The 111,470-nt window shown below is 62.6% G+C and carries 109 protein-coding genes and 5 pseudogenes (1 of these 114 running past the window's edge); 64 read left to right on the forward strand and 50 right to left on the reverse strand.

What is annotated here, in order from left to right:
- Nucleotides 1–197: pseudogene (locus tag A3CW_RS50990) on the reverse strand (IS5/IS1182 family transposase); the annotation flags it as partial.
- 119 nt (nucleotides 198–316) lie between these two features.
- On the opposite strand from A3CW_RS50990, the pseudogene A3CW_RS50995 reads away from it, so the two are divergent.
- A pseudogene (locus tag A3CW_RS50995) lies at nucleotides 317–451 on the forward strand (ATP-dependent protease); the annotation flags it as partial.
- Nucleotides 452–594: 143 nt separating this feature from the next.
- Here A3CW_RS50995 and A3CW_RS0116330 read toward each other — a convergent pair.
- Nucleotides 595–801 carry a hypothetical protein gene (locus A3CW_RS0116330; protein ID WP_028204535.1) on the reverse strand — a complete coding sequence of 69 codons (207 nt, stop codon included), beginning with the start codon at nucleotides 799–801 and terminating at the stop codon, nucleotides 595–597.
- Between the two features lie 456 nt (nucleotides 802–1,257).
- Here A3CW_RS0116330 and A3CW_RS51000 point away from each other — a divergent pair, with 456 nt between their 5' ends.
- The 4 genes from A3CW_RS51000 to A3CW_RS46480 all read left to right on the forward strand — a co-directional run bounded on the left by A3CW_RS51000 (nucleotide 1,258) and on the right by A3CW_RS46480 (nucleotide 5,457).
- Nucleotides 1,258–2,022, forward strand: coding sequence for a class I SAM-dependent methyltransferase (locus A3CW_RS51000; RefSeq protein WP_081771687.1), 765 nt, complete (start codon nucleotides 1,258–1,260; stop codon nucleotides 2,020–2,022).
- 270 nt (nucleotides 2,023–2,292) lie between these two features.
- Entirely contained in the window at nucleotides 2,293–2,931 is a 639-nt protein-coding gene (locus A3CW_RS0116345; protein WP_035513164.1) for a cysteine hydrolase, read from the forward strand.
- A 264-nt stretch (nucleotides 2,932–3,195) separates the two neighbouring features.
- Complete coding sequence (locus A3CW_RS0116350; protein WP_028204538.1) at nucleotides 3,196–3,816, forward strand: carbonic anhydrase; 621 nt, start codon at nucleotides 3,196–3,198, stop codon at nucleotides 3,814–3,816.
- 111 nt (nucleotides 3,817–3,927) lie between these two features.
- Nucleotides 3,928–5,457: a SulP family inorganic anion transporter gene (locus A3CW_RS46480; protein ID WP_035513165.1), complete on the forward strand. Its 1,530-nt coding sequence runs from the start codon at nucleotides 3,928–3,930 to the stop codon at nucleotides 5,455–5,457.
- A 21-nt stretch (nucleotides 5,458–5,478) separates the two neighbouring features.
- Here the strand turns inward: A3CW_RS46480 and A3CW_RS0116360 are convergent, their stop codons facing one another.
- Complete coding sequence (locus A3CW_RS0116360) at nucleotides 5,479–5,811, reverse strand: carboxymuconolactone decarboxylase family protein (protein ID WP_028204539.1); 333 nt, start codon at nucleotides 5,809–5,811, stop codon at nucleotides 5,479–5,481.
- Between A3CW_RS0116360 and A3CW_RS46485 the strand changes: the two genes are divergently transcribed.
- The 3 genes from A3CW_RS46485 to A3CW_RS0116385 all read left to right on the forward strand — a co-directional run bounded on the left by A3CW_RS46485 (nucleotide 5,810) and on the right by A3CW_RS0116385 (nucleotide 8,614).
- On the forward strand, nucleotides 5,810–6,202 hold the full coding sequence (locus tag A3CW_RS46485) for an Lrp/AsnC family transcriptional regulator (RefSeq protein WP_211254066.1): 393 nt from the start codon (nucleotides 5,810–5,812) through the stop codon (nucleotides 6,200–6,202). The genes A3CW_RS0116360 and A3CW_RS46485 overlap by 2 nt on opposite strands.
- 154 nt (nucleotides 6,203–6,356) lie before the next feature.
- Complete coding sequence (locus A3CW_RS0116380; protein ID WP_028204540.1) at nucleotides 6,357–7,490, forward strand: flavin monoamine oxidase family protein; 1,134 nt, start codon at nucleotides 6,357–6,359, stop codon at nucleotides 7,488–7,490.
- A 101-nt stretch (nucleotides 7,491–7,591) separates the two neighbouring features.
- On the forward strand, nucleotides 7,592–8,614 hold the full coding sequence (locus tag A3CW_RS0116385; RefSeq protein ID WP_028204541.1) for an alcohol dehydrogenase: 1,023 nt from the start codon (nucleotides 7,592–7,594) through the stop codon (nucleotides 8,612–8,614).
- 9 nt (nucleotides 8,615–8,623) lie between these two features.
- On the opposite strand, the gene A3CW_RS0116390 is transcribed toward A3CW_RS0116385, so the two are convergent.
- The 3 genes from A3CW_RS0116390 to A3CW_RS0116400 all read right to left on the reverse strand — a co-directional run bounded on the left by A3CW_RS0116390 (nucleotide 8,624) and on the right by A3CW_RS0116400 (nucleotide 12,257).
- The gene (locus A3CW_RS0116390) at nucleotides 8,624–9,535 is read right to left on the reverse strand and encodes a LysR family transcriptional regulator (protein WP_028204542.1); all 912 of its coding nucleotides are present in this window, start codon (nucleotides 9,533–9,535) and stop codon (nucleotides 8,624–8,626) included.
- Between the two features lie 69 nt (nucleotides 9,536–9,604).
- Entirely contained in the window at nucleotides 9,605–10,858 is a 1,254-nt protein-coding gene (locus A3CW_RS0116395) for an MFS transporter (RefSeq protein ID WP_035513167.1), read from the reverse strand.
- 76 nt (nucleotides 10,859–10,934) lie between these two features.
- Nucleotides 10,935–12,257, reverse strand: a complete 1,323-nt coding sequence (locus A3CW_RS0116400; protein ID WP_028204544.1) for a tetratricopeptide repeat protein — start codon at nucleotides 12,255–12,257, stop codon at nucleotides 10,935–10,937.
- A gap of 169 nt (nucleotides 12,258–12,426) precedes the next feature.
- Here A3CW_RS0116400 and A3CW_RS0116405 point away from each other — a divergent pair, with 169 nt between their 5' ends.
- Nucleotides 12,427–13,236: an AraC family transcriptional regulator gene (locus tag A3CW_RS0116405; protein ID WP_028204545.1), complete on the forward strand. Its 810-nt coding sequence runs from the start codon at nucleotides 12,427–12,429 to the stop codon at nucleotides 13,234–13,236.
- A 71-nt stretch (nucleotides 13,237–13,307) separates the two neighbouring features.
- Here A3CW_RS0116405 and A3CW_RS0116410 read toward each other — a convergent pair whose 3' ends face one another.
- From A3CW_RS0116410 to A3CW_RS0116425, 4 genes are all read right to left on the reverse strand, one after another.
- Nucleotides 13,308–14,741 (reverse strand): amino acid permease, encoded by a 1,434-nt coding sequence (locus A3CW_RS0116410; RefSeq protein ID WP_028204546.1) that lies wholly within the window; start codon nucleotides 14,739–14,741, stop codon nucleotides 13,308–13,310.
- Nucleotides 14,742–14,947: 206 nt separating this feature from the next.
- Complete coding sequence (locus A3CW_RS0116415; RefSeq protein WP_028204547.1) at nucleotides 14,948–16,186, reverse strand: MalY/PatB family protein; 1,239 nt, start codon at nucleotides 16,184–16,186, stop codon at nucleotides 14,948–14,950.
- Between the two features lie 154 nt (nucleotides 16,187–16,340).
- On the reverse strand, nucleotides 16,341–16,865 hold the full coding sequence (locus A3CW_RS0116420) for a carboxymuconolactone decarboxylase family protein (RefSeq protein ID WP_035513168.1): 525 nt from the start codon (nucleotides 16,863–16,865) through the stop codon (nucleotides 16,341–16,343).
- A gap of 470 nt (nucleotides 16,866–17,335) precedes the next feature.
- Nucleotides 17,336–17,755 (reverse strand): winged helix-turn-helix transcriptional regulator, encoded by a 420-nt coding sequence (locus tag A3CW_RS0116425; RefSeq protein WP_028204549.1) that lies wholly within the window; start codon nucleotides 17,753–17,755, stop codon nucleotides 17,336–17,338.
- A 280-nt stretch (nucleotides 17,756–18,035) separates the two neighbouring features.
- Here A3CW_RS0116425 and A3CW_RS0116430 point away from each other — a divergent pair, with 280 nt between their 5' ends.
- Both A3CW_RS0116430 and A3CW_RS0116435 read left to right on the forward strand, forming a co-directional pair.
- Nucleotides 18,036–18,908 carry an NmrA family NAD(P)-binding protein gene (locus A3CW_RS0116430; protein WP_028204550.1) on the forward strand — a complete coding sequence of 291 codons (873 nt, stop codon included), beginning with the start codon at nucleotides 18,036–18,038 and terminating at the stop codon, nucleotides 18,906–18,908.
- A gap of 80 nt (nucleotides 18,909–18,988) precedes the next feature.
- Entirely contained in the window at nucleotides 18,989–19,360 is a 372-nt protein-coding gene (locus tag A3CW_RS0116435; protein ID WP_028204551.1) for a DoxX family protein, read from the forward strand.
- A gap of 144 nt (nucleotides 19,361–19,504) precedes the next feature.
- Here the strand turns inward: A3CW_RS0116435 and A3CW_RS0116440 are convergent, their stop codons facing one another.
- Nucleotides 19,505–20,083 (reverse strand): TetR/AcrR family transcriptional regulator, encoded by a 579-nt coding sequence (locus A3CW_RS0116440; protein ID WP_028204552.1) that lies wholly within the window; start codon nucleotides 20,081–20,083, stop codon nucleotides 19,505–19,507.
- A gap of 129 nt (nucleotides 20,084–20,212) precedes the next feature.
- Between A3CW_RS0116440 and A3CW_RS0116445 the strand changes: the two genes are divergently transcribed.
- The 3 genes from A3CW_RS0116445 (at nucleotide 20,213) to A3CW_RS0116450 (ending at nucleotide 21,859) form a co-directional block, all read left to right on the forward strand.
- The gene (locus A3CW_RS0116445; RefSeq protein WP_028204553.1) at nucleotides 20,213–20,947 is read left to right on the forward strand and encodes an SDR family NAD(P)-dependent oxidoreductase; all 735 of its coding nucleotides are present in this window, start codon (nucleotides 20,213–20,215) and stop codon (nucleotides 20,945–20,947) included.
- A 94-nt stretch (nucleotides 20,948–21,041) separates the two neighbouring features.
- Entirely contained in the window at nucleotides 21,042–21,212 is a 171-nt protein-coding gene (locus A3CW_RS51005) for a hypothetical protein (protein WP_211254067.1), read from the forward strand.
- Nucleotides 21,213–21,259: 47 nt separating this feature from the next.
- Complete coding sequence (locus A3CW_RS0116450; protein WP_028204554.1) at nucleotides 21,260–21,859, forward strand: NADPH-dependent F420 reductase; 600 nt, start codon at nucleotides 21,260–21,262, stop codon at nucleotides 21,857–21,859.
- 186 nt (nucleotides 21,860–22,045) lie between these two features.
- On the opposite strand, the gene A3CW_RS50180 is transcribed toward A3CW_RS0116450, so the two are convergent.
- Nucleotides 22,046–22,513 (reverse strand): nuclear transport factor 2 family protein, encoded by a 468-nt coding sequence (locus tag A3CW_RS50180; protein WP_161782938.1) that lies wholly within the window; start codon nucleotides 22,511–22,513, stop codon nucleotides 22,046–22,048.
- A gap of 304 nt (nucleotides 22,514–22,817) precedes the next feature.
- On the opposite strand from A3CW_RS50180, the gene A3CW_RS0116460 reads away from it, so the two are divergent.
- Entirely contained in the window at nucleotides 22,818–23,639 is an 822-nt protein-coding gene (locus tag A3CW_RS0116460; RefSeq protein WP_028204555.1) for a universal stress protein, read from the forward strand.
- A gap of 81 nt (nucleotides 23,640–23,720) precedes the next feature.
- On the opposite strand, the gene A3CW_RS0116465 is transcribed toward A3CW_RS0116460, so the two are convergent.
- The 7 genes from A3CW_RS0116465 to A3CW_RS46500 all read right to left on the reverse strand — a co-directional run bounded on the left by A3CW_RS0116465 (nucleotide 23,721) and on the right by A3CW_RS46500 (nucleotide 33,442).
- Complete coding sequence (locus A3CW_RS0116465) at nucleotides 23,721–24,410, reverse strand: CBS domain-containing protein (protein ID WP_028204556.1); 690 nt, start codon at nucleotides 24,408–24,410, stop codon at nucleotides 23,721–23,723.
- Nucleotides 24,411–24,659: 249 nt separating this feature from the next.
- A complete protein-coding gene (locus A3CW_RS46495) occupies nucleotides 24,660–25,769 on the reverse strand; it encodes an enoyl-CoA hydratase-related protein (protein ID WP_081771689.1) in 1,110 nt (369 codons plus the stop codon).
- Nucleotides 25,770–25,860: 91 nt separating this feature from the next.
- Complete coding sequence (locus tag A3CW_RS0116475; protein ID WP_028204557.1) at nucleotides 25,861–26,301, reverse strand: nuclear transport factor 2 family protein; 441 nt, start codon at nucleotides 26,299–26,301, stop codon at nucleotides 25,861–25,863.
- Between the two features lie 39 nt (nucleotides 26,302–26,340).
- Nucleotides 26,341–28,365: an NADPH-dependent 2,4-dienoyl-CoA reductase gene (locus A3CW_RS0116480; protein WP_028204558.1), complete on the reverse strand. Its 2,025-nt coding sequence runs from the start codon at nucleotides 28,363–28,365 to the stop codon at nucleotides 26,341–26,343.
- 128 nt (nucleotides 28,366–28,493) lie between these two features.
- On the reverse strand, nucleotides 28,494–29,606 hold the full coding sequence (locus tag A3CW_RS0116485; protein WP_051481510.1) for a lactonase family protein: 1,113 nt from the start codon (nucleotides 29,604–29,606) through the stop codon (nucleotides 28,494–28,496).
- Between the two features lie 148 nt (nucleotides 29,607–29,754).
- Nucleotides 29,755–30,447: a DUF1223 domain-containing protein gene (locus A3CW_RS0116490; protein ID WP_028204560.1), complete on the reverse strand. Its 693-nt coding sequence runs from the start codon at nucleotides 30,445–30,447 to the stop codon at nucleotides 29,755–29,757.
- Nucleotides 30,448–30,544: 97 nt separating this feature from the next.
- A complete protein-coding gene (locus A3CW_RS46500) occupies nucleotides 30,545–33,442 on the reverse strand; it encodes a sensor domain-containing protein (protein WP_051481511.1) in 2,898 nt (965 codons plus the stop codon).
- Between the two features lie 305 nt (nucleotides 33,443–33,747).
- On the opposite strand from A3CW_RS46500, the gene A3CW_RS0116500 reads away from it, so the two are divergent.
- Nucleotides 33,748–34,914 (forward strand): GGDEF domain-containing protein, encoded by a 1,167-nt coding sequence (locus A3CW_RS0116500; protein ID WP_028204561.1) that lies wholly within the window; start codon nucleotides 33,748–33,750, stop codon nucleotides 34,912–34,914.
- Between the two features lie 30 nt (nucleotides 34,915–34,944).
- On the opposite strand, the gene A3CW_RS0116505 is transcribed toward A3CW_RS0116500, so the two are convergent.
- From A3CW_RS0116505 to A3CW_RS0116525, 4 genes are all read right to left on the reverse strand, one after another.
- Nucleotides 34,945–35,751, reverse strand: a complete 807-nt coding sequence (locus A3CW_RS0116505; RefSeq protein WP_028204562.1) for a substrate-binding periplasmic protein — start codon at nucleotides 35,749–35,751, stop codon at nucleotides 34,945–34,947.
- Nucleotides 35,752–35,889: 138 nt separating this feature from the next.
- Nucleotides 35,890–36,591: an ectoine/hydroxyectoine ABC transporter permease subunit EhuD gene (ehuD, locus tag A3CW_RS0116510; protein ID WP_063750835.1), complete on the reverse strand. Its 702-nt coding sequence runs from the start codon at nucleotides 36,589–36,591 to the stop codon at nucleotides 35,890–35,892.
- A 65-nt stretch (nucleotides 36,592–36,656) separates the two neighbouring features.
- Nucleotides 36,657–37,463 carry an IclR family transcriptional regulator gene (locus tag A3CW_RS0116515; protein ID WP_051481512.1) on the reverse strand — a complete coding sequence of 269 codons (807 nt, stop codon included), beginning with the start codon at nucleotides 37,461–37,463 and terminating at the stop codon, nucleotides 36,657–36,659.
- Between the two features lie 568 nt (nucleotides 37,464–38,031).
- Nucleotides 38,032–38,391 carry a DUF3564 family protein gene (locus A3CW_RS0116525; protein WP_028204566.1) on the reverse strand — a complete coding sequence of 120 codons (360 nt, stop codon included), beginning with the start codon at nucleotides 38,389–38,391 and terminating at the stop codon, nucleotides 38,032–38,034.
- Nucleotides 38,392–38,661: 270 nt separating this feature from the next.
- Between A3CW_RS0116525 and A3CW_RS46505 the strand changes: the two genes are divergently transcribed.
- Together A3CW_RS46505 and A3CW_RS46510 are read left to right on the forward strand one after the other, a co-directional pair.
- Entirely contained in the window at nucleotides 38,662–40,548 is a 1,887-nt protein-coding gene (locus A3CW_RS46505) for a putative bifunctional diguanylate cyclase/phosphodiesterase (protein WP_161782939.1), read from the forward strand.
- 193 nt (nucleotides 40,549–40,741) lie between these two features.
- The gene (locus A3CW_RS46510; protein WP_051481514.1) at nucleotides 40,742–41,914 is read left to right on the forward strand and encodes a hybrid sensor histidine kinase/response regulator; all 1,173 of its coding nucleotides are present in this window, start codon (nucleotides 40,742–40,744) and stop codon (nucleotides 41,912–41,914) included.
- Here A3CW_RS46510 and A3CW_RS0116540 read toward each other — a convergent pair.
- Nucleotides 41,887–44,475 (reverse strand): ATP-binding response regulator, encoded by a 2,589-nt coding sequence (locus A3CW_RS0116540; protein WP_028204567.1) that lies wholly within the window; start codon nucleotides 44,473–44,475, stop codon nucleotides 41,887–41,889. The two genes, A3CW_RS46510 and A3CW_RS0116540, sit on opposite strands and share 28 nt — an antisense overlap.
- A gap of 28 nt (nucleotides 44,476–44,503) precedes the next feature.
- The gene (locus A3CW_RS0116545; protein ID WP_028204568.1) at nucleotides 44,504–45,541 is read right to left on the reverse strand and encodes a 3-oxoacyl-[acyl-carrier-protein] synthase III C-terminal domain-containing protein; all 1,038 of its coding nucleotides are present in this window, start codon (nucleotides 45,539–45,541) and stop codon (nucleotides 44,504–44,506) included.
- A 508-nt stretch (nucleotides 45,542–46,049) separates the two neighbouring features.
- Here A3CW_RS0116545 and A3CW_RS0116550 point away from each other — a divergent pair.
- Entirely contained in the window at nucleotides 46,050–46,922 is an 873-nt protein-coding gene (locus tag A3CW_RS0116550; protein ID WP_028204569.1) for an AraC family transcriptional regulator, read from the forward strand.
- A 206-nt stretch (nucleotides 46,923–47,128) separates the two neighbouring features.
- Here A3CW_RS0116550 and A3CW_RS52355 read toward each other — a convergent pair.
- From A3CW_RS52355 to A3CW_RS54310, 3 genes and pseudogenes are all read right to left on the reverse strand, one after another.
- Nucleotides 47,129–47,248 (reverse strand): annotated as a pseudogene (locus A3CW_RS52355) (IS5/IS1182 family transposase); the annotation flags it as partial.
- Nucleotides 47,239–47,871, reverse strand: coding sequence for a TetR/AcrR family transcriptional regulator (locus A3CW_RS0116555; RefSeq protein WP_028204570.1), 633 nt, complete (start codon nucleotides 47,869–47,871; stop codon nucleotides 47,239–47,241). The gene A3CW_RS0116555 and the pseudogene A3CW_RS52355, both read right to left, overlap by 10 nt.
- Before the next feature lie 96 nt (nucleotides 47,872–47,967).
- The gene (locus A3CW_RS54310; RefSeq protein ID WP_281175120.1) at nucleotides 47,968–48,093 is read right to left on the reverse strand and encodes a hypothetical protein; all 126 of its coding nucleotides are present in this window, start codon (nucleotides 48,091–48,093) and stop codon (nucleotides 47,968–47,970) included.
- 150 nt (nucleotides 48,094–48,243) lie between these two features.
- On the opposite strand from A3CW_RS54310, the gene A3CW_RS0116565 reads away from it, so the two are divergent.
- The 4 genes and pseudogenes from A3CW_RS0116565 to A3CW_RS46520 form a co-directional block, all read left to right on the forward strand.
- On the forward strand, nucleotides 48,244–49,137 hold the full coding sequence (locus A3CW_RS0116565) for an NAD(P)/FAD-dependent oxidoreductase (protein ID WP_028204571.1): 894 nt from the start codon (nucleotides 48,244–48,246) through the stop codon (nucleotides 49,135–49,137).
- A gap of 10 nt (nucleotides 49,138–49,147) precedes the next feature.
- Nucleotides 49,148–50,026 carry an alpha/beta fold hydrolase gene (locus tag A3CW_RS46515; RefSeq protein ID WP_035513171.1) on the forward strand — a complete coding sequence of 293 codons (879 nt, stop codon included), beginning with the start codon at nucleotides 49,148–49,150 and terminating at the stop codon, nucleotides 50,024–50,026.
- Between the two features lie 33 nt (nucleotides 50,027–50,059).
- The gene (locus tag A3CW_RS0116575) at nucleotides 50,060–50,923 is read left to right on the forward strand and encodes a class I SAM-dependent methyltransferase (protein WP_028204572.1); all 864 of its coding nucleotides are present in this window, start codon (nucleotides 50,060–50,062) and stop codon (nucleotides 50,921–50,923) included.
- A gap of 232 nt (nucleotides 50,924–51,155) precedes the next feature.
- Nucleotides 51,156–51,872 (forward strand): annotated as a pseudogene (locus A3CW_RS46520) (IS5 family transposase); the annotation flags it as partial.
- A 146-nt stretch (nucleotides 51,873–52,018) separates the two neighbouring features.
- Here the strand turns inward: A3CW_RS46520 and A3CW_RS0116585 are convergent.
- Both A3CW_RS0116585 and A3CW_RS0116590 read right to left on the reverse strand, forming a co-directional pair.
- Nucleotides 52,019–53,263, reverse strand: coding sequence for an NAD(P)/FAD-dependent oxidoreductase (locus A3CW_RS0116585; protein ID WP_028204573.1), 1,245 nt, complete (start codon nucleotides 53,261–53,263; stop codon nucleotides 52,019–52,021).
- A 31-nt stretch (nucleotides 53,264–53,294) separates the two neighbouring features.
- A complete protein-coding gene (locus A3CW_RS0116590) occupies nucleotides 53,295–54,092 on the reverse strand; it encodes an ABC transporter substrate-binding protein (RefSeq protein ID WP_028204574.1) in 798 nt (265 codons plus the stop codon).
- Between the two features lie 168 nt (nucleotides 54,093–54,260).
- On the opposite strand from A3CW_RS0116590, the gene A3CW_RS0116595 reads away from it, so the two are divergent.
- On the forward strand, nucleotides 54,261–55,229 hold the full coding sequence (locus tag A3CW_RS0116595) for an ornithine cyclodeaminase family protein (RefSeq protein ID WP_028204575.1): 969 nt from the start codon (nucleotides 54,261–54,263) through the stop codon (nucleotides 55,227–55,229).
- A gap of 104 nt (nucleotides 55,230–55,333) precedes the next feature.
- A complete protein-coding gene (locus tag A3CW_RS0116600; protein WP_028204576.1) occupies nucleotides 55,334–55,981 on the forward strand; it encodes a helix-turn-helix transcriptional regulator in 648 nt (215 codons plus the stop codon).
- Here the strand turns inward: A3CW_RS0116600 and A3CW_RS0116605 are convergent.
- Nucleotides 55,942–56,340, reverse strand: a complete 399-nt coding sequence (locus A3CW_RS0116605; RefSeq protein WP_154677961.1) for a hypothetical protein — start codon at nucleotides 56,338–56,340, stop codon at nucleotides 55,942–55,944. The genes A3CW_RS0116600 and A3CW_RS0116605 overlap by 40 nt on opposite strands.
- Before the next feature lie 178 nt (nucleotides 56,341–56,518).
- Between A3CW_RS0116605 and A3CW_RS46525 the strand changes: the two genes are divergently transcribed.
- Nucleotides 56,519–57,619: a GGDEF domain-containing protein gene (locus A3CW_RS46525; protein WP_081771693.1), complete on the forward strand. Its 1,101-nt coding sequence runs from the start codon at nucleotides 56,519–56,521 to the stop codon at nucleotides 57,617–57,619.
- Nucleotides 57,620–57,660: 41 nt separating this feature from the next.
- On the opposite strand, the gene A3CW_RS0116615 is transcribed toward A3CW_RS46525, so the two are convergent.
- The gene (locus tag A3CW_RS0116615; protein WP_028204578.1) at nucleotides 57,661–58,563 is read right to left on the reverse strand and encodes a LysR family transcriptional regulator; all 903 of its coding nucleotides are present in this window, start codon (nucleotides 58,561–58,563) and stop codon (nucleotides 57,661–57,663) included.
- Between the two features lie 134 nt (nucleotides 58,564–58,697).
- Between A3CW_RS0116615 and A3CW_RS0116620 the strand changes: the two genes are divergently transcribed.
- Complete coding sequence (locus tag A3CW_RS0116620) at nucleotides 58,698–60,014, forward strand: serine hydroxymethyltransferase (RefSeq protein ID WP_035513173.1); 1,317 nt, start codon at nucleotides 58,698–58,700, stop codon at nucleotides 60,012–60,014.
- 142 nt (nucleotides 60,015–60,156) lie between these two features.
- The gene (locus A3CW_RS0116625) at nucleotides 60,157–61,302 is read left to right on the forward strand and encodes a branched-chain amino acid ABC transporter substrate-binding protein (RefSeq protein ID WP_028204580.1); all 1,146 of its coding nucleotides are present in this window, start codon (nucleotides 60,157–60,159) and stop codon (nucleotides 61,300–61,302) included.
- 38 nt (nucleotides 61,303–61,340) lie between these two features.
- Here A3CW_RS0116625 and A3CW_RS0116630 read toward each other — a convergent pair whose 3' ends face one another.
- Nucleotides 61,341–62,330, reverse strand: coding sequence for a GlxA family transcriptional regulator (locus A3CW_RS0116630; RefSeq protein ID WP_028204581.1), 990 nt, complete (start codon nucleotides 62,328–62,330; stop codon nucleotides 61,341–61,343).
- A 107-nt stretch (nucleotides 62,331–62,437) separates the two neighbouring features.
- Here A3CW_RS0116630 and A3CW_RS0116635 point away from each other — a divergent pair, with 107 nt between their 5' ends.
- A complete protein-coding gene (locus tag A3CW_RS0116635; protein ID WP_028204582.1) occupies nucleotides 62,438–62,971 on the forward strand; it encodes a tautomerase family protein in 534 nt (177 codons plus the stop codon).
- A 73-nt stretch (nucleotides 62,972–63,044) separates the two neighbouring features.
- Here A3CW_RS0116635 and A3CW_RS0116640 read toward each other — a convergent pair whose 3' ends face one another.
- Together A3CW_RS0116640 and A3CW_RS46530 are read right to left on the reverse strand one after the other, a co-directional pair.
- A complete protein-coding gene (locus A3CW_RS0116640) occupies nucleotides 63,045–63,368 on the reverse strand; it encodes a DUF4148 domain-containing protein (protein WP_028204583.1) in 324 nt (107 codons plus the stop codon).
- Nucleotides 63,369–63,640: 272 nt separating this feature from the next.
- Nucleotides 63,641–64,198, reverse strand: a pseudogene (locus A3CW_RS46530) (alpha/beta hydrolase); the annotation flags it as partial.
- 232 nt (nucleotides 64,199–64,430) lie between these two features.
- On the opposite strand from A3CW_RS46530, the gene A3CW_RS0116650 reads away from it, so the two are divergent.
- The 5 genes from A3CW_RS0116650 to A3CW_RS46540 all read left to right on the forward strand — a co-directional run bounded on the left by A3CW_RS0116650 (nucleotide 64,431) and on the right by A3CW_RS46540 (nucleotide 68,972).
- On the forward strand, nucleotides 64,431–64,907 hold the full coding sequence (locus A3CW_RS0116650) for a MarR family winged helix-turn-helix transcriptional regulator (protein WP_028204584.1): 477 nt from the start codon (nucleotides 64,431–64,433) through the stop codon (nucleotides 64,905–64,907).
- Between the two features lie 49 nt (nucleotides 64,908–64,956).
- Complete coding sequence (locus A3CW_RS46535) at nucleotides 64,957–65,949, forward strand: carbon-nitrogen hydrolase family protein (protein ID WP_035513175.1); 993 nt, start codon at nucleotides 64,957–64,959, stop codon at nucleotides 65,947–65,949.
- A 79-nt stretch (nucleotides 65,950–66,028) separates the two neighbouring features.
- Nucleotides 66,029–66,964 carry an NAD(P)H-binding protein gene (locus A3CW_RS0116660; protein WP_028204585.1) on the forward strand — a complete coding sequence of 312 codons (936 nt, stop codon included), beginning with the start codon at nucleotides 66,029–66,031 and terminating at the stop codon, nucleotides 66,962–66,964.
- A gap of 153 nt (nucleotides 66,965–67,117) precedes the next feature.
- Nucleotides 67,118–68,476 carry an epoxide hydrolase family protein gene (locus tag A3CW_RS0116665; protein WP_028204586.1) on the forward strand — a complete coding sequence of 453 codons (1,359 nt, stop codon included), beginning with the start codon at nucleotides 67,118–67,120 and terminating at the stop codon, nucleotides 68,474–68,476.
- A gap of 67 nt (nucleotides 68,477–68,543) precedes the next feature.
- The gene (locus A3CW_RS46540; RefSeq protein ID WP_035513176.1) at nucleotides 68,544–68,972 is read left to right on the forward strand and encodes a hypothetical protein; all 429 of its coding nucleotides are present in this window, start codon (nucleotides 68,544–68,546) and stop codon (nucleotides 68,970–68,972) included.
- A gap of 112 nt (nucleotides 68,973–69,084) precedes the next feature.
- On the opposite strand, the gene A3CW_RS0116675 is transcribed toward A3CW_RS46540, so the two are convergent.
- The gene (locus A3CW_RS0116675) at nucleotides 69,085–69,699 is read right to left on the reverse strand and encodes a LysE family translocator (RefSeq protein WP_245623670.1); all 615 of its coding nucleotides are present in this window, start codon (nucleotides 69,697–69,699) and stop codon (nucleotides 69,085–69,087) included.
- A 135-nt stretch (nucleotides 69,700–69,834) separates the two neighbouring features.
- Between A3CW_RS0116675 and A3CW_RS0116680 the strand changes: the two genes are divergently transcribed.
- A complete protein-coding gene (locus tag A3CW_RS0116680; RefSeq protein ID WP_028204588.1) occupies nucleotides 69,835–70,287 on the forward strand; it encodes an Lrp/AsnC family transcriptional regulator in 453 nt (150 codons plus the stop codon).
- Nucleotides 70,288–70,328: 41 nt separating this feature from the next.
- Here A3CW_RS0116680 and A3CW_RS0116685 read toward each other — a convergent pair whose 3' ends face one another.
- Complete coding sequence (locus A3CW_RS0116685) at nucleotides 70,329–70,772, reverse strand: PaaI family thioesterase (RefSeq protein WP_028204589.1); 444 nt, start codon at nucleotides 70,770–70,772, stop codon at nucleotides 70,329–70,331.
- A 272-nt stretch (nucleotides 70,773–71,044) separates the two neighbouring features.
- Between A3CW_RS0116685 and A3CW_RS0116690 the strand changes: the two genes are divergently transcribed.
- The 12 genes from A3CW_RS0116690 (at nucleotide 71,045) to A3CW_RS0116745 (ending at nucleotide 81,985) form a co-directional block, all read left to right on the forward strand.
- Nucleotides 71,045–71,812, forward strand: coding sequence for a bestrophin-like domain (locus A3CW_RS0116690; protein WP_028204590.1), 768 nt, complete (start codon nucleotides 71,045–71,047; stop codon nucleotides 71,810–71,812).
- A gap of 140 nt (nucleotides 71,813–71,952) precedes the next feature.
- Nucleotides 71,953–72,372, forward strand: a complete 420-nt coding sequence (locus tag A3CW_RS0116695) for a MarR family winged helix-turn-helix transcriptional regulator (protein ID WP_028204591.1) — start codon at nucleotides 71,953–71,955, stop codon at nucleotides 72,370–72,372.
- Nucleotides 72,373–72,462: 90 nt separating this feature from the next.
- Entirely contained in the window at nucleotides 72,463–73,485 is a 1,023-nt protein-coding gene (locus A3CW_RS46545; RefSeq protein ID WP_081771694.1) for a chloride channel protein, read from the forward strand.
- 261 nt (nucleotides 73,486–73,746) lie between these two features.
- A complete protein-coding gene (locus A3CW_RS0116705) occupies nucleotides 73,747–74,517 on the forward strand; it encodes a GntR family transcriptional regulator (RefSeq protein WP_028204592.1) in 771 nt (256 codons plus the stop codon).
- Complete coding sequence (locus A3CW_RS0116710; protein WP_028204593.1) at nucleotides 74,514–76,253, forward strand: fumarate reductase/succinate dehydrogenase flavoprotein subunit; 1,740 nt, start codon at nucleotides 74,514–74,516, stop codon at nucleotides 76,251–76,253. Before A3CW_RS0116705 ends, A3CW_RS0116710 begins: the two co-directional genes overlap by 4 nt.
- 11 nt (nucleotides 76,254–76,264) lie before the next feature.
- Nucleotides 76,265–76,510, forward strand: a complete 246-nt coding sequence (locus A3CW_RS0116715; protein WP_028204594.1) for a 4Fe-4S dicluster domain-containing protein — start codon at nucleotides 76,265–76,267, stop codon at nucleotides 76,508–76,510.
- Between the two features lie 46 nt (nucleotides 76,511–76,556).
- Nucleotides 76,557–77,984, forward strand: coding sequence for an ABC transporter substrate-binding protein (locus A3CW_RS0116720; protein WP_028204595.1), 1,428 nt, complete (start codon nucleotides 76,557–76,559; stop codon nucleotides 77,982–77,984).
- 34 nt (nucleotides 77,985–78,018) lie between these two features.
- Nucleotides 78,019–78,879, forward strand: coding sequence for an ABC transporter permease (locus A3CW_RS0116725; RefSeq protein WP_028204596.1), 861 nt, complete (start codon nucleotides 78,019–78,021; stop codon nucleotides 78,877–78,879).
- A gap of 14 nt (nucleotides 78,880–78,893) precedes the next feature.
- Nucleotides 78,894–79,694 (forward strand): ABC transporter ATP-binding protein, encoded by an 801-nt coding sequence (locus A3CW_RS0116730; protein WP_028204597.1) that lies wholly within the window; start codon nucleotides 78,894–78,896, stop codon nucleotides 79,692–79,694.
- A gap of 35 nt (nucleotides 79,695–79,729) precedes the next feature.
- Nucleotides 79,730–80,725, forward strand: coding sequence for a HEAT repeat domain-containing protein (locus tag A3CW_RS0116735; protein ID WP_028204598.1), 996 nt, complete (start codon nucleotides 79,730–79,732; stop codon nucleotides 80,723–80,725).
- A complete protein-coding gene (locus A3CW_RS0116740) occupies nucleotides 80,722–81,015 on the forward strand; it encodes a gamma-butyrobetaine hydroxylase-like domain-containing protein (RefSeq protein ID WP_028204599.1) in 294 nt (97 codons plus the stop codon). The genes A3CW_RS0116735 and A3CW_RS0116740 overlap by 4 nt, the downstream gene beginning before the upstream one ends.
- 85 nt (nucleotides 81,016–81,100) lie before the next feature.
- Nucleotides 81,101–81,985 carry a hypothetical protein gene (locus A3CW_RS0116745; protein ID WP_154677962.1) on the forward strand — a complete coding sequence of 295 codons (885 nt, stop codon included), beginning with the start codon at nucleotides 81,101–81,103 and terminating at the stop codon, nucleotides 81,983–81,985.
- Nucleotides 81,986–82,032: 47 nt separating this feature from the next.
- On the opposite strand, the gene A3CW_RS0116750 is transcribed toward A3CW_RS0116745, so the two are convergent.
- Nucleotides 82,033–83,034: an MvdC/MvdD family ATP grasp protein gene (locus tag A3CW_RS0116750; RefSeq protein WP_028204601.1), complete on the reverse strand. Its 1,002-nt coding sequence runs from the start codon at nucleotides 83,032–83,034 to the stop codon at nucleotides 82,033–82,035.
- A 96-nt stretch (nucleotides 83,035–83,130) separates the two neighbouring features.
- On the reverse strand, nucleotides 83,131–83,421 hold the full coding sequence (locus tag A3CW_RS46550) for a microviridin/marinostatin family tricyclic proteinase inhibitor (protein ID WP_035513180.1): 291 nt from the start codon (nucleotides 83,419–83,421) through the stop codon (nucleotides 83,131–83,133).
- A gap of 310 nt (nucleotides 83,422–83,731) precedes the next feature.
- Between A3CW_RS46550 and A3CW_RS0116760 the strand changes: the two genes are divergently transcribed.
- The 8 genes from A3CW_RS0116760 (at nucleotide 83,732) to A3CW_RS0116795 (ending at nucleotide 91,697) form a co-directional block, all read left to right on the forward strand.
- Nucleotides 83,732–84,727, forward strand: coding sequence for an aldo/keto reductase (locus tag A3CW_RS0116760; RefSeq protein WP_028204602.1), 996 nt, complete (start codon nucleotides 83,732–83,734; stop codon nucleotides 84,725–84,727).
- A 216-nt stretch (nucleotides 84,728–84,943) separates the two neighbouring features.
- Complete coding sequence (locus tag A3CW_RS0116765) at nucleotides 84,944–85,690, forward strand: glucose 1-dehydrogenase (RefSeq protein ID WP_028204603.1); 747 nt, start codon at nucleotides 84,944–84,946, stop codon at nucleotides 85,688–85,690.
- A 128-nt stretch (nucleotides 85,691–85,818) separates the two neighbouring features.
- Nucleotides 85,819–87,126: a chloride channel protein gene (locus A3CW_RS0116770; protein ID WP_028204604.1), complete on the forward strand. Its 1,308-nt coding sequence runs from the start codon at nucleotides 85,819–85,821 to the stop codon at nucleotides 87,124–87,126.
- 435 nt (nucleotides 87,127–87,561) lie between these two features.
- Nucleotides 87,562–89,142 (forward strand): isocitrate lyase, encoded by a 1,581-nt coding sequence (locus A3CW_RS0116775; protein ID WP_028204605.1) that lies wholly within the window; start codon nucleotides 87,562–87,564, stop codon nucleotides 89,140–89,142.
- A gap of 139 nt (nucleotides 89,143–89,281) precedes the next feature.
- Nucleotides 89,282–89,500, forward strand: a complete 219-nt coding sequence (locus A3CW_RS0116780; protein WP_028204606.1) for a hypervirulence associated TUDOR domain-containing protein — start codon at nucleotides 89,282–89,284, stop codon at nucleotides 89,498–89,500.
- A 281-nt stretch (nucleotides 89,501–89,781) separates the two neighbouring features.
- Nucleotides 89,782–90,252, forward strand: coding sequence for a hypothetical protein (locus A3CW_RS46555; RefSeq protein ID WP_051481518.1), 471 nt, complete (start codon nucleotides 89,782–89,784; stop codon nucleotides 90,250–90,252).
- A 65-nt stretch (nucleotides 90,253–90,317) separates the two neighbouring features.
- Nucleotides 90,318–90,725 carry an OsmC family protein gene (locus tag A3CW_RS0116790; RefSeq protein WP_028204607.1) on the forward strand — a complete coding sequence of 136 codons (408 nt, stop codon included), beginning with the start codon at nucleotides 90,318–90,320 and terminating at the stop codon, nucleotides 90,723–90,725.
- 126 nt (nucleotides 90,726–90,851) lie between these two features.
- Nucleotides 90,852–91,697 carry a GNAT family N-acetyltransferase gene (locus A3CW_RS0116795; protein WP_028204608.1) on the forward strand — a complete coding sequence of 282 codons (846 nt, stop codon included), beginning with the start codon at nucleotides 90,852–90,854 and terminating at the stop codon, nucleotides 91,695–91,697.
- A gap of 15 nt (nucleotides 91,698–91,712) precedes the next feature.
- Here A3CW_RS0116795 and A3CW_RS0116800 read toward each other — a convergent pair whose 3' ends face one another.
- The 5 genes from A3CW_RS0116800 to A3CW_RS0116820 all read right to left on the reverse strand — a co-directional run bounded on the left by A3CW_RS0116800 (nucleotide 91,713) and on the right by A3CW_RS0116820 (nucleotide 97,316).
- On the reverse strand, nucleotides 91,713–92,876 hold the full coding sequence (locus A3CW_RS0116800; RefSeq protein WP_028204609.1) for a lipocalin-like domain-containing protein: 1,164 nt from the start codon (nucleotides 92,874–92,876) through the stop codon (nucleotides 91,713–91,715).
- A gap of 4 nt (nucleotides 92,877–92,880) precedes the next feature.
- On the reverse strand, nucleotides 92,881–95,523 hold the full coding sequence (locus A3CW_RS0116805) for an FtsX-like permease family protein (RefSeq protein ID WP_081771695.1): 2,643 nt from the start codon (nucleotides 95,521–95,523) through the stop codon (nucleotides 92,881–92,883).
- Between the two features lie 3 nt (nucleotides 95,524–95,526).
- Nucleotides 95,527–96,213 carry an ABC transporter ATP-binding protein gene (locus A3CW_RS0116810; RefSeq protein ID WP_028204611.1) on the reverse strand — a complete coding sequence of 229 codons (687 nt, stop codon included), beginning with the start codon at nucleotides 96,211–96,213 and terminating at the stop codon, nucleotides 95,527–95,529.
- A gap of 25 nt (nucleotides 96,214–96,238) precedes the next feature.
- The gene (locus tag A3CW_RS0116815) at nucleotides 96,239–96,712 is read right to left on the reverse strand and encodes a ferritin-like domain-containing protein (protein ID WP_028204612.1); all 474 of its coding nucleotides are present in this window, start codon (nucleotides 96,710–96,712) and stop codon (nucleotides 96,239–96,241) included.
- 112 nt (nucleotides 96,713–96,824) lie between these two features.
- Nucleotides 96,825–97,316: an SRPBCC family protein gene (locus A3CW_RS0116820; RefSeq protein WP_028204613.1), complete on the reverse strand. Its 492-nt coding sequence runs from the start codon at nucleotides 97,314–97,316 to the stop codon at nucleotides 96,825–96,827.
- Between the two features lie 104 nt (nucleotides 97,317–97,420).
- Between A3CW_RS0116820 and A3CW_RS0116825 the strand changes: the two genes are divergently transcribed.
- From A3CW_RS0116825 to A3CW_RS0116840, 4 genes are all read left to right on the forward strand, one after another.
- Nucleotides 97,421–98,017 (forward strand): hypothetical protein, encoded by a 597-nt coding sequence (locus tag A3CW_RS0116825; RefSeq protein ID WP_028204614.1) that lies wholly within the window; start codon nucleotides 97,421–97,423, stop codon nucleotides 98,015–98,017.
- A 302-nt stretch (nucleotides 98,018–98,319) separates the two neighbouring features.
- Entirely contained in the window at nucleotides 98,320–99,375 is a 1,056-nt protein-coding gene (locus A3CW_RS46560) for an O-fucosyltransferase family protein (RefSeq protein WP_063750837.1), read from the forward strand.
- Nucleotides 99,376–99,427: 52 nt separating this feature from the next.
- Complete coding sequence (locus A3CW_RS0116835) at nucleotides 99,428–99,796, forward strand: DUF2784 domain-containing protein (protein WP_028204615.1); 369 nt, start codon at nucleotides 99,428–99,430, stop codon at nucleotides 99,794–99,796.
- 225 nt (nucleotides 99,797–100,021) lie between these two features.
- Nucleotides 100,022–101,260, forward strand: a complete 1,239-nt coding sequence (locus tag A3CW_RS0116840; RefSeq protein ID WP_028204616.1) for an FAD-dependent oxidoreductase — start codon at nucleotides 100,022–100,024, stop codon at nucleotides 101,258–101,260.
- Nucleotides 101,261–101,307: 47 nt separating this feature from the next.
- On the opposite strand, the gene A3CW_RS0116845 is transcribed toward A3CW_RS0116840, so the two are convergent.
- The gene (locus A3CW_RS0116845; RefSeq protein WP_028204617.1) at nucleotides 101,308–102,252 is read right to left on the reverse strand and encodes a LysR family transcriptional regulator; all 945 of its coding nucleotides are present in this window, start codon (nucleotides 102,250–102,252) and stop codon (nucleotides 101,308–101,310) included.
- A gap of 126 nt (nucleotides 102,253–102,378) precedes the next feature.
- Here A3CW_RS0116845 and A3CW_RS0116850 point away from each other — a divergent pair, with 126 nt between their 5' ends.
- Nucleotides 102,379–103,020, forward strand: coding sequence for a glutathione S-transferase family protein (locus A3CW_RS0116850; protein ID WP_028204618.1), 642 nt, complete (start codon nucleotides 102,379–102,381; stop codon nucleotides 103,018–103,020).
- A 32-nt stretch (nucleotides 103,021–103,052) separates the two neighbouring features.
- On the forward strand, nucleotides 103,053–105,092 hold the full coding sequence (locus A3CW_RS0116855) for a pyridoxamine 5'-phosphate oxidase family protein (RefSeq protein WP_028204619.1): 2,040 nt from the start codon (nucleotides 103,053–103,055) through the stop codon (nucleotides 105,090–105,092).
- 65 nt (nucleotides 105,093–105,157) lie between these two features.
- Here A3CW_RS0116855 and A3CW_RS0116860 read toward each other — a convergent pair whose 3' ends face one another.
- Entirely contained in the window at nucleotides 105,158–105,367 is a 210-nt protein-coding gene (locus A3CW_RS0116860) for an alpha/beta fold hydrolase (protein WP_028204620.1), read from the reverse strand.
- A gap of 38 nt (nucleotides 105,368–105,405) precedes the next feature.
- Here A3CW_RS0116860 and A3CW_RS0116865 point away from each other — a divergent pair, with 38 nt between their 5' ends.
- Nucleotides 105,406–105,606: a hypothetical protein gene (locus tag A3CW_RS0116865; protein ID WP_028204621.1), complete on the forward strand. Its 201-nt coding sequence runs from the start codon at nucleotides 105,406–105,408 to the stop codon at nucleotides 105,604–105,606.
- Nucleotides 105,607–105,635: 29 nt separating this feature from the next.
- Here the strand turns inward: A3CW_RS0116865 and A3CW_RS0116870 are convergent, their stop codons facing one another.
- Nucleotides 105,636–106,220: a DUF308 domain-containing protein gene (locus A3CW_RS0116870; protein WP_028204622.1), complete on the reverse strand. Its 585-nt coding sequence runs from the start codon at nucleotides 106,218–106,220 to the stop codon at nucleotides 105,636–105,638.
- A gap of 151 nt (nucleotides 106,221–106,371) precedes the next feature.
- Between A3CW_RS0116870 and A3CW_RS0116875 the strand changes: the two genes are divergently transcribed.
- Nucleotides 106,372–107,853, forward strand: coding sequence for an HD domain-containing phosphohydrolase (locus A3CW_RS0116875; RefSeq protein WP_028204623.1), 1,482 nt, complete (start codon nucleotides 106,372–106,374; stop codon nucleotides 107,851–107,853).
- Between the two features lie 255 nt (nucleotides 107,854–108,108).
- Here A3CW_RS0116875 and A3CW_RS51010 read toward each other — a convergent pair whose 3' ends face one another.
- Both A3CW_RS51010 and A3CW_RS0116885 read right to left on the reverse strand, forming a co-directional pair.
- Nucleotides 108,109–108,474, reverse strand: a complete 366-nt coding sequence (locus tag A3CW_RS51010) for a hypothetical protein (RefSeq protein WP_051481519.1) — start codon at nucleotides 108,472–108,474, stop codon at nucleotides 108,109–108,111.
- 26 nt (nucleotides 108,475–108,500) lie between these two features.
- Nucleotides 108,501–108,932, reverse strand: coding sequence for a hypothetical protein (locus A3CW_RS0116885; RefSeq protein ID WP_028204624.1), 432 nt, complete (start codon nucleotides 108,930–108,932; stop codon nucleotides 108,501–108,503).
- 182 nt (nucleotides 108,933–109,114) lie between these two features.
- On the opposite strand from A3CW_RS0116885, the gene A3CW_RS0116890 reads away from it, so the two are divergent.
- Nucleotides 109,115–109,810 (forward strand): response regulator, encoded by a 696-nt coding sequence (locus A3CW_RS0116890; RefSeq protein ID WP_028204625.1) that lies wholly within the window; start codon nucleotides 109,115–109,117, stop codon nucleotides 109,808–109,810.
- Here A3CW_RS0116890 and A3CW_RS0116895 read toward each other — a convergent pair.
- A protein-coding gene (locus A3CW_RS0116895; protein WP_028204626.1) for an ATP-binding response regulator crosses the window boundary here: on the reverse strand, nucleotides 109,807–111,470 show its 3' portion. 349 nt of this gene lie beyond the right edge of the window; only the last 1,664 of its 2,013 coding nucleotides appear in the window; its start codon lies off the right edge, out of view; it ends in the stop codon at nucleotides 109,807–109,809. The two genes, A3CW_RS0116890 and A3CW_RS0116895, sit on opposite strands and share 4 nt — an antisense overlap.

A 111,470-nucleotide genomic window follows, 5' to 3' on the forward strand; every position in this document is an offset into this window, starting at 1 on the left:
TACAGCAGCCCGGCGATCAGCCTGGGCGATGTTGCTGGCCGTCCCTTGCGCGACACGAAGCTCTCGCTCATCGCCATGCCCAGCCGATTCCAGTTGATCAGGTCAGCCAGCCGCACCAGCGGATGTTTCAGGTTGATCTGCTCACGCAGGGGCTGCCGGAAGAAATCTCCCTCTGTCACAGGCGTCTTCGGACCCATCCGCACCTCGTCAGGATTTGCAGGATTTCGGCATCAATATGCCAGGTCTCTGCAAATCCCACAATGCTATTTCGGCCTCGGAGCCTTGCNGCATAAGCCTTCGCGGATTGTTCAAGGCCGACTACTTCGGCGTGGCCGACAATCAACTGGACTGGGTGGTCCTGCTGCGCAATGACGACAGCGATGAGCTTTGGGCGGAGGTCAACCGGCGGCGGAGCGCGCTGGGAACCGGTGAGGTACGCGGAGATCTCTGATCGTCGTTTGCCATCAGCATGAGCAGCAATGGATTACGTGTGCGTAAACTCAAGACAGTCCTGCAGCACACGGAGAATCTCGCGAAAATCCTTCTCCCTTCCCGGCTGTCCGGATGGCGTCGGCCACCGCGACTTGTCATTTTCTAGTATTCGTTAATTAATCGAGCCAATGACTCGGCCTCTCGGGCAACGGCTTCGTCTGCCGATACGCCGTCACCTATCCACAGCTGGACGGTATCGGCGAACGCTGTTTTTGCCGCGCCGCACAACTGAGCGATGCGAATTCTATAAACACCGTCGAAGCTAAACACTTCCAGCCGCCCTTCATACTCACGCGCATAGAATTTCATCGCCAGCTCCTTGTACCGCCGCCGTGCGTTTCTTCACTGCTCCGGGTATCGCCGCCGCGCCAGGCGTGCTGCCTACCTGCGGCACGAGCACAACCAGCCGCGCTCACCCATCATGCGCTCAATCGGCTGGCGGTCGCAACGGTCGTCGCGACGACGTTGCATGCAGGTCCGCTTTGGGTTCGCTTACCGCGAGACGCGCTCGGTCGCAGGCGGCCAACAATGGTCAATGATCTACACCGTTGCACGGACATTTGAGCGCTGGATTTCGAGCGATATATAGACCTTCGCAAACCAACTGAATCTGCTTTCTATCCACGGTTTCCGAACGTTGGAATCGCCACTTTTTACATTTTCAAAACGTACCCGAAAAGAAATAAATATCACTGACGGTTCCGCGCATGTGTCCTATTGTTGAGATCGTGATTTAAATCCCCTCAATCCAATTCAGAGGTCGAAATGAGCGACATTACGATTTCATATCATTACGTTGATTGCAATCGAAAATTCGAACACTATGACGCTAATCGATCATTTTTTCAGGAATACTATGCCACCCGTCTCGCGGCGGAGCCAGGAATATCCTGCCACGTGCTCGACATCGGATGCGGTCACGGCACCAATCCGACCATCAGCAGGATCGAGCATGTCCTTGGGGAAGTTGATGGCGTCGACCCGTTCCCCGTTGTTCAACCCCATCCATTGATCAGGAAGCGGTGGACCTGTGCGATGGAGGAGATCCCCGTGCCATCGAACACGTACGATCTCGCCTATTCCTATAACGTTGTTGAACATGTCGTCAACGAGACTTCGTTTCTCGCCAAAACGATCGAGGTGCTCAAACCTGGCGGCGTGTATTGGTCAATGTCACCTAACGCGAGGCACCCGTTCACCGTCATTGTGCGGATTATGCAGACACTCGGGATAAAGTATCTCTACCGTCGGTCAATCGCTCCACAGGCAAATGATTATCCCGCCTATTACCGGCTTTGCAACGCCACGAAAGTGCTAAAAGCAATCGAAAAGCTTGATCTTCCAGTATCGAAAATCGACTTCTTCCTGATCCCGAACGTCCAATGGGATACGTTTTTTCCGCGTCGACTTCGCTTCATTGCCCACTTGATAGACCGCGTCGTTGTTCTTAACGCGCCTTCGATGTCAAACATTTTTATGTTCCGCGTGGAGAAAATGGAGGCTGGGCCGCGCGACGGGGGGGCGATATGACACGTTCGCATTCGACCTATAGTTCAATCGCGGATCCAGCGACAACGATCAAGCGGAGGAGGCCTGCCCCTTGTCCGCCCGCAAGCGATATTTAGACCGCGCAATTCGAACGTCGCGTGCCATCGTCAGCTTGCAGAGCGGCCCGCTCGAGCCATCAGGTTTCTGAACGATTTGGCCGGTAGAATCGTTTGGCCCGACGGTATGGCGCGTGCGCCCTATCGCCGACGCGCCTTCGGTAAGCCACCTCACGCAGGTTATCTCGGAGAGTCTATGGATAACGTTCGAAGAATGCTGTGCGCATTGCTGTTTGCCTTACCGTTCTGCGGTACGGCACAAGCCGATATCATCGCGTCCTGGAAGTCGGTCCAGATGCCTGCGCCGCCAGAGTTGAAGACATTCACGATTACCGATCCTGCTCATACCGCGCTATTGCTGCTGGATTTCGACACCAGTACCTGCAACAGCAAGGAACGCCCGACTTGCGCGGCCTCGTTGCCGTATATCGCCGACCTGTTGAAGAAGTCGCGAGAGGCGAACCTGATGATCGTCTACAGCCTGACCAGCACGGGCACTCTGGCGGCGGTGCCGCCGGCTATTGCGGCCAAAGGAGACGAGAAAGTCGTGCAATCCGGTGTGGACAAGTTCTTCAACACCGATCTTGAAACGGCGCTGAAGGCCAAGGGCATTCAAACCGTGATCGTAACCGGCACGATGGCACACGGCGCAGTGTTGTACACCGCAAGCGAGGCGGCGCTGCGCGGCTTCAAGGTCGTGGTCCCGACCGATGGCATGTCGAGCAAGGACCCGTTCGGTGAGCTCTCGGCTGCGTGGGTTCTCGCCAATGCGCCGGGCAGCGTGTCCAGAAACGTTACGCTGACCCGTTCGAGCATGATCAAGTTTCCGCAGTAGGCGATCCTTCATCGGCAAGCGTTGCCTGCACGAGGCGTAGCGTGGGTTGCTGCTACGTCTCAGCAGGCTGCCGAACGTTCGGCGCGACAAGCCAGATCTCGACCGTTGCGTTTCCACCGTTGACCGACGAGCATTGCGGGGCTGTTTTTTTATATTCGCCGCGCATTGTTCCGATTTATTTTTCGAAAACGACAGGCAGATTTCTGATAGAAAGGTATACGTAAGGATTGAGCGAAGCCGCCGCCCTGAAAGGAGCCTCGACCCATGAATCTTCCGAAACGTATGCTCGTTGCCAATGTCGCCTGGGCGCAGGAAATCGCCCGCCGCGATCCACGATTCTTCAGCACGCTTGCCACAGGGCAAAAGCCCCAGGTGCTCTGGATCGGCTGCTCCGACAGCCGCGTACCCGCCGAAAGCGTCACGCACTGCGCGCCCGGAGATTTGTTCGTTCACCGCAATATCGCGAACCTTTTCCATCCCGACGATGACAACAACATGAGCGTGCTCGAATACGCCGTGCATGTGCTGCGGGTCGTGCACATCATCGTTTGCGGGCACTACGGGTGCGGCGGCGTACGCGCCTCGCTGCTACCGCCCGCCGAAGCCCTGCCCCACGTGAACCGTCGGATCAAGCCGCTTTGCGCGCTCGCGCAAACGCATCGCGCGACGCTCGCGCGCCTGCCGTCGGAAGAGGCGCGCATCAACCGCCTTGCCGAGCTGAACGTGATCGAGCAGGTGCGCCTGCTGCGCGAACATCCGCTCGTGCGCGACGGCGCACCCGTACCGCTCGTGCACGGGTGGATCTTTTCGCTGAACGACGGTCAGCTGCGCGAACTCGCGTCGGGCCACGACGTTGAAACTGCGAAGGCACCCGTGGCGGCCTGAGCAAATCCATTCCGCATTGCGTAAGCCCGGCACGCTCGAGGCGCAGGCCTCAAGTCGCGCCAAGGCCGCTGCCGCCGAGTTCTCCACCCTTCTTTTCTACCCGCTTCCATCATGACTTCGAGAGCTTCCCTGTCCGCGCTTGCGCGTGACCTCGCCGCAGGCACCGTCGTCTTTCTCGTCGCCCTGCCGCTGTGCCTCGGCATTGCAAGGGCATCCGGCGCGGAGCCGTTGGCCGGCCTGGTTTCCGGCATTGTCGGCGGCATCGTCGTCGCCGCGCTCAGCGGCTCGCGCCTGAGCGTAAGCGGCCCCGCCGCTGGACTCGTCGTGATCGTCGTGGATGGCATCGCACGCCTCGGCAGTTTCTCTGCATTCCTGATTGCCGTGCTGCTGTCGGGTGTGCTGCAGTTCGGTTTCGGCATGCTCAAGGCCGGGCGCCTGGCCTCGTATGTGCCCACACCCGTCATCAAGGGCATGCTCGCCGCAATCGGCCTGCTGCTGGTCATCAAGCAGGTTCCGCTCGCGCTCGGACTGACTTCCGGCAACGAGACCGGGTCTCTGACTCACGCGCTCGAGTCGATCTCGCCCACCGTATGCGCGGTCACCGCGATCTCGCTTGCCATCCTTGCGGGTTGGGAAACGCGCGCATTGCGACGCTTCGCGCTAGTGCGGCTCGTACCCGCGCCGCTCGTCGTCGTGCTTGCGGGCGTGAGCGCGACGCTGGTTTGTGGCTCGCCCGGCACGACGTTCGCGTTGCCGGTCGAACAACGCGTGGCACTGCCCGCCATCGAATCGTTCGCGGCCCTCGGCGACGCCCTCCAGCTCGGTGAATTCGAGCTGAGCTTCGCGCGCCTTGCCGCCCCGGAGATCTGGATCGTCGCCCTGACGCTCGCCGTCGTTGCAAGTCTCGAGACGCTGCTGAGCCTCGAAGCTGTCGAGCAGATCGACCCGCAGCGGCGCGCCGCGCCGCCCAACCGTGAACTCAAGGCGCAAGGGGTCGGCAATATCGTCGCCGGCGCCATCGGCGGACTGCCCATCACTTCGGTCATCGTGCGCAGTTCCGCGAACGTGCACGCCGGAGCGCAAAGCCGGCTCTCCGCGATCGTGCACGGCGTGCTGCTGCTCGTCAGCGTGTTTGCGCTCACCGACGTGATCAACATGATTCCACTCGCGAGTCTTGCCGCCATTCTCATACATACCGGCCTCAAGCTCGCCAAACCTTCCTTGTTCATCGCGCTCGCGAAACAGGGCACGACGCCGTTCGCGCCATTCATCGTTACGATCGCCAGCGTGCTCGCCACCGACCTGCTCACCGGGATCATGCTCGGCGTGCTGTGCAGCGCCGGACTCGCGCTGTGGGCGAATCTGCATCGGCCGATCGCGCTCGCGCGGCACGACGATCATTTCCTGGTCTCCTTTCGCAAGGACGTGTCCTTTCTCGGCAAAGTGCCGCTCAAGCAGATGCTCGCCCACATCCCGGATCGCGCGACGGTGATCGTCGACACCTCGCGCGCCGATTACATCGATCACGATGTGCGTGAACTGCTCGATCGATTCATTGCCGATGCGCCGCTGCGATCGATCGCGGTGGAAGTCCGGCATGCCGCAGCCGTGCTACCGCCTGCGACTCGCTCAGGCGCCTGAGCGCTCGCCCAACGATGACGTTCAGGCTTTACTGAAAGCGTTCAAAGTGCGCGCAGAATAGACCAGTGCTGCTCCGGCATTCAGGTTGATGGCAACGCCGAGCGCTTCCGACAGTTCCTCCACCGTCGCGCCCGCTTTCTTCGCCTCACTCGCATGGAACGCAATGCAGCCGTCGCAGCGCGTGGTCACGGCAACGGCAAGAGAGATCAGTTCGCGTGTCTTCGCGTCGAGATGGTTTGTCTTCTCCCCAGCCTGGCCTGGTGACGCGATGCCTTTCATGGTTTCCGGGGCAAGTTTGGAGAATTCGCGCAGCCGAAGCGTCAGTTGCTCGCGATACTCGTTCCAGTCGTTCATGTTTTTCCTCGCGACGCTGAATCAGCGGGAACTGGGGCTTGGCCTGTTTGCCTTCATCAACATCATGCTCGATAGTCACTCGGAGAAAGCCATGCGCGCGTTCGAGTCGGGTGTGATGGCGCTGCCGAACGTGGTGGCTTGCCACAATGTATCCGGCAAGTACGACTATCTGCTTCAGGTCGTCGTGCGGGATATGGAGGCATTCCATCAGCTCGCGATGCACCGGATCCGGACGCTCGGCAACATCAACGATGATGTACACGGGTTTCTCCTTGAAGGAGATCAAGCGCTCGACGAGCCTCCCGCTATGAGGTCGAGAAACCTCGGGCCGAAATATCGTGAGAAGGAGTCGTCGAACAGGTCGCGGCAAAGTTTTTCTTCTTCTCACTGAAACTTTATCTCCTTTGCCGGCGCACAGGAAAACGTGAAGAATGGCGTGAGAGCGAGAACATTCTTCATTGCCCTCTTTCGTAACATGACTGCGATGGGCGACTCGCGCATGTAACACATGAGTTCATCTTCCACGTTGATTTTAGGGCGCAGCCATGCGAACCCCTCGTATCGCCATCGTCGGAGGCGGCCTGAGCGGCCTCTACGCTGCGTACCTCCTGCAGCAGCAAGGCATCGGTGACTATGTCCTCTTCGAGGCGCGAGAGGCACCCGGAGGCCGCATCCTGTCCGCTTCTGGTCAGAACACTGCCGCGAATGGAAGCATTGACGGCCTGGACCGCATCGACCTCGGTCCAACCTGGTTCTGGCCTGAAATTCAGCCTGAACTCGATAGCGTGATCCGCGACCTTGGTATCGCCCGCTTCGAGCAGCACCAGATTGGAGACATGCTGGTAGAGCGCTCGCGCGACGAGGCTGCGGTGCGTGTGCATGGCTACACGAATGAGCCGGTCTCGATGCGTCTTGTTGGCGGCACGGCGGCGTTGACGGACGCACTCGCAGCCGAACTGGATGAAGACTCAATCATCACTGGCGAGGCAGTGCGTGGTCTCCGGCTTGGCGCACACAATGTAGAGGTTCACAGCGAGGACTCCGCAGGCCTTGCCAGAACGACCTGCGTTGACCACGTGCTGCTGGCGTTGCCCCCGCGTCTGGCCGAGGCCACCGTCCGGTTCGAGCCGCCCCTGCCACCGGCGATAGCGCAGCTATGGGGCCAAACGCCCACATGGATGGCGCCGCATGCAAAGTATGTCGCAACCTACACAGCCCCGTTCTGGCGTGAAATGGGGCTTTCAGGCGAGGCTCGAAGCGCCCGTGGGCCACTCGGCGAGATACATGATGCGTCCATGAATGGAGGGAGCGCCGCGCTCTTCGGATTCTTCGGCGTGCCCGCCAACGTCCGCAGGAATGTGCCAGAAGCCGTCTTGCGCGCTCATTGCCGCTCGCAGCTGGCACGGCTCTTCGGACCGCTCGCCGCAACGCCAGAAGCGGAATTTATCAAGGACTGGGCACGCGACCCTTACACCGCTACAGGCGACGACTTCGACAGCTCATCGCCGCATCTCGGTGTAGCGCCGGTCAATACACCTCCTGGCCCCTGGCAAGAGTGTGTGACCGGCATCGCGAGCGAATGGTCCCGGCAATTCCCTGGCTACGTCGCAGGTGCGATCGAGGCGGCGCGCTTCGGCGTCGAAGCCCTGGCTGCGCGCTATCGCCGAACTTTCAAGTAACGAAGGCGAGCGGATTCGGGTTAGACCGCCTCACTCTCGCTGCGCTCACGCAATACCTCTGTCTGCTCACCGGAAAACCCAACGGACTTGGAGAAGGAATCATGAAAGCTGTCTATCGTGCGGTTCAAATCACCCGGCCGGGAGTATTGGAACTGGTCGAGCGGAAGACCCCTGTTCCGGGCGACGGCCAGGTGTTGATCGCCGTCGAGGCATGTGGTGTCTGCGGTGCGGACGCACGCGACATCGAGAACGCGAGCACGACTTCACCGCATCCACGAGTGCCGGGGCATGAAGTCGTCGGCCGCATCGTCGCGGTGGGTGCAAACACGCCTTCAATCTGGAAACCGGGCCAGCGTGTTGGAGTGGGTCGACTTGGTGGTCACTGCAACGAGTGCACACAGTGCCGTCAGGGCAATTTCCAGCTCTGCCTGAACCAACCGGTTTTGGGCGCGACCTGCGATGGCGGTTATGCCGAGATGATGCTGGCGCGTAATACCGGCCTCGTATCCATTCCAGACGAGCTTGATTCAGAGGAAGCCGCGCCCATGCTTTGCGCAGGCATTGCTACCTTCAATGCGCTCAAAAAGTGTGGCGCAGAGGCCGGCGATACAGTCGCCATCCTCGGCATCGGGGGCCTTGGACACATGGCATTGCAGTATGCCCGCCACATGGGATTCAAGGTCGTCGCGGTCGGGCGCGGCACCGGGATTGCAGAGGATGCCAAGGCATTGGGTGCGCACATCTACATCGACAACGACGAGGAAGATGCCGCGGCAAGACTCATGTCCATGGGCGGAGCGCGCGCTATCGTCACCACGGTCAGTCACGCCGATACCGTTTCGAAATTGTCGGGGGGCCTGGCACCGCGAGGCCGTCTGGTATTGCTGGGCGCAGGCAAAGACCCATTGCCAGTATCGACGGCCTCGTTCGTAGGCGGCGAGCGCAGCGTTATGGGTTCACTTACCGGCTCGCCTTATGAAAGTGAGAAAGCGCTCGATTTCAGCGTGCTGACAGGGGTTCGTCCGATGATAGAAGTCATGCCGCTCGCAAGGGCCAATGAGGCCTATCAACGGATGCGGTCTGGCGACGTCAAATTCCGGATGGTGCTCACGATGTCGCGTTGAAGTGCCGCGTCAGGCGTGGATGTTTCGTCCGACCTTGACGCCCATTTCCTGTGCCAATGCCAGGAAGCCGGCAATATACGCAACATCTTCTTCGCCTCGGCGGACCCCAAGATTGATACTCTTGGTGATGCCGCTCTCTCCGAGTCGCACCGTGCGTATGGCAAGGCCCTCGCCTTCCTCTACGACCAGCCAATCGGGGAGTACGGCAATGCCGCGCCCGGCAGCAACCAGTTGCAGCATCAAATCGGTTTGTTCAGCCGTCCGGTGAAACTTCGGCTTGCAATGAGCAGGCACGAGAAACTGCGTATAAACGTCGAGTCGCTCCTTGCTCACGGGAACGGTGATGAGTTCCTCATCGAGCAGGTCCTTTGGCAAGGCATAGTCGCGCGTCGCCAGCGGGTGCGCTTGCGGCAGAACCAGCACCAACTCGTAGTCAATTACCGGAGAAAAGACGACGTCCGGCACATCTATGGGGTCGGGCGTAATCAACAAGTCGATTTCGAAACCAAGGAGCGCAGCAACACCGTCAAATCGGAATGCTGTGCGCACGTCGAAATCGACATCGGGCCAGGCGGCGAGATAATGGGGAGTCAGTCTCGCCAGCCACTTCTGGCACGGATGGCATTCCATGCCTACGCGCAACGCTCCCTGCCTACCCTCGGCAAAATCAACGAGCGTGCGCTCCGCGTGCTCCATCTGGGGTAGCACGCGCTGCGCGAGGGCAAGCAGATATTCGCCCGCATGGGTAAAGCGCAGGCCCCGGCCGTTCTTTGTCCACAATTTGACGCCATGCCGCTCTTCGAACTTGCGGACCATGTGGGAGAGCGCCGATTGCGTGACGTTCAATCGCTCCGCGGCGGCAGTCACACTGCCAAGACGCTCCACTTCCATGACGATCGAGAGGTATTGGAGGTCCAACATCGCCTGTCTCCATTCTCCAAACGCGTCCGGTGCGAGCAGAGCACCGCCGCGTTGAGTGCATCACTTCGCTTACAGCGACAAACTGGTGCTTCGCGATGTCAGCGCAAATGCAGCCAAACCAAGGATCGGCCCCGGCACCAGAAGCCAGGTCGCATCGAGCCCAACGTGCTCTAACAGGGTCGTCGTTGCTGCAATCGATACCACCGTAATTGCAAAGCCGATTGAGTTCTGTATTGCGAGCGCGCTTCCCACAAGGACTGGCGGGCAGGCTCTCGCGGCGAGCGCCGAAAATTGGGGCGAGTCAGCAATCACGGAGGCGCCCCACACCATGAGCACCACGACGATGACCTCTGGAGACAAGTAGCGCCAACCCAGAGCGAAGGTAAGCCCGCATAGCCCCGATATCCCGAGTGCGCCGACGGCCACCCGCGCGCTGCCAATGTGTCGCGACAGGACTCCGCCAATCAGGGAGCCCAACGCGCCAATGCCGATAACGATGAACGACATGCCGGAAACGCCGACGCCCGGAAAATGCACACTTGACGACGTCCTGGCGATCAACAGCGGTACCGCAGTCCAGAACGCATACAGCTCCCACATGTGACCGAAGTATCCGAGCGTTGCGGCTCGAAACCGTCGAATCCGGAATGCCTCAAGAACGCCGGGCTGATGCGTTCCGCCTGCATCCTTTGTGCTCGCGTGGCGCGGCCTCGCGGCAGCGTGTGGACCATCTCCCAGTGCACCGATAATCAATGCCCCGCCAAGCGCCAATATTGACGAGGCGGAAATGATGAGTTGCCACGGAAAGCCCGTTCCCATCACACGCATGGCATGAGGCAGCGCCGTGCCGAGCGTGAGCATCGCAACCAGTTGCGCCAGCCCCTGCCCCGTGCGGTCCGGCGCCCACCCCACGATCAGCTTCATCCCCATCGGGTAAATGCCGGCCAGGCAGACACCTACGCCGAACCGGAAGATGGCTCCGCTGACGAGGCCGGTTGAAAGCCATGCAAAGCAGAAGTTGAATATCGCGCCCGCTATTGCGCTGTAAACGAAAATCCGGCTCGCACGAAAGCGGTCTGCCGCCCCGCTCAACGAGATGAAGAGCGTGCCGAGAATGAATCCGCCTTGCACAGCATTCGTCAGCCAACCGATATCGGCCGCACTGGCGTGCCAGATTCGCATCAGGTCGGCGGCGGTGCTGTTGGCGCTGAACCACAGTGCGGTTCCGAAGAGTTGTGCGATGGAGATTGCCGCAACCGGACCTATGCCATCGACGAGGAGTCTTCGCAGCCCCGTTGTTTTCACTGATACGCTCGAACTCATTACGCTTCCAATGTTGCTTTTGCGACTCCGACTTCAGATGCCAACTGCTCACAATCGGCACCTGTTGACTCGCCACTTAAGCCGTGCAGAGCTGATTGAGCCAAAGCGTGTCTCGCGGGGACGGCCGACGATGCAATCGCTTGTCGAGGAGCGCGCGTGCTTTTTCGGCCTCGCCACTACGCATCAGCGAGACTAGCAGCGTGTCTTCCACAATCTCGCGCTGGGCACCGCTTCCGCCGATGCGCACAACGTCTCCCGCAACGGGTTCAAGGATTGCCGCGCAACGCCCATAGTCTTCCTCGGCGAATGCGAGCGCAGCGCGGCAAATCTCCGGAACGACAGACCCGGCGGGAAGGGTTCCAGCCTCGACAAGCCCGACAAGCGCATCCACGCGCTGATCAAGCGCCACCTTGTCTCCTGTCGCGGCGGCAACCAATGCCATGTGGAAATCCGCAAACGGGAATCCGGCCTGTTTGAAATACCCCGAGGCATACGTCGCGGCGGCGTCCCACATGCCTGCCGGAACCGTGTGGCCGTATGCCTGCACGCGCCAAAGGAACGACGATGTGTCGCTGACGACATTAATAGGAACACCTAATGATACCGACGGCGCAACGTGCTCGTTATAGACCTCGAGCGCGCGGCCGGTATCTCCGCGCTCCAGCGCGATGAGCGCAGCATGCCACGCAATGTGGCTATGCAAAATGCCGCTCTTGTCGTATTCGGGCAGCCAGTCGGTGATCACGACGTCCGCTTCCTCGTTTGCACCTGCCTCATACAACACGTGCGCGACTGCATGCGCGGCGTTCACGTTGTGCCGGCGCACTTCGAGCGAGCGTTGCGTCAGGGAGCGACCCAACTGGACGTTGCCGTTCTCGCCGTGTGCCCAACCCCGATAGTTGAGAAACCACCAGTCGTCGGCATCGAAGTGTCGCGCATGATGCTCGCAGAGGTCGACACGCGCCTGGTTGTGATTGGCCATCCCCGAAAACGCAAAGAGACCAAATGCACCCAGAGGCAACGACAGGATGACAATATCGCGCGGCCACCGGTCCGTGTGTGCCAATGCCCCGGCAAGCGCCTTCGGTGCCTGCCCGTTGATGGCGAAAAACAGGACTTGTACGTGGCTGCGCTCGCGCTCCGTCCCGTTGCGAGCCACAAGGTCCATCGCCTTCGCAATCTTTGCGCGTGCCTCGGTCACTTCCGAGCGAATGGCGTGCAAACGCGCTCGTGCGGCATAGGCGAGTGCGAAATCCTGGTCGGCGGCGATCGCCTCATCGAGCGTCTGCGCGGCGCCGGGCCACAACGACAGAAGAAGGTCGATACCGGCCTGATAGCGCTCGGCCGCAAGGTCGGAGGTGGTCGAGAGCGGCAGGCTGTAGCGGTCGAGGCGAGACATAGAACGGGAGACTCCAGTGGCAATCGCGAGCTTCCGGGCATAGGCAGCCGGATGCGGCCACCGGCTCGGTGCTCCGGTACAGGGAACACAATTAGACCAATTTTTCCCGTGTCGGTATCTCGATGAATTGCCAAATTGTATAGAATATCTGTCAACCGGAAATTCTGATATGCCTTGGGAAACCATCGAAGCCCCTGCTGGTGTCACTCCCCCGGCGCCGCTGAAAGTGCGCGCCCAGTCCATCCCTGCACGCCATTTTTTTTCCGAGCATTCGCACCAATGGCATCAAATGGTCTATGCGATATCTGGCGCGCTAACGGTGATATCAGAGGCGGGTTCGCTCGTCATTTCGCCGGAGCAGGCCGTATGGTTGCCGACGGGCCTGCGCCACCGAGTCGGTTCGCTGCTTGGCGCCGAATTTCGCAGCCTGTGGATTGCGGATGACACCGGGGGAGCCCTGTCAGCTGGCGGTCCGCGCGTCTTCGCGGTTTCGCCGCTGCTGAAAGCCCTCATCGTGGAGGCGACAGAGATAGAGGGGCAGGCAGACGATGATGGATACGCCGGTCGCATCACGCATCTCATTCTTGACCAGCTTCGACGCGCTCGCCCGCTCCCTGCAGCGCTGCCGTGGCCGCGCGACGGCGCGCTGACGGTACTTTGCGAAGCGCTTTACACCGACCCGGCGGACGAGCGCGGCCCAGAAGAATGGGGGCAAGTTTTGGGGATGTCGGCGCGCACGCTAGCTCGCCACTTTGCTGCGGAAACTGGCATGAGCCTGCGCTCGTGGCGGCGGCGAATGCGTTTGTTCAGAGCGATTGAGTTGCTGAGCGGCGGCATGGGCGTGACGCGAACAGCGATGGAACTCGGATATGGTTCGACGTCGGCGTTCGTGTACGCGTTTCGCCTCGAGATGGGGAGCAGCCCGCAGGTCTACATGCGAGGCCGCAATGACGAGCTGGCCGGTCGGGCTTCGCCTTAAGCGGGAGTTCCCGTGAAATGTATAAAAGGGCGGCTTACCACAGGATCCTGTGGCAAACCGCCCTTGCCTCGTCAAGCAGGCATGTCTTTCGGTTCGCTGGCTTCGACCACGACGCTAGCACGCGTCGCATCGTTCCTCACATAGAACTTGTAGGCAACAAAGACTACGAAGACCCATACCGCCGAAACGACCAACGAAATTCTCATGTCGGGCAGAATTGCGATTCCAGTCAATACGGCAGCCAGGAAAGTCAGCGCGATGTAATTGCTGTAGGGATAGAAAGGCATCTTGTACGTAATCTGGCTCTCCTCCCCTTTGCGCATCTTGCTCTTTCGGAACCCAATATGGCTTATCACGATTGAGCCCCACGCACAGACGAGCGCAAACACGGTCACCGAGGAGAACAGGTCGAAGGCCTGCTCTGGCATGATGTAATTCAGCAGCACGCCTGCGAACATCGTTGCGAAGACCATCAAAATGGCTCGATGCGGGACCTTGCGGCTATTGGTGACACCCAGGAACGCCGGCGCGTTCTTTTGCAGGGAAAGGTTGTAGAAGGTCCGGCTGTTGGTAAAGACGCTCGCATTGACTGCAGACAGCACCGCCATGACGACGACCAGGTTCATGATGCTCGCCGCCGCCGGGATCCCGATTTTCGTGAACACTTCGACAAACGGACTGCCCTTGGTCGTCAACGAGGTCCACGGAAAGACCATCAGCAGAACAGCGATGGCGCCAACATAGAAAATCAGCAGACGCCAGAACGTTGCGTTGACGGCCTTTGGCATCGTCGTTTTGACGTCTTTCGCTTCCCCCGCGGCAAGGCCCAGATTTTCGACCCCACCGAACGCGAAAGCGACCATCACGATTGCCAGAAACGTTCCCCCTGTCCCCTTCGGAAAGAACCCACCGTGATCCACGAGGTTATGGTAGCCGATGGGGACTCCATGATTTCCGATGCCGAAGGCGACCATGCCCACGCCGAAAACAATCATCGCCACGATGGCCACCACCTTGACTAGCGAGAACCAGAATTCGGCCTCGCCATATATTTTTACGCCGATGATGTTAACCAGAAACATCAGCGATACCGCCGCGCCTGCCGTCACCCAGATGGGTATCGCCGGGAACCAGAAGTGCACGTAATTCCCGAGCGCATTCAAATCCGCCGCGCTCGTTGCGAGCAGAAAAATGAAGGCATTCCAGCCGTTGAGAAACCCTGCAAACCGATGGATGTAGCGGTTCGAATAGGAGACGTACGAACCGGACACCGGTTCCTCCACCGCCATCTCGCCGAGCGCCCGCATAACGAAATAAATCGCAATGGCGGCAAGCAGGTACACAAGAAGAATTGCCGGTCCTGCCGTCTTGATTGCCCACGATGACCCGTAAAACAACCCGGTCCCAATCGCTCCTCCGATGGCAATCATCTGAATATGCCGGTTTTTCAGGTCTCTTTTTAGGTCTTCCTGCTCGTATGTCTGCATCCTGCTTTCGTTGCTCATGTCGTCTCCAATAAGTGAGCGTATGTTTTTATTGTTAGAAGTGGGTAAACCGGTCGGGGGGTCGACAGCAGGCGCAGAACATCGTGCTTCTGCGCGTTTCCTTGTTGTTTATCAATTCGTATTACTGATCATACAGATGACGGAGACCAAGCCAGCTTGCCAGCCCAGGAGGTATCGGTATCCGGTCTTCCTCTACCGCTGAAGGTTCAGAGCCCGCTCAATGCGTTGGTCAAGCGGCGAATTGCCTCGTCAATGGTGGAACGCGGGCAACCGAGGTTAGCGCGCATATATCCATGCCCTTCGATGCCGAACTTCTGACCTTTGTCGAACCAAAGCCGGGCTTCGGTCAGCATGAATTTGTTCAACACGTCCGCGTCCATGCCGAGTCCGCGGCAGTCCATCCACGCGAGGTAGAGCGAGTCGGCCGGGAGGACTTCGATCTTCGAAGTGATGCTATGCACCGCGTTGCGAAAGTGGGCGTGGTTTTCGCGAAGGTAGTCCAGCAGCTCGTCCAGCCATGGTTCGCCATGGGAATAGGCAGCCTCCGCCGCAACCATTCCGAGCGTATTCACCGACTGGTACATGTTCCTGTCAAACTGTCGACGCAGCGCTTCATGCCGACGCCGGTTGGGAACGAACAGGTTTGCGCTTTGCAGGCCAGGTAAATTAAACGTTTTGCTCGGTGCCGTGCAGGTGATGCTGTTGTCAGCGAACCGTTCGCCAAGAGAAGCGAACGGGATATGTTTCTTGAGAGGGTTGATGACGAGGTCCTGGTGAATCTCGTCGGAAATGACGAGAACGCCATGCCGTTGACAAATTTCCCCCATCGCCCGCAGCTCACCTTCCGACCATACATTGCCTGTCGGGTTATGCGGGTTGCTCAGGATGAAAAGCCGCGTATTGTCCTTGATCGCGGCTTCGAATGCAGTCTCGTTGAAGCGGTAGGCCGTTCCCGCGCGCTCGAGTGGCGCATAGGCGAGATGCCGTCCATTCAGCAGGACATCATCATGGAAGTGAGCGTATACCGGCGGTTGAATCAGCACCGTGTCACCTGGTGACGAGAATGCCTGAATGGCATTCTTGAGCGCCGTAATGATGCCACTCGACTGCAGCACCCACTCCTTGGGGATTTCCCAGCCAAAGCGCCTTGCCTGCCAGTTGGTTACGGCATTGACGTAGCTCTCAGTCGCTCCGCAGGAGTAGCCGAACACACCAAACTCAACGGCTTCGTGAAGGGCATCGACGACGGCTTGAGGGGCCCTGAAATCCATGTCGGCCACCCACATTGGCAACGGGTTCGCCGCATATTCATCAGCCGCAAGGAGCCTCTCTCCGAACGCCCATTTCAGCGAGTTCGATTTCTTCCGGTCGATGATCTCGTCGAAAATCGACCGGTTCTTCCCTGCTGGCGCGCCGCTGCCCGGCAACTCCGGATGAATCTTCATGGTAGCTTCCACTCGCAATAGAACGGCGCACCGACGCCGTGACTTCGTATTGCGAATAGAGTAGCAGCGCGAAATCATGAGCAACAATGGTATGTTCTCATGGAGCCGTGAGCACAGCTCATGGATGCCGCGGCACGTGGCCGAGCCACGGGTTTCAGATTCCGAGCGCCACGAGGAAGCGAGAAACCATGTTGTACGCAGCGACCGTGGCGACTGCTTCTACCGTCTTCGACTCACCCAGACGCGCCTTCAGGTCCTCGATGATGTCGGCGTCGACCGTTACGTCGCGGGTAGACTGGTCGGTGAGTTTAATCAGGACCAGCTCGGTTTCGCTGAACAGCGTGCGGTCGACCCCTCGCACCTTGATCGCCTCGCTTTTCTCATGAGTGCCGCCTGCCTCCAGATATGCCGGGTAGTGCACGCCCCATTCGAATTCGGCACCATTGAGAACCGCCACCCGAAGCATGATCAGCTCGCGATACTCCAGCTCGAGAGCGAATTCGGCCCGAACCCTACGAAGGAGTTCATTCCAGCCCGTTGCGAGTGGGGCACTTTTCAGGAGCACTCGATCAATACCGATAAGTTCACGGTTTGGCCGACGCGCGCGCATGGCTGCAACCAACTCGTCGGGGGCTGAGTCCCCGTCCTGCCATGGCACAACACTGACCTTGCTATTCATAAACATCTCCTGTGAAGCATACGCACTAGCCTGCTCAACCCTGGCTACATCGAAAACGTTGTGGCCTCGCGCAGTCACGTTCGTGTCGAGGCCAGATATCCGCCCCACGGGACCATCAGGGCGCACGCAGCGGGGATTGTTGGCTATGCAGTCGCTCGTCACAAGTGCTTTATTCTTTTCAGGAGGCAAAGAAAATCTTTCAGGAAGGCAGCCGTCTTCCTTAATGCGCTTTGTGCGTTTGAAGCAAGTCGCAAGATGGCATTCAACTCTGAATGCGGTCTTGCCCTCGGCCTCTCAAGTCGGCCAACAGTACATCCAGAGTTCACGATGGTCTTTTTTGATTGGTCAGTTGGTCTTCCTTCCGCGGAGGCGACAAACACGAAACGCGTGATACGTCCTTCCGCGCCATCTGCAAAGCAGGAAATAACCGGCCGCTTCAGGCTTTCGCCCCCTCACCTCGGGCCGAGCATCTAGCGCGGGACATCACCGGACGCGCCGTCAAAGCGGACGCGTGCGGCATGGATGTCGGGATAACGACGATCGGCCCAATCGATGAGGGCCGCCATCGGCTCCAACAGGGATTGGCCTAGTGGGGCCAGACGATATTCGACGCTTGGCGGGCTGGTGGGAAAAACGTGGCGGCTGATGAGTCCGTCGCGCTCCAGATCGCGGAGTGTCTGGGTAAGCATGCGCTTGGAAATGTCCGGGATGGCCCGGTGAAGCTCACTGAAGCGCTGCGATCGCGTCGCGAGCTCCATGATCATGAGCATGCTCCATTTGTCGCCGATGCGGTCGAGCACGTCGCGAATCGCGCAGTGTGCGGCCTGGGCGTCGCCCAATTGACGTTGATATCGGCTGAATCTCTCGATCGCATTCTGGGCGGTGCTCATTCGGGTTCCCTTTAACTCTTCTGGTAACAAAAAACTGCCTCCTTCCGGCGTGAGGCATCGGTCTCTATGATAGACCTGCCCTCAAACAAAGACTGCTCCTCGGGGAGTTCGGATATCAAACCCTGTTCCCGCCCGACTTCTGTACCAGACTCCGGCGGACATCCGGGCCGGCGCGTGGTGGTGTCACAGGTGGAAGCCGAAGACTCCAGGATCACCGCATCCATCCGCAGCCTCAGGAATGTTGGCGTTTAAGGGCAATGCCAATTTTCAGGAGAAACACATGTTTTTGGTAATGGGAATTACAGGACGCGTAGGCGGCGCAACGGCCCAACATCTGTTGGCGCAAGGCAGGAAGGTACGGGCGCTGGTCCGCAATCGCGAGAAGGCGACGAAATGGGCGGATCAAGGTGTGGAACTCGTCGACGGCGACTGGAATGATGCAGCCGCCGTAGAGAAAGCGCTCGAAGGGGTCGAAGGTGCATTTGTCATGCTGCCGACTGTCTGGGCACCCTCGCCTGATTTTAGGGAGGCAAAGAGCGTGATCGCGAACTATGTCGAGGCGCTGACGAGGGCAGCGCCACCGCGGGTGGTTGTGCTGTCGTCGATGGGTGCGAACAGAACCAGCGGGCTGGGAATGATCACGGCCCTGTCGCTTCTGGAGCAAGGACTGCGCCACCTCACGTTGCCGATCGCCTATGTGCGAGCCGGTGGGTTTTTCGAAAACTTCCTTTACGGCCTGCACGTCGCCCAGGGCGGCACACTACCCGTCTACTACAACCCGACGGGTCGGAGATCGACCATGGTCGCGACCGACGATATCGGCGCCGAGGTGGCGACGCTGTTGGCCGGGCCGGCGTGGTCAGGGCATCGCGTCGTTGAGCTTGGCTCGATGATCAGCGCGGATGAAGTCGCAGCCCAGCTGGGTGAAGTCTTGCAGCGCGACGTCAGGGCCTTTGCCATCCCGCGGGCCGGGTGGCCTGCAGCGTTCGAACAGTTCGGCATCCCGAAGGGCCAGACCGGACCGGCCGAAGCGATGTTCGATGCCGTCAACGCGGGCTGGATGGACCTCGGCGGCGCGGGTACGGAGCACATCGCGGGCACGACGTCCCCTCGCGATGTCTTTGCGGCGGCCCACAAGGCCACTACGGCATGAGCAGCGGGGATCGGCCGGCTCGCCCACCAGGCGAGCCACAACGGGTCCTCGGCAGCGCCCTCATCAGAGAAGGTAGAAGAATGTCCAAGATTTCCTGGCGCCAGGTATTACCTTTCATTCTTGCCGCTTTTTTCGTCGTGGGATCGCTCAGCAACATCGTCGCCCCGCGATCCATCTTTGAGGAATACCTGAAGTGGGGATATCCGCACTGGTTCCATTTCGTGACCGGTTCGGTGGAACTCATGACCGCCGTTCTGCTGGCGCGAGCACGGACGCGGCTGTGGGGCTCGGCGCTCGGCTTCACCGTGATGTTGGCTGCGCTGGCGACCGTCACAGTCCACGGCGAATTCGGACATGGGGTGGCGCCACTTGTCGTGGCGACACTATCGATTGTTGTCGGCTGCATTGCCTGGCGCAAGCGGCTCGCTACCGGTTCTTTGGCTCGGGCCTAATCCTTACACGGCCTTCAAGAGCTTAAAAGCATGCTGGAAGTGCTATTACCAACCAGTTATCGGTTTCAAATCCCAGATGGAACAGGGTTGACTTATTGAATTGAGCTTGAATTCTCGGCCCGAGCATCCGATCGCCGATCTGCTTCAACACCTTGCCGTCTTGACATCGTTGCTCGTCCGGTCAGTCAGGATGGCGCTCGCGATTACGTGAAAGAGGTGATCGGCCCGTGGCGCGAATGAGGGTTGGTCGCCGAGCCAGCCGAGCGCCGACATCAGGGCGAACAGGTCGTCCCCATTCATATCGGCGCGCGCGGTTCCCTCGGCCTGAGCACGGAGCAGTAGTCGCTCGCCCGCAGAGTGCACCGCTGCGCATGAAGCGTAAAGCGCGGAGTCCGGGGTAGCGTGGGCGCTCGCCATCAAGGCGACAACGCCGCTATAGCTATGAACGAATGCCACCCCTTTGCGAAACCACGACACGAGCGCTTCATCAGGTGGATTCGACGTTTCGAGTTCCACCGCCTTCTGCGTCAGTGCGTCCAGATTCTCGCGCAGCAACGCTTCGAACAAGGCTTCCCGAGTGGGGAAATGACGAAACAGCGTGGCCAACCCGACGTCGGCCCGGCGGGCGATATCTCGCATGGACGCATCGGCACCATGCTCGGTGACGACGTCGCGCGCGACTGCTAGTAGATGGTCGTAATTTTTTCTGGCGTCGGCCCGCATAGTTTTCTTGACAAGTGGATCAGTGATCCGTATCTTGGGAATCAGGATCTGGATCAGTGATCCACAAGATACAGCGTTTTTGTGCAAAGGGGAACCGAGACGCTGTCCGACACCACGAAAGGAGAAGTCATGGGAAAGCTAGACGGTAAGGTTGCAGTCATCACCGGTGGATCGAGCGGCATGGCGCTGGCGAGCGCCAGGCGGTTCGTTGAAGAAGGCGCCTATGTTTTCATTACGGGCCGGAGGCAGGAGACGCTGGACGAAGCCGTCAAGCTGATTGGCAGGAACGTGACCGGCGTGCGCGGCGACGCGGCCAATCTCGACGACCTCGACCGCTTGTTCGATACAGTCAAGCGGGAAAAGGGCAAGATCGACGTCCTGTACGCGAGCGCCGGCTGGGGCGAAGCGGTCCCGCTGGGCGAGATTACCGGGCAGCATTACGACGCGATCTTCGACCTGAATGCACGCGGCACGTTGTTTACGGTTCAGAAGGCGTTGCCGCTGTTCAACGATGGCGGATCGATCTTCATGACCGGGTCAGTGGCTTCGGTAAAAGGTTTTCCTGGTTACGGCGTGTATGCGGCGAGCAAGGCGGCGTTGCGCTCATTCGCACGGACGTGGCTCAACGAGCTGAAGGGCAGGAATATCCGTGTGAACGTGCTGAGCCCGGGGCCCATCGCCACACCGATGCAGGACCAGATTCTCGACGAGGAGGCGAAGCGGATGTTCGAATCCGTGATCCCACGGGGAAAGATGGGTCGTCCTGAGGAAATTGCGACGGTCGCGCTGTTTCTTGCTTCAGACGATTCGAGCTTCGTGAATGGCGTGGAGTTGTCTGTCGACGGCGGCCTGTCGGCCATCTAAAATCGCGCCCAAAAAGCGTGTAAGGGCGCTACCAACCTGGTGAAGAGGATCTGAATTGTGGAAATCAATATGGATTCCTGATCAGTAAGCGGGATTGGCTTTGGTGATTTTCCAGCGGCTATTGTCACGCCTGCTCGCGCTGCCGTCGCTGCAAACGGCGGTGAGCGCGCCCGGCTCCGCGCATCTGCTGCGGCCCGCGTGGCGCATCGCGCGCAGCGGGCCGCCAGACGCGGGTAGCGGTCCCGCTCACCCGGTTACCCATTGACATTGGGTCCGTGGTTGATCAAAACGTCCCCTGAATGGAGAGTTCGTATGAGCTATTCGATTATTGGCTTTGGCGCCGTAGGCCAGGCGCTCGCCCGCGCGTTTGCAAGAAAGAGCATCGACGTGACCGTCGCCAGCCGGCGCCCTCCCGATGCGTTGATGCAGCAGGCACGAGCGATTGGCCCCACCGTTGTCGCCACGACGCTGCAGGATGCGATCGCGTCCGACACGATCTTCCTGGCAGTTCCGTTTTGGGAACATCGCGAAGTCGCGAAGCAGCTAACGACCTGGCAGGGCAAGACGATCATCGACACGACAAATGCTTTCGGTGTTCCCGTCGCAGACCTGGAAGGTCTGCCGTCGTCCGCAGTGGTCGCCAAAGCGTTTACCGGCGCCAGGTTCGTAAAGGGCTTTAACCATCTGCCCGCTGCCGCTCTGGCCGCAGATCCGAGCGTGAATGGCGGCAGCCGCGTCGTGTTTCTGTCGAGCGATGACGAAAATGCGGTGACACCGGTCGCAGCTTTGGCCGAACAGCTCGGTTTCGCGCCGATTGCGCTAGGACCGCTCAAGGATGGTGGCTCGCTTGTCCAGGCCAGGGGGAATCGCTGGGCTCAACTGATCTTCAAGGATCTCGTCAAGTTCAAATAGCGGCGCGTCACGACAAAGTCACATCGGCCACGTGCATGGCTAAACGCGTGCTGATGCGTCACGACACACCCGTTTCGGGCACTGCGATGTGCCCATTCGCATGCTCTCCGACGCCACTCGTCCATCTCTGACTGGCCGATGCTCATGGCTGCCGCGCGCATCGGAATGCAACGTGGACGTTTGCTTTTATAGATACTCGATCAATCGGGAAGCCTCCCGATCGCCGAAGACCTGGACCCAGCCTCCCCGGGTATCCATGTACTCCCTGATTGCCACGACTTGCCCGTCCTTCACTTCGTAGACGAAGCAGTAGTCGTTGGAGTAGTGACGCCCGTTGGGCAAACGGGCTGAGAGGCGGTGCTCTACGAATACGACCGGACCCTCGGCAGCGATACACCGAAACACGTTCGTTCGGTCCGCAAATAAACGCGGGAAGTTGCGCACCATAAAACGCACGATCTGCTCGCGATTTAGCGTGTTCGTTCCAGCGGGTGATCCCGCGTCCTCGGGTTTGCCGATCCCCAGCGCTACCTGGGTGGCATTTCCCGCAGGCGCCACCCACGTAACGGACTCGTGCAGGAGGCGCTCGATCGTCCTTTCGTCGTTCGTACCGTATGCGCGGTACATGGCCATCACCGTCTCTTTCGGCGACATCGTCAAAACCTCCTCCGACGCGATGGAAGCGTCTGGATCGCGTTGCATATCCTGACTTTAGAACAGACACAGGATCAATATTGGCCAGATTCGGCCATGAGTATTCCGAATCCGGAGTGCAGCGCCACGGGCTCCGCGCCCCTGCTTCGCCTTCACGCATTCATTGGATCTGCAACCGTTTTGTGTGCCGTCTACCTAGCCAGTAAAAGATTGATTCAGATCAAACTTCTGGCGCCCCTCGTCTTTAGACTGGCATCAGGTTGTGAGCGTCGAAGTGCACGTCAACCCTTCGCTGGAGATCGCAATGAGCTACAAGACCATCATGGTTCACATGGACACGAGCGCATGCGCCAATGCACGGCTCTCGCTCGCGCTGAGGCTGGCCCGGAAGTTCGGCGCACATCTGGAGGGACTGTTCGCGCGGTTCGAACCCAACCCGCGCGAGTTTTACGTGATGGGTGGAACAGCCGAGTATTACGACACGCATCGCACGCTACGCATGGAGCAGCGCGGCGCGATTGAACGGCTCTTTCGCGCAGAAGTGTCTCGCGCGCAGATCGACGGCGCCTGGGTTGTCCCCGATGGCGAGCCAGTTTCGGCGATCATGCAGCGCAGCCGCACCGCGGATCTCGCGATTCTCGGACAAACCAATCCGGACGACCCCGAGTCCTGGCTTGCGGATCGCTTCCCGGAGAGTGTTCTGCTGGGAGCGGGAGGACCGGTTCTGCTGGTGCCCTATACGGGCCGATTCGATTCGTTCGGCGACCGCGTGCTCATTGCCTGGAACGCGAGCCGCGAAGCCGCCCGTGCGGTTCACGACGCGCTGCCGTTCATCCTGCGAGCGGCGCACGTAACGATCCTGACGCCTGAGCAATCGCACGCGTCGTGCGAAGACCTTGCCGCGATGCTTGCACGCCACGGCACCGCTTCGATAGACATCGCCATGCTTGACCAACACGCGGCTGAATCCGCGGGCGATACGCTGCTGAACCATGCGGCCGACGGCGCGTACGACCTGCTCGTCATGGGAGCGTATGGCCATGCGCGATTCCAGGAACTCGTTCTGGGTGGCGCCACGCGATCCGTACTCTCCGCGATGACGCTGCCGGTACTCATGTCTCATTGAGCGACCGCACGCAGCGCGACGACCTAACGAGGCCGCACAATATCCCCGGCGCAAGAGAAAGCCGCCGGGGACAAGACGCCCTTACATCGGCGTGAACACGACCGGATATCCAAGGTGGTCTTCAACTCCCTTGACGCCGGTTACACGTTCTGCGGCGACCAGTATCGCCTTGCGCTCCTCTTCCGAGCTGACCGTGCCCCACAGATGGACCACGCCCTCCTTGACGACGACGTTCTCTGCAGCCATCGCCCAGCGGCGCCCGTCCAGTGCACGAAGCACGTCGCGCTGGATAGCCTCGTCCGAGGCAACCGCCGCCGGATCGGGCCGCGCCGCACTCGCCAACGCGCGTATCAGGTTCGAGCGGCTCACGATGCCCACGAGCCTGCCCTGCTCCAGCACAGGCACGCGCTTGATGTGGTGGCGCTCCAGCAGGTCGGCGATCTCGCCCAGTTCCGCTTCCGGCGAGACGTAGATGACATTGCTCGTCATGATGTCACCGACCTTCACGGCATTTTCCTTCAGGTACTCGCTTGCGAGCCGGCGAGTCGAGTGAAGCCATTCACCCAGCCAGCTGCGCTGCGGCTTGCCTGTCCCTGTTTCCACGCGATGCAGCAGATCGCCCTCGCTGAGAATGCCGACAACGGCGCCGGTGTCGTCGACGACCGGGACGCCGCTCACGTGATGGTCGGTGAGCAATGTCGCGGCCTCGAAGACCGACGCGTCAGGACGCAGGCTGACGACGTCCGTGGTCATGATGTCTGAAGCTTGCATGAGTTCCTCCGTTAGCGGCTAACGCCGCACTGGAACTCAATTTAGAGATCGGCTGCACACGTGCATTGACTTAAATCAATCAAGCGGACGCTAGCGCTACGACCTTTCGTCGCCCAATGTGAAATGCCGTTTTCGGGGCTGGCGTGGATCGGGTTGGCAACCAGCGCCAAAGCGCTCGATTCTCGGGCCATCCTGAACTGGCCGACCATGTCAAAGCTTCCATTGCGACGCGCAACCCGACAAGGCCGCTCAGTCCAGCGCTTTGAGGTCCGCGTCAATCTTCTCAAGCGCGTCCTGCGAGATGAGGCCATCCGTGAATTTCGCCGCCGTCGTCAGCGCCATGCCGCGCGCCATGCCGATCTGCGGATGCGAGGAGATGCCTGGCAGATGCTTTTCGACGATGGCTTTGGCCGCGGCGCTTTCCAGCAGGTCGCCCACGGTGGATTCGATTGAGTAGGACATCAGAGTTTTTTCTCGAATCCCGTCTGTGTGGGCAGACGTCTGCAAATCAGCGCTCGCCGGGCGCTCACCCTGGCTCTGCAACGGCGGCAAGGCTTCGAAGCGTGGGGCACGCCTGGCCTGCCAGCCTGCGATGGCTTCGGACAGTTCCGCGGTATCGAATATGGCGCTCTGAAGCAGCGCCATGTGTTGCAGCGACTCCGCGGTTCCGTGGTCGCGCGCGAAGTTCATCGCCGTCTTGCTCCCTGCCACTGCCAACGGAGATTTCGATGCAATGCTGCGCGCCAGTTCCATCGCATGGTGCTGGAGCGCATCGGCGTCGGGCAGCACGGCATTGACGAGCCCCACGGCGAGCGCCCGTTCGGCGCTCAAACGCTCGCTGGTGTACGCCATCTGGCGCGCGACGCCTGCCGGAATGAGCTTGGGCAGGCGTTGCAGGACGCCCAGATCGGCCACCATGCCGATCTGCGTTTCCTGCAGGCAGAAGAATGCGTCCGCCGTGCATACGCGAATGTCGCAAGCAACGGCAAGGTCGAGCCCGCCTCCGATGCAGCCGCCCTGCACCGCGCAGATGACGGGGAAACGTGCCTTGTCGAGCACGTCGAAGCAGTCCATCAGACCTGCCAGTGCGCGCTGAAAACCGAGGCGCTTGCGTGGACTGCTAGTGTCGAAGTCGTTCGAGATGTTGGCAAACACCTCGAAATCCATGCCGGCCGAAAAGTGCTTGCCCGTCGAACTGATGACGAGCACGCGGACTTCGCCACTCGTATCGAGCGTCTGCACGATTTCGCGCAGGCCCGCATAAAACGCAAGATCCATCACATTGAGCCGGTCGGGACGATTCAATTGAAGATGCGCGATGCCTGCTTCGGTACTGAGGCGAAAGTATTGATCGTTCATGGGGTGCTCGACGAAAGGACGATTCTGATGGGAGCGGCCGTGTCAATGCTTCCGGACATTCCTGCCGCGTCCCTCGATCCGGTTCAGGCGGTTACGACCCGGCTTTATACGCCGGGAGAACATGAGCCAGACGCGCGCCCATCTCGGCGCCCAGTACCTGCAATGCATTGAATGGCCGGATCATCACTTCGAATTCGACGATGCGACCCGCCTCGTCGAAACGGATCATGTCGATGCCTTTGAGCTGCTTGTCCTGCACGGTCGCGCTGAACTCGAGCACGACGTTCAGGCCGTCGCCGCTGCTGAACTGCCGATGGTAGGTAAAGTCCCCGAAAATGGTGATCACCGTACGCAGCGCCATCAGCAATGCGGGCGCGGGACCGTAGGGCTTGAACGCCATCGGCGAGCGGAATACGGCCTCGGGATGCACGATGGAGTCAAGCCGGCTGAGATCCTTGCTGTCCACTAGCTCATGCCAGATCGCGAGGGAGCGCGCGACAGCGGGAGGCAGGTTGAGTGTGGCGTCGGTCATATCGGCTCCGTTTTCAGGTCGGGGGAAAACGCAGTACGCTCATAACGAGGCTGCGAGCGTGGTGCCCTCGTGGATGGCGCGCTTGGCGTCGAGTTCGGCGGCCTCGGCGGCACCGCCGATCACGTGCACCTTGCGGCCGGCGGCCAGCAACTGGTCGGCCAGTTCGCGCTGCGGCTCCTGTCCGGCGCAGACCACGACGTTGTCGACGGCGAGGGTTTGCGGCACACCGTCGATGCTCACGTGCAGTCCATCGTCGTCGACGCGCTGGTATTCCACCGAGGAGGTCATGCCGACGCCGCGCGCCTTCAGGCCCGTTCGGTGAATCCACCCCGTCGTCTTGCCGAGGTTTTCGCCAACCTTCGAGCGTCTGCGTTGCAGCAGATGCACGCTGCGAGCCGCCGGCCCCACCACTGCCCGACGCAATCCGCCGCGTTCGGCATAGTTCGTATCGACACCCCATTCGGCGAAAAATTTTCGCGGATCGAGGCTCGCGGACTCGCCTTCATGCACGAGGTACTCGGCCACGTCGAAGCCGATTCCGCCAGCCCCCACAATGGCCACGTCGGATCCCACCGGCTTGCCGTCGCGCAGCACGTCCAGATAGCCCAGCACCTTGGCATGGCTGGCGCCTTCGATGCGCAGTTCGCGCGGCAGAACGCCGGTCGCCACGACCACCTCATCGAAGCCCTCCTGCATCAGCGCTTCGGCGCTCGCGCGCGTGCCGAGGCGAAGCTCGACGCCCGTCAATTCGATCTGGCGGCGGAAGTAGCGCAGCGTTTCATTGAACTCTTCCTTGCCCGGTACCTTTTTGGCGATATTGAACTGGCCGCCGATCTCGGTGCCGGCCTCGAAGAGCGTAACGGCATGCCCGCGGCTGGCCGCCGTCACCGCGCAGGCGAGACCGGCCGGCCCCGCGCCCACGATCGCCACGCGCTTTGGCTGTGCGGCAGGCCGGATGACGATTTCCGTCTCGTGGCAGGCCCGCGGATTGACGAGGCAGGACGTGACCTTGCCTGCGAACGTATGGTCGAGACAAGCCTGATTGCAGCCGATGCAGGTATTGATCTCGTCGGCGCGACCCTCGCGGGCCTTGCGCACGAATTCGGCATCGGCGAGGAACGGACGGGCCATCGAGACCATGTCGCACGCGCCGTCGGCGAGCAACTGTTCGGCGAGCTCGGGCGTGTTGATGCGATTGGTGGCAACGAGCGGCACCGAGACCTTACCCATCAGTTGCTGCGTGACCCACGCCCAGGCGCCGCGCGGCACCTTGGTGGCGATGGTGGGAATCCGCGCCTCGTGCCAGCCGATGCCCGTATTGATGATGGTCGCACCCGCCTGCTCGATAGCCTGTGCGAGCTGGATGACTTCCTCCAGTGTCGAGCCGCCCTCGACCAGATCGAGCATCGAAAGCCGGTAGATGATGATGAAATCGCGGCCGACGCGTTCCCGCACGCGGCGCACGATCTCCACCGCGAAACGTATGCGGTTCTCGTAACTGCCGCCCCAGCGGTCATTGCGATGATTGGTACGCATCGCGATGAACTCGTTGATGAGATAGCCCTCGGAGCCCATGATTTCCACGCCGTCGTAGCCTGCATATTGCGCGAGGGCTGCGCAGCGGACGAAATCGTCGATGGTTTCTTCAACCTCGTCGTCACTCAACTCGTGAGGGGTGAACGGATTGATGGGGGCTTGCAGCGCACTGGGCGCGACCAGCATAGGCTGATACGAGTAGCGGCCGAAATGCAGGATCTGCATGGCGATCTTGCCGCCTTCCGCGTGGACGGCGCGCGTAATCGTACGGTGCCGCCCGGCTTCCTCTTCCGTGGTCAACATCGCGCCGCCATGCATGGGGCGCGCGCGTTCGTTCGGCGCTATGCCGCCGGTCACGATCAACCCAACTTCGCCACGCGCGCGCTCCGCATAGAACGCGGCCATGCGCTCGAAGCCATTCGGCGCTTCCTCCAGACCGACGTGCATGGAGCCCATCAGCACGCGGTTCTTCAAGGTCGTGAAGCCCAGATCGAGCGGGCGCAGTAGGTGGGGATAGCGATTTGTCATGTTCATGCAACTGGTTGTATGACGGCGAAGTCGATGATGCAACCAGTTGCATAGAGAATCAAGCGAATGCGAGGATTTCGAAAACCTCCTCTACAACGTCTCTTTGATCAGACGTGACTCCCGCACTCCTAGCGCGCTGCGATCCCCTGGGCTCCAGGCGGTACGCCGGTCACTGAACCAATCGGTTCGAGCGTGCCGTCGGGCATCACGCGAAACCCGGTTACGGCGCCGTTGCCCTCCCGCACATAGAGGAATTTGCTGCGACTGCTGAGCGCCATGTCGAGCGGAGCGCTGAGCGTACCTGCAGCGGGATTGAGCAGGTTTATCTTCCCGTCCGCGGCAATGCGCAGACTGCTGATCGTGCCGCTACCGGCATTGGCGGTAAAGGCAAAACGTCCGTCGCCGGTTGTGACGAGCCAGCAAGGTGCGGACTGGCCCAGCGGGATCGCCGCACTGATCGATTCAAGATGTTTGCCGTCTTCTACTTCGTATGAGGAAACCGAACCGGACCCGGCTTCAGAGACGATTGCATAGCCGCGTGTCGTGATGGAAAAACCGAACGGCGTAACGCCGTTTGAGGCATGCGGGGTCGATGTCGAAGCGTAGCCGGTAAAGCCGACGGAATACGTGTCAATGAGTTGCGTGCCCTTTTCGGTCACCAGCAATTCGTTGCCTTCCGGTGCGAACCTGACTTGCGCCGGCTGGGCGGAGGTTCCGCCGGCAAGTGGTCGCTGCGAGCCGGGTAAAGCAACGAGGCGCTTGCCGAACGCATCGACAAAATAGCCGCTAATGTTCGGCGTGCCGCCGGCGTTGAGCACATACGCGATGGGCCCCTTGACCGTCACGCTGACCGGCATCTGACCGCCCGATGGCTTTCTGTCGAGCAACGTCAGTTTGCTGCCGTCGATTGCAAAAAGCGAAACATCATTGCTGCCGGCATTCACCGCGAGCAGAAAGCCCGAGTCCAACGTCAGTGCGCCCTGCGAGCCTAGCGGATCGGCGCCCGTGCCCGCTCCTTTTCCGCCGGTTTGATAGGTGGCCGCGTAGGTCAGTGTTCCGTTTGTGGCTCGAGCATAGACAAGCACCGAGTTTCCGGAAGGCTGGTTCGACATGACGTAGACCGCCCCGGGCGGATCGACCTCGGAAGCGGCTTGCGCAAAGCTGCTTGAAGCGAATCCCAGCGCTGCGGCGAACGCGATGGTCCGCAATGGAAACGATGAAACGTACGTGACAAATGACATGACGAACTCCTTGCCTGGTAGACACGACTTCGTTAAGGGAACTGCCACTGCACTGCACACTCGTTCTTCTCTCGTAGCACCGATTGCGAATATGGAAAGCACACCTTATTAATGACGGTGGGCGCCTGGGAACGTCGGCCCTTGCGGCTCAAGGCGTGCCGTTGGTCACTCGTGCCGCGCCGATGATTGCACCATCCGTCGACTGGATCAGTATTGCCGCCTGTTCACCGGCCGGCGGCGCAGGCTCGAGCTTCAACGGAGCGCCGGTCCATTCGCCGACGGCCTGTATCGAGCGAACGATATTTGACTCCCTGAGCGTACGCCCCGTGTTTTCGCCTCGCCCGACCTCGGTCACGTGCGCGGTGTCATAGCCAACCAGCAAGATCTGACCATGGCCGGTGCCGCGCCCCACCATGACTGATAACGTCCCGCCGTGGCGCACACCACTAACCTCCACCCCTGCTTCGTCCGCTTTCCGCGCGATCGCGATTGCCGCCTCGGCCGCGCGTCGGTTCGAACCCACCAGTCCCTTCTGGCCGTCGATCACCATTTGCGGGGTGTAGGCGCTCTCACCAAACCGGGCGCTGTACTCGGCCTGGCGCTGCGTGGCGGCTTCCAGCGAGTACGGGTCGCGCCAGCCCAGGCCGTCCCAGTACGTCACGTGAAACGCGAGGGGAAGCACCTCCTGACGGTCACGCGATAGCTCAGACAGGTAGGCATCCGCGGGAGGACACGAGGAGCACCCCTCCGAGGTGAACAGCTCGACAACGACGGGCCTGGCCGACGCCACGACGGGTGCGGCCAGAAAAAAGAGCGCGATAGCAACGAGCCGAACGGGCATGATCGGTCTCCAGGGCGACAGACTGCCTCTTAATTCGTTCGGTTACGCATGCCGGTTACAGCCGGAAGGAATATATTTCGTCGGGCCTCGCACGCCCTTACGGATTGACGTCGTGGGCAGCGCCTGGATCGAGAAAACGGGGAAGCGATGCAATGGCAGGCTTCGGCAGCGGCACGCTGTAGAGGAAGCCCTGGGCAATCTCGCAGCCATGCGCATCGAGAAAGGCGGCCTGCTCTATTGTTTCGACGCCTTCGGCAACGACCCGCTGCCCGAGGCAACGAGCGATGGAAAGGATCGCCTTCACGAGTTCGGCATGGCGCCGGTCAGTCGTGACTCGCTGCACGAACGTACGGTCGATCTTGAGCGTATCAATGGGGAATCGGGTCAAATAGCTGAGCGCGGAATAGCCAGTGCCGAAATCATCGATCGCAATCGATAGACCCATGCTTTCAAATTCGAGAAGCGCGCTCAGGACCGAGTCGTCCTCTTCCAGCAGCAGACTTTCGGTAATCTCAAACTCCAGCCACTCCGGTCGACAGCCGGTTTCATTGAGGACATCCTTGACCGTCAGTGCGAGGTCGCGCGACTGAAACTGTCTCGCCGAAAGATTGATCGACACCCTGTGGCGCGCGCCACGCCCGGTGTTCCATTCGACGGCCGAGCGACACGCTTCGCGAAGCACCCACCGCCCAAGATCGACAATAAGGCCGGTTTCCTCCGCAAGCGGCACGAACTGATCCGGGCGAATAAAGCCCACTCCAGGGCGATTCCATCTCAACAAGGCTTCCGAACCGATGACTTCCGCGCCGCGAAGCGTAACCTGAGGCTGGTAATACAACTCAAACTCGCCCAGATCGACCGCGCGCCGCAGCTCCGACTCGAGCGAAAGACGGGCCGTGGCCTCGACGGTCAGGTCCTTCGTGTAAAAGCGAAAACCGCGACGCCCTGAGCGCTTCGCAAGGTACATCGCAGAGTCTGCGTATCTCAGCAAGTCTTTCGCATCGGTGCTGTCGACGGGATACAGCGCAATCCCGACGCTGCACGATATGAACACTTCTCTTCCGTCGAGCAGGAAAGGTTCGTCGAGCCGGCTGATGATGCTCGCGGAGATCTCCTCGAGGATGCCGCGATCGGCAATCTCGGGCAGCAGAACGGCGAACTCGTCACCACCAAAGCGGGCAACCGTGTCCCCCACCCGCACGCATGCAACCAGGCGATGCGCGGCCTCACGCAGCAACTCATCGCCGACCGCATGACCCATCGTGTCGTTGACACCCTTGAAGCGGTCCATGTCGATCATCATGACGGCCGCATAGTGGCCGTGCGTGCTGTTCGCGATCGCCAGACGCAATTGCTCGTTGAACAGGACGCGATTCGGCAGCGCGGTTAACGCGTCGAAGTACGCCATCCGATGGATCTTTCCTCGGGAAGCGTGCAGTTCCGAAATATCCCGCCCTACGGCAAGGACGGTTTCCACCTTGCCGTCCGCTCCCAGTTCCGCTGTCAACCGGATCAGCTGGCATAGTTCCCTGTTCTCGTCAGGCCCCCAGACCAACTCGAATTCCCTGTCGCTTGCCGTCGCGAATACTTCCCTGAGCTGCTGCTCATAGAGGACAGACCCTGGCCCGCCTGGATATTCGGCCGGCGTCCTGCCGAGCAGCGCTTTTGCGCCTCCCTTGGCGAGCGCGGCGAAAGTTGGATTGACGTAGAGGCGTCGGCAATCCCGTCCGTAACGGGCAACCGTATCGGGCGAGTTTTCAACGAGGGTTCGAAATTCGCGTTCCCGGCGGGCCAGTTTTTCCTCGAAACGGCGCCGTTCACTCATGTCGCGTGCCACGCCGAGGACGCCCGCCACCGTCCCCCCTGCATCGAACACCGGCAGACGTCGAGTTTCGAGCAATGTACGTTCACGGGTCGACGGAGCAACCACCCAATCGTCGTTCACGCAAACATGCAGCGCATCGATTGCTGCCTTGTCGCGTTCCCGGAAGTAGTCCGCCAGCTCGGCATCGAAAATGTCGTAATCGGTTCTGCCGAGAATTTCAGCTTTCGGCTTGCCGACAAATTGCTCGAAGCTGTAATTGCAAAGCAGGAAGATGCCAGCGGTGTCCTTTAGCCACACCATATCGGGGATGGTATGGAGCACGGTCATCAACTGTGCGCGCGCGTCGGACAGTTGACGCGCCTTGTCTTCGAGGCGTCCGTTGAGTTGAAGGATCCTTTCGTATTGGGCGCGCTGCTCGGACTCCGCCCGCTTACGTTCGGTGATGTCCAGAATCGCACCGATCAAGCCGGCCTGGCGGCCTTCATCGTCGTGGAAAACCGCCTTGCTGAACTCCACGTCGCGCACGGCTTTCTTTGCGTTCTGGACCTTGAATTCGTATCGCTGGATACCGCCTTTCGCGAACAGCTCCTCGTCCATGGCGAAATAGGTTTGCGCCAGCTCGGAAGGACTCGTCTCAAAGACGGTCTTGCCGATGAATCGCTCCTTGGGGACGCCAAGAAATTCTTCGAAAGCCCGATTGAGATGAAGGTACCGCCCTTCCCTGTCTTTCGAAAAGACAGGAATGGGCATGGTATCGAGCAACGATTCGAGAAACGACTCGCGTTCACGGAGCTTCGCCTCCGCACGTTTGCGCGCCGTGATGTTGAAATAGATCGCGAGCACCGCAGGAGCCGCGTCCGCTGTCGGATGGCTTACGAACTGCACGAGGTAATGTTCGCCCTGCATCTGCGGCAGCCCATCGAACGTCAGTTCCAGCTCACGCGCAACGCCAGTGATCGCGACTTCGCGAATGGTATCGAGGTACTGCTGCAGTGCCTGGGGTGAAAACATCCGGGCTTCGGCATTCGTCGCGCAGGCGCTTTCGGATGCGGCCCTCATCATCGCCATGGCCGCGCTATTCATGTAGCGCCGTTGGCCCTGCGCGTCGTAACGGATGACCGGCATAGGCAGGTTGCTGAGCGGCTCGCCGTAGTCGCTTTCTGCGTCCATTCCAGGGTTTCTCATGCTGTCAAAGAGAATGTGTGCTCGTACAACGCCATCTACGCACGCGTTCCCGGAATCGGCAACTTCAACAACGCGCAACACGGCATGCCATCAATGCGGTAACGGCAGGATACGGGAATTCTGAAGAGCGTAAAAATGGGAGCCGATGGATTTCCGGCAAGCACATGGCGGGCATTGTCCGCGAATTCATTCAACGCTTGCGTGTGTTATCGATCACGCCTCACTCTGGCATCGCTTTAGACGACATCGATATGTTATATAGGCGCAGTGCCTACTCTCGCCGAACCTGCATGCCGCTCTTCGATCTGCGCACGGTCATCCTGATGTCTTCGGTTATGCCGGGACTCATGGCAATCGCGTTGTTCTCGCTGGCCCGAAGCTTTCCTCAGAACATACGCGGCGTCCGTCATTGGGCATCAGGTGCGCTGGTGGTCAGCGTATCGGTACTCCTCCTCGCGTTTCGCGGCAGCGTGCCGGACTGGCTTTCGATCCTGGTTGCGAACTGCGGAATCGTTTTTGGCACGGGGCTGGGACTCGTTGGCACCCAGCTCCTCTATGGGTGCCAACCCAGCTGGCGCTTCGTCTCGCTACTCGTCTTCGTTGCCGCGGCCGGCACGACCTGGCTGTGGCTGGTCCATCCATCGGTTGCAGGCCGCACGATCGTGATCACTGGGGTGCTCGCGGTACTCTACGGCACGCACGGCGTGGTTATGCTCCGCCTGGGTCGACCCAGCCGCACGGCGCTTTCCGTTGGCGCACTGCTTCTTGCCGAATGCGCTGTTGCGGGCGCACGCTGCATCTCCGTCGCGCTTGCAACGAGGGGCCTACCCGATCTCTTTCATCCGGAGTGGATGCAGACGGCGTATCTCACCGCGGGCGCCGCGTTTTCCCTGCTCGTGACAGTGGGCCTGCTGCTGATTGCCATGGAGCGGTTACGCATCCAGCTCGAGCGGCAGTCATACCGCGATCCGTTGACAGGTTTGCTCAACCGCCGCGCGCTCGCGCTCGCATTCGAAGAGGAACGTGAACTGGCGAAGCGTAACGGGGCCGTGCTCTCCATGCTCCTGATCGACCTCGACCACTTCAAACGGGTCAACGACGAGCATGGGCACGATATGGGAGACAACGTCCTGATCGACTTCGCGGAGCGCGCCAGCGCGGCGATGCCGGCGTCAGCGTATCTCGCGCGCTGGGGAGGAGAAGAGTTCGCCGTGCTGCTGCCGGCGCTCGCCCTCCAAGACGCTCATCGGCTGGCCGAAGCGATCTGCGCGCGAATCTGCGAGCCCGGCTTCACTGCGCCCGTGATTCGATACACATGCAGCATCGGCGTGGCCTGCCTTGCCGCCGCCGAGGCGACGATCCAGCAACTGGCGCGCGATGCCGACACGGCGCTCTATCACGCCAAGCATCTCGGCCGCAACCGCGTGGAGATCTGCGACCGCGCATTTGCTGCATGAAACAGCCAGGCAGCCCGGTAGGCGACGAAATCAGTTCTTCACCGGGAAATACCAGAGATTGCGGTCGGTGTAGCCGAACTGCCTGATGATCGATGCCAGCGTGCCGTCGGCCCGCATCTCGTCGAGCGTTCGCGACACCGCGTTGTTCAGATCGACGTCGCCCTTGCGCAACGCGTAGCGCGCGTACCCGTACTCCTGCGGCAGCGGCCTGTAGTCAGCCACCATTTGCATGGCGGCAGAGGGATGCTGCTTGAGGAATTGCCCGATCTTGATGTCGTCTTCCATCGCGACGTCGATGCGCCCCGCGATCAGATCGGAGAACTCCGCCTCGTTGCTCGTGTAGAGCTTGAGTTCCTTCAGGTCCTTGCGCCCTTCGAGCAACTGGTGATTGATGCTTCCCCGCACCGTGCCGACGGTATGCCCGGCAAAGTCGTCCCACCCATGAATCTTCGACGGATTGCCACGCTGTACCGCGATGCCCGATCCGTACCAGTATGCCGGGCTCGTGAATGCCACGACGCGCAGGCGCTGCTCGTTCTCGTGCAGGTTGTCGACGATGACGTCGGCGCGTCCGGCGAGCAGCGCCGGAATCATCGCGTCGAACGGCACGATATCCCACGTAACCTTCGTGATCTTGAGCCGCTTCGTAATTTCGCGGAAGATGCGCACGTCCGCGCCGTCGAACATGTGTGTTTTTTCGTCCCGGAAGGTCGACGGCGGATCGGCGGCGATCACGAGCGTGATGCCGTTCCTGATGGCGCGCGCGTACGAACCGTCTCCGCCATCGAAGCGCACGTCGCTGATTGCGGTGTTATCAGCCGCATGAGCATTGGACAACAAGGTTGCAACACCCATCAATATCGATGCAAATGCCAGCGTAGCCTTACGCATGAAACGCCCCGAATTAGTTAGTTATCCAGATGTGGTGAATCAATCGTGTTATTCGCCTTGCTGCCTCACGCGCGAGCGCGCCGGTCATCGCGGACGCACTACGGCGTTCGCCGTGCGCGTGGTACCCATCTTGCGCTCGAGCCAGTGCACGACCAGGGCACTCGGCCAGGAAAACGCCAGATAGAGTGCGCCGACCAGCGTGAATATCGTGACGTACTGGAAGTTCGTCGACGAGATGATCTGGCCGGTGAACATCAGCTCCTTGACCGTCACGATCGACACGAGCGAGGTGTCCTTGAAGAGCGAAATCGCATAGTTGCCGAGCGGCGGTACGACGATACGGATGGCCTGGGGAAGCACGATCAGGCGCAGCGTCTGGCGGCCGGACATGCCGAGCGCCTTCGCGGCCTGCGTCTGGCTCTTCGGCACGGCTTCGATGCCCGCGCGATACACCTCGGCGAGATACGCCGAATAGTTGATCGACAGCCCGATGACACCCGCCGTGAACGGCGCGAAGCGAATCCCGAATGAGGGCAGCACGAAGTAGATGTAGAACAGTTGCAGCAGCGCGGGCGTGCCGCGAATGACCTCGATATAGACCGATGCAATGGCTCTCGGCAGACGCGCGCGGCTGATTCTGGCGATGGCGAGCAGCAGGCCGAACGGCAGGCTGAGCGCCAGGATGCTAAAGGTCAGTTCGATGCTCGTGAGCGCCCCTTTGAGCAGATCGGGCAGATAGCTGCTCACGTCGTGCAGATCGAACAGATCGAAAAAGGTGGTCAGCATGAGGTCCTCGCCCCGTCGCGGGGGCATCAGTGATCCGCCAGGAAGAGGCGCGCCAGCTCGCCGCGTTACGCGCCAACCTGCGCGCCGAGCATCCGGCTGATGCGTTCTGCATGGTTGCGCAGCGTGCGCCCCAGCGCGTGCAGGTCGTCGTCATCCAGTCCGTTCTTGAGCGTCGTCACGCTGATCGCAGCCACGCCTTCGCCGTCGCGGTTCGTAATCGCCGCGCCGACGCAAACCACGCCCAGATTGTCTTCTTCGTCGTCGAATGCGTAGCCGCGCTCGGCGACCAGGATCAGATCCTTCATCAACTCCGCGGGTGTCAGGCGGGTGTACTCGGTGCGGCGCGGCATGCCGGTATGCGCCAGCAGCTTGACGACCCGCGCCGGCGGCAATAGCGCGAGCAGGGATTTGCCGAGCGCCGAGCAATGCGGGAGTTCGCGTTGTCCGAGTGCGGACGCGATCCGCACGATGCCCGGCGCCTCGACACGGTTGATTGCGACTGCGTAGCCGTAGTCGTCGAGCACCGCAAGCCGGGAGGTGAGACCGGTCGTGTCGGTCAGCTCGCGCAGAACCGGCATCGCAAGCTGGGATATGCCGACGTCTGCCGCCGCCCGGTCGCCGAGGTGCACGAGCGCAAAGCCGAGCCGATAGCGCCGTGAGCCGCCGAGGCGCACATCGGTGACGTAATGACGGGCGAGCAAGGTCTGCAATAACTCGAACGCCGTGCTCTTCGACACGCCGATTGCCGTCGCAATCTCGGCAACGGTAAGCCCCTCGTTATCGCTGCCCCCCAGCGCCTCCAGGACATCGAGCGCGCGGCTTACGCTGCGAAGCGCGTTGCGCTCCCCAATGGTTTGGTCCGTTTGTGTCATTTGTATTTCGTCTTTTATCCGCTAGCGGGCGGCCGAGCGTTTCAGCCAGCTTAGCGCTGCCAATATTGACAGTCATCAAGGTGGAAACTACCATAAATAACGCGCCGAACGACGTTCGGCCTAGCCGAACAAAATATCTATTCGGCATACAGGACGCCTGATTCATGGCGTGCCTTACGCAGGTAAATGACAACAGGAGGCCGCAGGGCCGGTGGTGCGCTCGGGGCATGCATGCGCGGCGCCATATTCCGACGGCAAATAAAGATGGGAACAGTGTCAGAAAGGGGTTTGGACGGTGGCGGGGAACCGAGAAAGTCGGGCGCCTGGTCGTCGCAAGTCGCTCACAGCGATATCCTGCACATCAAATCCGTGATTCAGCGATTGTCTGCGGAGGACCTGAACGAGTCGCGTTTGCCGCCAGCCTATTGGCGAAAGCGCTTGCAGGAAATCATGCAAAGCCATCAATTGTCGAAAAGCCAGTTCGACGAAATCGACCGGCTACTCGCGACATTGAAGGAGTAATGGCGCACGGCAACGGAGACGGCTCACACGGCCGTCTTACGAACGACTAGCAGGCAAAAAGCGAATTCGCGGCGCGCACCGATTTATGGTCAACAGCCTGCAACCGCCACTGCCATGCTGTTTCGTTGCACGCGCTGTGATCCGACCAGCGCGCATCGCCATGGCCCGAGTGGACTTCCTGCCGCTCGTTCAGGCTGAGACCGCGCATGATGCAAAGGGGTGCATCGGTTTGCGGGGCGCATAAGACCGTCTCGTCGCCGCCACCGCGGACGTCGCCCCACGAAGGCAGGTTGACACCTTCATGTGACTCGCGCGACCAGCGTTTCTGGTCGAGATCGATCCACACAAGGGCGAATTCGTGTTTGACTGCCGGGTCGGAACCATTGATCAGGATGGTCAGTCGCATGAGCACTCCGTGCAGTGCGGCTCGTTAGTGGGATCGCGGCTCGAATCGCAAGTTGTCAGTCTAGAAGTTCCGCGATGGAACGCAAGCGGATTTTCCATATATTGGGAAATCTCCGTGGTGCGGATACGCACATAACGCGTAGGTGCAACCGGGATTCGGTGACGTCGGCGCAGCTTCGGTTCGCCCGGGGGGCGGAATGAGTTCACCGCATCCTTGCGTCCGATCTGGTCTATGCTCATGAAATCATATGATCTGAATCGGGGAGACGACGTGCTTACGTCCGCCAGGGGCGACAAGTTCTGGACCACCGGCATTTTGCGCCGCATTTATGTTCTCCGGGTCCTCGGCTACGCGATCGGCTCCATACCCGTCCTGGCCTTGCTGCACGTGCAACATGCGCCGGCGTTGCGCTTCTTCGGCGTTCTTGCCATCTGTCTCATCTGGCCGCATGTCGCTTATTTGCGGGTACGCACTGCCGCTGACGATGCACTCCGCAAAGAGAAATGGAGCCTACTCTTCGATTCGGCTTTTGGCGGCTGGCTGGCCGCGGCGGTTCATTTCGAACCGGTCGCAACCGTCGTCATCCTGTTGATGTTTGCGCTCGACACCATGGCGGTGGGTGGTTGGCCGGTCTTCGTCGCCGGGTTGGGCGCGAGTGCGGCGGGCCTTATCGCGGGAGCGGCAATCTTCGGTATCGCCGCAACGCCGCTGGACGTACGGATCGCGCCGGTGTGGCTGCCCATCATCTTTATCTATCCACTCCTTTTCGCCAAAACGACCCATGACATGTCAGTCAGGCTTCTCGATCGGTCGCGCCGTTTACGCGAACTCAGCGAATGCGACAGCCTGACCCGGCTCGCGAATCGTTCGGCGCTCAGCGCACGATTGCAGGCACTCCTTACTGATCCCGCCCGCCACGGCGAATCCGTCTACGTTGTGTTCCTCGACCTGGACACGTTCAAGACCGTCAATGATGCGCTCGGACACAGCGTCGGCGATCAACTGCTCGTCGAAGTTGCCGGACGTCTGCGGGCCTGCGCCCGCCCGGGCGACATTCTCGGTCGCTACGGCGGCGACGAGTTCATGATCGTTGCGCCGCGCGGGCGGGACGACACACGCTTCGATCTGCCCGATGCCGTGCTCGCAGCGATCGCGAAGCCGGTGCTCGTCGGCAGAAATGAGCTCGTGGTGAGCGCGAGCGTCGGCATCAGCGTGTTTCCAGCGGATGGAGACAATGTCGAAACGCTGATCTCGTGCGCGGACATGGCAATGTACGCGGCCAAGAGTCGTGGCCGCAATTGCTGGGATCGCTATCGACCTGAAATGCGCGAGAACGCCGACGTAAAGCTCATCCTTTCGGCGCGTCTGAGAAAGGCGATCGAAGCAGGTACGCTGCGCGTGCACTACCAGCCACAGGTCGACATGCGCAACGGCCGGGTGCTTGGCGTCGAAGCCCTCGCGCGTTGGCACGATGAGATTTACGGCGAGATCGCCCCTGCCGAATTCGTGTCGATGGCGGAAGCATCGGGATTTGTCGCGATGCTCGGCGAGTGGGTGCTGCGTGAAGCTTGCCGTCAGTCGGCGCTTTGGAGGCACATGGGGATTGCGCCCGTGCGCATATCGGTCAATCTGTCGCCGCTTCAGTTGCAACGCACGGATATTGTCGAGACATTTCAGGCCATCCTGCGGGAGACGGGTGTCGATCCGACCGAACTCGAACTCGAGGTCACCGAAACTGCGTTGATGAAGCAACCGGAGATCGCCGCGCGCCGCCTTCACGAATTTCGCCGCGCGGGTATCCGTATTGCAATCGACGATTTCGGCATGGGCTACTCGAGCCTGAGTCAATTGCGCGCGCTGCCGGTCGATCGCATCAAGATCGACCGTGCATTCATGCAAGGCGTCGGGGAAACGGACACGGGTGCGATCGTGAAGGCGATCGTGACGCTTGCGCAGACGCTCGGTTTATCCGTCATCGCCGAAGGGGTGGAGACGCTCGCGCAGCAGGAGTTCCTGCTCGCTCTCGGTTGCGTGGAAGCGCAAGGATTTCGCTTCAGCAGACCGCTCGATGCCGGGAGCATCACGCGTGTGCTCGCCGACGGCAGCCCGCTACCGCAGCCTTCGCTTGCCACGCTTGGCGAAAACGTCATCGTCTGAGCCGCGCAGCGCCGCGCGGGCAAGCAACGCCTGAAAGTCCACGCAAGTGCATGCTATGCTGGCGTCACGTGACTTGCCAAAACCCACAATACTCCAGCGCATCAGCGACATCAAAAAGTCCGTGTGCGATCGTTGTGAATATGCCGCCCGACCCGGCTTGTGGTCCGCACACCGTTGATACGCTGAACATGCAATGACAAGCGCCATGCGTAAGCCGTTCTCCATTCTTTTCGTCGATGACGACGAGATGTCTCGCACCCACTTCGCGCGCGCCATCCAGGGGCTTTACCCGGTTCATCTCGCGCGCAACGCGGACGAAGCCATCGAGATACTCGAGGAGCACGGAGCGGACATCGCTGTCCTGGTGACCGACTTCCGCATGCCGGTCAGCAATGGCGATCAACTGCTGCGTGAAGCCGCCCAACGATATCCCCGAATCGTGCGGATTCTGGTGACCGCTTATGCGGACAAGGACATGTTGTTGCGTACGGTGAATACGGGCGGCGTATTTCGCATTATCGAAAAGCCGCTGCGGATCGAAACGGTACGCGAGACGCTGCGCGAGGCGATTGCGCAGTGGACCGAGCGTGAAACGCGTCAGCACCAATTGCTGGCGATGGACGAGACGCTTGCTTTCCTCGCGCACGAGTTGAACACGCCTCTGGCAACGATCGCACTGATTGCGCAAACCATCGAAAGCGGAAGCGGCGAGTCCGATCCGATGCCCCAGAGCAAGGTCACCGATGCGGCAAGCTCAATGCTCGCCAATGCGCAGTACTGCATGACACTGATCTCTTCTTTCTGGGCGAGCTTGCACAAAAGCGGCGGCGCGCAGTCCTTATCGCGCGCTGGCGCCCGGGAAGTGCGGGCGACGCGCCTGATCGCCACGTTGCTCGACACTTACCCGTTCTCCGCCTCGCAACGCGACTGGATAGCCGTTGACGTGCAGGACGATTTCGTCGTGCGCGCGATGCCCAATTGCGTGACGCTCGTCCTCTCTTCGTTGCTGTCGAACGCCCTGCGCGCGCTCAGCCACACGCCCCGCCCTTCGTTGCACATTGATGTGCTCGACAATCTCGAACCGATGATCCGCGTGCGCGACAACGGTCCTGGCATTGCTCCCGAAATCAAGGCGCGACTCTTGCAGGACCCCATCACGACTCACGCCGAAGAAGGTGGCCATGGCATGGGCATGATCTTCTGCAACCGCATCATGCGATCTTTTGGCGGCGGCCTCGAAATCGACACCACCTTGGGCGTCGGGACGACCGTGACCATGCGCTTTGGCACCCGCAAGGAACGCGCGAAAGCCACTGGCACGGAACGGCCGCTCGAACCTCAGTCCTCGCTCGATACGCCCGGCTGATCGACCGGGCTTATCGCAGCCACAAAATACTGATGCAGCGCGTCGGCCGAGCGGTTTCCCAGCGCGGTGGTCTGGTCGAACCAGTCGGTCTCGACCGGCCATTGGCCATCGAGAACCCGCGGATAGATCTGCTTGACATACAGGTGCAGCGCTTTCGCGCCGATGTTCCCGCTGATACCTAAAAGAACGTGCAGCGTCGCGTGCACTGCCCGGATGTCACCGGCCTCTACACTGCTTGCAAGCTGCGCCAGTAGCGAGCGGATTTGCGCAATGCCCTTGAGGAAGGTCTGATCCAGCATGTCGAGCGACGCCAGTTCGTCGAGATGCGCCTCATCGAGCAGGTCGTTTTCCGCGATCGCTGCCCGATTGGCAGCACGACTTGCAACCCGCATGACCGGCACCACCGGCCGCTCGCGTTTCTCCGGGGCGCTCGCCACGCGCGAGTGTGCAAACTGCCGCGCGAGGCAGGCATAGAGCACGCCGACCTGCACGGGTTTAGTCATGACCTCGTTCATGCCCGCTGCGAGACAGGCCCTGACCGCCGCCATATCGGACTGGCCGGTCAGGGCCACGATAGGCATCTCGCCATACTCGTCCACGCGGGCGCGAATCCACGCTGCCGTCTCCACGCCGCCCATGCCGGGCATGTTCATGTCCATCACGATGGCGTCGACGTTGCCGCCGCCCTGCAGGCGCGCCAGCACGCCCTGTCCGTTTTCCGCCTCCACGACGCTGGCGCCACATCGCTCCAGATAGCTCTTCGCCACCATCCGGCTGTAGGTGTCGTCGTCCGCGACGAGAATCGTCTTGCCAGCGAATCCGTCAAAGCGTGGGTGGCGCAAATGGCGATCGCCGCTTTCCATGAGTTTCTGCAGCGTACTCAGCAGTTCCACCATGCGTATGGACTTGCTGATCGTTGCGTCCATGCCGGCACCCTTCGCGAGCACACGAGCCAGGTTGTGAGCTTCGGCCGTATAACCGACCACAAGAAGACTCCCGCCAGCCAGGTCGGCATCGGAACGGATCTTCTCCGTGGTCGTGTAGCCGTCGAGACCCGGCATGTTGATGTCCATCAGCACGAGATCGTAGGCGGAACTCTCTCGAAGGAGCGTGAGCGCGCGTTCGCCGCTCTCCGCTTCGACAACCCGGGCGCCCACCCCTGAAAACGCGTGACAGACTTTCTCGCGTATCACCGCGTCATCGTCCACAAACAGTATCGCCTTCCCGCTAAAGAACTCCGTGGCGCGCGCGAGAAGCGTCTGCCGGTAAGCCGCGATTTCGCTCTCCGGTATGGCAGGAAACTCGAGCGTAAACTGGGTGAATCTGCCGGGTTCCGAACGGCACTCGATCGTGCCGCCGAACGAGCGCATCGCACGCTGGCAGTAGGCGAGCCCCAAACCCGTGCCGGCAGAATTTCCCTGGGTACGGAAAGGCTCGAACAGATGGGACATCATCTCGGCTGCGATGCCCGGTCCCGTATCGTGAACGATCACCTTGTTCCGGTCGACAGTCAGCGTAAGTGTTGCCGTGGGATGCGCCGCCATGTGATGCAGCGCATTCTTGATCAGATTGAACAAGGTGAACAGATAGACGGTCTCGTCGACCTTGAAGGTAAAGTCTTCGAGGACCATCAGTTTCACGCGGCTGCGCTCTTTTCTGCCGCTAAAACCGTACTCGTCGAGCGCCTTGCGTGTCGCCTCCGCCGCGCTCGCATAGTTGAGATTGTCCGACTGCATGGGCTTGGCGCTGACTTCATCGAGCGTCATCGCGATGATTCTCAGCCCGCGATCGATCGCCAGCTGTCCGTGCGCAACGTGCTGCGAGAGCGAAGCCACCGCGTCGACCGGCAACGCCGGCGAGGGCCTCGACTCGGCCATCGCGGGCAGCGCCTCCTCGACGCGATCGAGCACGTACCTGAGCTGGCTGAGCGGATTCCTCATTTCATGGGCGATCGTGCCCGCGAGCGCACGAAGTGCGCCGTTCTTCGCCTGTGCCGTGATCCCCCGCATGTTGCTGTAGCTGAACGTGAGGCCCGCGCTGATGCCGAACGCAAAAACCGGCAGGTAGGTGTAGAGCAGCAAATGGCCGTCGACGTGAAGGGACTCCGGATTGACAATCCACGCGCAGAAGATGGCGAGGCCAACCCCGAGGGCGAGATTCAGCGCCAGCGCGACGAACGACGGAAATATCGCAATCAGGAAAAACATCATCCCGACTTCCGCCATCGACCAGATCATCGAATAATGGCCGGTTATCAGGTAGTAGGTGAAAAAGAACGGTAGCGTATAAGCTACCGTCAGGAAGTAATACCACGGCAGGAAAGGCACTGCTGCTGCGGGCCAGAAGCGGCGCAGCAGCAACAGCAGACAGGCGAGCGCGCCGATCACCCGCATCAGCGTGCTTTCATTGGGTTGGGGGTCGATGTACGTCCACCACAACCAGTACAACGGATGTCCGATTGTCCCGATGACGCCCACCGCCAGCACGCTAAGGTCCGACAACCCGTACGCGTCGCGAACCCGCTGCTTCAGATAGCGAACGCCTCCTGCAATGCCTTTCATATCGTTCTCAATAAACTGATACCGCGCCTCAGAACAGGAAGCTGCTCACGTTGAACGACATACCGGCGCTGCCGACCCAGCACATCGCCCTGTCGCCCCGCTTTAGCTTCCCGGTCTCCTTGGCCATTGAAATCGCGGCCGGAATCGAGGCGGAAACGAGATTTCCGGTATCCGGATAGATGTGATACATCTTATCGTCGATGCCTGCCTTCACGCCGTAGCCGTGCCACGCGGCCTTTGAGGAGGCGTGCGTAAACACGATGTCGATGTCTTTTTTGGGAACGGCCAGTCTGGAGAAGACTTCGGAAAGCTCATCTGAATTTTTGTGCAGTTCGTGGCCGAACGAGGTGAACCGCATTTCGCCGTTCTTGCCGATACGGTCGGTGGGGTGGCAATACCCCTCGTAGCCAGGAATCGGAATCGTGCACAGGTCCGAGACATCCGGCTTGCCGCGAAACGCAAAGCTGAAGTTGTCCGGCTCCTTCGCCACCACCAGCGTGGCCGTCGCCGCTTCGCCTATCGTAAACGACGGCAGCGTGTATTCGACCTGGGCGTGATGCTTGAGCGCGAAATTCGAAGGATAGAGCGGTCCCCCTGCGAGCATATTGAATTCGGCATTCACGATCATCGCGTTTTTATACTGGCCGGTCTTGAAGAGGCTGTCGACAATCGACATGGCCCGCGTCCAGCTCATGCAGGCATCGACAACATCGAAACATTCGGCATTACCAAAGCCGAGCGTGCTCGCCATCATGTGACTGTTGCCCGGCTCGAGGAACCCTCTGCCGATGCCGACGAAGATGAACAGCTCGATGTGCTCCGGCCTCAGATACGTTTCCGACAACACCTTGCGCGTCGCCATCGCGACGTGATCGATCGGCGACTCATGGCTGTCGCACCAGCGACGATGGACCAGACCGCTCCGGTCAAGCAGTGTCTTGATGGTTCGCACGGTCCTGTCGATGTCGCCATCGAAAGCCGTAGAGTGGGACCGGATCATATCGACAACTTCTTCGTTCGTGACGACCCTCGAAGGGAGACTGACTGCGACGTTCTTGATAAGCATAGAGAATCCGTGAATCGCGAAAAGATGGATGAGTAAAGGTCTCGCGCGTATGGCACGCGGATACCTGGACACCAGATATCCGGCCGGACGGCCCCCGTACGTTAGCGCCCCCACCGTTTATCACGAATTTTCCCTCTTCCCTACGCGTTGACTTTCAGCGGCCGGACCTCGAGCGCCCGGCGCTCGTCGCCATGCTCCCGGGAGCCTGCCTGCCGCCCTCCCATCCTTTCAATTCACCTTTTGACTGCCTGAGCCGTTCGGCGACGGCTCAGGCTTCACTGCTCATGTTCGGTGCATACTTCGCGGGAGTCACCCCGAACGAAGTATCGGCAACAGTGAGTGAAACTTGAGAGTCGGGCGATCCCGTACTGCGCACCTGCGCAAGACCGGCTTAATGACCTGGAGTCTTATCAGGCAGGCCGTCAGGAGATTGAGCAAGCGCGGCTAGGCGCGATAGTTCAACCCTAAGCGACCATAACGCCTGTCGCACCATCCAGATATCCAGACCATGCAAGCTCACGTTGACGCCACTCGCGCTTACACGAAGCGCTTCGATTCCGTACTCGCCTACATCGAAACGAATCTCGATGGGGATCTCTCAGTGGAAACGCTGAGTCGCGTCGCGAACTTCTCGAAGTTTCATTTTCATCGGCAGTTTGCCGCCTATGTGGGAGTGCCAGTCGCACGCTTCGTGCAACTGATGCGCCTGCGCAAGGCGGCACAACGCCTGGCTTCACGTGAGTTCTGTTCGGTGCTCGATGCCGCATACGACGCAGGCTTCGACAGCCCCGAAGCCTTCAGTCGCGCTTTCAAGCGCGCATTCGGCACGTCGCCGAGTGCGTTTCGCGAGCATCCGAACTGGCAGATCTGGAGCGCGACTTTTGTCGTCCCCTATTTTTCGAGGAAACTCACCATGCAAGTCCAGATCGTCGATTTTTCTGCAACGCGCGTCGCCGCGCTTGAACATTGCGGACCCACCGGGCTCGTCAACGAGAGCGTGCGCAAGTTCATTGACTGGCGAAAGCAAAGCGGGCAATCCCCGGTTACGTCGAGCAGGACGTTTGGTATTCCGCGCAATAATCCGGATACGACGCCGGGAGAGGCATTTCGCTTCGATATCTGCGGCGAGATCGACGAACCGGTCGCAGCGAATGTCTACGGTATCCGCGAACTCGTCATTCCGGGCGGCCGGTGTGCCGTGGTTCGGCATACCGGGTCGACGGACCACGTCGGCGAAACAATCTATCCGGTCTATCGCGACTGGCTGCCTGCAAGCGGAGAAGAACTGCGGGACCACCCGCTGTTCTTTCACTATCTAAGTGTGTTTCCGGAAACGCCGCAGGACCAGTGGCAGACCGACATCTACATTCCCCTCGTGTGAGCGGAGGCAGTCGAGCGCGGCGACCACGTGGTCGCCGCGTGCTTCCGACACGCGTGCCTTAGGGATCGTGTTCAGAACTCGTTTGCCGCACCGAGCCATCAACATAGAGCCGATGTGGTGCAGGCGATGCGCCACCTGGCTCGAATGCAGCGCGACATTCGGCATAAAGAAGGCGCCGATTGTCTGCGCGCGGGCGGCTTTTGCGCTCATGCAATAGCCTCGCCCATCAGTCGTCCACGCATCATCCATAGGTTGCTCAGGGCGAACAGCGTATGCAATTGCTGCGTGTTCTTCATCAGGCCGCGATAGCGCACTTTCAGATGCGACTGTGCGCGGCGATGAACATGGTGACGGCCGACCGGCAATAGGATTCGATTTCGTTGTCGTCCTCTGCTTTCGCCTCATCGAAGCGTGCGATAAGCAGGAGATCGGATCCTTTGAAAAGCGCGGCAAACAAGCGGGCGGACCTGAGAGCATCGGGTACGTTCAGAATCGCTTTCGCGTGTAACTGACGCAACAGGGCCTCGATTTGGGCGATGACATAGGCGGGCCCGGCTTCGTAATGAAGCTTACTTAACGACTTTTGATTCGTCTTGTCGGCCAAGACCATGGCTTCGACACTGCGGACGTCCGGGCTCAACAGCGTGCGAAGCAGGGATGATCCCACCGCCATGAGCTGATCTTCGGCCGAACCGTCGACGCCTTCAAAAAGGGCCTGTGGTGCAAACCGATGGCAGTGGGCCGCCATGGCCGCGCTGAACAGCGCCTCCTTGTTCTCGAAGTGCCGATAGATGCTTAGCTTGGATATCTTCGCCCGCTGGGCGACCTTGTCCATTGTCGTCGCTTGAAAACCCAGTTCCATAAAGAGTTCGCTCGCGGCGTCGACTACCGTTTGGCCAAGCGCCTCGTTGGCGGGCCGGCCGCGCCGCCCCTGCTTTTTTTCGATCATGCAAATTCCAGTACTTGACGGTATCTTAATTTCTTAATTATGATACCGCATGGTATCTTAAATTTGCAAGCCAATGAGTAGGTTTCAACATGTTCTTCAATCAAGTTTCCACGGGCCGCCCGGCGATATCGAAGGCGGCGTTGTCCTGCCGGTCAACGCCGTGATGGGCAACTCGCCGATGCCGAAGCCCTGCTCGCTGCCCGTCTCGATCGCGTATCGCATGACGATAACGCGCCGGCCTACGAAACAAGGAGATTTCCATGAAACGACGATCCCTATTGAAACCGGCCGCGCTTTCCACCACCGGCCTCGCCCAGGCACAGTCCACCGCCAAGCCCAGCACCTTCCATCGACAACACGGAGCCCATTACCATGAATGACGTCATCATCATCGGCGGCAGCTTTGCCGGCCTTGCCGCCGCCCTGCAGCTCGGCCGTGCTCGCCGCAAGGTCGTCGTTCTCGATACCGGCCGGCCGCGCAACCGCTTCGCCGGCCACTCACATGGCCTCCTCGGCCACGATCACAAGCCACCGCTGGACATCCTGGCCGAGGCGCGGCAGCAACTGGCGCGCTATCCCACAGTCAGGCTGGTCACTGCCCGGGCCGAGAGCGTGTCTGGCGCCATCGACGATTTCTGCGTCGTGACAGACGATGATGAAAGCCTAAGGGCACGTCGCCTGATCCTGAGCTATGGCGTCGTTGATCAGATGCCTGACGTCCCGGGCTTTGCCGGAAGCTGGGGCACGTCCATTGTGCCCTGCCCCTATTGCGACGGCTTTGAAGTCGCCGGCCAGCATTGGGGCCTCGTCTGGTCGGGGCCGCCGTCGCACAACTATGTCAGGCTGTACCACGATTGGACCGGCACGTTGACGGTCTTCGCCGATGGTCGCGACATTGCGCCCGATATCCGCGCCGATCTGGCGCGCCGCAAAATACCTGTCGTTGATGGCCGGATCACGGAAATCGCCCGTTACGAAGGCCAGAATGCCACCGTCAAGCTCGGCACCGAACTCAGTGTCGCAGTCGATATCTTGTTCGCGCATCCGCGCAACAAGCCGTCCGCAAGCCTGCATGAATCACTGGGACTCGCCACGGTCGATACCCCACTCGGCATTGCCATCAAGGTCGACGAGCGCCGCGAAACCAGCACGCCCGGCATCTACGCTGCCGGCGACCTCGCCAACCCAGCCATGGCCTCGGTCACCACGGCAATATCGCACGGCGCGACGGCCGGTATCTCCGCCCAGCAGTCGATGCTGGTTTGAGAAGACACCCATGGAATTCGAACACGTCACTTTCGATCTACCACACGGCACCTTTCACGCGCTGCAGGGTGGGGATCCCGGTGGCCAGGCGACGATCGTCTTGCACGGTTTCCCGGACCATCCACCGACCGCGAAGCCGTTCCTTGCCGAGCTCGGCCGCCGTGGACGTCACGTCGTTGCACCCTGGCTTCGCGGTTACGCGCCGTCGCCGACTGCGGGGCCGTTCGACTTCGCAGCCCTCACCAGCGACGTGCTCGCGCTGATCGACCGCTGGTCTCCGGGGCGACCCGTAGAGTTGATTGGCCACGATTGGGGCGCCATGATTACATACGATGCCTGCGTCACAGCGCCGGAACGGATCGAACGCGCGGTCACGCTTGCAATCCCTCACCCGCTCACGTTCATGAGCCGGATTACGAAGCCGGCTCAGCTACGCCGGAGTTGGTACATGGGGCTTTTTCAACTGCCTGGAAGCGGCTGGGTCGCCACCGCCCGCGATCTCGCCCTCATTGACCGCCTCTGGCGTCAGTGGTCGCCCGGCTTCTCGCTCGATCCTGCTCTCCAGGTGGAGCTACACGAGCATCTGCGGAAGAGCATGCCCGCGCCTCTAAAGTACTACCGGGCGATGCTGCGACCCGGCATGATTGGTGCGACGCGCCGCATGTCTCAGCCGATCACCGTGCCCCTGTTGCAGCTTCACGGTGCCAACGACGGCTGCATCCTCCCCGTGCAGGTCGACGACCGACATCGGTTCGCCGCCCGGCACGCGATGGAGGTCGTCCCAGACGTCGGCCACTTCCTGCACATCGAGGCCCCCGAGGCGATCGCGGAACGGATCGCGTCATGGAGCCGAGAAGCGTCATTTCACCGAGCGTCGATAAAAGGGTAGCTAGTTAAGGACGAATTAGAGCAAGGAGATGACATGACAGAGCAAAATGCCTATCAGGTGGCCGACTGGAATCGTCAAAGCGGGGAGCGTTGGGTCGCCAACCAGGCCCGGCTCGATGCCATGGTGGCGGTGTTCGGCCAGGCCGCGATCGAAGCCGCCGCGCCCATGACGGGCGAACGCGTGCTGGACGTCGGCTGCGGCGCGGGCGCGTCGAGTCTGGCTCTGGCCGCCCGCGTCGGCGCAGGGGGCCAAGTGCTGGGCGTGGACATATCCGAACCGCTGATCGGCCGGGCGCGCGCGCTTGCGCCACAGGATACGCCGGTCCTGTTCCAGGTGGCCGACGCCAGCAGCGCAGAGCTGCCCGAGGACGCGTTCGACCTCCTGTTCTCGCGTTTCGGGGTGATGTTCTTCGACGATCCAATAGCGGCGTTCGCCCATATGCGACGCGCGCTGCGGCCAGGCGGGCGGGTCGCTTTCGTCTGCTGGCGCGGCGCGGCGGAAAACGATTGGGTGCGACTGCCGATGGGCGCGCTCAAGGGCATCGTCCCGCCAAGCGCGCTGTCCGATCCCGAAGCGCCCGGCCCATTTTCGTTCGGCGACCGGGGGCGCGTGGCACGCATCCTGACGGCGGCCGGCTTCACCGATATCGCTATCGCGCCCTTCGATGCTTCCGTCCCGTTCGGCGAGGGCGCGACGCGGGACGCGGCGATCGACGACGCGGTGAAGATGACGCTCGAGGTTGGGCCACTGTCGCGTGCGCTCGCTGATCAGCCCGACGACATCCGCGCCCGCGCCTCGACCGCGGTTCGTGCCGCCTTCGCGGGCCTCCCCGGCGAGCGGTCGGTGATGATCGACGGCGCGGCGTGGATCGTCATGGCACGCAATCCGGCAAGCTGACAGGGATTAACAGGGGAGACGCCCCGCTCGGTGGAGCTGAGCGTCTTTGGGCGCTCAGACTGATGCCCATTCTGGTTTGGAAGCCGCCATTAGCGAGCTAGGGGCTTTGATGGCAGGGTACAGCGTTTGCGCGACACTCGAAAACGTTGGTGCACGTGCTTAGGGATACTATTCAAAACTTTTGCCGGCCTCGCCAGTCGGAGAAGGATTCCCGAACAGAGAGAAGTCCATGAAGCAAAGCGACGGGCTGGGTGGGATGAGCCGGTTGCCGGACCGGGTCAGCATTTTGCACTTTCGGCATGTGCTGGAGCGGCACCAACTGGCAGAGCAATTTTTGCACACTGTCAACGCGCAATTCAGTGCCAAACGTTATTTGCTCAAGGAGGGCACAGCGGTGGACGCCACGCTAATTGCTGCGCCGAGTTCGACGAAGAACCGAAGCGGCGAGTGGGACCCCGAGATGCACCAGAGCAAGAAGGGCAACCAGTGGCACTTCGGCATGAAGGCGCATATCGGTGTCGATGCGGATTCGGGGCTGGTGCACACCGTTGCGGGCACCGCTGCCAACGTCAACGACGTGACGCAGGCGCATGCGCTGGTGCATGGCACGGAGGCCGACGTCTTTGGCGATGCCGGCTATCAGGGCATAGACAAGCGCGAAGAGACGCAGAAGCTGAAGGTGCGTTGGCACGTGGCAGTGCGCCCTGGCAAGCGACGCGCGTTGGACAAGGCCACAGTGGTGGGCAAGCTCGCCGATGAACTTGAGCGCGTCAAGGCGCGCATCCGCGCCAAGGCTGAACGCCCGTTCCGCGTCATCAAGCGCCAGTTCGGACATCTGAAAGTGCGCTATCGCGGCCTGATGAAGAACACGCAGCAATTGCATACGCTGTTCGCCCTGAACAACCTATGGATGATGCGTGGACGACTGATGGGCGAGGCTATTGCATGAGCGCAAAAGCCGCCCGCGCGCGCAGACAATCGGCGCCTTCTTTATGCCGAATGTCGCGCTGCATTCGAGCCAGGTGGCGCATCGCCTGCACCACATCGGCTCTATGTTGATGGCTCGGTGCGGCAAACGAGTTCTGAACACCATCCTTAGCCAAATCGTGCAGGCAAATACGGCGTGGGATCGATGAAAGGCGTTTCGCCGACGATTTGCTCGGCAAGGAGGCGCGCCGTGACTGGCCCGAGCGTGAGTCCATGATGATTGTGACCGAACGCGAACCAGAGCCCCGCATGGCGCGGCGCAGGCCCAAGCAGCGGGCGCATGTCGGGCGTGCAGGGGCGCAAGCCCATCCACGGCGTTTCGTCCAGCCGCGCGCCGAGGCCGAACACGGGACGCGCATCGCGCTCGGCCGCATCGAGTTGCGCGTAGTTGGGCGGACGCTCGCGCGTGGCAAGCTCAACGCCCGTGGTCAGACGCAGGCCGCGACGCATCGGCGCGACGACGTAACCGCCTTCGATATCCACCACCGGACGCACGAGCGGCGCACGCGCCTCGCTCGCGTAGTGCATGTGATAGCCGCGTTTGACCATGAGCGGCACGCGGTAGCCGAGCGGCTGTGTCACGAGATCCGACCAAGGGCCGAGCGCCACGACCGCAAGCTCGGCGCTCAACGGTCCTTCGCCGGTCTGCACTCGCCAGCCCTTGCCTTCGGGCATCAGCGTGCGCGCATCGCCCTGTGCAAATGCACCGCCTTCACGCAGGAACAGTTGCGCATAGCCCTTCGTCAGCGCGCCAGGATCCGCCACGCTCGCGGGATCGATCCAGTGAATCGCGCCCGCATAGCCCGCGTTGAGTGAAGGCTCCAGTGCGAGCAGGCCCGGCGCGTCGAACATCCGCACATGCAGGCCATGTGCGTCGGCCACGCCCTGTGCCGTGCGCATTTCACGCTCGAAGCCGGCGGGCGAGCGCCACGCTTCGAGCCAGCCGATGGGCCGCACGATGTCGCGCAAGCCCGCACGCGCGATCAGCGCGTCGTGCTCGGCCACGCTGCGCTCGATGAGCGGCAGCATATCGCGCGCAGCGTGCGCAAGGCGCGCCGGCGACGACTCGCGCCAGAACGACGCGAGCCAGCGCGCGTAGGCGGGCAACGAGCGCACGTCGTAGCGCAGCACGGTCGAGTCGTTGCGCACGAGGCGCAGCAGCGTGCGCCAGTCGCGCGGAAAGCCATAAGGCACCACCGACGACGACTCGATCAACCCCGCATTGCCATGGCTCGTTTCCTCGCCTGGCCCGCGCCGGTCGACGAGCGTGACCTGCACGCCGCGCGCCTGCAGATGCAGCGCGACGCTCACGCCCACGATGCCCGCCCCGAGAACGATCGCGCTCTGGCTCATGAAGCTGCTCTGGAGTCCGAAGTCATCGACATCACTTCGCGACGATATCGCGGCCGAAGTACTTCATCGACAGCTTCGTGAGCGTACCGTCCTGGCGCAGCGAATCGATCGCGGCGACCACCTTCGCCTTGAGCGCCGCGTCGTCCTTGCGCATGCCGAAGCCCGTGCCTTCGCCGAGCGTGGTCGGGTCCTTGAGCGGGGCGCCCGCGAATTCGAAGCCCTTGCCCTGCGGCTTCGAGAGGAAGCCGTCGGTGGCGGTCTGCACTTCCTGCACCGCGCCGTCCAGGCGCCCGGCCGCGAGGTCCGCGAAAATCTGGTCCTGGTTCTCATAGGTCACGACGTTCACGCCCTGTGTGCCCCAGCGCTTGCGCACGTAGTCTTCCTGCGTCGAGCCCTGCAGCACGCCAACCGACTTGCCCTTCAGGCTCGCGGGCGTGGGCTGCAGGCCGGAGCCGCGCTTCGCGACCATCTGGATCGGCATCACGTAGATCGCGGGCGTGAAGGTGATCTGCTGACGCCGCTTCTCGGTGATGTTCATGGCCGAGTTGATGACGTCGAACTTGCGCGCCTCGAGCGCGGCGATCAGGCCGTCGAAGCTGTTCTCCACCCACACGCACTTCATCTGCAGTTTCTGGCACACCGCGTTGCCGATATCGATGTCGAAGCCTTGCAGATCGCCCGAAGGCGTCTTGCTCTCGAACGGCGGATAGGACGCCTCCACCCCGAAGCGCAGCGTTTTCGGGTCCTGCGCGTGCGCCGCACCCGCCGTCACGCCCGCCAGGCACGCAAGGCTGGCCGCAGCCGCAAAGCGAATCATCTTCCTGTTCATCGTCGTCACCCAATTCGTAATAAGTGTCTGTTCAAGTGTGTTGCGCTTCGTGCGGCGCCCTTTCACGATGGCCGCGGCCGCAGGAGGAATATAGACGAAAAATAAAAATAAAGTCTAGAATGGACAAAAATGTCTACACCGCGACTCCGGAGCCCCAACATGAACGAGATGTCCCAAGCCATCGCCGCGCCGCTCGTCGTCGACGCCGCCCAGGTGCGCGCCGCCCTGCCCAGCCTCGACGTGCGAGGCGAACTGGCGCGCCTGTTCGCCTCGCTCGGCCGCGGCGACGCCGTGCAGCCGCCGCAAACCCTGACGCTGTTTCCGAAGCAGGCCGGCGACTTCATCACCTATCTCGGCGTGCTCGCCGAAGCGGGCGTGTTCGGCGCGAAGCTCTCGCCGTACATCGTGGGCGCCGAGGGCCAGCCGCCCATCATCACCGCCTGGACCGCGCTGATGTCGATGAAAACGGGCCAGCCGCTCATGTGGTGCGACTCGGCCCTGCTCACCACCGAGCGCACCGCGGGCACCACGGCGCTCGCCGTCGACCAGCTCGCGCCGCGCGAGGCGAAGCGCCTTGCCGTGATCGGCTCGGGCGCGGTCGCGCTGGCGCATCTTCGTCACGTCGCGCCGCTTCGTGCGTGGGAGAGCATTCGCGTGTTTTCGCCGAAGCTCGCCGGCGACGCACAGCGCCAGGCCGAACTGCGCGCGCTGGACGCACGGGCAAGCGTGGCACAGACGCCCGAAGCCTGCGTGCACGACGCCGACGTGGTGATGCTGTGCACCTCGTCGGGCAAACCCGTGCTCGCGCTGGACACGCTCACGAAACCCGCGCTCATCACCTCGATCAGCACGAACGTCGCACACGCGCATGAAATCGATCCGGCCGCGCTGTCCTCGCTCGACGTGTACTGCGACTATCGCCACACCACGCCGCAAAGCGCGGGCGAAATGGTGCTGGCCGCGCGCGAGCACGGCTGGTCGCCCGATGCGATCGCGGGCGATCTCGCGGAACTCGTCAACGGCGCATGCCCACGACCGGCGTACGCGCGCCATGCCTTCTTCCGCTCGATCGGCCTTGGTCTCGAAGACATCGCCGTCGCGAACGCGCTGTATGAGCATCTGCAAAGCGCACGTTGATGCCCGTTGATGCGCGGCGTCGAGCGATCGCAGTATCATCGACATCCTTGCTGCCGCAATCCGGTCCCAGTCCGATGCCGAAACGAGAAAACGATAAAACCCGCGTGAAAAAAATCGCCAGCCCGAAGACCGCGCGCGACCTGCTGCTCGCGCGCTACGCGCACGTGGCGGATAGCATCACCACGCTGTTCTTCCCGTTCGCGGAGGTCGTGATTCACGACCTGTCGGACCAGACCGTGGCGTATCTCTCGAACAATCTCTCGAAGCGCGAGATCGGCGACGACGCCGCGCTCGAAGACGTCGAGGAAACCACGCGCAACAAGCTGCTCGGCCCCTACGAGAAGGTGAACTGGGACGGGCGCCGCATGCGTTGCGTGAGCACGGCGCTGTTCGACGACGAAGGGCACGCAGTGGGTGTCATGTGTATCAACTTCAACATCGCCGCGTTCGACGACATGCAGGCCACGCTCAACCTCTTCCTGCGCGGCGCAGGCGTGATCGCGCAGCCCGAGGAGCTGTTCAGGGACGACTGGCAGGAGCGCATCAACACCTTTCTGCACGGCTGGCTGCGCGAGCGGCAAATCGCGCTCAACTCGCTCACGCGCGAACACCGGCGCGAACTGGTCGAGGCGCTACACGCCGAAGGCGCGTTCAAGGGCAAGAGTTCCGCCAACTATGTGGCGAAGGTGCTGGGCATGGGGCGCGCGACGGTCTACAAGCATCTGCGCGAAATGAAGGCGGACGCCGAATAGCGCGCAAGCCATGCCTGACTAGAAGCGCCAAACACGGCTTGACCGATTAGCGCGGAGCGCTGCGGGATCACCACTTCGGCAAGGCCGGACGAGCGGTTGAACAGCGCGTTGGTCACCGCCTGCGATTCCGCGTACGGCTCACGAATGGCGAGGTGCAGGTCGTTGGCCAGCCGTGCGACAACCTGCGCGTCGCCACGCACCAGGAAGCGCTGCCCCTCCACCGCTTCCTGCCCGCCCAGTGCCTCATCCTCTTCGTCCATGAGCCCGAGGACGCTGAGGCCGGGGTATTGCGACAGATCGATGCCGGCCGCCGTAAGCCGCAAGTTAAAAATCCCATGACTTATTTCGTGTCGCAGCATTTTCTCGATTTTGAGTTGCTTAGTCTTTGTTTAGGAAAACTATTTTGTTATGCGGCGCGGCCACGCCATCGGCTGCTCCGGTCAATGGCTTGATCGCCCCCTTAAAGACGGGGCCACGTCAAACTAAAGGAAATCCCGGCCGTGTCGTTATACCGGGGGCGAATCCAAATGTTCCTGAATGGTGGTGGTCGCTGGCATGCCGTACACGGGAAGAACCCGATTTCTCGAGAAACGACGCAGTTTTCGGGACGCTACAGAACTGCGTCTATTCCTGGAGAGTGCGGCGCAGAGCTCGCGCCATCTCGCCGTGGCGGTCCAGCTCTTCGGGCTGGTGTCGTGGCTCATGTCCCGGGCATTCGCGAATCCCCATGCGCACTTCGATGTGCGAGGCACGCTGGTAGCCGCCAGCGGCATGCTTCTCGCGATGGGGGTGACGTACGCCTCACGGGGACTGCGCATGGACGCGCTGGGCCGGTTCGCATGCGCAGCGTTCGTGGCACTGGCGTTTCACTTCAATATGCCCGGCACCAGCAGTCCCGCGTTCTGGGTGCTTCCCATCGGCGTGGCGATCAACGTGGGCATGGCCCCGGTGATCTCGGGGTATTTCAACTATCTCGCAAGCGCACTGACTGTCTGGCTGATCATCTCCCACGGCGAGGTGGTCGCGCTGATGTCCTCACAGGATCGCAACTGGATCTTGCTGTTTGCGCTCGCCGCCCTTGCACTCGGCCTCCTGCTCAATCTCCTTTTCACACAGGAGCGGAAAAAGACATTTCTGGTACAGCGCGAGCTGGCACGACTCGCATTCAGGGACACGCTCACAGGGATTGCGAATCGCCGTAGCTTCATGCTGGAGGTCAATGAATGTCAGGACCGCCGATCCAGTGAGGAATTCTGGCTATTGCTCATCGATGTCGACGATTTCAAGCAGATCAACGACACCGCGGGGCACGACGCCGGCGACGAGGTCCTGGCCGCCGTGGCGCGAGCCATCGAAGAAGGCGCCAGCCCGCATTTTTGCGGCCGCCTTGGCGGCGAGGAATTCGGCGTGATCTTTTCAGGCAACCAGCAAAGCGCAGACTACCTCGCGCACGAGATCTGCGGCACCGTGGCGGCGGCGCGCATATCTGGACACAGGGTCACGGTCAGTATCGGGGTCTCGAGCATCTCGGAGCTAATCGGTGTACCCGAAACGTTTCGACTCGCCGACCGCGCGCTCTACGAAGCGAAACGGCGAGGCAAAAACAGATCTGTCCTCGCCGAACCGGAGTCGTGGTGACGCGCGTCGCCAGTCGAGCTTCGATGTCGTTCAGCGCTGCCCTATCCAATCAGACGTGCGGCAGTTCGGACCACCTCCTCGACGAATACGTTGATCGCAGGGTGGTGACGTTCGCCGCGCCGAAACGCCACGTAGATCTTTCGGCGCACCTCCGGTCTCAGCTTCACCCATGCGACGCCGGCAGGCGGGCGCACCAGCCGTAGCCCCGGGACAATCGACACGGAGCACCCGGACGCCACCATGGCGCCGACCACTTCGAAGCCGCGGCATTTCGCGTTGATCTTCGGTTCGTACCCTGCGCGCCGGCAAAGATTGGCGATGAAGTCGCCGAACACGCTCGTGGTCGAATCGATCGCCCAGGCTTCATGCCTGAGTTCGGCCACGCTCAACGACGGCTTCCTGGCCAGAGGATGAGTTGTCGCGAGCGCCACCGAGAGCACATCTTCTGCGAGCGGCACGACACCGACGCTTTCCTGTTTGTCGCCGACAACGAGCGACAGATCGTCGATCAACGCAATGTCCGCTCGCCAGGAACGCAGCGCCGAAAGCCCGTCGACCGGCTCCATCTCTTCCAGGATGATATCGAGGCGCGGAAAGACTTGCCGCAATGCCTTGACCGTGTCCGGCAGCAGCGCCGACGCGACCGAGGGAAACGCGGCCACCCGCAATTCGCCCGCGATTTCCCGGCGCAGCACGGCCAGTTCGGAGCGCGCTTCGTCGAGTACGACCATGACCCGTTCCGCGTAACCGACCAGCGCCTGTCCCGCGGCGGTGAGCCGGACGCCGCGTCCGACGCGCTCCGTCAGTTCGACGCCCGCCTCCTCTTCAAGCTGGGCAATCTGCTGCGATACGGCCGATGGCGTGAGGAACAGCGCCTCGGCGGCAGCCGCAATCGTGCCACGCCTCGACAGTTCCAGCAGCGCGCGCAGGCGGCCCACTTCCATGGTGTTTACCCCCCGTCAGATAGCGATCGATTCAACAGAATTTCTAATGTATTACACAAAAAACAATAAGTATACGTGAGTAAACTCACAGCCTACGATGGGTTCCACGGCTACATATCGACAAGGAAGTCATCATGCTGGAAGCTCGCCCCTGGGTTCCGCGCGAGGCGGAGAATTACGTTCAATCGCTGGCGAAACGCTTTGCCTCGCAGAGTCCCGAGCAAAACGAGAGGGATCTGCTCGCCTTCGTCGAAGAAAATCGTGTCATCCACGAACGCGACTGTTTCAACCTGAATCCGGCGACCAACGCCATTAACCCGAAGGCGGAAGCGTTGCTGGCGGCTGGCATCGGTTCGCGCCCGTCGCTGGGTTATCCAGGCGACAAATACGAAATGGGTCTGGAAGGCGTCGAGAAGATCGAAGTGCTCGCGGCCGAGCTGGTTGCGCAGGTATTCGGCGCACGCTTTGCGGAGATCCGCGTTGCATCTGGCGCGCTGGCGAACCTCTACACCTACGTTGCGGCGGCGAAACCGGGCGATACGGTCTTCGTGCCGCCTGCCACGGTCGGCGGCCACTTCAGCCACCACGTCAACGGCGCCGCCGGCATGTACGGCGTCAAGCCGTATCTGATGGCGTTCGACGCGAAACGCTACACGGTCGATCTGAATGCCTTGCGCGAGGATGCGCTGCGGATGCGCCCGAAGGTCATCACACTTGGCCAGAGCCTCAACCTGTTTCCTCATCCGGTCGAGGAGGCGCGCGCGATTGCCGACGAGGTCGGCGCGGTGCTGCTCTACGATGCCGCGCACCTGTGCGGTCTGGTCGCGGGTCGCGCCTGGCAGCAGCCGCTCACCCAGGGTGCCCATCTCATGACGATGAGCACCTACAAAAGCCTGGCGGGCGCCGCCGGTGGACTGATCGTGACCAACGACGCGGCGCTTGCCCGCAAGCTCGACGCCATCGCCTATCCTGGCTTGACAGCCAACTTCGACGCAGGCAAGTCGGCGTCGATCGCCATGACCATGCTCGACTGGCAGGCGTGTGGCCGCCAGTACGCCGCCGAGATGGTGAAAACCGCCAAGGCCCTCGCGACCGCGCTCATGGAAGAAGGACTCCCCGTGTTCGCGCGCGACCGCGGCATGACCACGTCGCATCAGTTCGCGATCGAGGCGCACGCGTTCGGCGGCGGCCAGACGATGGCGAAGCTTCTCAGGCGAGCCAACATTCTCTCGTGTGGTATCGGCTTGCCGCTCCCCGAAATCGACGGCGATGTCAATGGACTGCGGATGGGCACGCCCGAACTCGTTCGTTGGGGCATGGTCGCCGACGACATGCCACGGCTCGCCGGCTTCATCGCCGATGTTCTGCTGCGCCGCAAGTCGCCTGAAGAGGTGGCGCCTGCCGTGAGTGAGTATCGCCGACAGTTTTCCCGACTGCACTTTCTGCGCTGAAGGGGAACCTGCGAGCGGCCGATTTTGCGGCGGAGATGTCGATCTGTCCGCAATCGGTTCAGGAATCCGGCTCACCAACATGATTCGGATGCCGAAGCATAGGTATGTTTCGAGACACTAATTGAAGGTTGGAGGAACGGCAATGAAACGCTTGAAGTCTGTCATCGCGGTCGGCAGTGCTGTCGTGTCGCTCGGAACGGGAGCCGCCTGTGCACAGGAGGTCACGGTCAAGCTTGGCTTCGCCGGACCGTTGACTGGCGAGAATGCGAACCTTGGAAAGGACGTTGAACGTGGCGCGCGGATGGCAGTCGACGATCTGAACGCAAACCCACCGGTTATCGGCGGCAAGAAAGTCAGGATCGAGCTCGATGTCGAAGACGACGCCGGCGATCCGCGTCAGGCGACGCAGGTCGCACAGCGTCTCGTCGATGCCGGCGTAAAGGGCGTGGTCGGCCACTTCAATTCTGGCGCGACGATACCCGCTTCGAAGATCTACTACGACGCGCACATCCCCGAGATCTCGCAGTCGTCGACGAACCCGAAATATACGCTGCAGGGTTTCGACACGGCCTTCCGTCTCGTCGCGAATGACGGCCAGCTGGGTTCCGTGCTTGGCCGCTACGCGGTTCAGAAGTGGAACGCAAAGAGCGTTGCCGTGATCGACGACCGCACCGCGTACGGCGAAGGGATCGCAGAAGAGTTCGTCAAGTCGGCAACGGCGGCTGGCGCCAAAGTCGTTTCCCGCCAGTACACGAACGACAAGGCGACCGACTTTCACGGCATCCTGACCGAGGTCAAGGGGGCCAATCCGGATGTCGTCTTCTACGGCGGCATGGACGCGCAGGGCGGCCCGATGATCAAGCAGATGCAGCAACTTGGCATGACCGCGAAATTCATGGGCGGCGACGGCATCTGTACCGGCGAACTGCCGAGCCTCGCGGGCGCGTCGCTGTCCGGCCGGCAGGTGATCTGCGCCGAAGCGGGCGGCATCACGCCGGAATACGTCGCCGGCATGGACAACTTCAGGAAGCGCTTCAAGGAAAAGTATGGACAGGACGTCGTGATCTACGCGCCCTACGCGTACGACGCCGTCATGATCCTGGTGGACGCGATGAAGCGGGCCGGTTCGTCCGATCCCGCGAAATACCTGGCGTATCTGAAGAAGACAGACTACAAGGGCGTGATCGGCGAGACGCGTTTCGATTCGAAAGGCGATCTGCAGAATGCAACGCTAACCCTCTACACGTTCAACGACGGCAAACGTGAAAGTCTCGGTGTCCAACACTGAGCCACGACCGCATCGCGGGCTGGCGCGATGCGGTGCCTTTAGCGGGACGGGCGCGAGAAACGCACCTGATACTCGCGCGGCGAGAGACCCGTTTTGCGCTTGAACAGCACGCGGAACGAACCGGGATCGGCGTAACCTACCCGGTCGCTGAGGCTTTCGAGCGCGACGGGTCGGGTTTCCAGTAACTGTTTCGCCACTTCGATGCGAAGATTCTGCAGATATTCGAGCGGCGCGAGGCCCGTGGCCTGCTTGAAGCGGCGGTTCAGCGTCCGTTCGCTCACGGCGAGCCACGTCGCAAGCTCGCTTAAGCGGAACCCTTCGGCAATCGTCGCTTCCATGCGCTGCTGCGCCCGGGCGATGAGGGGATCCGTGTGACCGTGCTCGTCGACCAGCGTCGCATAGGATGCCTGATCAATACGATTGACGTCGATCAGCAAGGATCTCGCCGTCACGGCGGCAAGCTTTTCGTCGGCGAGCATTGCCACGAGCCGTATCGCGAGATTGAGATATGACGTGACCGCGCCGCTGGAAATAATGCGATCCTGCCCGGTCAGGACCTCGCGTGCGCGAAGCTCGACGGCCGGATAACGTCGTGCGAAGTCGGCCGCCTTCGCCCAGTGCGTGGTGGCGACCCGTCCGTCCAGCAGGCCCGCCTCGGCAAGCAGGTAGTTGCCCGTGCAGTAGGCCGCCAGCACGGCACCGGCCTTGTGCTGGCAGCGCAGCGCCCTCGAGAGCTTTTCGATCTGCTCGCGGCGGCCGATGAAGGCATCCATGTCGGAGAAAAACGGCGCCGTGAGCAGGATGGCGTGCGCGCCTTTGCGTCCGTCGATCTTGCCGTCCACCGCGATGCTCTGCCCCGACGCCGCCCTCACCGGCTGCCCGTCGAGCGATTCGACGCGCCACGCGAAACGCCGCGCATCATGGCCACCGCGCGCCCCCAGCTGATTGGCGGCGTTGAAAACGTCGATGGGGCCGGCCACGCCGGAGGCCAGAATGCCGTCGTAAACCCAGATGCGGATCGTGATCATTGGTGTGTCCGATATGCCTTCAATAATGGCGATCTTGCCACTTCCTCGTCAGGCCGTAAAGCCGCATGATTTGCTCCATCCCAACACCTGATTGAAGGAGTAGCGCCATGCCCATGATCGACGCCCTATGGCCCGAAGATGCCCTGACACCCGAAACGGAAGCCCGCCTCGTCAAGGAACTCACCAACATTCTGATCCGCGCGGAAGGCTACGATCCCGACAACCGGATCGCGCAGGGCGTGACCGTGCTCTATCTGCATCGACCGGCCGCCGTATACGTTGCCGGGGAACGCTCGGCGCTGCCGCGCTACCGTATCGTTCCCTCGGCGCCGGAAGGTCAGTACACCGATGCTTCCCGCAAAGCGCTCGTCAGGGCCGTGACCGAGGCCGTGGCCCGCGCCGAGAACCGTCCGCTCGAAGACGTGGCGCCACGCGTGTGGGTTTTCCCGACCGAGATTCCGGACGGCACGTGGGGCAGCCGCGGCGGCATCTGGACATTGCCCGACATTCATGCCCTGCTCGAAGGCGAGACCGAACGCGGCGTGGGCGCGGCGCGACTCGCGCGCCGACGCCGCGAAAAAGCGCGTACCACGCTCGCGGCAGCGCTCGACGCGGCATCCACGGGGCACCCCGACGAGTAACGGCGAAAGGCTCTTCGCAAGCGAAGAGCCTTTCAATTGCGACGGCACGCAGGGCCGCGCGCGACATACATCGTTAATGCGCGTAGATCGGACCGAGCCCGGGCGTGTCCTGCCGGGACGAAACCGTAGCCGCACCCGCGCCTGCCGCCGACGAACCGTCCGCCACGCCGCCGAACCCCGAAGCGACCGCGGCGTTCTGCGCGCTCACGCGTGCCTCGGCGGCCTGAATTTCCTGCGGATAGTTCACATAGTCGGCGCCAGGGTTGTAGCCGGCCTTCTCCAGTTGCACGAGTTCCGCGCGAACCTGCGCACGCGTGAGCGGCTCGCTGGATTGCGCGAAAGAAACAACCGGAACAGCGACGATAGCGGCAACGACCAGCGACTTGATGAGTTTCATGGGATCCACCTGCAAGCAAAGTATTGGGTCAGACCACGGTTGCGTGGCACGTGCATCCAGTCGCCTCGACGTCTGCTTTGCGACACCGCCGACTGGCATGGACGTATTTGAAACCCTCAACGTATCCTGCTTGTTTCCGCGACCCCCGGCTTTTGCAAGCCTCCTTGTCCTTTGGCGCGATGGATACACAACGATACCAGGTCCGCAAAATCGCTGCGCGCCGTTCGGGCCGGCGCGCCTGCGCAAATCGTCTGAATGTTGCGGGTGCCGGGCTAGAAACGATCCACGTCGACTACGGCCTGCGCGAACGCCTGCGGCGCTTCCTGCGGCAGGTTATGGCCGATGCCGCCCGTAATGACGCGGTGCTCGTATTTCCCCGTGAACTTGCTCGCATACGCGCTGGGCGGCGCGTGTGGCGCGCCGTTCGCATCGCCTTCGAGCGTGATCGTCGGCACGCCGATCGTCGGCCCCGGTACGAGCCGCGCCTCGTATTCGTCGTACTTCGCTTCGCCCGGCGCGAGGCCCAGACGCCAGCGATAGTTGTGGATCGAAATGTCCACGTGATCGGGGTTTTCGAAGGCCGCTGCGCTGCGATCGAACGTAGCGTCGTCGAACTGCCATTTCGGCGAGGCATTTCGCCAGATCAGCTTCGTGAAATCGTGTGTGTACTTCTGGTAGCCGGCGCGGCCCCGGTCCGTCGCGAAGTAGAACTGATACCACCACAGATATTCGGCATCGGGCGGCAGCGGCGACATGCCAGCCTTTGGACTGCTAATGATGTAACCGCTCACCGAAACCAGCGCCTTGCAGCGCTGCGGCCAGATCACGCTCTCCGTTTTACGCCGTGCGCAACGGCGGGCCACGGGCAGTATAGGTGGGCGCTCTTACATACGGCGGCTGCGTGGCTGCCCCGCATCGGGTTTGTATCGCCATGTATCGGGCCGCCGCGTGGAAACACGCACATACACAAAACCGGGCCGCCCGACACGTGCGGGATACATCAGCACGCTTCAATACGTCAACCGGGCAAACCGCCCCGCACGAACCCTGGAGTCGCGAAGCATGTCCTGCATCGAAACCGTTCCGCACAGCACTGAATCATCGGGCAGCGTGAGCGCACAGATCGCCCGCCACTGCCTGCTGACGCGCACCCGGCAGATCGCACGCGTGCTGACCGCTCTTTACGACGAGGCGCTGCGCCCGCTCGGCATCAGCTCATCCCAGCTTTCGCTGCTCGTGCTCGTCGCGGAGTTCGGCCCGGTGAGCCGCGCCGCGCTCGGCCGCAAGAACCATCACGACCGCACGACGCTCACGCGCAATCTGCAGCCGCTCATCGCGCACGGTTGGGTCGCCGATGGCCAGCCCGGCGGCGACGGCCGCAGCCGTGCGCTCTCGGTCACGCAAGCGGGCCGCGCGCTGCTTCACACCGCCGGGCCGGCGTGGTCCACCGCGCAACAGCGCGCCGCCAGCGTGCTCGGCCTGGAGGGCGCGAGCGCGCTCATGAACATCGCGGCGGATCTGCCGTCAGCCACCGTCTGAATTTTTTTCATCGTCAATGTTGCATATGCAACACCATCAGGAGCCTGCAATGAAAGTCGTCAAAGCCGCCGCCGTCCAGATCAGCCCCGTGCTCTACAGCCGCGACGCGACCGTCGCCAAGGTCGTGCAGAAGATTCTCGAACTCGGCCGCAAGGGCGTGCAGTTCGCCACGTTCCCCGAAACCGTGGTGCCGTATTACCCGTACTTTTCCGCGGTGCAAACGCCCATGCAGTTGCTCGCGGGCACCGAGCATCTGCGCCTGCTCGAGCAGTCCGTGACGGTGCCCTCGCCCGCCACGGATGCAATCGGCGAGGCCGCACGGCAAGCGGGCATGGTCGTCTCCATCGGCGTCAACGAGCGCGACGGCGGCACCATCTACAACACGCAACTGCTCTTCGACGCCGACGGCACGCTGATCCAGCGCCGCCGCAAGATCACGCCCACGCATTTCGAGCGCATGATCTGGGGCCAGGGCGACGGCTCGGGCCTGCGCGCGGTGGACAGCAAGGTGGGCCGCATTGGCCAGCTCGCCTGCTTCGAGCACAACAACCCGCTGGCGCGCTACGCGATGATCGCCGACGGCGAGCAGATCCATTCGGCCATGTATCCGGGCTCGGCCTTCGGCGAAGGCTTCGCGCAACGCATGGAAATCAATATCCGCCAGCACGCGCTCGAATCCGGCGCCTTCGTCGTGAACGCGACCGCTTGGCTCGATGCCGACCAGCAGGCACAGATCATGAAGGACACGGGCTGCGCGATCGGGCCGATCTCGGGCGGCTGCTTCACCACGATCGTCGCGCCGGACGGCTCGCTGATCGGCGAACCGCTGCGCGAGGGCGAAGGCGAAGTCATCGCCGACCTCGACTTCTCGCTGATCGACCGTCGCAAGATGCTGATGGACGCGGCCGGCCACTACAACCGCCCGGAACTGCTCAGCCTGCAGATCGACCGCACGCCGACGGCGAACGTTCACGAACGTGTGCAGCACGCCGCTGCGGCGACCGGAACCGAAGGCGAGGAGCCACGCACGATCGTTGCCTGAGCGCGCACTGCCCGCTCCGGCTATTGCCTCCTTTAAATGTGTATATACACTCTTTAGTGTTACGAAACAGGTAAGCGAAATGACCACTCAAATCCAGCATGACCGTCCGATTCTCGTCACGGGCGCAGCAGGCGCAATCGGCGCCGTCGGCCGCAGCATCACCGAAAACCTGCTTGCGAAGGGCCATCGCGTGCGCGCGCTGGTGCGCCGCGAGGATGCACGCGCCGACGAGCTGCGCCGTCTCGGCGCACAGGTCGTGCTCGGCGATCTGACCGATCTCGATTCGATGCATCGCGTCATGGAAGGCATCTCGCGCGTCTACTTCGACATGTCAGTGTCGCCCGCTTACCTCGAAGCGACGATCAACACCGCGGCGGTTGCGCGCCATCACGGCGTCGAAGCGTTCGTGAACATGTCGCAGATGACCGTCTCGCAGATGAGCATCACCGAAACCACCGACAGCGGGCAACAAAAGCAGCACTGGCTCGCCGAGCAGGCGCTCGCCTGGTCGGGCCTGCCCGTCGTCACCGTACGGCCCACGGTCTTTCTGGAGAGCTTCCTCCTGCTTCTTGCCGCTGAGGGCGTGCGCAAGCACGACGAACTCGTGCTGCCGCTCGGCAAAGGCCGGACTTCGCCGATCTCGTCGCTCGACGTGGCGCGTGCCGTCGCGGAGATCCTCGACAATCCGGCGCCGCATATTGGCCAGGTCTACCACCTCACGGGCCTCGAATCCCGCGATATGGAGCACTATGCGCGCCTCTTCTCCGAGGTGCTGGGCCGCACGATTCGCTACCGCGACGTGCCCGTCGAGGCATGGGCTGCGAAGCTGGGCGAACTGGGGCTCTCCGCGCACATCGTCAAGCATCTCGCGGTCATGGCCGAACTGCACGCGCAAGGCCGCTACGACCGCATGACCGACGATCTGCGCAAGCTCACGGGCCAGGCGCCGATCGGCATGCGCGAATTCGTGACGCGCCACGCCGCGGAGTTTGCGAGCAGCGCGGCATCGGCTTGATGCGACGCGCGTTTGCGTGCCGGGACATCCGGCTCGAATCCCGTTGGCGAGCGATGCGCAACTGCAGCACATGCGCGCGCCAGCACGACTACGCTTGGTATTGCGAAGCGTCCACGTGCGCTCTGCCTCCAATACCAGAAAAACGGAGTAACTATGTCTGACGATCTTCTCATCCCATCGCCTTCGCGCCGCCGCTTCATGGGCGCGACCGCGGCCGCCGTGGCGGCAGCTTCGCTGAGCCAGCTGGCGTTCTCGCAAACCCTGCAAGGCATCACGGAAGTCAAATCCGCACCGAACGGCGACAAGACCGCGATTCGCCCGCTGCGCGTGCATGTGCCCGAAGCGCAACTCGTGGATCTGCGCCGCCGCATCAAGGCCACGCGCTGGCCCGACAAGGAGACCGTGAACGACGAGTCGCAGGGCGTGCCGCTCGCCATGATGCAGGAGGTCGCACGCCACTGGTCGACCGATTACGACTGGCGCCGCTGCGAGGCGAAACTGAACTCACTGCCGAATTACATGACCGAAATCGACGGACTCGATATTCACTTCATTCACGTGCGCTCGAAGCACGAGAATGCCATGCCGCTCATCGTCACGCACGGCTGGCCGGGCTCGGTCATCGAACAGTTCAAGATCATCGACCCGCTGACCAATCCCACCGCTTACGGCGCGAGCGCTTCCGACGCCTTTCACCTGGTGATTCCATCGCTGCCGGGCTACGGCTTCTCGGGCCGGCCGACCGAGGTGGGCTGGGGTCCCGAGCGGACTGCACGCGCGTGGGTCGTGCTGATGAAGCGCCTTGGCTACGACAAGTTTGCGGCACAAGGCGGCGACCTGGGCGGTGTCGTCGCCAACGTGATGGCCAAGCAGGCGCCGCCGGAACTGCTCGGCATTCACGTGAATTTCCCGGCGACTATCCCGCCCGAAATCGTCAAGGCGCTGCAAGCCGGCTCGCCGCCGCCAGCCAATCTCAGCGACGACGAAAAGCACGCCTACGAGCAGCTCGCGAGCGCAGCCAAATCGCGACGCGCCTACGCGCTCGAACAGGGCACGCGCCCGCAAACGCTCTATGGGCTCTCGGATTCGCCGATCGCGCTGGCCAGCTGGCTCCTCGATCACGGCGACGGCTATATCCAGCCGGCTGCGGCACTCACCTCGGCCGTGTACGGGCGCGACGTCAACGGAGAATCGGCGGGCGCGATGACGCGCGACGACGTACTCGACGACATCACGCTCTATTGGCTTACGAACACGGGAATCTCGGCCGCGCGCTTCTACTGGGAGTCGCACATGAACTTTACCGCGGCCGCCGACGTATCGGTGCCGGCCGCAGTGAGCGTCTTCCCGCGCGAGAACTATCAGGCGCCGCGCAGCTGGACCGAGCGCGCCTATCACGACCTCATCTATTACAACCGGCCCGACAAGGGCGGCCACTTTGCGGCGTGGGAACAGCCGCAACTGTTCGCCCAAGAGGTGCGAGCGGGCTTGCGGCCGCTGCGCCAGCAATAACGCGCGAGCCGTCTGTACGGCGCCGGGAGACTCCCGGCGCCTGCCTGAAACCCAAGGAACGTCCGACATGAAATTCAACGACACTGCGCCTGTATTGGCGCCCGAAAACGCGCCGCCGCTTTGGCTGGCGAGACTGGCAGAAAATGCAACGCTGGAAGCGACCGTCCTGAAGCGTCCGATAGAGGGCCGCGCAGATATCCTTTCCGTGATCAGGCATGCCGTTTCTCTCTATGAGTTCCAGCATCACAGCTACAAGGGGAAAATCGGCGACAGCCTCTACATGGAGTCCTATCGATCGCAGATCCAGGGAGAACTGATCGAAACCGTGGTCGTCGCGCATCTGGACCAGAATGGCGAAACGGATTCGGTCGTCATCAACCATCGGCCGCTCAAGGCAGCGCTGTTGTTTTCGGCACTGATGTGGGAGCGGGTAGACGAACGATTCCGCGATCACTATCTGAGCGGACCGGATGCGGCGGCCATGAAGTCGATGTAGTTCGTCAAGCAGCGTCGAGCCGGGCGCGGTCGTCAACGGGGTCGCACTGCCACCTTGCGCCTCCGCGATCCGGTCCCGCACGAGCGTCAACACGCCGGTTCGCCTGCGGCCGTCAATGCATGAAAGCAAATGCCTGCTCGGCAAACAGAATGACAGCAACCACGATCATCGTCGCGCCGGACAACTGACTCACCCTGCGGGCAGCCGTTGGCCGGGTCGTCAGAATGGCCTTCGAACCCACGCCGACGACGGAGTAAACCGACGCACAGTTGATCATGTGCAGCAGACCCAGCGCCACGATCTGCGTGGAGACCGGCCACAAGGCGTCGCGCCGTGTGAACTGCGGCAGGAGCGCGACGAACAAGAGAATGGCCTTCGGATTCAGACCGCTGATCGCGAATCCACGCAACGACCATCTCCACCGGCTTCGCTCGTCCTGCGCCTGTCCAACCGGGAGTTCCGAAGGCCGCATGAATGTCCTGATACCCAGCCAAACCAGGTAGGCCCCGCCAACGGCAGTCAGCACGGGAAGCACGCCGGGGACGCTCATCACCAGCGTTCCGACACCTGCTGCCACGATCAGCGTGATCGCGAGATAGCCGGCCAGCATGCCGCCAACGGCAGGCGCGATCGCGCCGCCGCGCAGTCCCGCCGAAATCACGTACGCCCAGTCGGCGCCGGGGACCATCACCAGCGAGATCGATACGATCCAGAACGCCGTCAACAAACTTGCTTCCACTTCTACACTCGCTTCCTGTCAAACGGGCGCCACCGCCCGAAGGCGGAAATGGTAGGCCCTGGGACGCGAAAAGTGCTCCCTATGTCTTGCGTGTTCCGGGCGCTGAACGCTACTATTTAGCGCATGGATGCGATCGATCGAAAAATTCTTGCTGAGATACAGCAGGATGGACGAATTTCACTCACCGAGCTGAGCGAGCGGGTTGGCTTGAGTGTCTCCCCATGCCAGCGACGGCTGCGCGCGCTGGAGAGCGAACAGGTGATCAGCGGTTACCGCGCCACGATCGACGCGGCGGCAGTCGGCCTGAATTTTTCCGCGATCGTCTTCGCGACCTTGCGCGAAGGCAGCAGTGAGAACGTGCAATCGTTCGAGGACGCGCTCATCGACATTCCCGAAATCACGCGTGCTGAGCGTCTGTTCGGCGAACCCGACTACATGCTGCATGTCGTCACGCGGGACCTGAAGGCGTTCCAAACCCTCTATGATCGCCGGCTGCTGCCGCTGCCGTCGGTACTGCGGCTGACCTCGACGCTCGTGATGAAGAGCATCTTTCAGGACCGGCCGCTTCCGTTGTGATCACATCGATCGTTCCCGCTTGAACCATGGCGGGGGGAAGGCTATTTTTCCGCCTTGCCATGCATGACCATGATTGTCTGCTGCATGAGGGCGCAGAGCACCTCCCTACCCTCCTTCATCGCAAAGACTTCCGCCTGGGTGACGATCAGCGTACGTCCTGGCCGAACCACTTGCCCACGTGCTATCAATTTCTCGCCGTCGGCAGGCGCCACGAGATTCATTTTGTATTCGACGGTCAGGACCGAGGCACTCGCCGGAACCATGGTCATCGCGGCGTAACCCGCCGACGAATCCGCAATCATGCCGACAACCCCGCCATGCACGAAGCCGTGTTGTTGCTCGATGCCGTCCCAGTGCGGGACATGAATTTCAGTTCGTCCGTGCTCGATGACAGGCAAGGTCGCGTGAATCAGCCTCATTGCGCTTTGCTTGTCAAAGCTTGCGGCAACATCTCTGACAAAGTCAGGGTTGGCAATGTCGTGCATCGATTGTCTCGCCAGGGTTGTTGAATCCGCAAACTCTACAGGCCCGTTGACATTAGCGTCAATGAACCTGTAGATGCCGCGCAGGTCGGCGTTGGCTCGCGAGCGTCGACAGGCTGGCAGGCATTTTTAAGCAGCACGTACAGCGTCGACGCAACCTGCGAATCTTGCGTATATCCTGCATCTGCATCGCGCCCCATAGGCTCAAAACAGGATTCTCCAGGTCCCCTGCGTGTCCACGCGGCTCGCCCGACAACAGTCCTCAAGGATTCGAGATGACGCAACTCGTCCATCATCCCGCCTACCTCTTCGTCACGCTGCTCGTCTTGCTATCCGTGGCGGCCGCGCTCGGTGCGATCGGTCTACTCCGTGCCGTTCCGCTTTCGGACGATGCGCGCGACAACTACAACGTCGTTCAGGGAGCCACGCTCACACTGCTTGCACTCCTGATTGGCTTTACGCTTTCGATGGCAGTGAGCCGCTACGATCAGCGCAAGAATTACGAGGAAGAGGAAGCGAACGCCATTGGCACCCAGTACCTGCGCGTGGAATTGCTCGGCGAACCACGCACCGCGAAAGTCAAGGCGCTACTGCGTGACTACGTGCAACTGCGCATTGAGTACTACAAGACACGCGATGCGCACGAACTGGAAATCATCAACGCAAAGACCGCTGAACTCCAGGGCCAGTTGTGGGCGAGCGTGCGGGAAGCGGCGATCGCGCAACCCACCCCGATTGCCGCGCTCGTCGTAGCCGGCATGAACGACGTCATCAACACCCAGGGCTACACGCAGGCGGCATGGCTCAATCGCATTCCGGTATCCGCGTGGGTGCTCATGATGGCCATTGCGTTCTTCAGCAACCTGATGCAGGGGTACGGCGCGCACGGTGCGACTGGGCGGCGCGTGCTGCTGTTCGTGCTGCCCATTACCGTATCGCTCTCTCTTTCGCTCATTGCGGACATCGACAGTCCTCGTGGGGGGCTCATCCGCGTGATTCCCCAGAATCTCATCAGCCTGCAGCAATCGCTGCCGGCGAGCTGACACCGTGCGTGACCGATGGCCGAAAGCACGTGCGTGGTAACCTCCCGACGGCCGGTCTGCCGCCACCATCCCATTGCCCGCCGCAACCCGTTTGCCCGGCGAGGCACCCCGCACGACCGGCAACGCATCAGGAACAGCACATGAATTCAGGCAAATCAACCAGACGCGCGCTGCCAGGCAAGCGCGAACTCGAGGCGATGTCGGCGTTCCGGTATGACCTGCGCAAGTTTCTGCGGGCTTCCGAAGAGATCGCCAATGCCGCGGGTATCACGACGCTCCAGTACCAGTTGCTGCTGCACGTATGCGGCTTTCCCGACCGCCACTGGGCGACCGTCGGCGAACTCGCGGAGCGGTTGCAGGCGGCGCCAAACGGCACTGCGGCGCTCGTCTCGCGCTGCGAGTCCGCCGGGCTCGTGACGCGCAAACCCGATCCCGCCGACCGTCGCCAGGTGCAGGTCCATCTCACACCCAAAGGCGAGATGTTCCTGCTCGAACTCGCGGCCGAGCACAAGGCGGTCTATGGCGCGTTCGGCTGGGTGTTCGATGAGGCCGCCAGCTAGCCCTTCCCGAAGCGGGCCTGCTGGCCTGGCGCGGTGAAACAGGCAATTTATGTCACAATGTGCCTTAAATGCCATTTTCTCCGGCCACCCATGCGATTTACGAACATTTTTGATCGGCGCGCGATTGTGCGAAGCCATCGGCGCTGGCGCTATTTCGGCGTGTTCTGGGTCGGCGCCATTGCGACGGGGCTCGTCGCGGTCATGTACGCGCGGCTCATCGACTTCGGCTTCGACGTCTTTGTGCGGATGACCGCCCACAACTGGTGGTTGCCGCTCGTCATCACGCCGGCGATCGCCGCGTTCAGCGTCTGGGCCACGCGCCGCTGGTTTCCGGGTTCGGAGGGCAGCGGCATCCCGCAGGTCATCGCGACACTGCACGACGTGCGCGGACTCGGCCCGCGCCTGCTCACGCTGCGCATCCTGATCGGCAAGATCGCCCTGTCGTTCCTCGCGATCCTCGGCGGATTCACGATTGGCCGCGAAGGGCCGACTATCCACGTGGGCGCCGCGCTGATGTACAGCCTGCGGCGTTTCTACCCGGCGCGGCTGCGCAGCATGTACGGCGTCGGCCTCGAATACAAACTCGCGCTCGCTGGCGCCGCCGCGGGCCTTTCCGCCGCGTTCAATGCGCCGCTCGCGGGTGTGGTCTTCGCCATCGAGGAACTCACGCGCAGCTTCGAGGCGAAAACCAGCGGCGTGATCATCACGGCCATCATCTTTGCGGGCGTCGTCTCACTCGCGCTGCAAGGCAACTATGTGTACTTCGGCACCATCGCCATCGGCGGCCATTTTCCCGATCTGCTGGCGGTCGCCGTCATTCTCGTCGGCGTGATCACCGGCCTCGCGGGCGGCGTGTTCTGCTGGCTGCTGCTCAACACCGAACGATGNATCGTACAGAGCATGAGCAGAAAGGGAAGTTGCTGGGACAACGCGGTGGTCGAACGCTTCTTCCGGAGCCTGAAGAACGAATGGATCGGCGATCAGGAGTACGGTAGTCACGAACAGGCTCAACGCGATATCACGGGCTACATCGCTGACTTCTACAACTACCGGCGCATTCATTCGGCAGCAAACAATCTGCCGCCAGTGCGATACGAAACTTCGATTTATTGAAAAGCCCCTTTGTGGGTGTCCAAAGAGGCTTGACCACTACAGGTGCCGCCCCGCACAGGGGCAACGCCTGCATATCGACGCGAACACAAGGAAAGGCCAAAGCAGCAAGAACCACAAACCCAACTCCTCCGCGATAGCATCAAAACCCACAACAAAACAACCCCAACCAAAACCCCAAGAAATACATATCAGAATTCGTTAGTTTGTCGCAGATGGAAGGCTGCCTACACTCCACATCCATCTTGTTATGACAAGCCAACCATGTCCCGAACGAATCTGGTAGCGCTATCCCCCCAGCCGCTCTACGTACAGATCAAAGACACGCTGCGCGAGCGCATCCTGAACGGCACCTATGCGCCGCACAGCCAGATGCCCTCCGAACACGAGCTATGCGCCCTGTTCGGAGTCAGCCGCATTACCGTGCGCCAGGCGCTCGGCGATCTGCAAAAGGAAGGCCTGGTCTTCAGGCTGCACGGCAAGGGCACGTTCGTCTCCAGGCCCAAGGCATTCCAGAACGTGACCTCGTTGCAAGGCTTCGCGGAAGCGATGTCGTCGATGGGCTACGAGATCGTCAACCAGTTGCGCAGCTTCAGGATCATCAAAGCCGATCGCCACGTCGCGCAGCGTCTCAACCTGCCAGAAGGCGCGCCGGTCGCGGAAATCCACCGCGTACGCATGCTCAACCGCGAACCGGTATCGCTAGAACTCACGTGGGTGCCCGAAGCGCTCGGCAAACGGCTCGCCAACGCCGACCTCGGCACGCGCGACATCTTCCTGATTCTCGAGAACGACTGCGGCGTGCCGCTCGGTCATGCCGATGTGTCGATCGACGCGATTCTCGCCGACGACGACATCGCCCGCGCCCTGCGCGTGGAAGACGGCAGCCCCGTGCTGCGGATCGAGCGCCTGACGCACGACGCTTCCGGCAATCCCATCGACTACGAATACCTGTACTTCCGCGGCGACGCCTTCCAGTACCGGCTGCGCGTCGACCGCCAGAAAACCCGTGCAAGGGGAAGGAAAGCGCAATGAATACCGAAGTGCTCGAATACGACATCGTGGTCGTCGGCGGCGGCACGGCCGGCCCAATGGCTGCGATCAAGGCCAAGGAACGCAACCCGGCGCTCAAGGTACTGCTGCTCGAAAAAGCCAACGTCAAGCGCAGCGGCGCAATCTCGATGGGCATGGACGGCCTGAATAACGCCATCATTCCCGGCCACGCCACGCCCGAGCAGTACACGCGCGAGATCACCGTCGCCAACGATGGTATTGTCGACCAGGAGGCCGTCTATGCCTATGCGCGCCACAGCTTCACGACCATCGAGCAGCTCGACCGCTGGGGCGTGAAGTTCGAGAAGGACGGCAACGGCGACTACGCCGTGAAGAAGGTCCATCACATGGGCGCCTACGTGCTGCCCATGCCTGAGGGACATGACGTGAAAAAGATCCTCTACCGGCAGCTCAAACGCGCGCGTATCGAGATCACGAACCGCATCGTCGCCACGCGGCTCATGACCGACTCGCAGGGCCGCGTGAGCGGCGTGCTCGGCTTCGACTGCCGCACGGCGCAGTTCCACGTGGTGCGCGCGAAAGCCGTGATCCTGTGCTGCGGCGCGGCTGGGCGCCTCGGCCTGCCCTCCTCCGGCTACCTGATGGGCACTTACGAGAATCCGACCAATGCGGGCGACGGCTACGCCATGGCGTACCACGCGGGCGCCGCCCTCGCGAACCTGGAATGCTTTCAGATCAATCCGCTTATTAAGGACTACAACGGACCCGCATGTGCGTATGTCACCGGGCCGCTGGGCGGCTTCACCGCGAACGGCAAGGGCGAACGCTTCATCGAATGCGACTACTGGAGCGGCCAGATGATGTGGGAGTTCTACCAGGAATTGCAGAGCGGCAATGGTCCCGTGTTCCTGAAACTCGACCATCTTGCCGAAGAAACGATCCAGACCATCGAGCAGATCCTGCACACCAACGAGCGCCCAAGCCGAGGCCGGTTCCACGCGGGCCGCGGCACGGACTACCGTCAGCAGATGGTCGAAATGCATATCTCCGAGATCGGCTTTTGCAGCGGGCATAGCGCATCAGGTGTCTACGTGAATTCGCGCGCCGAGACGACCGTGCCCGGACTCTATGCAGCAGGCGACATGGCGGCCGTGCCCCACAACTATATGCTGGGCGCGTTCACCTACGGCTGGTTCGCGGGCGCCAACGCGGCCGAATACGTGCAAGGCCGCGAGCACGCGAGCCTCGACGAAGGCCAGATCGCCGCCGAACGCGCGCGCATCTACGCGCCGCTCGAACGCGAAAACGGGCTCGCGCCGGCTCAGGTCGAATACAAGCTGCGCCGCATGGTGAACGACTATCTTCAGCCGCCCAAGGTCACGCGCAAGATGGAGATCGGCCTGCAGCGCTTCGACGAGATTGCCGAAGACATCGACTCGATCAAGGCCAACAATGCGCACGAATTGATGCGCGCCGCCGAGGTGCGCGCGATTCGCGACTGCGCCGAAATGGCGGCGCGCGCCTCGCTGTTCCGCACCGAAAGCCGCTGGGGTCTTTATCACCACCGGGTCGATTACCCGCAGCGCAACGACGCCGAATGGTTCTGCCACACGCACCTGCGCAAGGACGCTTCCGGCAGGATGACGAGCGAAAAGCGCGCGGTCGAGCCGTACATCGTCCCGCTCGCGCAAGCGGATCGAGGCGCCTACGATCAGCTCCGCATTCGCGAATCCGCGGAACTCGCCACCGAACACTGAGGAATCCGGATATGTCCTATACGCCGCACGATATCTTTCAGCGCAGCAGTGCACCCGTCACGATCGACGAAGACCGCTGCATCGCCGACAAGGGCTGCACGGTTTGCGTGGACGTGTGCCCGCTCGACCTGCTCGCGATCGACGTGAGCAAGGGCAAGGCCTACATGCAATTCGACGAATGCTGGTATTGCATGCCCTGCGAGCGCGACTGCCCGACTGGTGCAGTCAAGGTCGACATTCCCTACCTGTTGCGCTAACCGCTGCCACCCCACGACGGTTCCCGTACTGCCCGCCAAACAGACCATGAAAACACGCCAACGGATTCTTCGCCTTCTCGCCGCCCCGCTGCTGTTGACCGCGGCGATCACCGTACACGCCGAGACGATTCGCGTCGCGATCGGCACCCAGGACACGACCATCAACTGCGCGACAGGCGGCCTACTGATCCGCGAACTGCATTTGCTCGACAAGTATCTGCCGCACACCGGAAAATACGCGAACGTCACTTACGACGTGCAGTGGAAAGACTTCACTTCCGGCGCGCCGCTCACGAACGAAATGTTAGCCGGCAAGCTCGACTTCGGCGCCATGGCGGATTTCCCGGGCTCGCTCAATGGCGCGGCGTTCCAGAAGGCGGGCCGAAAGAGCCTCTTCATCACCGTGCTCGAGGGCAGCACCGAGGGCAGCGGCAACGGCATCGTCGTGCCCGTCAACTCGCCGGTGCATTCGATCGCCGACCTCAAGGGCAAGACGATCTCAGTGCCGTTCGCCTCGACGTCGCACGGCATGCTGCTGCGCGCGATCAAGGCACAAGGCTGGAACCCGGATACCGACGTGAACATCATCACGCAAGCGCCGGAAGTGGCCGGGAGCGCCCTCAAGGCGGGCAAGATCGACGCCCACGCCGACTTCGTGCCGTTCGCCGACCTGTTCCCGTATCGCGGCATCGCCCGCAAGATCTACGACGGCGCGCAAAGCCATGCGCCCACCTTTCACGGCGCGCTCGTCGATGCCGCCTACGCACAGAAGTACCCCGAAGTGGTGGTCGCATACCTGCGCGCGGCAATCGAGGCGAACCGCCTGATCGCAGAGGATTCCGAAAAATATAGTCTGCTGATCGAAAAGGTGACGGGCATCGAGGCGCCTGTCGACTATCTCTATCATGGCCCGCTCGGCCTGCAAACGCGCGATCTCACCTGGAAGCCGGAGTACCGCCAGGCCGTGGCGACCGCCATCGACACGCTGAAGCTGCTCAAGAAAACGGATGTCAATCTCGATGCGAACACGTTCATCGATGACCGCTACATCCGCGAAGCGTTCAAGGAGTCGGGGCTCGACTATGACGCCGCACTGAAGAACTACGCGCGCCAACCGCTCGCCGCGAACGACGCGCTGACCGGCAAGCCCATCCGGGATTTCCTCACGGTCACGCAGGTGTGGGTCGCCAACGAGGCGCACGTGCGCAACTATGCGAACGCGGCAGAAGCGTTCGCTGCACTCGCGAAACTCGAACAGTCGGGCAGCAAGGTGCGCGCGGTGTACGTGCAGGACCACGACAGCGGCCAGAAGCTCTTCGCTTCGGACGCCTGGTACGTACGCGACGCGCATGGCGGCGTCATCGCCTTCCTGCAGAAAGCGGGCGCCGATGCCTATGCACAGCACACGTCGGGTGCCGTCGTGGACTTTGCAGCCGCGAAAACAGGCGCCCAGCAGGCCCTCGCTTCGCGCTAACGCTTCGCTTACCTGCCTTTTATGAGGAGTCCGCATGTCCGCCACGCTTGACCTCGCAGCCCGGCAACGCCCGGCCGTCCGGGAACCGGCACTGACTGGCGCCGCAGCGCGCAGCGCACGGATACGCCGCCGCGCATGGCGCGCCGGCTCGATCGTGCTGTTCGTGGCCGTCTGGCAACTGGCCGTTCATTACCGGCTCTCGCTTGGCATCATCACGTTCGCGAACGTTCCTTCGCCCGCCGACGCCATTCCCGCGCTATGGGCGCTGCTCCATTCGCCGAAGCTGCCCATGCATCTCGCCGCGAGCCTGACACGCGTGCTGGCCGGCTTTTGCGCGGCGGCGCTGGTCGGCGTCGGGCTCGGACTCGCGATCGGCCGCTATCGCGCGCTTGAAGACGTGCTGCTGCCGCCGCTCGAAGTGCTACGGCCAATCCCGGCGGTCGCGTGGATTCCGCTCGCGATCCTGATGTTTCCCTCTTCGGAACTGAGCATGATGTTCATCACGTTCATCGGTGCGCTGTTCCCGATCCTGCTGAACACGATCCACGGCGTGGAAGCCGTCGACCCCCGCCTCGTCGCCACCGCGCGGGGTCTCGGCACCGGCTCGCTGTCGCTTTACACGGAAGTGGTGTTGCCGGGTGCAGCGCCTGCGATCTTTACAGGTCTTTCGATCGGCATGGGCACCGCCTGGTTCTGCCTCGTGACCGCGGAGATGATCGCCGGGCAGTACGGCATAGGCTATTTCACCTGGGAATCCTATACGCTGCAGAACTACGCGGATATCGTCGTCGGCATGGTCCTGATCGGCGTGCTCGGCATGGGCAGTAGCCTCCTCGTCAAGCGCGTCGGCGCGGCGCTGACGCCGTGGTACCGCCTGCGGGGAGCGCGCCAGTGAACACGCCTGCCGCCATCCACCCGGAAGCCCGCGCCAGCGCGCCGGTGTCCCGCGCGCCCGGGCGCATCGACGTGCGTTCGCTAACCGTGGAGGTCGGGCCGCCGCACGCGCGCTTCGCCGCGCTCGACTCACTGAACGTCGATATCGCGCCCGGCGAATTCGTGTGCGTGCTTGGGCCGTCCGGCTGCGGAAAGTCCACGCTGCTCGGCGCCATTGCGGGACACGTCCCGGCCACGCAGGGCGAAATCGCCGTGGACGGTCTCGCGGTCGACCGCCCGCATCCCGAGCGCGGCCTCGTGTTCCAGCAGCACACGCTGTTCCCCTGGAAGCGTGTGATCGACAACGTGGCCTTCGGCCTGAAGATGAAGGGCGTTGGCGCGAGCGAGCGTCGGCGCGAGGCCGCCGAACTGCTCGCGCTGGTCGGCCTCGCGGGATTCGAGGCGCACTATCCGGCGCAGTTGTCGGGCGGCATGCAGCAGCGCGTGGAAATCGCGCGCGTGCTGATCAACCGCCCGCGCATTCTGCTGATGGACGAGCCCTTCGGCGCACTCGACGCCCAAACGCGCCGCATGATGCAAACGCTGTTGCTCGACATCTGGGCGCAAATCCGCACGACCGTCGTGTTCGTCACGCACGACATCGACGAAGCGCTGTTTCTCGGCGACCGCATCCTGATGCTCTCGCAGCGACCCGCGCGCCTCATTGCCGATATCGCGGTGCCGCTCGCGCGGCCGCGCAGCGACGAGAGCACGACCGAAGCCGGCTTCATCGACATCAAGCGCCACTGCCTCGCGTTGCTGCGCGAAGCGGCGTAGCCCCGCAAGCGTCCACCAGACAACCGCCTTTTCCCATGACCGTTTCCGCTCCCATCTCGCCGAACCCGCAGCACCTGAGCGCCGAAGCGAGCGCCCTGCTCGCGCGCCTCGCCGACGCCGATCCCGCTGTGCGCCGCATCGCGCTCTTCGAACTCGCCGATCTCGAGGATGAAGCGCTGCTGCCCGCGTTCGTGGCCACGCTGCGCGACGATCCCGCTCCAGACGTACGCCGCGAAGCCGCCGCCGTGCTGGCCTCGTGGGAAGACGACGACGTCGTCGAAGCGCTCTGTGCAGCGTTGCTCGACACCGACGACGAGGTGCGCGAAGCCGCGGCGCAAAGTCTTTCGGAATTGAAAGCCCAGTCGTCGGGCCATGTGCTGCGCCGGTGGGCCACGCGGCCCGAACCGTTCGTGCGCCGCGCGGCGCTGCGCGGCCTGCGCGAACTCCGCTTTGCGGATGCCTTCGAGCCCGCGCTGCACGCGCTCGCGGACACCGAGGCCGACGTGCGACTCGAGGCCGTCGCCGTGCTCGGCTGGCTAAAGGAGGTGCGCGCGCTGGAGGCGCTCGCCGCGCTCGGCGCCGGCGACGCGCACCCGGAGGTCCGCCGCGCGGCCGTTGGCGCGCTTGGCTTCGCCTCGCCGGGCGATCAGGCCACGCTCGACGCCCTGCTCACGGCATTGCGCGACGACGCCTGGCAAGTGCGCGAAGAAGCCGCGACGACGCTTGGCAAGCTGCGCGCCGCCACGGCGCTCGCGCCACTTGTCGAGGCGCTCGGCGACGCCTACTGGCAGGTCCGGCTACGCGCGGCCCGCGCGCTCGGACAGCTACGCGATGCGAAGGCGGCCACCGCCGTCGCCGCGCTGCTCACGCATTCGATCAGCAATTTGCGCAAGGAAGCGGCGCTCACGCTCGGCGAACTGGGCGCGCGCGAGTCATTGCCGGCGCTGCAAAGCGCGCTGCAGGACCGCGATCCCGAGGTGCGCAAGGCCGTGCGCATCGCTATCGGCCAGATCGAGGGCGCAGCGCCATGAAAACGCCGCTCGAGGTCCGCAACGACGTCGCCGCGCGAGCGCTCACGCTCTGCTGGCCCGCGGGCGAGACTCAACGTGTGAACCACGCCCGGCTGCGCGCGGCCTGCCCGTGCGCAGCCTGCCGGCGCGTGCGGCTCGGCGGCGCCGCGCCCGCCGCCGCAGCGGACGTGACGCTGATCGCCATCGAGCCGATGGGCTACGGCGTGCAGCTCGCGTTCAGCGACGGCCATGCGCGCGGCATCTATCCCTGGACCTACCTCGAACAACTCGGGCGCGGCGAGGACCGCTAGCTTGCGCCCTGGACCTGGCAGCCACCCGCTCAACCCGCCTCGCTTCAGTCTTCGATTAAAGAACGCTCGCATCGCGCCGATATGCATGCCAAGCCGTGCTCGTTTGACCGGCGCCCCATCCGTTGACAGAGAATCGAAGAAAAAGATGCGAAACAGAATAACCCGCCTGCTCGTCGGCACTTCCTTCACATCCGCTGCGCTGCTGTCGGGATGCGTCCAGTTCGTGCCGGTCAAGGATATGGCCAACGACAAGCCCGGCTATCTCGCGGCGCACTTTGCGGTGGATTCCTTGCCCACGAGCGTTCGTGAAAAGATGCCGGCGCCGGGCACGCACATGCTGCCCTTCAAGGTCTTGACGGTGCTTGGCAAGGTAACGGGCCAGATTGGCACGGCGGGAATCGAGCGCGACTTCAAAACCGTGCTGATCAACGCACAAGATACGGGCATGGTCCAGCAGGTGTATGAAAGCTCGGCGAACGGTGTGCCCGCTGCCGCAACGTTCAGCCTCTCTTACCTCAACATTTACAGCCTGAAAGAGGAAACGGCGAACTACGCGCAGACGGCGGCGTTCATTCCCTTCGTCGCGCACAATGCCGACAACAGCCAGTTCGCTTTCAACGCGCCGCAGGAGAACGAAACCTATACCACGACGTTCGAGTTCGGCACCACGGTCCAGATCGTCAACTTCCGGGCGCTCACGTGGACCTGTCATACGAGCCGCTACTATCCGGCTTCCCAGTTCAATGCCGCGCTCACCGGCAAAGCGATCGACCTGGACTGCGAGCAGACGAAAGACGGCATCGTCCAGAACAAGACGCGTCGAACGTATCTGACTCAATACGGCATCGGCCTGACCCGCTCGGTCGCCACCACTGCCGGAAAACTGGACTGGACCTATAGCGGCTTCGACAAGGACGGGCAACAAACGCTGACGCCGCACGGCCAGGCGGCGATCGAAAAACCGATTTGAGGTCGAGACCGTGACGGGGCGCGCGCGAGCGTCGGCGGCCCCTCTTGTCACGAACCTCGCCTGTTCGAAACGAGCAGATTGGCAATCGCACCCGCGAGCGGCAATCCCGGGTGCTTTTCCAGCCAGAAGAATTCGCCGACCGGGTTGACCTCCAGAAAGCAGTGACGGCCGTCGGGGGTGAGTATGAAGTCTGCCGCGCCGTAGTTGAGGCCCAGAGCATGCATGAGTTTCAGCAGCCCATTCTCGACCTCGGGCGGCAATGCGTACGGCTCCCACGCTTCGAGCAGCCCAAGACCGTCACGGCGCCAGTCGACGCTCGTTTTTTCGGACCGCTGCGAATCGATCGACGCGGTGAATACACGGTTTCCCACGATCGTGGTCCTGAGTTCCAGCGCCTTGGGCACTTGTTCCTGAAAGATGGCCGGGCAATAGCGAAGGTCATCGAGGCGCTCGAGGTCTTTGTCATGAACCGTGCTGGTAAAGACCACTTTCTGCTCCCACTGCTCGTAGATGGCAAACGATGACAGCGTCTTCATGATCATCCCGTGCCTGCATTCGCGTGCGAAACTGCGTACCGCTTCTGGCGCATTGGTGATCAAGGTGCGTGGAATCGTGAGCCCAACCTCTCTCGCGATCTTGAGCTGGAGCTGCTTGTTTTCCGCGCGGCGCAGGCGGTGCACGGGATCGAGATGAAACGCGTCGAGGCTGGCAATCATGCCGTGCAGCGTCGCGCGCGATTGATCGACTGCCGCCCGCCTGAGCTGCCGGTCCATCGCCTCGGGAATGCACTGCCCGATGGCGATCCGCCGGTACCACACGGCGGACACCGTGCCCAGGTCCAGCTCGTAGTCTTCACACGCGATAACCTGCCGCTCTTCGTCGCCGCTGTAGTGGCTGGAAAGCCGAATATCGGTGGGAAAGCGGTTGGTATCGAAGCGGTAAGCCATGCCGCCCTGTGCCGCGACGGCATTCATGACGAGCGGGATACTCTCGTTGTCGTTGCTGTGGGTGATGATCAGTACCACCGGCCGCGGGTGTCGTTCGGACATGGTTGCGCTCCTTTACTGAAGGCGCGCGGCGGGATAGCACGTCGACGCGCGCCCGACTCCGGTCCAGGCATGGTCGCCTGATGGTGAAAAGGAATACTAAATAGACGCACTTTCGCCGTCGGAGGGATACGCCATGGTCACCGGCGAGGAGGGATTATTGCCGGGCATCTGTCCCATAGGCCAGCCCATGTGCCGGAGCATGCCCAGGAAGTCGGGCAATTCACCGACCGGCATGCCTTCCTGGTCGGACGGCGCCACCATCGTCACGACCGCACCGCCGCGTATGGCCTGCATCTCCGCTGCCGTAAGGTTCCTCGAAAACTGGCCTTCGAGGAAATGCGAAAAAAACGGTACGGGTTCCTGAGTTTCGATCTTGACGTTAGACATGGTGCTTACCTCGCTCGAAGTGTGGGGCCATTGATGACCACTACGGCAGCACAGGCCGCCGCCACGTCCTGCAACCGCCGTGCCAGCCAGGTCCGCTCCTCACGGCGGCGCGCCACGCCCTGTCGTGGCGGAGAATCCATGTCGAATCAAGGCCGGAATCGTTGGCTCGAAGCCAACGCGCGGGTATGCAAAGGTGGCCGTCGACCAACAGCAGGGTCAGCAGCGTGGCAAACAGCCAGCTACACTACGGGCGCAGAGGCTATTGCAACGCCTGCGAGACAACTGCGCAAACCACAGGAGGAGCACGCAAATGACGCTTTCGACGAGAACTTTTGGGCGGACCGGCTGGAATGTGTCCGAAATCGGCTTTGGTGCATGGGCAATCGGCGGCTCGTGGGGCAGCGTTGGCGAAGACGACGCCAGAGCCGCGCTGAACGCCGCGCTCGATAACGGCGTCACGTTCATCGACACCGCCGACGTCTACGGCGACGGCCGCTCGGAGCGCATTATCCGGGACGTGTTGCGCGAACGCGGCGGGGAGCGTCCCATCGTGGCCACCAAGCTCGGACGCCGGCTCGACCCGCATGTGACCAGCGGCTATCTGAACAAGCGCGAACTCGAAGGCTTCATCGACCGGAGTCTCGCGAACCTGGGCGTCGACACGCTCGACCTCGTGCAACTGCACTGCCCGCCGACGGAGGTCTATTACCGCCCCGAAGTGTTCGACGCGATGGACAGCTTTGTCGCCGCCGGCAAAATCCGCTTTTACGGCGTTTCGGTCGAAAAGGTGGAGGAAGCGCTGAAGGCGATCGAATATCCCAACGTGGTTTCGGTGCAGATCATCTACAACATGTTCCGTCAACGACCTGCCGACCTGTTTTTCCGCGAGGCGCTCAAGAAGAACGTTGCGGTCATTGCGCGAGTGCCGCTCGCGAGCGGCATGCTCACCGGCAAATTGTCCGCGGATTCCGTTTTTGCGGCAGACGATCACCGTGCGTTCAATCGTCATGGCGAGGCATTCGACGTGGGCGAAACGTTCTCGGGCGTGCCGTACGACGTCGCGTTGAAGGCGGTCGACGAACTGCGCGGCCTGGTACCCGTGGACGCCTCGATGGCACAGCTCGCCCTGCGCTGGATACTCATGGAAGACGCCGTCTCCGTCATCATTCCGGGCAGCAAGAACGCGGCGCAGGCGGCGTCGAATGTCTCGGCGGCAAACCTCGCCCCGCTGTCCGACGCGGCGATGCAACGCGTGCGGGACGTTTACGAACGCTTGATCGCGCCTCACGTCCACCAGCGCTGGTAAAAGCCCTTACGGTCGAGGCCGCTGGAATTTCTGCGCCCGCTTACTCCATTTTGCTCCGCTCCGATTGTTCGGATGATCCTGCCAGTCAATTCGCGCCCGACCGCTTTATCGCGGCGGCGCGGACCTTTAGATTCGTTTGCGTCGCCGGCCGATGGCTTCGTACAAGTCGAGACGCCGGTTCTATTCGATGCTGCGACTTACGGTAAGGAGAACATGATGGGCAAACTTTCAGGCAAGGTGGCGGTCGTCACGGGCGCGTCGAAAGGCATTGGCGCCGCGATCGCCAAGGCTCTCGCGGCCGAAGGCGCTTCGGTGGTCGTGAACTACGCGAGCAGCAAGGCGGGCGCCGATGCGGTGGTAAGCGCGATTACGGCGGCCGGCGGCAAGGCGGTTTCCGTTGGCGGCGACGTGTCGAAGGCAGCCGACGCACAGGCCATCATCGGCACGGCCGTCGAAACTTACGGTCGTCTCGACATCCTCGTCAACAACTCCGGCGTCTACGAGTTCGCGCCTATCGAAGAGTTTACTGAGGCGCAATACCGCAAGCAGTTCGACACCAACGTGCTCGGCGTGCTGCTCACCACGCAGGCGGCCGCGAAGCATCTTGGCGAGGGTGCGAGCATCATCAACGTGAGTTCGGTCGTGACGACGATCACGCCACCGACGACAGCCGTCTATAGCGGCACGAAGGGCGCGGTGGATGCGATCACCGGCGTGCTCGCTCGCGAACTCGGACCGCGCAAGATCCGCGTGAACGCGATCAATCCTGGCGTAATCGAAACAGAAGGCGCGCACACGGCCGGCGTCATCGGCTCGGAGTTCGAAAGCCATGCGGTCAGCCAAACGCCGCTCGGACGCGTGGGCCAGCCGGACGATATCGCCTCGGCCGTGGTGTTCCTCGCGTCGGACGATGCCAAATGGTTGACGGGCGAGCAAATCGTCGCCAGCGGGGGCATGCGCTAAGGCGGTTGAGTGAAACTGGCTGGCGCCAAAAAACCCGTGCGTGCTAATCTCCCGAAGACCGGTCGTGTCGCCCTGGCAGCGGCACGTCCAGCAACGCTTCGGAACGAGGAGTTTGGCCAGGCCGCCTCATGCGAGTTTCCGACCTTGTAGACAGCCGCACGATCCTGCGCAGCCGGCGGCGCTGGCTGTATTTCGGCGTGTTCTGGCTTGGCGCCATCGCGACAGGGCTCGTCGCGGTCATGTACGCGCGGCTCGTCGACTTCGGCTACGCGCTCTTTGTGCAGATGACCGCCCATCACCGGTGGCTGCCGCTACTCATTACGCCGGCCATCGGCGCATTCTGCGTCTGGGCCACGCGCCGCTGGTTTCCGGGTTCGGAGGGCAGCGGCATCCCGCAGGTCATCGCGACGCTGCACGACGTGCGCGGACTCGGCCCACGCCTGCTCACGCTGCGCATCCTGATCGGCAAGATCGCCCTGTCGTTCCTCGCGATCCTCGGCGGATTCACGATTGGCCGCGAAGGGCCGACTATCCACGTGGGCGCCGCGCTGATGTACAGCCTGCGGCGTTTCTACCCGGCGCGGCTGCGCAGCATGTACGGCGTCGGCCTCGAATACAANCTCGCGCTCGCNGGCGCCGCCGCGGGCCTTTCCGCCGCGTTCAACGCGCCGCTCGCGGGCGTGGTCTTCGCCATCGAGGAACTCACGCGCAGCTTCGAGGCGCGAACGAGCGGCGTGATCATCGCGGCGATCATCTTTTCGGGCATCGTCTCACTCGCGCTGCAAGGCAANTATGTGTANTTCGGCACNATCGCCATCGGCNGNCATNTNCCCGATCTGCTGGCGGTCGCCGTCATTCTCGTCGGCGTGATCACCGGCCTCGCGGGCGGCGTGTTCTGCTGGCTGCTGCTCAACACCGAACGATGGATNCCCGCCCGCTTGTTCGTTCTCCGAAAGGAGCGGCCCGTGGCGTTCGGCGCCGTGTGCGGTTTGTTCATCGCCGTGATCGGCGTGGCGAGCGGCGGCAATCTGTTCGGCAGCGGCTATGCGGAAGCGCGCGGCATGCTCGANGGCCANTCGCAGCTCGGCGNNGCNTATCCCGTGCTGAAAATGGCCTCGATGGTGGGCTCGTATCTGCCGGGCACGCCGGGCGGCCTGTTTGCGCCGTCGCTGGCGATCGGCGCGGGCATCGGCAACGTGCTGCACATGGTGTTCGGGCAGATGCAGTTGCCGATGCTGATCGCGCTCGGCATGGTCGGCTATCTGGCCGCCGTCACGCAGAGCCCGATCACGGCGTTCGTCATCGTCATCGAAATGATCGATGGGCACGCGCTCGTGATCTCGCTGATGGCGACGGCGCTCGTGTCGAGCCAGGTATCGAAGCTGTTCGCGCCACCGCTGTACGAAGCTCTCGCGCATCGCTATCTAAAGCATTGACGCGCGCGCCCGCGCTCACCCGTCCACGAAGCGTGACGGTTGACGATTCCGATCAGGCCGCATCGACGCCGTGTCTGATCGCGCGCAGCGACGTCTGTTCGTCAAAACGGACGTCTACCCCGCCTGGCGTCGCTCGAGCCCTCCGCGCTCACCTGCCTCCGGCAACCGAAAGAACACTTCACATCGTGAAATGCAACTTGAATTCCTGAAGCGGTGCCATTCCGCGTTATGAAAACATGTTCTACAGCACAAAAATTGTTATCTATCTCATTGATAAATAACGAATAAATAAGTCATATGTCTTATATAAGACTTTGCTGCGACGCATCAGGAAGACCCTACAATTGAGCCATGCAGTTCGCTTCGACATACGCGGCGGCACGCTGAACCGTTCATTCAATCGCGCTTTGCTCTTCGGAGACTCAGGAGATACACATGGCTCAATATCAAGACGACATCAAGGCAGTGGCTGGTTTGAAGGAGAAACAAGGCAGCGCCTGGAATGCCATCAATCCCGAATCTGCCGCCCGCATGCGGGCCCAGAACAAGTTCAAAACGGGTCTGGACATCGCAAAGTACACCGCGAAGATCATGCGCGCCGACATGGCCGCCTACGATGCCGACCCGGCTAAGTACACCCAGTCGCTGGGATGCTGGCACGGCTTCATCGGCCAGCAGAAGATGATCTCCATCAAGAAGCACTTCAACAGCACCGAGCGCCGCTACCTTTACCTGTCCGGCTGGATGGTGGCCGCGCTGCGCTCCGAGTTCGGCCCGCTGCCGGACCAGTCGATGCACGAAAAAACCTCCGTCAGCGCGCTGATCCGCGAGCTGTACACCTTCCTGCGCCAGGCCGACGCCCGTGAACTGGGCGGCCTGTTCCGCCAGCTCGATGCCGCCGAAGGCGCTGCCAAGGCCGCGATCCAGGAAAAAATCGACAACCACGTCACGCACGTCGTGCCGATCATCGCCGACATCGACGCGGGTTTCGGCAACGCGGAAGCCACCTACCTGCTGGCCAAGCAGTTCATCGAAGCGGGCGCCTGCTGCATCCAGATCGAAAACCAGGTGTCCGACGAGAAGCAGTGCGGCCACCAGGACGGCAAGGTCACCGTGCCGCACGAGGACTTCCTGGCCAAGGTCCGCGCGATCCGCTACGCCTTCCTGGAACTGGGCGTGGACGACGGCGTCATCGTGACCCGTACCGACTCGCTGGGCGCTGGCCTGACCAAGCAGATCGCCGTGACCAGCACGCCGGGCGACCTGGGCGACCAATACAATTCCTTCCTCGATTGCGACGAAATTTCGGCCGACGCACTGGGCAACGGTGACGTCGTCATCAAGCGCGACGGCAAGCTGCTGCGTCCGAAGCGCCTGCCGAGCAACCTGTTCCAGTTCCGCGCCGGCACGGGCGAAGCACGCTGCGTCCTCGATTGCATCACCTCGCTGCAAAACGGCGCCGACCTGCTGTGGATCGAAACCGAAAAGCCGCATATCGCCCAGATCGCCGGCATGGTCAACGAGATTCGCAAGGTCATCCCGAACGCCAAGCTGGTGTACAACAACAGCCCGTCGTTCAACTGGACGCTGAACTTCCGCCAGCAGGTATATGACGCGATGAAGGCCGCGGGCAAGGATGTGTCGGCCTACGACCGCGCCCAGCTGATGAGCGTGGAATACGACGAGACCGAACTGGCGAAGGCCGCCGACGAAAAGATCCGCACCTTCCAGGCCGACGCGTCGCGCGAAGCAGGTATCTTCCACCACCTGATTACGCTGCCGACCTACCACACTGCCGCACTGTCGACCGACAACCTGGCCCGCGAATACTTCGGCGACCAGGGCATGCTGGGTTATGTGGCTGGCGTGCAGCGTAAGGAAATCCGTCAGGGCATCGCCTGCGTCAAGCACCAGAACATGTCCGGCTCGGACATCGGCGACGACCACAAGGAGTATTTCAGCGGCGAAGCGGCGCTGAAAGCGGCGGGTAAAGACAACACGATGAATCAGTTCTAATACTCGTCAGCCCCAAGGCAAAACGCCAACCCATGCGGGTTGGCGTTTTTTTTCGTCCGTCGCGATAGCTCGCGGGGACCCCGCCGCAGGAACGAAGAATGCGACTCCGGAGGGGATTCAACCACCGGAGCGCACAATCATGTCCCATCGACTCAAAACAGGCGATCGCGTCACGTGGAACACCCCGGAAGGCATGGCGACGGGCACGGTCGTCCGCCGGATCATCAGGGATACGGAACTGGAAGGACACACTGTCGCCGCGTCGAAGGACGACCCGTATTACGAGGTCGAAAGCGAGAAAAACGGTGAGCACGCGGTGCAACCCGCCGAAGGACTGGAGAAGGTCCACAAGCACTGACCTGCGCGGGATTACAGGGTCGAGTTCGTCGCCAGGCGCATCGAGTTGTCGGCAACAGGTTCGGTTTGGCGTCGGCAGCAACACACTGTGAGCCTGATCGCTTTGAGGGACAGGCTCACTGTTCCCTGATACAACTCGAAACGTTCTGTGCACGATGAGTCGGTAAACTTCCCGTGCGGGCAAGCCCATGGCTTGCCGAAACGCACCGGTGCTACCCTCATAATCCTTTCCCTGGCACGCCGCCGCGCACCAGCGCCGGGGAATACGACCTGGAACCTATCGTGGACGACCGATTCGACCGACGCGAACTTTTGCTGCACCTTGGAGATGTTCTGGAGGCGATGCGCAACGTCGGCGCGACTCAACCCTTTTCGCCTGTTGCGCAGCTTGCGTCGCGCGAGCCTTCGTTGCAGGCGTTGCCCTTTCTGCAGCAGATGTCGCCTCGCATGCGTGCGAGAGATTTTCTTGAACGGGCCGCCAGTGCCTACGCGAGCTGGCCCAGGGCGCTATTGGAGACGGAACTCGATCGCATCGAGCTTGCCTCGACGGTGCGGCGCGCACTCTTCGCGGACGATCCGCAAGGTTGGGCATCGTACTCCGCCTACGTCAGGCAGAAGGTCAGCTGGTTCGGACTCGAGCTCGACGAGACGGCCCACATCTCGACACGGGTGAACGATCGTGACGACGAGAACGGTGGAACATCGCAGTCATCTGCGATGAGGACGGGCTGGCCATGGCAGCCGATCGAGTAAGCTACGCGCCGCCGCTTCGCTAATGATCTCGCGCGCGAGATCGCACCACTTTCGAGGAGTTGTCCATGCCGCTCGCTACCGCCACTGCCAGCCTTGCCGCCGACGCGCCCAACTACGTCGTCGCCATCGAGGCTGGCCGCCACCCGCTGACCGGCGACGAAGGCCCGCACGAAGGCGGCCAGGATCGCGGCCCCGCGCCATTCACGTTGGTGCTGTCCGGGCTCGCAGCGTGCACGGCCGCCACGCTGCGCATGTACATGCAGCGCAAGACCTGGCCAGCCGCCGCGATCGCCGTCGAGGTCAGCCTGCATGCGGATCACGACGGGGCCCAATACATCCGCCGCGGCGTTGCAGTCGACGGACCGCTTGAGGAAGCGCAGCGCGCGCGCCTTGCCGAAATCTGCGAAAAGACACCAGTCACGCTCTTCATCAAGCGCGGCACGCGCATCGACACGACATTGCGCATTGCATGACTAGCCAAGGCAGGCAACCCGGCGCTGGCAGTCCGTTTGCCATAACGGTGCCGGCGTGCTTTACTGGTTTCTAGTTTTGGCGCATCGCGCTGTGACCACCGCAACAAGCACCGTAGCCCCAATTTCATGAATCAGTCTGGCGACTTCATCGTACGCACCATGTCGGCCGACGAGGTGGCCCTGTCGGTCGAATGGGCTGCCGTAGAGGGCTGGAACCCCGGGCGGCACGACCCGCGCTGCTTCCGGGAAGCAGACCCGGACGGTTTCTTCGTCGGCGTTTGGCGCGGCGAGCCGGTCGCGTGCCTCTGCGCCGCCGCCTACGACGACAGCTTTGGCTTCATCGGTCTCTACATCGTGAAACCCGGATTTCGCGGCAAGGGCTTCGGCATGCGCATCTGGCAGCACGGCATGCGCTACCTGGGAGACCGTAACATCGGTCTCGATGGTGTCGTCGCCCAGCAGGCGAACTACGGGAAATCCGGGTTCCGGCTCGCGTACCGCAACATTCGCTATCAGGGGCGTGTGAGCGGCATCGGGTGCGCGTGCGTGGTGCCAGCCGAAGACGTGCCGTTCGAGCAGTTGCTTGCCTACGATCGCACCTGTTTTCCCGCGGCGCGCGAGCGTTTCCTCCGCGCCTGGATCGCGCAGCCGGATGCCGTTGCGCTCGCTACCGTCGACGCGGGCCGTGTCGCCGGATATGGCGTCGTGCGTCGCTGCGAGGCGGGCTGCAAGATCGGCCCGCTCTTCGCCGACGATGCGGACGTTGCCACGGGCCTCGTTCGCGCGCTGGCGGCGAGCATGCCCGGCGAGGTCATCGTGCTCGACGTGCCGGAAACGAACCCTGCGGCCATCGCGCTAGCAGAGCGGCACGGTATGACGAGCGTGTTCGAAACCGCGCGGATGTACACGAAAAGCGCGCCCGCGATTGCGCTCTATCGCGTGTTCGGGGTGACGTCGTTCGAGCTGGGTTGATAGCGGTTGATCGCTCTAAAGCTCGAGCCGATGAACATAGCCCGTGAGTTCGAGATAGCCGCGTCCTAGCGGTTTTCCCGCGGGTTTCGCGGCGGTGTTTGCCGTGCCGGTGCTCGCCGCGTCCGCGGGAAACGCCGTCACCGCGCCCTCCCAGTACACCGCGCCGGTGGTCGCACGGCTGTCGAACTCCTGATCGTCCATGAGCGGCACCAGCGTCAGATGCACGTCCTGCGCGTCGACGCGCATCGCCACCGGATACTGTGCGCCGGTATGCGGCGAACGCCACTGGCGCAGCGGCGTGAAGCGAATGCTATCGGGCGATAGCGTATGTGTGCTGCCATCGGCGGCGCGCAGCGTGCCGCCCGCCCAGAACTTGCGGCCGGCCTTGTCGCGAATCTGCAAGGCCATCAGCGCGCCGCCGTCATCGAAGTTGATGCCGATCCAGTCCCAGCCCACCGCATCCTGGGCGAGCGGTGCCGACGACCATTCGTGATCGAGCCACGCCTGCCCTCGCACGTGCGCGGCGTTCCTGTTCGAATCATCACCGCGCTTGAGCACACCGTCGACTTGCAGCCACGGTACGCTGTAGTAGTAGCTCGCTTCGTCCGGCAGCGGACCTTTGCGGCTATACCCGCCTGCGCCGTTAACGAGCATCGGCTGCGTCGGCGCCAACGTGAAGGCGAACGCAAAGCCGGGCGTGGCGACGTTCAGGCGGTAGCGGCCGTCCGCGTTGCGCTCGAGCGACCAGTCTTCGATATGTACCGCCGTGTCCGCCTCGCTCGCATCGGCGAGACCAAAGCCGCGGCGCGCGATGCGCTGATCGTGCTGCAGGCTGCCCGCATGCGGATCGCTGAGCGCCACGTTGGCGAACAGCAGTTGATCCGGTGCGAAGCGGCTCGGGTTCGCGTCGTCGAGCGCGGGGCGCGAGCGGAAGAACGTCGCTTCGAAGCCCAGCGATGCATCGGCAGCCGCGGCCCCGTCGGCATCCGTTTGCAGCCAGCCGGTCACGTACCACCATTCGGTGCGATAGCTCGAATGCGCGCCATAGTCGCGCGGGAATACGAGCGGCTGTCCGCTCGTCACCGCGGGATAGTCGGGCATGCGCGCCCACGCAGCGCCTGGCAGCAGCGCGGCGAGCGGCCATGACAGGAACCTGTGCAGAAAGGTGCGCCGTCTCATGGCGTCACCAGTCGTCGCGCACGGCGCGCACCGCATCGACCGACATCGCGGCGCGTGAACTCAGGAGCGCCGTGAGCGCGGCGGCCACGACGACCGCCGAAGCCAGCGCGGCCAGCAACCCCCACGGCATGTGCACGCTCATCGTCCAGTGAAACGACTGCGGGTTGACGACATGCACGAGCACCATCGCGAGACTCAGGCCCAGCGTCAAGCCGGCAAGCACGCCGAGCAGCGCAACGAGCGCGCCCTCCATCGCGAGCATGATCGCGATCTGGCGGCGCGTCACGCCGATATGCCGCAGCATGCCGAACTCGCGCGTGCGGGCGAGCGCTTGCGACCCGAAGCTCGCGCCGACGCCGAACAGGCCGATGATCACCGCCACCGCTTCCAGCAGATACGTCACGGCGAAGCTGCGATCGAAAATCCGCAGGCTCGCCGCGCGGATCTCGCCGGGCTGCGCGAACTCGAGGCGCTGCCCGCCGTGCACGCTCTCGCGCAAGCGTGCGATCGCCTGCGACGGCGCTACGCCCGGGTCGAGCCACAAGGCGGCATCGCTCACGCGCGTGTCGCGAGTCAGCCGGCGGTAGTCGCTCGCGTCGATCACGATGGCCCCGAACTGGCGTGCATAGTCGCGCCAGATGCCCGCCACCGTGAACGGCAAGCGCTGTCCCGCCAGCGGCAGCGTGATGTGCTGGCCTGTGTGCATCCCGTACAGATCGGCGGCCGCCTCGCTGATCCAGACCGGCGGCGGCTCGCCGGCTTGCGGCACACGAGGCGCCGTCGTCAGCGGCAGGCGCGCGGCGGGGTTACGCGCATCGATGGGCCGCGCGAGCAGGCTCACGGGCGGCAAGCCAGCATTGAGCGAGATTTGCGTCGCGCGAAGAAATTCGGCGCGCGCAATACCGGGCGTGGCGGCGATGACTGCCTGATCGCCCGGCGAAAGGAATGCGCTGTCGCCGCCGGGCGAAGCGCGCAGATAGAGCGGCGCGGGCAGCAGCAACTGCAGCCAGTCGTCGACCGCTACGCGAAAGCTCGACACCATGATCGCCATCGCCGTCATCAGGCTGAAGCTCGTGACGATGCCCGCGAGCCCAATCGTCGCGCGGCCGGGGGCATTGGCGAGCTGCGCCAGCACGAGCTGCGGCAAGGCATGATTCGAGCGCGGCAGCACGGCGAACACGGCGCGCGCGAGCGCCGGCATCGCCAGCACGCCGCCCAGCAACAACAGCGCGATGGAAAGATAGCCGAACACCGGCAAGCCAGCCACGGGCGGCAATAGCGCTACTACGAGCCCGGCGGCAATCGCGAGCAGTGCCGCCGTGACCGTGCGCTTCGTGCGCAGCCGGGCGGCCGGCGCTTCCTCGTCGCCCGCCTTCAGCGCCCGCGCGGGTCGCGCCCTCGCGGCTTCGAGCGCCGGCGCGAGACTGCCGAGCACCGACGCGGCCAGCCCCAGCGCAAAGAAGATCGCCGCGGGCATCGCATCGAAATGCACGCGCGGCTGCACCCCTTCGAAATAGCCGCCGCCCAGATCGCCGCCCGCATAGCGGAGCACGGCGGCCGCGAGCGCGAAGCCGACGGCAAGACCCGCTGCCGCACCGAGCACGCCGAGAATGGCGCCCTCCGAGACGACGAGCCACAGCACGCCACGCTGCGTCACGCCGATCGCGCGCAGCAGCGCAAACTGCGCACGGCGCCGCAGCACGGCGAGCGCCTGCATCGTGAAGACGAGGAACGCTCCCGTGAACAGCGCGACGAGCGCGAGTACGTTGAGATTCGCGCGATACGCACGCGAGAGCATCGAGGTGCGCTGCGCGTTGTCGCCCGGCGTGACGGCGGCGACACCCGCGGGCAAGCGCGGCGCGAGCGACTTCGCGAACACTTCGGCATCGACGCCAGGCTTGAGCTTGATATCGATGCGCCCGAGCGTGCCGAGCCGCTGCAAACGCCATTGCGCGGCGCCGATGTCCATCACGCCGACGCGCACCGCATCGCCCGATGCGGGCAACACGCCCGCGACGCGCAGCACGACCGAAGCGAGCCCGACCTGCACCGTGAGCGAGTCGCCGGGCTTGAGCGCGAGCCAGCTCAGCGCGGCCGGCGAGAGAAATACGGTGTCGGGGTCGAGCAGATCGAGCGTGGTGGCCTTCGTACCGTTCGTGCCATGCGCGCCGTTCGTGCGATCGGCCAGCTCCACGCGTCCAACGAGATTCGGCGTGACATACCCAGCGCGAAACACATCGACGCCGAGCAGCTTCAACGACTCGTCCCGTCCCGCCACGCGCGCATCGACCTCGACCACGGGGCTTGCCGCGGCGACCTCGGGCAAACGGGCAATGCGCGGGTACAGCGCTTCATCGAAGCCCGCGCGCGGGCCGCGCAATTCGATATCGGCGTTGCCCATCAGCGAGTTGACGGTGGCCGACAGCTCGTTAAGCGCCGCGCGATTGATCAACTGCACGGCGTAGCCCATCGCGACGCCCGCCGCGATCGCGAGAATGCCGATCAGCGTGCGCAGCGGATGCGCGCGCATTTCACCGGCGATGAGCGCCGCGCCGACGCCGCCAGCGGGCAGGCGATTGCCCAGGCAACGCGACGCGCGCGATGCAGCAGCGTCGCGCGACGAACCCACGGCGCCGAACCAGCGCATCGCCTACGCGCCGCCTGCGCCGGGCGCGTACGGCTCGAGCCCGGCGGGCGTGAGCCGCAGCACGCGGTCGGCGGCAGCCGACACGGCGGCCGAGTGCGTCGCGAGCAGCACGCCCGCGCCGTTCGTTTGCGCCAGTTCGCGCAGCAGCGCGAGGATGCGCATCGCCGTGTCGTGATCGAGATTGCCGGTGGGCTCGTCGGCCAGCACGAGACGCGGCTGATGCACGAGCGCACGCGCGATCGCCACACGCTGCACCTCGCCGCCCGACAATTCACGCGGCAGCGCGCGCTCGCGCCCGCCGAGCCCGACGGCGTGCAGCACGGACGACACGCGCGCCGGCACGTCTTTCGCCCGCATGCCGTTCAGGAGCAGCGGCAGCGCGATGTTCTGCGCCGCCGACAGGTTCGGCAGCACATGGAACGCCTGGAACACGAAGCCCATTTTCTGGCGGCGCTGCAGGGTGGCTGCGTCGTCGTCGAGTGTGCCGAGGTCGTGTCCGTCGAAGACGATGTGTCCCGCGTCTGGCCGGTCGAGACCGGCCGCGAGATTGAGCAGCGTCGATTTTCCGGCGCCCGATTCGCCCATGATCGCGACGCATTCGCCTGAGCGCAGTTCGAGATTCACCCCGCGCAGCACGTTGCGCGGCGTGGTGCCGTTATAGTGCTTCGATACGTTGGCGAGCGTCAGCATCATGTCGAGCGAAATGCAGCGCCTGTCAGGCGGGCCCCATATCCTGCTGCGGCGACGTCGCGGTCGAGCCCGGACGGCGCAGCATCTTGTCGACTTCGCCCGCGTGCAGTTCCTCGACCTGGATCATCTGGCGCGCGTACTCCTCGAGCGCAACCGAGCGGTCTTCCACGAGCGAAAGCAGCTCGTGGTAAAGGCCGAGCGCGATCTGTTCGGCCTCGAGCGATTCGCGCAGGATGGCCCCGATATCGAAGGTATGGGAATCGAGCAGCGGACCGATGGCGAGCGACGGATACGCGCCGAGCGTCGTGATCCATTCGCCAGCCTGCTGCGCATGCAAGAGCGACTCGTCCGCCTGCTGCCGCAGCCAGGAGACGATTGGAATGCGGCCGAATCCGAACACCAGGAACGAATAGTGCGTGTACCGCACCACGCCCGCCAGCTCGGATTCGAGGATCTTGTTCAGCACGGCGACGACGGGCTCCTTCTCGATCTCAGTCATGTTGCCTCCCATGCACGGCAAGTAAGCGGTGGGGACCGTTCATAACACCTCCGTCTCGCAGAAATCTTGCAGAAAGCGTGTGCAAGCGCACTGACGAATTGGATTGTTGCACTTATCGAGGTTCGCCGCTGTAGTCGATCAAACGTGCATCGAGCAGGCGCGCAAGCGCCAGGCCGCCTTCGCGCATGATCGAATCGTGATTCCAGCGGAATACCAGCCGTGCGAGGGGCGCGAGCGCGAGCGCGCTCATCCACGCACTGGCCGTCCTGACGTGCCAATCGTAGCGCACCACCGTGCGGCTGCCGTCGACCGCGAACTGCCAGCGCCCCACGCCCTCCAGCGTGCCGCTGGCCTCGCCCTCCAGGGCGATGAGCGGCGCGACGCGCGTGACGCGCACGTCGATGATCACGCGATAAGGCAGCACGCCTTTCCACGTGTAACGATGCACCGCGCCCAGCCCGTCGGTCTCGCCCGCCCGCAACTCGCGTACCGCTTCAACGTTCTTCCACCACCTCGGCCAGTTCATCGAATCGTGAATCGCGTCCCATACCGGCTGCAACGGCGCCTCGATGCACCACAAGGTGGTCAGACGGAATTCCGCCATCGTTCGCTTCCTCCTTGTTGGCGATACGGCTAACTGTGCATTGCATGGTGCAAAGCCGTGCTCCAGAATTACCTGTCTTCCACGTTCGAGTATAGGAGGGAGCCATGACGCTCCCAGACCGGGATTTCGTGGCCGTCGCGCAGGCACGCTTCGATGCGCTCGCAAACTACGAGGTCACGTTGAAGTCGACATCGGCGGGAGCGGAAACGGTCGAGGTGCTCTATGGCTACCGAAAGCCCGGCTTCGTTCGGATGGACTTCATCCGGCCACACGGCGGCGCGACGCTCACCTTCAACCCGGAATCGGGGAAGGTCAAGCTCTGGCCGTTCGGCATCGACACGTTTCCGCGGCTCACGCTGAGCCCAGACAATCACATGATTCAGAGCCCGCAGGGTCATCGCGTCGACGAGTCCGATCTCGGCGCGCTGCTAGTCAATGTCCGTGCGCTCCAGGCGCATGGGGACACCCAGGTCGTCGGCGCCGAGACCATCGGCACGCACCAGGCGGCGCATGTGATCGTGACGTGCCGGCCCGGACACTTCGTGACCGGCGTGTTCCGCTATGAGTTATGGTTCGACTTGAGCCATGGGCTGCCCATCAAGGTCGTGAGCGAGGGCGAGTCACATGAGCCGATCGAAACGGTGCTGATGGAAAACCTGCGCATCGACGTGCCGCCTTCTCAGCTCAGGCCGTTCGGCTAGTCGCGCGAGCGATGACTGCCATTGGGGATGTCACTTAATCCTCAGGTTAATCAAGGCGTAAACATGACATCCTAGAATGTCTCAACCGCTTAGGATGCCAAATAACCAGCCAGCCCAAGCGTGCGCGACGAGCAAGCTTTCGTCGGAAAACATACGTCTGATCCCCCCAATCGTTGCTAACGCAGTTAAAGGCGAATCCATCGACGGAATCTACCATGAGCGCCCCGCTCGCCCGCAAACGGGAAGCGGCGTCGCTCTGCCCGTAAGGTAAATCCCCGTTTCCTGGATCGAAGGGACATGGCATGTTCAGAAACCTTATCGAGTTCGCAAGACAGGTGCGGCGCAGCGAAGACTTCAAGAACGCGCTCAATACGCCAGCCCGCCTCTCCCTGCATGCGAAGCAACGCCTCAACCGTGACTGCTTCGTCATAGAAATTCGCGCCAATTCGGGCTTCTTTTCCGTCATGCAGATCGTCCTGTGCATCCTCCTGTACTGCGACGAGAAGCGTTTGACGCCCGTTATCTCGGCACGCGGCGGCAGCTATGGCGACGCGGAAGGCAAAATCGACTGGCTAGCCGAATACTTTGAAAACCTCGCACCGTCCGCGGTGGCGGACGCGGCGAGGCCCGGTTTGCGAACGTCGATCGTGCGCGATCTCGGCGATCTGGGCTTTCGCCGTTACGAAGCCGGCCTCCGGCTGGAGCGCGCGAGTACGCTATTCCTGTCGAACTATCGGCCAGGCGAATCGATCCGCCAGGAAGTCGCGCGCATCAGCGAGCGGCTCGATATCGGCGCCTCGACGCTGGGCGTCCATTTTCGCGGCACGGATAAAAAGTTCGAGGCCCATACGATCGACTGGAGTGCGTTTTGCCGCATGGTCGAGACAACCCTTGCGGACGATCACCGGCTCACGAACATCTTCGTCTCCAGCGACGAGCAGGCCTTCCTGGACTTCTTCCGGAAGTGGGGCTTCGCTGTGCCCGTCAACGTCGCGCCTGCCGCGCTGCTCGCGAGCGGCGAGAAGCCCGTGCACTTCAGCGGACATCCCGGACTCGCCATCGGCCGCGAAGCCCTGGTCGCGAGCCTGCTACTCGCGAACTGCGGCCATTTGATCAAGACGCCCTCCTATCTCTCGGCGTGGTCGAAGATCTTCAATCCGTCGCTGCGGGTGAGGCTCGTCGTGCCGCCACGCGAAAACGCCTTCTGGTTTCCCGATAGCCAGATCTGGACCGAGCAGAACAAGCGCGACAACGACCTCGTCAATCCCGAAATCGAAACCGCCGCTTTCGGCTCGCCGTTCACGGTAGCCGGGACGACACCAAACGCGGGAACCCTCCCCCGGCCCCTCGATCTTTGAAGACGTATCATCGGAGCCAGAACGCAGGGCGAGGGCAACTGCGAGCATCGTCATGGACTGGCTGGCCAATACTGTTCTCCTACTGCACGCGCTGGTCGTTCTCTTCATCGTCGGCGGCTTGTTCGCGATCTGGGTGGGCGCATGGCTCGAGCGCAGTTGGGTACGCAACCGCGTGTTCCGTCTCACACATCTCGTTGCGATAGGCATCGTCGCCCTTCTTGCGGTCCTCGACATCCCGTGTCCGCTCACGGTCCTCGAGGACTGGTTACGTACCGGACATGCGGGGCCGCAGGGCTTCGTCCAGCGCTGGGTGAGCGACTTGCTGTACTACGACTTGCCCGGCTGGGTGTTCGCGACGGCTTATGCAGCGTTCCTGCTGGTTGTGGCAGTCACGTGGTTTCGTGTCCCGCCGCGTTCGTGACGGCAACGGATCATCGATCATTCGGCCCGTAACGACACTGGCGGCGCGCCGCCTGTTCTCTCTGGCGCTTCGCCTCCCGAACCTCGAATCTTGCCTCCGCAGGGTATGCGAGTCGCATAATAGCGCCATCCGCACGCCTCGCGACACGCACGCTCAAGCGCCTCATGCGCCGTCAGTTTGCTGACGTCCGGCCTCGCGTCGCCGCCATGGCATGGAGGTTTTCAAATGACACAGGGCAGCTACGACATCGTGATCGCGGGCGGTGGTCTTGGTGGCGCAACGCTTGGCCGTGCACTGGCAGGCGCCGGTGTGCGCACGCTCATTGTCGAACGCGAGACGGCTTTCAGGGACCGCGTGCGCGGCGAGGGCACGATGCCTTGGGGTGTCGTCGAAGCCCGCGCGCTCGGCATCGATCGGCTGCTCTGTGACGACGGTGCGCACGTGGTCCCGTTCTGGAGGCGGTACAGCGGACTGGTGCCAGCCGAAAGCCGCAACCTCGCGGATACCACCCCCGCGCACACCCCGTGTCTGGACTTCTATCATCCGTCGATGCAGCGCACGCTGCTCGACGCGGCCGAGTCATCGGGGGCCATTGTGCTGCGCGGCGCCGAGGTCGTGCGCGTCGATCCTGGCGATGCCCCGGGCAAGCCGCCGGTCGTCGAGATTCGCACCGATGGCGGCACACATCGGGTGAAAGCGCGGCTCGTGGTGGGCGCCGACGGACGCAGGTCGACGGTGCGCAGAATAGCCGGCTTCACGCTCGACCAGGATCCCGGGCGGCTGGTTGTGGCAGGGGTGCTCTACGAGGGGCTCGACGCGCCGGAAGATTCGGTCCACCACTTCCAGTCCCCGGCGTTGGGACAGGCCGCACTGATTTTTCCGATCGGGCACCAGCGGTTCAGGTCGTACTTCGTCTCATGGGTCGGGCAGCGCGCGCACCCCATCAGCGGCAACGGGCATATCCGCGAGTTCCTCGACGCCTGTGTCGATACGGGCGTGCCGCGCGACTGGTTCGAACGCGCGAGTGTCGTTGGCCCGCTCGCGGCGTATCCCGGCGCGGACATCTGGGTCGAGCATCCCTGCAACGGCGGCGTGGTGCTGATCGGCGACGCGGCGGCGGCCAGCGACCCGTCATGGGGATGCGGGCTGTCGTTGACGCTGCGCGACGTGAGGGTGCTGCTTGACCGTCTGCTCGCGAACGATGACTGGGAAGCCGCCGCGCACGCATACGCCTTCGAGCACGACCGCTATTACGGCGCCCTGCACCGCGTACTGGACTGGCTCACCCAGCTGCTGTACGAACGCGGCGCGAGCGCCGACGAGCGCCGCGCCCGCGTCCTGCCGTGTTTCGCCATGGAGCCCGATCGCGCGCCCGATCTTCCCGGGCTCGGCCCGGAGACGCCATCGGACGAAGAGGCGCGCCGGCGGTTCTTCGTCGAGGATCGTTTTTTGCCGCACGGCTGATCGCGCGGCGCATGTTCAACGTCGCTCACGTCAGCGGCGAGCCACGCTTACGCGGCACTTGTCGCGATCCTCGCCTTCAGCGCCTCGATGACCGCCCGCACCTTGCCCGACGGGTAGCTCGTCGGCGCAAACACGGCCTGCACACTCAAAGGCACGCCAGACCACTCGGGCAGCAAGCGGACTAGCGCGCCAGACGCAAGATCCGCCCGGGTCGAGAAATCGGTCAGCGCGGCAAAGCCGCCGCCCGCGAGGACCGCCGCGCGCGCCGACGTCGCCGTGTTCACGCTCAGCGCATTCACGCAGCGCACGCGGCGCACGGCGTTGCCGTGGCTGACGCGGCCCGCCGCGAGCCGCCCGGCATCGCGCGTCAACTCGAGCGTCGACGGATGCCGCAGCACGCTCATTGCGATATGCGGCAAGGACGCCAATGCGTTCAGCGACCTCGGCATGCCGTGCCGCGCAACGAACGCAGGGCTCGCGACCAGCCAGCGCAGGTAGCTGCCGAGTTTCACCGTGCGGTAGTTCGAGTCCGGCAGATTGCCGAGCCGCACCGCCAGATCGATCCCCTCGCCGATCAGGTCGACGTAGTGATCGGCGCAAACCAGTTCGATGTCGAGTTCCGGATAGACGCCACGCAGATCGACGAGCGCGGGCGCGACGATCTGCGCGCCGTAGTCGACGGGCGCGCTCACCCGCAGCGCGCCGCGTGCGGGCGTGGCCTCGTCCGAGACGGCCGCGAGCGCCTCTTCCGTCATCTGCAGGATGCGGCAGCTGGCGTCGTAAAACGCACGGCCCGCATCGGTCACGGAGAGCTGCCGCGTGGTGCGCGTGATGAGGCTCGCGCCGATCTCGCGTTCGAGGCGCTGCATATGCGCGCTGACCATCGTCTTGGCGATGCCGAGCCGCTCAGCCGCCGCGGTCAGCGACCCCGCTTCGACCACGGCGACGAACACCGCCAGCCGGTTCAGATTCACGTCGCGTACATCGGTCATCGGCGATTGTCCACTTTCGATAGAAAATGAATGCAAGCTTAGCAGTCTTCTCGCGCGCGCAGCCATTGCCTATTCTGAACGCTCACTGCCGCTTCATCCCGAGGCGCTTTCGTTATGGAGAATGCGATGCCCGCTGTCCGTCCCGCCACGCCGATCCGCCTGTACACCACGCTGCTATCCGGCCACGGACACCGCGTCCGGCTGTTCCTGTCCATGCTGGACCTGCCGTTCGAGATCGTGCCGGTGGATCTCGCCGCGGGCGAACACCGCCAGCCCGCGTACCTGAAGCTCAATCCGTTCGGCCAGGTCCCGACCATCGTCGATGGCGAGACGGTGTTGTTCGATTCGAACGCGATTCTCGTCTATCTGGCGAAGCGTTACGGCGATCCGTCGTGGCTGCCCGACGATCCATCTGGCGCGGCGGCCGTGCAACGCTGGTTGTCGCTCGCGGCCGGTCCGATCGCGTTCGGCCCGTGCGCTGCGCGCCTCGTCCACGTATTCAAGCGCGATCTCGATCTGGCGCGAGCCCAGGAAATCGCGCGGACGCTGCTGCCGCTGCTCGATGCCGAACTCGCGCACAAGCCGTTCGCCGCGGGCGATCGCGTGACCATCGCCGATATTGCCGCGCATACCTACATCGCGCATGCACCTGAAGGCGGGGTGTCGCTGGAGCCGTATCCGCATCTGCGCGCGTGGCTCGAACGCGTCGCCGCGTTGCCGGGCTATGTGCCGATGCCATCGACGAAAGCTGGCCTGCTCGCCGCCTGAACGACACTGCACGCCGCCAACCCGAGGCCGTCATGAACGCTCTTCCCGAACTGAATCCGCACCGCGCCGCCGGGCCGTTTCACGACGGTGAGCGCGAGGCCCAATTGCGCGCGGGCGTGGCCGGCGTTGCACTCGAAAACGGCTCGCGCGGCATCCGCGATTACATGCCGGACCAGCATCGCGCGTTCTTCGCGATGCTGCCGTTCATGGTGTTCGGCGGCGTCGACGCGAGCGGTCAGCCGTGGGCCACGCTGCGCGCGAATACGGCGGGCTTCGTGTCGACGCCGGACAGCCGCACGCTGCGCATCGACGGCGGCATGCTGCCGGGCGATCCGCTCGAAGGGAGCTGGGTGCCGGGCGCGCGTATCGGCGGGCTCGGCATCCAGCCGCATACCCGGCGGCGCAACCGCGTGAATGGCGTGATCGAAGCGGTCGATGGCGGCGTGGTGACGCTCGCTGTCGAGCAGAGCTTCGGCAACTGCGCGAAGTACATCAATGGACGCGAGCCGGCAATCGTCGGCAATGCGCCGGCGCACGCCACGGTCGAACATGCGCAGGCGCTCTCGGAGGAAGACCGCGCGCTGATCGCGCGCGCCGACGTATTTTTCATCGCCACCGCCAATCTCGATGATGCAGCGGGAGCGGCGGGCGGCGCCGATGTGTCGCATCGCGGCGGCATGCCCGGCTTCGTGCGGATCGACGACGCGCACACGCTGACCGCGCCTGACTTCAGCGGCAACAAGTTTTTCAACACGATCGGCAACCTGCTGCGCGATCCGCGCGCGGGGTTGCTGTTCGTCGACTTTGCGCGCGGGGATCTGTTGTATCTGGCCGTACGCGCCGAGGTGATATGGGACGGCCCCGAGATCGCTCAATTCCCGCTGGCACAGCGGCTGGTGCGGTTTCATGTGGCCGAAGTGCGCCGCGTGCGGGAAGCCTTGCCGTTGCGATGGTCGACGGTCGACTATGCGCCGCAGTTCGCGCAGGCTGCAACGCAATCGTCACCGGCAGCTGCGCCGAAGGAGGTCGACACGCGCCCCTGGCGAAGCTTGCGTGTGGCCGAGGTGCGCGACGAATCCCCGACGATCCGCTCGTTCCATTTCGAACCGGTGGACAGCGCGCCACTCGCCCCGTTCGAAGCTGGGCAGTACCTTCCGCTGCGCATCGCCATGCCCGAATCGGACAAGCCGCTCATGCGCACCTATACGCTCTCCGCGGCGCGCGATGCCGCGCATCCGGCGCGCTACCGGATCAGCGTGAAGCGCGACGGCGCGGTATCGCGCTGGCTGCATGATCACGCACGCATCGGCTCGCTGATCGAGACGCTGGCGCCGCGCGGATCGTTCAGGCTCGATGCACGCAGCCCGCGCGCGATCGTGCTGGCGGCGGCGGGCATTGGCATCACGCCGATGCTGGCGATGCTCGACGCGGCGCTCACGCTCGAACCGCAACGCCGGATCCACGTCTTCCATGGGACGCGCGGCGAGCACGAGAGGCCGTTCGCAGCGGCGCTGCGGGAGATCAAACGCGCGCATCCGAACGTCTCGGTGCATCTGTACGACAGCACGGCGCAGCACGACTCGCTCCATGGCGACCGGCTCGCGGGCCGCGTGAACATCGATGCGTTGCGCCGCTTCCTGCCGTTCGACGACTACGACTTCTATCTGTGCGGCCCCGAAGCGTTCATGCGCGATCTGTACGACGGGCTGCGCGCGCTGCATATTGCGGACGAGCGGATCCGCTTCGAGGCGTTCGGGCCATCGAGCTTGAAGCGTGCACCTGATCACGCTCCCGTTGCGAGCGAGGCAACGACAGTCAGACCGGTGACCTTCGCGCGCACGGGGAAAACGGCGCACTGGGAGCCGCAGCAGGGCTCGCTGCTCGATACCGCCGAGCGCTGCGGCGCCGACGCGGTGTCCAGTTGCCGCTCCGGCATGTGCGGGACCTGCGCCACGCGCGTGCTCGATGGCGGCGTGGAATACGACGAACCGCCGGAGTTCGACGTTGAGCGGGGTTACGCGCTGATCTGCGTCGGACATCCGGCAGCGGGCGGGGTGACGCTGGATCTCTAGCCACCGCTGCTTTCTGCACGCGCAGGCAGCGGCAAAGTCGCTCGCACGCACTCGCGCGTCCAGCGTCAGCTCGGTGCGCGCAGAAATCGCACGACTTCGTCGTTGAATCTCTCGGGAAACTCAATGTTGGAGAGGTGCACCGCCGGGAGCATCAGCAGCCTCGCGCCTGCAATCGCCTTCGCCATTTGCACGCTGTAGCTCGCCGCCGTCACCGTATCGTGCTCGCCGGCAATCACCAGCGTCGGCCGCACGATGCGCGCAAGCGACTCCCTCATATCCGCTTCCTGCCCAGGGCATGAAGAAGGATGTCATCATGCAAGCCCTTGCGTGGGGGCATCTGCCGGACTTCCTGATCGAAGCGGAGTTGCGTAGTGGCGCCTTGAAATCCCTTGCGAGCCGGTCGCTCCCCGGCCATACGGAGACACTGGTTGCCGCGCGGCGCCGCGACGCCTCGCATGGCCCGGTTGCACAGCGATTGTGGGCCTGTCTGAACGCGAACGCGCCGATGATCTAGTCAGGCGACGCGCTAACTGCGCCGGTGCATCAAGATGTTCTGGCCATCTTGCTGCGCAGTTGGCCAGCCGAAAGCCACAAGGCGGAGATGAGAAAGTAGACGGCGCCGACCGCTGCATAGCCCGCCACTTTGTCGATCGCAGAGGCTAAAGGCGCGCCGCCCTGCACGATGAAAAACACCCCTGCCAATGCCGATTGACCACCGCTTAGAATCATCGCCCATTGCGCACCGAAGCGTTTCCAGCGACGCACTGCGGTGCCGAGTTGAAGCAACCCGGACAGGATGGCCCACACGCCAAACACGCCCAGCACCGCGTGCGCGCCCAGCTTCAACGCCACAATCACGGCGACCGTCGTCATGATGCTGATGCCGACGTTGACGACTTGTGTACCGTTTTCAGCCGCCCCGCCGCTGCGCAACATGTCGATGTAGTTGGCCAAAGCATCCCATGCCGGATACACGACAAGCAGTGCAGCGATTCTGGCCGGCGAATGCTGCCCGAGCGAGAAAGCCAGTGCGACCCAGGCAGCGGAAAACGCGGTCCTGACAAAGTAATACTGCTTGAGCCAGCTCTCTTCGCGAGTGAGCGTGATATCTGCGTGTCGATCAGCCATGGCAACTCCTGAACAGTTCGTGGCAATGGTGCAAAGGATCGCACTCGCCTCGCTTCTGCGGCATCGGTCGAATGACCGACCCTCGCGGGGTCAAATGGCGTTGTGACGTATAGTGATCGAACGCCTGACGTGCGCTCTGCCTCCCATGCCGATGACCGACGACAAAGCTGGCCTTTTTCCGCTGCGCGTGTTCGATGCCGTGAAAGCACTCGCCTTCATCGGCGATCTGAGCATGGGACAGCCCACCGATCATTCGCCGCGCACCGGATGGCTCGCGGCGCGCCTCGCGCAAGCCACCCGCCTCGACGCGTCGACAATCGATACCGTGCGGGAGACGTCGCTGTTGCGCTGGTCGGGATGCACGGCGAACGCGGCGGGCTTCGCCGACGTTTTCGGCGACGACATCCAAAGCCGCGTCTCGATGCTTGACGGCCGCACAGATTGGGTCACGCCGCTTCAGTCGCGTGGCGGTGCCGCCGCGGTACTCACGCCGCTCGCGCAGACCCACTGCGAAGTGGCGGGCGAAGTGGCGCGCATGCTGGGCCTCCCCCTCGCGACCGAAACGGCGTTGCGTCATATCTTCGAAACGTGGGACGGCAACGGTGTGCCCGCGCATCTTGCACGCGAAGCGGTGCCGATGCCGGTGTTCGTCGTCGCGCTTGCCGGAGACCTGGAGATTTTCAGTCGCACCTACGGTGCCGAGCAGGCGCTTGGTCTCATTGCGCAACGCGCCGACACGCGCTATCCACTGCGGCTGGTCGAGACCGCGCAGCGCGGTGCGCCCCTTTGGCTCGCGGAACTGGAACGTGCGTCAGCCGCCGAACTCGACGCTGCGCTGACGACATCGCCGATGCAGCAGGCAACCTCGGCGGAGTTGATCGCCGACGTCATCGACCTCAAGCTGCCCTGGATGACCGGCTTCTCGCGCGCGGTCGCGGCGACGGCCGCCCGGTGTTGCGAACGTCTCACAACGGACCAGGCCGCGCACGAACGCGTCTATCGCGCAGGATTGATTCATGGGATTGGGCGGGCAGCGGTGCCCAACGGCATCTGGAATCTGGGCGCGCGTTTGCCCGCAAGCGCCTGGGAGAAGGTGCGCCTCGTGCCCTACTGGACGTCGCGTGCAGGCAGGCAGGCCGGCGCGCTCGGAGATGCGGCTGAACTCGCATCGTATGCATATGAACGGTTGGACGGCTCGGGTTATTTTCGCGGGGCGCGCGACCAGGCCATGACGCTGGAGGCGCGCGTGCTGGCTGCGTCGGTGGCGTGGGTCGCGTTGCGCTCGGCGCGCCCGTGGCGAGCCGCGCTTTCCGGCGACGCAGCCGCGCAACAACTGCGCGACGAAGTCACAAGCGGCCGGCTGAGCGGCGAAGCGGTCGATGCGCTACTAGCCGAAGGCGCGGTCGCCGTCAGGCGCCCAATGAACAGCACGCCGCAGCGCGCGCCGCTAACGCCGCGCGAAATCGACGTGCTGCGTGCCATCTCGCGCGGCGCAAGCAACAAGGAAGCCGCGCGAGAATTGGCGCTGAGTCCGAGCACAGTACGCACGCACATCGAAAGCGTGTTTCGCAAGTTCGAATGCTCCACACGGGCGGCGGCAACGCTCAAGGCATCGGCAATGGGCTTGCTCTAGAAAGCATCCCGATACGTTCTGGAAGAAAACGCCGCGCGTTGCTGTGTCCGGTGGCAGCAACGCGCGGCGGCTTGTGCAAGTTAATGGTTTTTTTCGCTGATTTATTGGTGGTCTCTCACGCTACCCGAATTATTTGGTGGTCTCTCACGCTTCCCGATTTATTTGGTGGTCTCTCACGCTGCCCGAATTATTTGGTGGTCTCTCACGCTGCCCGAACTTGTTTGATCTCCTCTGCTCCCCCGAATCAGGCATGACTCAGTCTATTTCTTGTCCCCCGGCTCTGGCCGCGAACCGATCCAGCAAACACTGCAGCCGACGCTCCTGAATGTGCAGAATCCCCGGTGTGGAACGGAGCTCGAGCACGCGGGAGTGCCAATAGCTCGCACCGAAAATCGCCATCGCCTTGTCCGCACTAATCGCGCTTTCGAGGTGAGCAATTGCGGTGTCGAGAGTGTGGACAGTGTAGGGACTGGGAGGTCGCCGTTCTGTCTCTGTCTTTGTCTGATTCGTTTTCTCGCGCCCTGCACGCTTGCCCCCCGCCTGGCTATCGGGTTCCTGCGCAAGCAAGGATTGCAGACGCTGCTCATCGAGCGCGTCGTACCGGATGGAGTTGTCTTGCATCGCACGGTCTCCTCGTCGGCGATCGCTCACCAATTGCCGTCGAGCATGTTCCGCTGCTCGCTGATGATGACCCTCGGGCCCGGATTGTCGTGATTAACAAGGGTCACATCGGTGCACACGGGGTGCGTCGCCGCGGCGCCGCGCCGGTGGCGTGCGACCGACTCCAGCAGGCTCAACGTGATGCAGAAACTCCGGTCGATCTGCTCCGTCCAGCACTTCTGGTCATAGGCGGCCAGGGCCTGCACGAAGACGTCGTAGATCTGGTCCGGGAATGTCACGCCGCTCGACTCGATGCGGACCATGAGCGCCCTTGCCCGAAGCAGTTCCGCCAGAATCGTTGCGTCCGGCTGCGTCGCCGGTTCAGGCTCCGGCTTGCAAGGGCGCGCGCGGGTTTCGTCATCCGACGCGAAGCGGAAAATGTTCAGCAGGCTTTTGAAGTCGGGATGCGGCGTATGCATGGTGGAGTCCCTCATCGTGCGAACTGCAGCGACTCCATCCTGCGCGTCCCGGGGCGCTGGCAAAACCGGCCATGCCGGGGGAAAAACGCCCCCAGAAGACGGCCCCAGAAGCGTCCCCCGCTTTGGGGGGATCGCAACCTGAAGGAATGCGGGTACAGTGATCCCGACTAGAGAGGCACCCGATGGACAACCTGTATTTCCGCCACGTACTGCTCGTCGAAGACGAGGGCTTGACGCGTATCGCGATGAAGAGCCTGATCCTGACCTCGGAACCGACGCTCGACATCGATGAGGCCGGTTCGTACGACGCGGCTGTCGAACGGCTGCAGAACAAGGCTTACGACCTGGTTTTTCTCGACTACCAGATCGGGGACAATCACACCGGGCTTGATTTGCTGCGCTGGCTGCAGGAGAACGAGCGCGCGGCGCATGTGGTCATGCTGTCCGCGCAGGACGACCGCGAGACCGTGCTGGACTGCATCAAGAATGGCGCTGGCGGCTTCATCTCGAAGGCCAGCGAGGAAGGCGGCGCGGTGTTCCGGGAAGCCCTGCAGACGATCCTGAATGGTCGGGTCTACCTGCCCAACAGCGTACTCGGCAAGGGCGGCCATACCCCGCAGTCCCCGGGCCCGAGCAAGGCCATTCCGATCGACTCGCTGAACCTGCCGCCGCGTCTCGCCCAAACCCTGGGTTTTCTCCTGCAGGGCATGTCGAACAAGGCCATCGCGCGAAAGATGAATATCTCGGAGAACACCGCGAAGGAGTACATCAGCGATCTGCTGAGCCGCTTCAACGTATCGCGGCGCACGTTTCTGATCGTCGAAATGGCGCGCCGCGGCATCGAGATTCCCACCGTTGCGCACGCCCCCGCGGTCTAGGTCGCGCGGGCCGATGCCTCTGTCAATTCGAGCATGCGCGCAATCAGCAGGTCGGGAGCCAACGGCTTGCTGAGCACGCAGCGCTCGGGCAACACGCCCTCCGTGCTTGCCACGGCTTCCCCCGTCACCACGAGACACGGCACGGGCCGCGCAACGTGCTCGCCCAGGAGGCGGATGACGTCGTGTGCGGTCGAATTCTCCGGCAGCCGGTAGTCGCTGATCACCAGGTCCGGCACGCGCTCGATTGTCTGCAACAGTTCGTCGAGTTCCGCTGCGGAGCGAACCGAATCGCACAGCACTCCCCAGCGTGCAAACAACGCCTCCATCGAGGCGCGCACCAGGCTGTCGTCCTCGACCAGCAACACGTAGAGACCGCGCAGCGACGACGGTGACGGCGACGCCGCCGCATCGGCGGGCGATATCGCGGCATCCCCGTGCGCGAATTGATCCGCCACCGGCATGCGCACCGAGAAACGCGACCCATGACCCTCGATCGACTTGAGCTCGAGACGATGCCCCTCTAGCAGGGACACCACCGCATTCACGATCGACAGACCGAGTCCGAGCCCTTTCTCACGGTCCCGCTCCGGGTTGCCGAGCTGGACGAACGGCTGGAAGATCGCGTCCCAATGCTCCGACGCGATGCCGATGCCGTTATCGAGCACGTCGAGACGAACATAATTAGGCATACGTACCAAACCCACGAGCACCGTGGAGCGGTCCGCTTTCGACGGATCCGAATATTTGATGCCGTTCGCAATGAGGTTGCTCAGCACGCGGGGAATCCAGTCGGCGTCGGTGCGTACCCATGCGGGTTTTTGCAGCGCCTTTGCATAGCGCAGCACAACGCCGCGGCTCGCAGCGAACGACGCGAGCTGCTCGACCGTCTCCTCGGTCACGCGGCTCAGGTCGACGCTCGTATAGGTCGGGTTGACGTGTCCCGATTCGAGCTTCGACAGGTCGAGCACCGCGTTGAAAAGACGTGCCGTCAATACCGACGCCTTGCGCGCTTCGCCGATCAGCTTGCCCGATGCTTCGATGTCGCGCGCCTCCAGCGCTTCGTCTGCCGCCGCAAGAAACAGGTTCAGCGCATGCATGGGCTGGCGCAGGTCGTGCGCGGCTGCGGCCAGAAAGCGCGATTTCGCCCGGCTCGCCTGCTCCGCGGCTTCGCGCTGCTGCTCGCGCAACGCAATCAGGGCTTCCGATTTGGTCTGCTGGTCGCGCCGAGCGCGCTCGAGGTCATGGTGCTTTTGCGCGAGTTCGGCATTGGCGCTTTGCAGCGCGGCGTTGCTCTGGGCAAGTGCCTGGACGGCAACATACCGGTCGCGCACATGCCGCTCGGCATTCACGTTGACGCTGTGCCCCAGCACGGCGACGTTCAATAGATAGAACATGCCCGCGGCGAAGTTGTCCGGCTCGACCGCCTGTGTGACCAGTTGCGCCATCACGATCACGGCAATCACGCACGCGGTCAGCATGAGCGTCGCCTTGGCCCGCAGGCGCAGAAAACCGAACAGATAAAAGAGAATTAAATAAAACCCGACAAAAAAATGGGTGAAATTGAATGGGCGCGGGGCAAGGACCGTTTGCATCAACAGGCAAAAGCACATGAACGCCAGGCCCGACAGCAGGATCCAGTGTGCAACCTTGTCCCGATGAA

It is taken from the genome of Paraburkholderia nodosa DSM 21604, assembly GCF_000519185.1.
Taxonomy (GTDB): domain Bacteria; phylum Pseudomonadota; class Gammaproteobacteria; order Burkholderiales; family Burkholderiaceae; genus Paraburkholderia; species Paraburkholderia nodosa.

Coding starts and splice junctions, on each gene's coding strand:
- A3CW_RS0116760 (WP_028204602.1), top strand. CDS start 83,732: ATGACGCTTTCGACGAGAACTTTTGGGCGGACCGGCTGGAATGTGTCC.
- A3CW_RS0116745 (WP_154677962.1), top strand. CDS start 81,101: ATGCCAAGCCGTGCTCGTTTGACCGGCGCCCCATCCGTTGACAGAGAA.
- A3CW_RS0116870 (WP_028204622.1), bottom strand. CDS start 106,220: ATGGCTGATCGACACGCAGATATCACGCTCACTCGCGAAGAGAGCTGG.
- A3CW_RS0116490 (WP_028204560.1), bottom strand. CDS start 30,447: ATGCCCGTTCGGCTCGTTGCTATCGCGCTCTTTTTTCTGGCCGCACCC.
- A3CW_RS0116410 (WP_028204546.1), bottom strand. CDS start 14,741: ATGAGCAACGAAAGCAGGATGCAGACATACGAGCAGGAAGACCTAAAA.
- A3CW_RS0116630 (WP_028204581.1), bottom strand. CDS start 62,330: ATGATCACGATCCGCATCTGGGTTTACGACGGCATTCTGGCCTCCGGC.
- A3CW_RS0116825 (WP_028204614.1), top strand. CDS start 97,421: ATGACGCTCCCAGACCGGGATTTCGTGGCCGTCGCGCAGGCACGCTTC.
- A3CW_RS0116685 (WP_028204589.1), bottom strand. CDS start 70,772: ATGCACGACATTGCCAACCCTGACTTTGTCAGAGATGTTGCCGCAAGC.
- A3CW_RS0116380 (WP_028204540.1), top strand. CDS start 6,357: ATGCGAACCCCTCGTATCGCCATCGTCGGAGGCGGCCTGAGCGGCCTC.
- A3CW_RS0116695 (WP_028204591.1), top strand. CDS start 71,953: ATGAATTCAGGCAAATCAACCAGACGCGCGCTGCCAGGCAAGCGCGAA.
- A3CW_RS0116425 (WP_028204549.1), bottom strand. CDS start 17,755: ATGAGCACCGCCCAGAATGCGATCGAGAGATTCAGCCGATATCAACGT.
- A3CW_RS0116720 (WP_028204595.1), top strand. CDS start 76,557: ATGAAAACACGCCAACGGATTCTTCGCCTTCTCGCCGCCCCGCTGCTG.
- A3CW_RS0116875 (WP_028204623.1), top strand. CDS start 106,372: ATGACCGACGACAAAGCTGGCCTTTTTCCGCTGCGCGTGTTCGATGCC.
- A3CW_RS0116775 (WP_028204605.1), top strand. CDS start 87,562: ATGGCTCAATATCAAGACGACATCAAGGCAGTGGCTGGTTTGAAGGAG.
- A3CW_RS0116860 (WP_028204620.1), bottom strand. CDS start 105,367: ATGAGGGAGTCGCTTGCGCGCATCGTGCGGCCGACGCTGGTGATTGCC.
- A3CW_RS0116565 (WP_028204571.1), top strand. CDS start 48,244: ATGAATGACGTCATCATCATCGGCGGCAGCTTTGCCGGCCTTGCCGCC.
- A3CW_RS0116420 (WP_035513168.1), bottom strand. CDS start 16,865: ATGAATAGCAAGGTCAGTGTTGTGCCATGGCAGGACGGGGACTCAGCC.
- A3CW_RS0116800 (WP_028204609.1), bottom strand. CDS start 92,876: ATGAGACGGCGCACCTTTCTGCACAGGTTCCTGTCATGGCCGCTCGCC.
- A3CW_RS0116345 (WP_035513164.1), top strand. CDS start 2,293: ATGGATAACGTTCGAAGAATGCTGTGCGCATTGCTGTTTGCCTTACCG.
- A3CW_RS0116690 (WP_028204590.1), top strand. CDS start 71,045: ATGACGCAACTCGTCCATCATCCCGCCTACCTCTTCGTCACGCTGCTC.
- A3CW_RS0116515 (WP_051481512.1), bottom strand. CDS start 37,463: ATGACACAAACGGACCAAACCATTGGGGAGCGCAACGCGCTTCGCAGC.
- A3CW_RS46495 (WP_081771689.1), bottom strand. CDS start 25,769: ATGAACGATCAATACTTTCGCCTCAGTACCGAAGCAGGCATCGCGCAT.
- A3CW_RS0116525 (WP_028204566.1), bottom strand. CDS start 38,391: ATGCGACTGACCATCCTGATCAATGGTTCCGACCCGGCAGTCAAACAC.
- A3CW_RS0116740 (WP_028204599.1), top strand. CDS start 80,722: ATGAAAACGCCGCTCGAGGTCCGCAACGACGTCGCCGCGCGAGCGCTC.
- A3CW_RS0116780 (WP_028204606.1), top strand. CDS start 89,282: ATGTCCCATCGACTCAAAACAGGCGATCGCGTCACGTGGAACACCCCG.
- A3CW_RS0116620 (WP_035513173.1), top strand. CDS start 58,698: ATGCTGGAAGCTCGCCCCTGGGTTCCGCGCGAGGCGGAGAATTACGTT.
- A3CW_RS0116795 (WP_028204608.1), top strand. CDS start 90,852: ATGAATCAGTCTGGCGACTTCATCGTACGCACCATGTCGGCCGACGAG.
- A3CW_RS0116540 (WP_028204567.1), bottom strand. CDS start 44,475: ATGAAAGGCATTGCAGGAGGCGTTCGCTATCTGAAGCAGCGGGTTCGC.
- A3CW_RS0116465 (WP_028204556.1), bottom strand. CDS start 24,410: ATGCAAGCTTCAGACATCATGACCACGGACGTCGTCAGCCTGCGTCCT.
- A3CW_RS0116595 (WP_028204575.1), top strand. CDS start 54,261: ATGTCCCAAGCCATCGCCGCGCCGCTCGTCGTCGACGCCGCCCAGGTG.
- A3CW_RS0116415 (WP_028204547.1), bottom strand. CDS start 16,186: ATGAAGATTCATCCGGAGTTGCCGGGCAGCGGCGCGCCAGCAGGGAAG.
- A3CW_RS0116750 (WP_028204601.1), bottom strand. CDS start 83,034: ATGTCCGAACGACACCCGCGGCCGGTGGTACTGATCATCACCCACAGC.
- A3CW_RS0116605 (WP_154677961.1), bottom strand. CDS start 56,340: ATGCTGCGACACGAAATAAGTCATGGGATTTTTAACTTGCGGCTTACG.
- A3CW_RS0116575 (WP_028204572.1), top strand. CDS start 50,060: ATGACAGAGCAAAATGCCTATCAGGTGGCCGACTGGAATCGTCAAAGC.
- A3CW_RS0116815 (WP_028204612.1), bottom strand. CDS start 96,712: ATGACTGAGATCGAGAAGGAGCCCGTCGTCGCCGTGCTGAACAAGATC.
- A3CW_RS0116545 (WP_028204568.1), bottom strand. CDS start 45,541: ATGCTTATCAAGAACGTCGCAGTCAGTCTCCCTTCGAGGGTCGTCACG.
- A3CW_RS46515 (WP_035513171.1), top strand. CDS start 49,148: ATGGAATTCGAACACGTCACTTTCGATCTACCACACGGCACCTTTCAC.
- A3CW_RS0116460 (WP_028204555.1), top strand. CDS start 22,818: ATGAGCTACAAGACCATCATGGTTCACATGGACACGAGCGCATGCGCC.
- A3CW_RS0116665 (WP_028204586.1), top strand. CDS start 67,118: ATGTCTGACGATCTTCTCATCCCATCGCCTTCGCGCCGCCGCTTCATG.
- A3CW_RS0116715 (WP_028204594.1), top strand. CDS start 76,265: ATGTCCTATACGCCGCACGATATCTTTCAGCGCAGCAGTGCACCCGTC.
- A3CW_RS0116705 (WP_028204592.1), top strand. CDS start 73,747: ATGTCCCGAACGAATCTGGTAGCGCTATCCCCCCAGCCGCTCTACGTA.
- A3CW_RS46540 (WP_035513176.1), top strand. CDS start 68,544: ATGAAATTCAACGACACTGCGCCTGTATTGGCGCCCGAAAACGCGCCG.
- A3CW_RS0116790 (WP_028204607.1), top strand. CDS start 90,318: ATGCCGCTCGCTACCGCCACTGCCAGCCTTGCCGCCGACGCGCCCAAC.
- A3CW_RS0116555 (WP_028204570.1), bottom strand. CDS start 47,871: ATGATCGAAAAAAAGCAGGGGCGGCGCGGCCGGCCCGCCAACGAGGCG.
- A3CW_RS0116650 (WP_028204584.1), top strand. CDS start 64,431: ATGTCCTGCATCGAAACCGTTCCGCACAGCACTGAATCATCGGGCAGC.
- A3CW_RS0116385 (WP_028204541.1), top strand. CDS start 7,592: ATGAAAGCTGTCTATCGTGCGGTTCAAATCACCCGGCCGGGAGTATTG.
- A3CW_RS46485 (WP_211254066.1), top strand. CDS start 5,810: ATGTTTTTCCTCGCGACGCTGAATCAGCGGGAACTGGGGCTTGGCCTG.
- A3CW_RS0116360 (WP_028204539.1), bottom strand. CDS start 5,811: ATGAACGACTGGAACGAGTATCGCGAGCAACTGACGCTTCGGCTGCGC.
- A3CW_RS0116430 (WP_028204550.1), top strand. CDS start 18,036: ATGTTTTTGGTAATGGGAATTACAGGACGCGTAGGCGGCGCAACGGCC.
- A3CW_RS0116735 (WP_028204598.1), top strand. CDS start 79,730: ATGACCGTTTCCGCTCCCATCTCGCCGAACCCGCAGCACCTGAGCGCC.
- A3CW_RS0116660 (WP_028204585.1), top strand. CDS start 66,029: ATGACCACTCAAATCCAGCATGACCGTCCGATTCTCGTCACGGGCGCA.
- A3CW_RS0116485 (WP_051481510.1), bottom strand. CDS start 29,606: ATGTCATTTGTCACGTACGTTTCATCGTTTCCATTGCGGACCATCGCG.
- A3CW_RS46500 (WP_051481511.1), bottom strand. CDS start 33,442: ATGGACGCAGAAAGCGACTACGGCGAGCCGCTCAGCAACCTGCCTATG.
- A3CW_RS0116585 (WP_028204573.1), bottom strand. CDS start 53,263: ATGAGCCAGAGCGCGATCGTTCTCGGGGCGGGCATCGTGGGCGTGAGC.
- A3CW_RS51000 (WP_081771687.1), top strand. CDS start 1,258: ATGAGCGACATTACGATTTCATATCATTACGTTGATTGCAATCGAAAA.
- A3CW_RS0116405 (WP_028204545.1), top strand. CDS start 12,427: ATGCCTTGGGAAACCATCGAAGCCCCTGCTGGTGTCACTCCCCCGGCG.
- A3CW_RS46510 (WP_051481514.1), top strand. CDS start 40,742: ATGACAAGCGCCATGCGTAAGCCGTTCTCCATTCTTTTCGTCGATGAC.
- A3CW_RS0116635 (WP_028204582.1), top strand. CDS start 62,438: ATGCCCATGATCGACGCCCTATGGCCCGAAGATGCCCTGACACCCGAA.
- A3CW_RS0116435 (WP_028204551.1), top strand. CDS start 18,989: ATGTCCAAGATTTCCTGGCGCCAGGTATTACCTTTCATTCTTGCCGCT.
- A3CW_RS0116845 (WP_028204617.1), bottom strand. CDS start 102,252: ATGACCGATGTACGCGACGTGAATCTGAACCGGCTGGCGGTGTTCGTC.
- A3CW_RS0116475 (WP_028204557.1), bottom strand. CDS start 26,301: ATGACCGACGCCACACTCAACCTGCCTCCCGCTGTCGCGCGCTCCCTC.
- A3CW_RS0116350 (WP_028204538.1), top strand. CDS start 3,196: ATGAATCTTCCGAAACGTATGCTCGTTGCCAATGTCGCCTGGGCGCAG.
- A3CW_RS54310 (WP_281175120.1), bottom strand. CDS start 48,093: ATGCGATACGCGATCGAGACGGGCAGCGAGCAGGGCTTCGGCATCGGC.
- A3CW_RS0116680 (WP_028204588.1), top strand. CDS start 69,835: ATGGATGCGATCGATCGAAAAATTCTTGCTGAGATACAGCAGGATGGA.
- ehuD (WP_063750835.1), bottom strand. CDS start 36,591: ATGCTGACCACCTTTTTCGATCTGTTCGATCTGCACGACGTGAGCAGC.
- A3CW_RS0116835 (WP_028204615.1), top strand. CDS start 99,428: ATGGACTGGCTGGCCAATACTGTTCTCCTACTGCACGCGCTGGTCGTT.
- A3CW_RS0116500 (WP_028204561.1), top strand. CDS start 33,748: ATGCCGCTCTTCGATCTGCGCACGGTCATCCTGATGTCTTCGGTTATG.
- A3CW_RS0116625 (WP_028204580.1), top strand. CDS start 60,157: ATGAAACGCTTGAAGTCTGTCATCGCGGTCGGCAGTGCTGTCGTGTCG.
- A3CW_RS0116725 (WP_028204596.1), top strand. CDS start 78,019: ATGTCCGCCACGCTTGACCTCGCAGCCCGGCAACGCCCGGCCGTCCGG.
- A3CW_RS46525 (WP_081771693.1), top strand. CDS start 56,519: ATGGTGGTGGTCGCTGGCATGCCGTACACGGGAAGAACCCGATTTCTC.
- A3CW_RS0116820 (WP_028204613.1), bottom strand. CDS start 97,316: ATGGCGGAATTCCGTCTGACCACCTTGTGGTGCATCGAGGCGCCGTTG.
- A3CW_RS46550 (WP_035513180.1), bottom strand. CDS start 83,421: ATGTCTAACGTCAAGATCGAAACTCAGGAACCCGTACCGTTTTTTTCG.
- A3CW_RS46560 (WP_063750837.1), top strand. CDS start 98,320: ATGTTCAGAAACCTTATCGAGTTCGCAAGACAGGTGCGGCGCAGCGAA.
- A3CW_RS0116400 (WP_028204544.1), bottom strand. CDS start 12,257: ATGTCTCGCCTCGACCGCTACAGCCTGCCGCTCTCGACCACCTCCGAC.
- A3CW_RS0116615 (WP_028204578.1), bottom strand. CDS start 58,563: ATGGAAGTGGGCCGCCTGCGCGCGCTGCTGGAACTGTCGAGGCGTGGC.
- A3CW_RS0116810 (WP_028204611.1), bottom strand. CDS start 96,213: ATGCTGACGCTCGCCAACGTATCGAAGCACTATAACGGCACCACGCCG.
- A3CW_RS0116885 (WP_028204624.1), bottom strand. CDS start 108,932: ATGCATACGCCGCATCCCGACTTCAAAAGCCTGCTGAACATTTTCCGC.
- A3CW_RS0116855 (WP_028204619.1), top strand. CDS start 103,053: ATGAACGCTCTTCCCGAACTGAATCCGCACCGCGCCGCCGGGCCGTTT.
- A3CW_RS0116850 (WP_028204618.1), top strand. CDS start 102,379: ATGCCCGCTGTCCGTCCCGCCACGCCGATCCGCCTGTACACCACGCTG.
- A3CW_RS0116765 (WP_028204603.1), top strand. CDS start 84,944: ATGGGCAAACTTTCAGGCAAGGTGGCGGTCGTCACGGGCGCGTCGAAA.
- A3CW_RS0116640 (WP_028204583.1), bottom strand. CDS start 63,368: ATGAAACTCATCAAGTCGCTGGTCGTTGCCGCTATCGTCGCTGTTCCG.
- A3CW_RS0116840 (WP_028204616.1), top strand. CDS start 100,022: ATGACACAGGGCAGCTACGACATCGTGATCGCGGGCGGTGGTCTTGGT.
- A3CW_RS0116445 (WP_028204553.1), top strand. CDS start 20,213: ATGGGAAAGCTAGACGGTAAGGTTGCAGTCATCACCGGTGGATCGAGC.
- A3CW_RS0116330 (WP_028204535.1), bottom strand. CDS start 801: ATGAAATTCTATGCGCGTGAGTATGAAGGGCGGCTGGAAGTGTTTAGC.
- A3CW_RS50180 (WP_161782938.1), bottom strand. CDS start 22,513: ATGTCGCCGAAAGAGACGGTGATGGCCATGTACCGCGCATACGGTACG.
- A3CW_RS0116480 (WP_028204558.1), bottom strand. CDS start 28,365: ATGACAAATCGCTATCCCCACCTACTGCGCCCGCTCGATCTGGGCTTC.
- A3CW_RS0116390 (WP_028204542.1), bottom strand. CDS start 9,535: ATGTTGGACCTCCAATACCTCTCGATCGTCATGGAAGTGGAGCGTCTT.
- A3CW_RS51010 (WP_051481519.1), bottom strand. CDS start 108,474: ATGCAAGACAACTCCATCCGGTACGACGCGCTCGATGAGCAGCGTCTG.
- A3CW_RS46535 (WP_035513175.1), top strand. CDS start 64,957: ATGAAAGTCGTCAAAGCCGCCGCCGTCCAGATCAGCCCCGTGCTCTAC.
- A3CW_RS0116395 (WP_035513167.1), bottom strand. CDS start 10,858: ATGAGTTCGAGCGTATCAGTGAAAACAACGGGGCTGCGAAGACTCCTC.
- A3CW_RS0116440 (WP_028204552.1), bottom strand. CDS start 20,083: ATGCGGGCCGACGCCAGAAAAAATTACGACCATCTACTAGCAGTCGCG.
- A3CW_RS0116710 (WP_028204593.1), top strand. CDS start 74,514: ATGAATACCGAAGTGCTCGAATACGACATCGTGGTCGTCGGCGGCGGC.
- A3CW_RS0116865 (WP_028204621.1), top strand. CDS start 105,406: ATGCAAGCCCTTGCGTGGGGGCATCTGCCGGACTTCCTGATCGAAGCG.
- A3CW_RS0116550 (WP_028204569.1), top strand. CDS start 46,050: ATGCAAGCTCACGTTGACGCCACTCGCGCTTACACGAAGCGCTTCGAT.
- A3CW_RS0116590 (WP_028204574.1), bottom strand. CDS start 54,092: ATGAACAGGAAGATGATTCGCTTTGCGGCTGCGGCCAGCCTTGCGTGC.
- A3CW_RS0116805 (WP_081771695.1), bottom strand. CDS start 95,523: ATGCGCTGGTTCGGCGCCGTGGGTTCGTCGCGCGACGCTGCTGCATCG.
- A3CW_RS0116450 (WP_028204554.1), top strand. CDS start 21,260: ATGAGCTATTCGATTATTGGCTTTGGCGCCGTAGGCCAGGCGCTCGCC.
- A3CW_RS0116890 (WP_028204625.1), top strand. CDS start 109,115: ATGGACAACCTGTATTTCCGCCACGTACTGCTCGTCGAAGACGAGGGC.
- A3CW_RS46480 (WP_035513165.1), top strand. CDS start 3,928: ATGACTTCGAGAGCTTCCCTGTCCGCGCTTGCGCGTGACCTCGCCGCA.